At 58.9% G+C, this 115,343-nt stretch carries 98 protein-coding genes, 1 pseudogene and 1 riboswitch (1 of these 100 running past the window's edge); of the genes and pseudogenes, 44 read left to right on the forward strand and 55 right to left on the reverse strand.

Going from position 1 to position 115,343, the window contains the following annotated elements:
* Positions 1-241: 241 nt before the first annotated feature.
* From DOU54_RS08145 to DOU54_RS08165, 5 genes are all read left to right on the forward strand, one after another.
* Positions 242-1,192: a phosphoribosylaminoimidazolesuccinocarboxamide synthase gene (locus tag DOU54_RS08145; RefSeq protein ID WP_004443593.1), complete on the forward strand. Its 951-nt coding sequence runs from the start codon at positions 242-244 to the stop codon at positions 1,190-1,192.
* Between the two features lie 2 nt (positions 1,193-1,194).
* A complete protein-coding gene (locus DOU54_RS08150) occupies positions 1,195-1,854 on the forward strand; it encodes a TetR/AcrR family transcriptional regulator (protein ID WP_006699120.1) in 660 nt (219 codons plus the stop codon).
* 198 nt (positions 1,855-2,052) lie between these two features.
* Positions 2,053-3,255, forward strand: a complete 1,203-nt coding sequence (locus DOU54_RS08155) for an efflux RND transporter periplasmic adaptor subunit (protein ID WP_113731050.1) — start codon at positions 2,053-2,055, stop codon at positions 3,253-3,255.
* Between the two features lie 54 nt (positions 3,256-3,309).
* Positions 3,310-6,399 (forward strand): efflux RND transporter permease subunit, encoded by a 3,090-nt coding sequence (locus tag DOU54_RS08160; protein WP_004443603.1) that lies wholly within the window; start codon positions 3,310-3,312, stop codon positions 6,397-6,399.
* A 149-nt stretch (positions 6,400-6,548) separates the two neighbouring features.
* Positions 6,549-7,994, forward strand: coding sequence for an efflux transporter outer membrane subunit (locus DOU54_RS08165; protein WP_022556884.1), 1,446 nt, complete (start codon positions 6,549-6,551; stop codon positions 7,992-7,994).
* Positions 7,995-8,110: 116 nt separating this feature from the next.
* On the opposite strand, the gene efp is transcribed toward DOU54_RS08165, so the two are convergent.
* A complete protein-coding gene (gene efp / locus DOU54_RS08170; protein ID WP_004443607.1) occupies positions 8,111-8,680 on the reverse strand; it encodes an elongation factor P in 570 nt (189 codons plus the stop codon).
* A 253-nt stretch (positions 8,681-8,933) separates the two neighbouring features.
* Here efp and epmA point away from each other — a divergent pair, with 253 nt between their 5' ends.
* The 3 genes from epmA (at position 8,934) to DOU54_RS08185 (ending at position 11,630) form a co-directional block, all read left to right on the forward strand.
* Entirely contained in the window at positions 8,934-9,998 is a 1,065-nt protein-coding gene (epmA, locus tag DOU54_RS08175; RefSeq protein WP_035210220.1) for an EF-P lysine aminoacylase EpmA, read from the forward strand.
* The gene (locus DOU54_RS08180) at positions 9,995-11,059 is read left to right on the forward strand and encodes a lysine-2,3-aminomutase-like protein (RefSeq protein ID WP_113382079.1); all 1,065 of its coding nucleotides are present in this window, start codon (positions 9,995-9,997) and stop codon (positions 11,057-11,059) included. Before epmA ends, DOU54_RS08180 begins: the two co-directional genes overlap by 4 nt.
* 379 nt (positions 11,060-11,438) lie before the next feature.
* Entirely contained in the window at positions 11,439-11,630 is a 192-nt protein-coding gene (locus DOU54_RS08185; protein WP_003492264.1) for a hypothetical protein, read from the forward strand.
* Positions 11,631-11,905: 275 nt separating this feature from the next.
* Here DOU54_RS08185 and DOU54_RS08190 read toward each other — a convergent pair whose 3' ends face one another.
* Complete coding sequence (locus tag DOU54_RS08190) at positions 11,906-12,142, reverse strand: Lrp/AsnC ligand binding domain-containing protein (protein ID WP_003521320.1); 237 nt, start codon at positions 12,140-12,142, stop codon at positions 11,906-11,908.
* Positions 12,143-12,243: 101 nt separating this feature from the next.
* A complete protein-coding gene (locus DOU54_RS08195; RefSeq protein ID WP_004443617.1) occupies positions 12,244-13,170 on the reverse strand; it encodes a LysR family transcriptional regulator in 927 nt (308 codons plus the stop codon).
* A 129-nt stretch (positions 13,171-13,299) separates the two neighbouring features.
* Here DOU54_RS08195 and DOU54_RS08200 point away from each other — a divergent pair, with 129 nt between their 5' ends.
* From DOU54_RS08200 to modC, 4 genes are all read left to right on the forward strand, one after another.
* A complete protein-coding gene (locus tag DOU54_RS08200) occupies positions 13,300-14,583 on the forward strand; it encodes an NAD(P)/FAD-dependent oxidoreductase (RefSeq protein ID WP_004443619.1) in 1,284 nt (427 codons plus the stop codon).
* A gap of 307 nt (positions 14,584-14,890) precedes the next feature.
* Complete coding sequence (gene modA, locus DOU54_RS08205; RefSeq protein ID WP_004443622.1) at positions 14,891-15,682, forward strand: molybdate ABC transporter substrate-binding protein; 792 nt, start codon at positions 14,891-14,893, stop codon at positions 15,680-15,682.
* A gap of 47 nt (positions 15,683-15,729) precedes the next feature.
* On the forward strand, positions 15,730-16,437 hold the full coding sequence (modB, locus tag DOU54_RS08210) for a molybdate ABC transporter permease subunit (protein ID WP_113382078.1): 708 nt from the start codon (positions 15,730-15,732) through the stop codon (positions 16,435-16,437).
* The gene (modC, locus tag DOU54_RS08215; protein ID WP_113382077.1) at positions 16,434-17,510 is read left to right on the forward strand and encodes a molybdenum ABC transporter ATP-binding protein; all 1,077 of its coding nucleotides are present in this window, start codon (positions 16,434-16,436) and stop codon (positions 17,508-17,510) included. The genes modB and modC overlap by 4 nt, the downstream gene beginning before the upstream one ends.
* Here modC and DOU54_RS08220 read toward each other — a convergent pair.
* From DOU54_RS08220 to thiC, 6 genes and pseudogenes are all read right to left on the reverse strand, one after another.
* Complete coding sequence (locus DOU54_RS08220; protein WP_004443629.1) at positions 17,494-17,874, reverse strand: winged helix-turn-helix domain-containing protein; 381 nt, start codon at positions 17,872-17,874, stop codon at positions 17,494-17,496. The two genes, modC and DOU54_RS08220, sit on opposite strands and share 17 nt — an antisense overlap.
* Positions 17,875-17,877: 3 nt before the next feature.
* Entirely contained in the window at positions 17,878-18,882 is a 1,005-nt protein-coding gene (locus DOU54_RS08225; RefSeq protein ID WP_113382076.1) for a P1 family peptidase, read from the reverse strand.
* Positions 18,883-18,970: 88 nt separating this feature from the next.
* On the reverse strand, positions 18,971-19,744 hold the full coding sequence (locus DOU54_RS08230; RefSeq protein ID WP_113382075.1) for a thiazole synthase: 774 nt from the start codon (positions 19,742-19,744) through the stop codon (positions 18,971-18,973).
* Between the two features lie 3 nt (positions 19,745-19,747).
* Complete coding sequence (thiS, locus tag DOU54_RS08235) at positions 19,748-19,945, reverse strand: sulfur carrier protein ThiS (RefSeq protein WP_004443639.1); 198 nt, start codon at positions 19,943-19,945, stop codon at positions 19,748-19,750.
* Positions 19,914-20,916, reverse strand: a pseudogene (gene thiO, locus DOU54_RS08240) (glycine oxidase ThiO). The gene thiS and the pseudogene thiO overlap by 32 nt, the downstream one beginning before the upstream one ends.
* Before the next feature lies 1 nt (position 20,917).
* Complete coding sequence (gene thiC, locus DOU54_RS08245) at positions 20,918-22,741, reverse strand: phosphomethylpyrimidine synthase ThiC (protein ID WP_113382073.1); 1,824 nt, start codon at positions 22,739-22,741, stop codon at positions 20,918-20,920.
* A gap of 94 nt (positions 22,742-22,835) precedes the next feature.
* Positions 22,836-22,947: riboswitch (TPP riboswitch) on the reverse strand.
* Between the two features lie 182 nt (positions 22,948-23,129).
* On the opposite strand from thiC, the gene DOU54_RS08250 reads away from it, so the two are divergent.
* Genes DOU54_RS08250 through DOU54_RS08270 form a run of 5 tightly spaced genes read left to right on the forward strand, consistent with a single transcriptional unit; the run spans position 23,130 to position 28,918 of the window.
* Positions 23,130-23,381 carry an acyl carrier protein gene (locus tag DOU54_RS08250; RefSeq protein ID WP_003504852.1) on the forward strand — a complete coding sequence of 84 codons (252 nt, stop codon included), beginning with the start codon at positions 23,130-23,132 and terminating at the stop codon, positions 23,379-23,381.
* A complete protein-coding gene (locus DOU54_RS08255; RefSeq protein WP_113382072.1) occupies positions 23,381-24,562 on the forward strand; it encodes an acyl-CoA dehydrogenase family protein in 1,182 nt (393 codons plus the stop codon). The genes DOU54_RS08250 and DOU54_RS08255 overlap by 1 nt, the downstream gene beginning before the upstream one ends.
* A 4-nt stretch (positions 24,563-24,566) precedes the next feature.
* Positions 24,567-25,475 (forward strand): amino acid--[acyl-carrier-protein] ligase, encoded by a 909-nt coding sequence (locus tag DOU54_RS08260; protein WP_004443662.1) that lies wholly within the window; start codon positions 24,567-24,569, stop codon positions 25,473-25,475.
* A 6-nt stretch (positions 25,476-25,481) separates the two neighbouring features.
* Positions 25,482-26,465, forward strand: coding sequence for a DUF1839 family protein (locus DOU54_RS08265; protein ID WP_113382071.1), 984 nt, complete (start codon positions 25,482-25,484; stop codon positions 26,463-26,465).
* Positions 26,462-28,918, forward strand: a complete 2,457-nt coding sequence (locus DOU54_RS08270; protein ID WP_113382070.1) for a glycoside hydrolase family 2 protein — start codon at positions 26,462-26,464, stop codon at positions 28,916-28,918. The genes DOU54_RS08265 and DOU54_RS08270 overlap by 4 nt, the downstream gene beginning before the upstream one ends.
* Here DOU54_RS08270 and DOU54_RS08275 read toward each other — a convergent pair.
* Positions 28,886-30,700 carry an alpha/beta hydrolase family protein gene (locus DOU54_RS08275; protein WP_193603311.1) on the reverse strand — a complete coding sequence of 605 codons (1,815 nt, stop codon included), beginning with the start codon at positions 30,698-30,700 and terminating at the stop codon, positions 28,886-28,888. The two genes, DOU54_RS08270 and DOU54_RS08275, sit on opposite strands and share 33 nt — an antisense overlap.
* A gap of 344 nt (positions 30,701-31,044) precedes the next feature.
* Here DOU54_RS08275 and DOU54_RS08280 point away from each other — a divergent pair, with 344 nt between their 5' ends.
* The 4 genes from DOU54_RS08280 (at position 31,045) to DOU54_RS08295 (ending at position 37,223) form a co-directional block, all read left to right on the forward strand.
* Positions 31,045-33,762 carry an ABC transporter ATP-binding protein gene (locus DOU54_RS08280; protein ID WP_006699101.1) on the forward strand — a complete coding sequence of 906 codons (2,718 nt, stop codon included), beginning with the start codon at positions 31,045-31,047 and terminating at the stop codon, positions 33,760-33,762.
* A gap of 43 nt (positions 33,763-33,805) precedes the next feature.
* A complete protein-coding gene (locus DOU54_RS08285; protein ID WP_004443676.1) occupies positions 33,806-34,261 on the forward strand; it encodes a cyclic nucleotide-binding domain-containing protein in 456 nt (151 codons plus the stop codon).
* Positions 34,262-34,451: 190 nt separating this feature from the next.
* Positions 34,452-35,312, forward strand: coding sequence for an MBL fold metallo-hydrolase (locus DOU54_RS08290; protein ID WP_113382068.1), 861 nt, complete (start codon positions 34,452-34,454; stop codon positions 35,310-35,312).
* A 216-nt stretch (positions 35,313-35,528) separates the two neighbouring features.
* A complete protein-coding gene (locus DOU54_RS08295) occupies positions 35,529-37,223 on the forward strand; it encodes an adenylate/guanylate cyclase domain-containing protein (protein WP_113731052.1) in 1,695 nt (564 codons plus the stop codon).
* A gap of 33 nt (positions 37,224-37,256) precedes the next feature.
* Here the strand turns inward: DOU54_RS08295 and DOU54_RS08300 are convergent, their stop codons facing one another.
* Both DOU54_RS08300 and DOU54_RS08305 read right to left on the reverse strand, forming a co-directional pair.
* On the reverse strand, positions 37,257-37,739 hold the full coding sequence (locus DOU54_RS08300) for a class I SAM-dependent methyltransferase (RefSeq protein ID WP_113382066.1): 483 nt from the start codon (positions 37,737-37,739) through the stop codon (positions 37,257-37,259).
* A gap of 13 nt (positions 37,740-37,752) precedes the next feature.
* Positions 37,753-39,093: a nucleotide sugar dehydrogenase gene (locus DOU54_RS08305; protein ID WP_162749683.1), complete on the reverse strand. Its 1,341-nt coding sequence runs from the start codon at positions 39,091-39,093 to the stop codon at positions 37,753-37,755.
* Positions 39,094-39,220: 127 nt separating this feature from the next.
* Here DOU54_RS08305 and DOU54_RS08310 point away from each other — a divergent pair, with 127 nt between their 5' ends.
* Positions 39,221-40,318, forward strand: a complete 1,098-nt coding sequence (locus DOU54_RS08310; protein WP_004443685.1) for a glycosyltransferase family 4 protein — start codon at positions 39,221-39,223, stop codon at positions 40,316-40,318.
* Positions 40,315-41,058 carry a polysaccharide deacetylase family protein gene (locus DOU54_RS08315; protein WP_022556905.1) on the forward strand — a complete coding sequence of 248 codons (744 nt, stop codon included), beginning with the start codon at positions 40,315-40,317 and terminating at the stop codon, positions 41,056-41,058. The genes DOU54_RS08310 and DOU54_RS08315 overlap by 4 nt, the downstream gene beginning before the upstream one ends.
* Here DOU54_RS08315 and DOU54_RS08320 read toward each other — a convergent pair.
* Entirely contained in the window at positions 41,050-42,012 is a 963-nt protein-coding gene (locus tag DOU54_RS08320) for a glycosyltransferase family 32 protein (protein WP_162749682.1), read from the reverse strand. The two genes, DOU54_RS08315 and DOU54_RS08320, sit on opposite strands and share 9 nt — an antisense overlap.
* Before the next feature lie 210 nt (positions 42,013-42,222).
* On the opposite strand from DOU54_RS08320, the gene DOU54_RS08325 reads away from it, so the two are divergent.
* From DOU54_RS08325 to DOU54_RS08355, 7 genes are all read left to right on the forward strand, one after another.
* Entirely contained in the window at positions 42,223-44,115 is a 1,893-nt protein-coding gene (locus DOU54_RS08325; protein WP_004443693.1) for an ABC transporter ATP-binding protein, read from the forward strand.
* Complete coding sequence (locus DOU54_RS08330; protein WP_113382065.1) at positions 44,112-46,013, forward strand: ABC transporter substrate-binding protein; 1,902 nt, start codon at positions 44,112-44,114, stop codon at positions 46,011-46,013. The genes DOU54_RS08325 and DOU54_RS08330 overlap by 4 nt, the downstream gene beginning before the upstream one ends.
* 1 nt (position 46,014) lies before the next feature.
* Positions 46,015-47,013, forward strand: a complete 999-nt coding sequence (locus DOU54_RS08335) for an ABC transporter permease (RefSeq protein WP_004443698.1) — start codon at positions 46,015-46,017, stop codon at positions 47,011-47,013.
* A complete protein-coding gene (locus DOU54_RS08340; protein ID WP_072495120.1) occupies positions 47,010-48,185 on the forward strand; it encodes an ABC transporter permease in 1,176 nt (391 codons plus the stop codon). The genes DOU54_RS08335 and DOU54_RS08340 overlap by 4 nt, the downstream gene beginning before the upstream one ends.
* A gap of 72 nt (positions 48,186-48,257) precedes the next feature.
* On the forward strand, positions 48,258-49,466 hold the full coding sequence (locus tag DOU54_RS08345) for a glycosyltransferase family protein (RefSeq protein WP_113382064.1): 1,209 nt from the start codon (positions 48,258-48,260) through the stop codon (positions 49,464-49,466).
* 41 nt (positions 49,467-49,507) lie between these two features.
* A complete protein-coding gene (locus DOU54_RS08350) occupies positions 49,508-50,755 on the forward strand; it encodes a glycosyltransferase family 4 protein (protein WP_162749681.1) in 1,248 nt (415 codons plus the stop codon).
* Positions 50,752-51,903, forward strand: a complete 1,152-nt coding sequence (locus DOU54_RS08355) for a glycosyltransferase family protein (protein ID WP_113382063.1) — start codon at positions 50,752-50,754, stop codon at positions 51,901-51,903. Before DOU54_RS08350 ends, DOU54_RS08355 begins: the two co-directional genes overlap by 4 nt.
* On the opposite strand, the gene DOU54_RS08360 is transcribed toward DOU54_RS08355, so the two are convergent.
* From DOU54_RS08360 to DOU54_RS08385, 6 genes are all read right to left on the reverse strand, one after another.
* A complete protein-coding gene (locus DOU54_RS08360; RefSeq protein WP_004443708.1) occupies positions 51,869-52,609 on the reverse strand; it encodes a copper homeostasis protein CutC in 741 nt (246 codons plus the stop codon). The two genes, DOU54_RS08355 and DOU54_RS08360, sit on opposite strands and share 35 nt — an antisense overlap.
* A gap of 25 nt (positions 52,610-52,634) precedes the next feature.
* Positions 52,635-53,840 (reverse strand): MFS transporter, encoded by a 1,206-nt coding sequence (locus DOU54_RS08365; protein ID WP_004443711.1) that lies wholly within the window; start codon positions 53,838-53,840, stop codon positions 52,635-52,637.
* Positions 53,841-53,902: 62 nt separating this feature from the next.
* Entirely contained in the window at positions 53,903-55,336 is a 1,434-nt protein-coding gene (locus DOU54_RS08370; protein WP_113382062.1) for a M81 family metallopeptidase, read from the reverse strand.
* 12 nt (positions 55,337-55,348) lie between these two features.
* Entirely contained in the window at positions 55,349-57,268 is a 1,920-nt protein-coding gene (locus DOU54_RS08375; RefSeq protein ID WP_107340333.1) for a beta-N-acetylhexosaminidase, read from the reverse strand.
* 44 nt (positions 57,269-57,312) lie between these two features.
* The gene (locus tag DOU54_RS08380; RefSeq protein ID WP_113382061.1) at positions 57,313-58,095 is read right to left on the reverse strand and encodes an SDR family oxidoreductase; all 783 of its coding nucleotides are present in this window, start codon (positions 58,093-58,095) and stop codon (positions 57,313-57,315) included.
* 80 nt (positions 58,096-58,175) lie between these two features.
* Complete coding sequence (locus tag DOU54_RS08385; protein ID WP_004443719.1) at positions 58,176-59,039, reverse strand: MurR/RpiR family transcriptional regulator; 864 nt, start codon at positions 59,037-59,039, stop codon at positions 58,176-58,178.
* A 243-nt stretch (positions 59,040-59,282) separates the two neighbouring features.
* On the opposite strand from DOU54_RS08385, the gene DOU54_RS08390 reads away from it, so the two are divergent.
* Positions 59,283-59,768: a hypothetical protein gene (locus DOU54_RS08390; RefSeq protein ID WP_113382060.1), complete on the forward strand. Its 486-nt coding sequence runs from the start codon at positions 59,283-59,285 to the stop codon at positions 59,766-59,768.
* 149 nt (positions 59,769-59,917) lie between these two features.
* Here DOU54_RS08390 and DOU54_RS08395 read toward each other — a convergent pair whose 3' ends face one another.
* The 5 genes from DOU54_RS08395 to DOU54_RS08415 form a co-directional block, all read right to left on the reverse strand.
* Positions 59,918-61,030 (reverse strand): ABC transporter ATP-binding protein, encoded by a 1,113-nt coding sequence (locus DOU54_RS08395; RefSeq protein WP_113382059.1) that lies wholly within the window; start codon positions 61,028-61,030, stop codon positions 59,918-59,920.
* A 187-nt stretch (positions 61,031-61,217) separates the two neighbouring features.
* Entirely contained in the window at positions 61,218-62,450 is a 1,233-nt protein-coding gene (locus tag DOU54_RS08400; protein ID WP_004443722.1) for an ABC transporter substrate-binding protein, read from the reverse strand.
* Between the two features lie 38 nt (positions 62,451-62,488).
* The gene (locus tag DOU54_RS08405) at positions 62,489-63,346 is read right to left on the reverse strand and encodes a carbohydrate ABC transporter permease (protein WP_004443724.1); all 858 of its coding nucleotides are present in this window, start codon (positions 63,344-63,346) and stop codon (positions 62,489-62,491) included.
* On the reverse strand, positions 63,343-64,227 hold the full coding sequence (locus DOU54_RS08410; protein WP_004443728.1) for a carbohydrate ABC transporter permease: 885 nt from the start codon (positions 64,225-64,227) through the stop codon (positions 63,343-63,345). Before DOU54_RS08410 ends, DOU54_RS08405 begins: the two co-directional genes overlap by 4 nt.
* 11 nt (positions 64,228-64,238) lie before the next feature.
* The gene (locus DOU54_RS08415) at positions 64,239-65,420 is read right to left on the reverse strand and encodes a Gfo/Idh/MocA family protein (protein WP_004443731.1); all 1,182 of its coding nucleotides are present in this window, start codon (positions 65,418-65,420) and stop codon (positions 64,239-64,241) included.
* A 440-nt stretch (positions 65,421-65,860) separates the two neighbouring features.
* Here DOU54_RS08415 and DOU54_RS08425 point away from each other — a divergent pair, with 440 nt between their 5' ends.
* The 4 genes from DOU54_RS08425 to DOU54_RS08440 are packed head-to-tail and all read left to right on the forward strand — an operon-like array spanning position 65,861 to position 69,757.
* Positions 65,861-66,613: a GntR family transcriptional regulator gene (locus DOU54_RS08425; protein WP_113382058.1), complete on the forward strand. Its 753-nt coding sequence runs from the start codon at positions 65,861-65,863 to the stop codon at positions 66,611-66,613.
* 25 nt (positions 66,614-66,638) lie between these two features.
* Positions 66,639-67,661, forward strand: coding sequence for an SIS domain-containing protein (locus DOU54_RS08430; RefSeq protein WP_004443735.1), 1,023 nt, complete (start codon positions 66,639-66,641; stop codon positions 67,659-67,661).
* A complete protein-coding gene (gene nagA / locus DOU54_RS08435) occupies positions 67,658-68,830 on the forward strand; it encodes an N-acetylglucosamine-6-phosphate deacetylase (RefSeq protein WP_113382057.1) in 1,173 nt (390 codons plus the stop codon). Before DOU54_RS08430 ends, nagA begins: the two co-directional genes overlap by 4 nt.
* Before the next feature lie 3 nt (positions 68,831-68,833).
* A complete protein-coding gene (locus DOU54_RS08440; RefSeq protein ID WP_113382056.1) occupies positions 68,834-69,757 on the forward strand; it encodes an ROK family protein in 924 nt (307 codons plus the stop codon).
* Between the two features lie 26 nt (positions 69,758-69,783).
* Here the strand turns inward: DOU54_RS08440 and DOU54_RS08445 are convergent, their stop codons facing one another.
* Both DOU54_RS08445 and DOU54_RS08450 read right to left on the reverse strand, forming a co-directional pair.
* A complete protein-coding gene (locus tag DOU54_RS08445; RefSeq protein ID WP_502695941.1) occupies positions 69,784-71,028 on the reverse strand; it encodes an FAD-dependent oxidoreductase in 1,245 nt (414 codons plus the stop codon).
* A gap of 17 nt (positions 71,029-71,045) precedes the next feature.
* On the reverse strand, positions 71,046-71,744 hold the full coding sequence (locus DOU54_RS08450) for a phosphatase PAP2 family protein (protein WP_113382054.1): 699 nt from the start codon (positions 71,742-71,744) through the stop codon (positions 71,046-71,048).
* A gap of 186 nt (positions 71,745-71,930) precedes the next feature.
* Between DOU54_RS08450 and dxr the strand changes: the two genes are divergently transcribed.
* On the forward strand, positions 71,931-73,124 hold the full coding sequence (gene dxr, locus DOU54_RS08455) for a 1-deoxy-D-xylulose-5-phosphate reductoisomerase (protein ID WP_006698217.1): 1,194 nt from the start codon (positions 71,931-71,933) through the stop codon (positions 73,122-73,124).
* Between the two features lie 33 nt (positions 73,125-73,157).
* Here the strand turns inward: dxr and hemA are convergent, their stop codons facing one another.
* Positions 73,158-74,375 carry a 5-aminolevulinate synthase gene (gene hemA, locus DOU54_RS08460; RefSeq protein WP_113382053.1) on the reverse strand — a complete coding sequence of 406 codons (1,218 nt, stop codon included), beginning with the start codon at positions 74,373-74,375 and terminating at the stop codon, positions 73,158-73,160.
* Positions 74,376-74,744: 369 nt separating this feature from the next.
* Between hemA and DOU54_RS08465 the strand changes: the two genes are divergently transcribed.
* The 5 genes from DOU54_RS08465 (at position 74,745) to DOU54_RS08485 (ending at position 84,038) form a co-directional block, all read left to right on the forward strand.
* Positions 74,745-74,996: a YMGG-like glycine zipper-containing protein gene (locus DOU54_RS08465; RefSeq protein WP_004443753.1), complete on the forward strand. Its 252-nt coding sequence runs from the start codon at positions 74,745-74,747 to the stop codon at positions 74,994-74,996.
* Between the two features lie 174 nt (positions 74,997-75,170).
* Positions 75,171-77,096, forward strand: coding sequence for an autotransporter assembly complex protein TamA (locus DOU54_RS08470; RefSeq protein WP_113382052.1), 1,926 nt, complete (start codon positions 75,171-75,173; stop codon positions 77,094-77,096).
* A gap of 45 nt (positions 77,097-77,141) precedes the next feature.
* Positions 77,142-81,302 carry a translocation/assembly module TamB domain-containing protein gene (locus DOU54_RS08475; protein WP_113382051.1) on the forward strand — a complete coding sequence of 1,387 codons (4,161 nt, stop codon included), beginning with the start codon at positions 77,142-77,144 and terminating at the stop codon, positions 81,300-81,302.
* Positions 81,303-81,468: 166 nt separating this feature from the next.
* Positions 81,469-81,945, forward strand: a complete 477-nt coding sequence (locus DOU54_RS08480; RefSeq protein WP_003504949.1) for a chemotaxis protein CheW — start codon at positions 81,469-81,471, stop codon at positions 81,943-81,945.
* Between the two features lie 323 nt (positions 81,946-82,268).
* Complete coding sequence (locus DOU54_RS08485) at positions 82,269-84,038, forward strand: methyl-accepting chemotaxis protein (protein WP_113382050.1); 1,770 nt, start codon at positions 82,269-82,271, stop codon at positions 84,036-84,038.
* 46 nt (positions 84,039-84,084) lie between these two features.
* On the opposite strand, the gene fdhD is transcribed toward DOU54_RS08485, so the two are convergent.
* From fdhD to DOU54_RS08525, 8 genes are all read right to left on the reverse strand, one after another.
* Positions 84,085-84,900, reverse strand: a complete 816-nt coding sequence (gene fdhD, locus DOU54_RS08490; protein WP_081950524.1) for a formate dehydrogenase accessory sulfurtransferase FdhD — start codon at positions 84,898-84,900, stop codon at positions 84,085-84,087.
* 344 nt (positions 84,901-85,244) lie between these two features.
* On the reverse strand, positions 85,245-85,655 hold the full coding sequence (locus DOU54_RS08495; protein ID WP_113731054.1) for a F0F1 ATP synthase subunit epsilon: 411 nt from the start codon (positions 85,653-85,655) through the stop codon (positions 85,245-85,247).
* A gap of 129 nt (positions 85,656-85,784) precedes the next feature.
* Positions 85,785-87,239: a F0F1 ATP synthase subunit beta gene (gene atpD / locus DOU54_RS08500; protein ID WP_004443768.1), complete on the reverse strand. Its 1,455-nt coding sequence runs from the start codon at positions 87,237-87,239 to the stop codon at positions 85,785-85,787.
* A gap of 23 nt (positions 87,240-87,262) precedes the next feature.
* Positions 87,263-88,141, reverse strand: a complete 879-nt coding sequence (locus DOU54_RS08505) for a F0F1 ATP synthase subunit gamma (protein ID WP_004443770.1) — start codon at positions 88,139-88,141, stop codon at positions 87,263-87,265.
* A 31-nt stretch (positions 88,142-88,172) separates the two neighbouring features.
* Entirely contained in the window at positions 88,173-89,702 is a 1,530-nt protein-coding gene (gene atpA, locus DOU54_RS08510; protein ID WP_004443771.1) for a F0F1 ATP synthase subunit alpha, read from the reverse strand.
* Positions 89,702-90,268: a F0F1 ATP synthase subunit delta gene (locus DOU54_RS08515; RefSeq protein ID WP_004443773.1), complete on the reverse strand. Its 567-nt coding sequence runs from the start codon at positions 90,266-90,268 to the stop codon at positions 89,702-89,704. The genes atpA and DOU54_RS08515 overlap by 1 nt, the downstream gene beginning before the upstream one ends.
* A gap of 261 nt (positions 90,269-90,529) precedes the next feature.
* A complete protein-coding gene (locus DOU54_RS08520; RefSeq protein WP_113382049.1) occupies positions 90,530-90,916 on the reverse strand; it encodes an AGROH133_08824 family phage infection protein in 387 nt (128 codons plus the stop codon).
* Between the two features lie 81 nt (positions 90,917-90,997).
* Positions 90,998-93,214 (reverse strand): primosomal protein N', encoded by a 2,217-nt coding sequence (locus tag DOU54_RS08525; protein ID WP_113731056.1) that lies wholly within the window; start codon positions 93,212-93,214, stop codon positions 90,998-91,000.
* Positions 93,215-93,335: 121 nt separating this feature from the next.
* On the opposite strand from DOU54_RS08525, the gene DOU54_RS08530 reads away from it, so the two are divergent.
* Both DOU54_RS08530 and DOU54_RS08535 read left to right on the forward strand, forming a co-directional pair.
* Positions 93,336-94,283: a tyrosine recombinase XerC gene (locus tag DOU54_RS08530; protein WP_113382047.1), complete on the forward strand. Its 948-nt coding sequence runs from the start codon at positions 93,336-93,338 to the stop codon at positions 94,281-94,283.
* 81 nt (positions 94,284-94,364) lie between these two features.
* Entirely contained in the window at positions 94,365-95,459 is a 1,095-nt protein-coding gene (locus tag DOU54_RS08535) for a TraB/GumN family protein (RefSeq protein WP_113382046.1), read from the forward strand.
* Here the strand turns inward: DOU54_RS08535 and DOU54_RS08540 are convergent.
* From DOU54_RS08540 to sdhC, 16 genes are all read right to left on the reverse strand, one after another.
* Positions 95,437-95,931 carry a DUF2867 domain-containing protein gene (locus DOU54_RS08540; protein WP_113731059.1) on the reverse strand — a complete coding sequence of 165 codons (495 nt, stop codon included), beginning with the start codon at positions 95,929-95,931 and terminating at the stop codon, positions 95,437-95,439. The genes DOU54_RS08535 and DOU54_RS08540 overlap by 23 nt on opposite strands.
* Before the next feature lie 79 nt (positions 95,932-96,010).
* Entirely contained in the window at positions 96,011-96,511 is a 501-nt protein-coding gene (locus DOU54_RS08545) for a cytochrome b (RefSeq protein WP_113382044.1), read from the reverse strand.
* Between the two features lie 127 nt (positions 96,512-96,638).
* Positions 96,639-98,045 (reverse strand): dihydrolipoyl dehydrogenase, encoded by a 1,407-nt coding sequence (gene lpdA / locus DOU54_RS08550; protein WP_004443790.1) that lies wholly within the window; start codon positions 98,043-98,045, stop codon positions 96,639-96,641.
* 66 nt (positions 98,046-98,111) lie between these two features.
* Entirely contained in the window at positions 98,112-98,753 is a 642-nt protein-coding gene (locus DOU54_RS08555; RefSeq protein WP_006698228.1) for a LysE family translocator, read from the reverse strand.
* Between the two features lie 13 nt (positions 98,754-98,766).
* Positions 98,767-99,180 (reverse strand): MAPEG family protein, encoded by a 414-nt coding sequence (locus DOU54_RS08560; RefSeq protein ID WP_113382043.1) that lies wholly within the window; start codon positions 99,178-99,180, stop codon positions 98,767-98,769.
* 70 nt (positions 99,181-99,250) lie between these two features.
* On the reverse strand, positions 99,251-100,477 hold the full coding sequence (gene odhB, locus DOU54_RS08565) for a 2-oxoglutarate dehydrogenase complex dihydrolipoyllysine-residue succinyltransferase (RefSeq protein ID WP_022556940.1): 1,227 nt from the start codon (positions 100,475-100,477) through the stop codon (positions 99,251-99,253).
* Between the two features lie 53 nt (positions 100,478-100,530).
* Positions 100,531-103,527, reverse strand: a complete 2,997-nt coding sequence (locus DOU54_RS08570) for a 2-oxoglutarate dehydrogenase E1 component (protein ID WP_004443801.1) — start codon at positions 103,525-103,527, stop codon at positions 100,531-100,533.
* Positions 103,528-103,703: 176 nt separating this feature from the next.
* A complete protein-coding gene (gene sucD, locus DOU54_RS08575; RefSeq protein ID WP_006698231.1) occupies positions 103,704-104,606 on the reverse strand; it encodes a succinate--CoA ligase subunit alpha in 903 nt (300 codons plus the stop codon).
* 17 nt (positions 104,607-104,623) lie between these two features.
* Positions 104,624-105,817, reverse strand: a complete 1,194-nt coding sequence (gene sucC, locus DOU54_RS08580; RefSeq protein WP_004443803.1) for an ADP-forming succinate--CoA ligase subunit beta — start codon at positions 105,815-105,817, stop codon at positions 104,624-104,626.
* Positions 105,818-105,850: 33 nt separating this feature from the next.
* Entirely contained in the window at positions 105,851-106,813 is a 963-nt protein-coding gene (gene mdh, locus DOU54_RS08585; RefSeq protein WP_004443804.1) for a malate dehydrogenase, read from the reverse strand.
* Between the two features lie 178 nt (positions 106,814-106,991).
* Positions 106,992-108,155, reverse strand: coding sequence for a cell division protein ZapE (gene zapE, locus DOU54_RS08590; RefSeq protein ID WP_045533338.1), 1,164 nt, complete (start codon positions 108,153-108,155; stop codon positions 106,992-106,994).
* Positions 108,156-108,247: 92 nt separating this feature from the next.
* Positions 108,248-108,790: a protease inhibitor Inh/omp19 family protein gene (locus DOU54_RS08595; RefSeq protein ID WP_004443808.1), complete on the reverse strand. Its 543-nt coding sequence runs from the start codon at positions 108,788-108,790 to the stop codon at positions 108,248-108,250.
* 204 nt (positions 108,791-108,994) lie between these two features.
* Complete coding sequence (locus DOU54_RS08600) at positions 108,995-109,774, reverse strand: succinate dehydrogenase iron-sulfur subunit (RefSeq protein ID WP_004443810.1); 780 nt, start codon at positions 109,772-109,774, stop codon at positions 108,995-108,997.
* A 15-nt stretch (positions 109,775-109,789) separates the two neighbouring features.
* Entirely contained in the window at positions 109,790-111,631 is a 1,842-nt protein-coding gene (gene sdhA, locus DOU54_RS08605; protein ID WP_113382041.1) for a succinate dehydrogenase flavoprotein subunit, read from the reverse strand.
* Between the two features lie 7 nt (positions 111,632-111,638).
* Positions 111,639-112,019 (reverse strand): succinate dehydrogenase, hydrophobic membrane anchor protein, encoded by a 381-nt coding sequence (gene sdhD / locus DOU54_RS08610; RefSeq protein WP_113382040.1) that lies wholly within the window; start codon positions 112,017-112,019, stop codon positions 111,639-111,641.
* A 12-nt stretch (positions 112,020-112,031) separates the two neighbouring features.
* Complete coding sequence (gene sdhC, locus DOU54_RS08615) at positions 112,032-112,424, reverse strand: succinate dehydrogenase, cytochrome b556 subunit (RefSeq protein WP_113382039.1); 393 nt, start codon at positions 112,422-112,424, stop codon at positions 112,032-112,034.
* A gap of 305 nt (positions 112,425-112,729) precedes the next feature.
* Here sdhC and DOU54_RS08620 point away from each other — a divergent pair, with 305 nt between their 5' ends.
* On the forward strand, positions 112,730-113,098 hold the full coding sequence (locus DOU54_RS08620) for a hypothetical protein (RefSeq protein WP_162749686.1): 369 nt from the start codon (positions 112,730-112,732) through the stop codon (positions 113,096-113,098).
* Here DOU54_RS08620 and DOU54_RS08625 read toward each other — a convergent pair whose 3' ends face one another.
* The 4 genes from DOU54_RS08625 to DOU54_RS08640 all read right to left on the reverse strand — a co-directional run.
* Positions 113,099-113,743: a class I SAM-dependent methyltransferase gene (locus tag DOU54_RS08625; protein WP_113382037.1), complete on the reverse strand. Its 645-nt coding sequence runs from the start codon at positions 113,741-113,743 to the stop codon at positions 113,099-113,101.
* Positions 113,744-113,750: 7 nt separating this feature from the next.
* Positions 113,751-114,194, reverse strand: coding sequence for an EVE domain-containing protein (locus DOU54_RS08630; RefSeq protein WP_045533347.1), 444 nt, complete (start codon positions 114,192-114,194; stop codon positions 113,751-113,753).
* Positions 114,195-114,200: 6 nt separating this feature from the next.
* A complete protein-coding gene (locus tag DOU54_RS08635) occupies positions 114,201-114,494 on the reverse strand; it encodes a YciI-like protein (protein WP_113382036.1) in 294 nt (97 codons plus the stop codon).
* An 87-nt stretch (positions 114,495-114,581) separates the two neighbouring features.
* On the reverse strand, positions 114,582-115,343 hold the 3' portion of the coding sequence (locus DOU54_RS08640; protein ID WP_113382035.1) for an NAD(P)H-dependent glycerol-3-phosphate dehydrogenase. Its footprint extends 222 nt past the window's final position; 762 of the gene's 984 nt are visible here — the last part of the coding sequence; the start codon falls outside the window, past its right edge; the stop codon is at positions 114,582-114,584.

Here is a 115,343-nt window from a genome sequence, read left to right on the forward strand (position 1 = left end):
TTCAGTGAGCGGACTTATAAATCCATCACCTCAAACAAGTCAACACACCTACCGTCAAAAAACTGACATTTTTGGTAAGTTGTTGTTTTAGAATGATAGTTTCCAGAACCGGCTAAAATACCGGCCTTTGTCGGCCGATAACATGGCGTCTGGTCCTGTTTCGGGAAACATGTAATAGGATCGAGCAGGAATTTAGACCGATCAGGGCGTTTGGCGTCCTAAAGACAGAATTGGAGAGCCCGTGCGCATTCTCGATGAAGCCGTCATTCCCGAGCTGCCGAATTACTACCGTGGCAAGGTGCGGGAAAATTACGACCTGCCCGACGGCAATCGCATCATCATATCCACCGATCGTCTCAGCGCCTTTGATCGTATTCTCACCTGCATACCTTATAAGGGGCAGGTTCTGACACAGACGGCCCGCTACTGGTTCGAGCTGACGAAGGACATCTGCCCCAATCATGTGCTCGAATATCCCGACCCCAATGTCGTCATCGGCAAGCGGCTCGAAATACTGCCGGTTGAAGTGGTCGTTCGCGGTTATCTGGCCGGCACGACAGGCACCTCGATCCTCACCCTTTATAAGAAGGGCGAACGGCAGATGTACGGTATGAGTCTGCCGGATGGGATGAAGGACAACCAGGTCCTGCCCGAACCGGTGATCACACCCACCAGCAAAGCCTTTGATGGCGGCCATGATGAACCTTTGACGCCTTCGGAGATCGTAGAGAAGAAACTCCTGACGCAGGAGCAATGGAACGTGCTTTCCCATTATGCGCTGGCACTGTTCAAGCGCGGGCAGGAGATTGCCGCCAGACAGGGCCTCATTCTCGTTGACACGAAATACGAATTCGGAACGGATGAAAACGGGACGATCATTCTGGCCGACGAGATACACACACCGGACAGCAGCCGCTACTGGATGGCTGACAGCTATGAGGAAAGCTTTCGAAACGGCACAAGGCCGGCAAGCTTCGACAAGGACTTTGTCAGAGCCTGGGTTGCCGAACGCTGCGACCCCTATAAGGACGACGTACCAGAAATTCCGCAGGACCTCGTCTTGCAAACCTCGAAAGTCTATATTGATGCTTACGAACGCATCACCGGACAGAGCTTCGTTCCCGACGATAGCGGCGAGACGCCGCTTGCAAGAGTACGCCGGAATCTGGAGCGGTTCTTCCCCGGAGTCTGACTGTGAACAAAATGATCGAACAGGCGAGAAAGGCCGACAGGAAGGGTGACCGTCCTGTCAGACGCCGGCCCCGCCGTTCCGCCGAGGAAACCCGGCGGGACATTCTCGCCAAGGCGGAAGAGCTTTTCCGGGAGCGCGGTTTCAATGCCGTTGCGATTGCCGATATCGCCGCGGCGCTCGGCATGTCTCCCGCCAATGTCTTCAAGAACTTCAGCTCGAAGAACGCGCTTGTCGACGCCCTTGGCTTCGAACAGATCGGCGCTTTCGAACGCCAGATCTGTCCGCTCGACAAAAGCCATGCGCCGCTTTCCAGATTGCGTCATCTGGCGCGCAACCTGATGGAGCAACACCATCAGGATCTCAATAAGAACCCCTATGTCTTCGAAATGATCCTGATGACCGCCAAGCAGGACATGAAGTGCGGAGACTATTACAAGTCTGTCATCGTGAAGCTGCTCGGCGAGATCATTCAGGATGGGATCGAAGCCGGAATCTATACCGCCACGGATGTTTCTCCTCTGGCGGAAACCGTGCTCCATGCGCTGACCAGCGTCATTCATCCCGTCCTTATTGCGCGGGAAGATATCGGCAATTTGGCAACACGTTGCGATCAACTCGTCGATTTAGTCGATGCGGGATTGCGCAATCCGCTTGCTAAGTGACGATTCCCAATTTACGTCACCTTCTCGCAGTTGCTTGCGAAGCGCAAAAGCCTGCGCTTCTATGCGCATGCGGTCCGGATAGAATACGCGAATCGGGTCCCTTCCAAGGCCTTCGCCTGTCGTATCTGTCTCCGGACGCGCATCCGCCGAGCGACATTGCGCTTATAGTTGAATGCGATCGATACGCAGGGAAGAACAATGAGCCGACGTATTTTACTCCTACTTGCTTCTCTGTGTGTGACCGCGATTCTGGCGGGCTGCAGCGATGGCGGCGAAAGCAGCCAGAACGCCGCCCAGGGCGCAGCGCGTCCGCCGTCTCCGGTCAGCGTCATTTTGATGAAGACCAGCGAATATCCGTTGACCACTGTTCTGCCCGGCCGCGCCAGCGCGTTCCAGACGGCTGAAATCCGGCCGCGGGTCACCGGCATCATCCGTGAAATTCCCTTCAAGGAAGGCAGCGAGGTGAAGCAGGGCGACGTTCTCTACCAGATCGAAGACAATACCTATCTGGCGGAAGTGGCGCAGGCCAAGGCAAACGTGGCGAAGGCGGAAGCGAGTGTCCCGAGCGCGGAGGCCAACCTTGCCCGGTACGAACGGCTGGTTAACAGCGGTGCCACCCAGATCGAATATGAAAACGCCAAGGTGACGCTGCTGCAGGCGCAGGCCGATGTGGCCCAGACCAAGGCGGCGCTGGAAACGGCGGAGATCAATCTCGATCTCACGAAGGTCCGTGCACCCTTCGACGGCATTACCAGCGCAACGGCCTTCAGCATCGGCAACGTGGTGACCGCGAACCAGACGACCGCTTTGACGACGCTTCGTCGCATCGATCCGATTTACATCGACCTGATGGAATCCAGCACCAATCTCCTGCGTCTGAAAAAGGCGATATCGTCCGGTCAGCTTGGTGGCGACACGAAAGAGACCGGCATTCATCTTACACTGGAAGATGGCACCGAATATAAGCATGACGGCAAGATCGACATGTCTGACATGGCGGTGAGCGAAACGACAGGCACCTTCTCCATCCGCGCCCTCTTCGATAATCCGGACGATCTCCTGCTTCCCGGCACCTATGTTCGCGCCACGCTGACCATCGGCAAGGAAAAGGGCTTCCGTATCCCGCAGCGCGCGGCGAGCCGAAACGCCAATGGCGAGCTGACGGCAAAATTCGTGACAGCGGAAAACAAGGTGGAAACCCGCACCTTCCCTTCCAGCCAGCAGTCGGGCAACGCCTGGCTGGTGACGGAAAACGTCAAGGATGGCGACAAGCTCATCGTCGACGGCTTCCAGTGGATCGCGGACGGCGCAACCGTGGCGCCGGTGGAAGTGACCATTGACGATCGGGGTATCGTCGTTGTGCCGCAGCAGGCTCAGCCTGCCGCCGCGCCTTCGAAATAAGCATGAGCGCGAGACCTCCGGTCGAAGCTCGTAAAAGGTAAGGCAAGGACTGCCATGGCCCATTTCTTCATCAGGCGCCCTGTTTTTGCATGGGTTATCGCCATCGTCATCATGCTGGGCGGCGCCCTTGCGATCTGGACTCTCTCCATTTCGCAATATCCCGACATTGCACCGACAACGGTCCGCGTCAGCGCGACCTACAATGGCGCCAGCGCCGAGACCGTGGAAAAATCGGTGACAACCATCATCGAGGACGGCATGACCGGCCTCGATGACCTCACCTATATGACCTCGTCGTCCTCGACCGGCAGTTCCGAAGTGACGCTGACATTCGGTAACAGCATCCTGCCTGACATCGCGCAGGTTCAGGTGCAGAACAAGCTGCAGCTTGTCCAGTCGCAATTGCCCGATACCGTGCAGCAGCGGGGTATCCAGGTCAGCCGCTCGACATCGAGCATTCTGATGGTTGGTGCACTGATCTCCACCGACGGCAAGCGCAATTCGGCCGATCTCGGCGACGTCTTCTCCTCGCGTGTCGAAGACCAGATCAAGCGCCTGGAAGGCGTGGGCAGCATCAATGTCTTCGGCTCCGAATATGCGATGCGTATCTGGCTGGATCCCTTCAAGCTCAACAAATACCAGCTGACCACCGCAGACGTTACCGGTGCCATCGAAAGCCAGAACACCCAGGTTTCGGTCGGTTCGCTCGGTGCCGTTCCCGCCGTCAAGGGTCAGCAGCTCAACGTGACGGTGACGGCGCAGAGCCAGCTCACCACTGTCGCCGACTTCGAATCGGTCATCCTGAAAGTCGAAAAGGATGGCGCAACCGTCCGCCTCAGCGATGTTGCCCGTATTGAAATCGGCCAGGAAACCTATGGCGGCGATTCCCGCTCCAATGGCCGTCCTTCGGCCGGTTTCGCCGTCAACCTTGCCACGGGTGCCAACGCGCTCGACACGGCGGCGCGTGTAAAAGCTGCCCTGACCAACGTCGAAGGTTCGCTGCCTGAAGGCGTCGCGATCGAATATCCCTATGACACGACGCCGTTCGTGAAACTGTCGATCGAAAAGGTGGTGCATACGCTGATCGAGGCGATCATCCTCGTCTTCGTCGTGCTTCTGGTGTTCCTGCAGAACCTCAGAGCCACCTTTATTCCGATGATCGCCGTGCCGGTCGTGCTTCTCGGCACCTTCGGCGTTCTCGCGCTCACCGGGTATTCCATCAATACGCTCACCATGTTCGCCATGGTTCTGGCCATCGGTCTGCTCGTTGATGACGCCATCGTCGTTGTCGAAAACGTCGAACGAATCATGTCGGAGGAGGGTTTGTCGCCGGTCGAGGCCACCGAGAAGTCGATGGGTGAGATCACCGGAGCCATCATCGGTATCGCGCTTGTGCTCACCGCCGTGTTCATTCCGATGGCCTTCTTCGGCGGATCGACGGGCATCATCTACCGCCAGTTCTCGATCACCATCGTTTCGGCCATGCTGCTTTCGGCCGTAGTCGCCATCGTGCTGACGCCGGCGCTCTGCGCCACCATGCTGAAGCCGATCGACCATCACAAGAAGCAGCGCGGGCCGGGCGCGTGGTTCAACCGCGGCTTCGGCAAGACGACGGACGGCTACGTGTCCTCCATCGGTTATCTGCTGAAACGGCCCCTGCGCGTCATGATCATCTTCGCAATCGTCATCGGCGGCTGCGTCTGGTTCTTCAGCAAGCTCCCCAGCTCGTTCCTGCCGCAGGAAGACCAGGGCGTGCTCCTGACCATCATCCAGACGCCGACCGGTTCGAATATCGAGCGAACCAATGAGGTGGTGAAGCAGGTTGAAAACTACTTCCGCGAAAAGGAAGCCGCCAATGTCGAATCGGTTTTCGGCGTTCTCGGCTTCAGCTTCAGTGGTTCGGGCCAGAACAACGCCATCGTCTTCACCAAACTCAAGGATTTCGCCGAGCGAACGGCTCCCGACCAGCACGCGGGCGCCATCGTCCAGCGCGCCATGGGCACCTTCTTCGGTTTCCGCGATGCCCAGGTCTTCCCGCTTCTGCCGCCGGCCATTCAGGGCATGGGTACATCGAGCGGCTTCTCGATGTATCTCGTGGATAGCGGCCGCAACGGCACCGATGCCCTGACCGCTTCGTCCAAGGAACTGATTGCGCTTGCCACCGGCAATCCGAAGATCAGCTCGCTTCGAAGCGACAGCCAGGACAACGAAACCCAGATGAAGATCATCCTCGATCAGGAGAAGATGGGGGCAATGGGTGTCGATCTTTCCTCTGTCAATCTGATGCTGTCGACGATCTTCGCCGGCCGTGACGTCAATGACTTCACCCTCAACGGTGAACTCAAGCCCGTCTATGTCCAGGGCGACGCGCCTTACCGCATGCAGCCGGACGATCTCAAGTTCTGGTATGCCCGCAACACCAGCGGCGAGATGGTGCCATTCTCCTCCTTCAGCGAGGTGAAATGGATCAACGCTCCTCCGTCTCTGGCGCGCTTTAACGGCACGGGCGCCATCTCGCTCGAAGGCACTGCCGGCGCCGGCGTAGCCTCCGGTGATGCCATGGACGAGATGGAACGGCTGACGGCGAGCCTGCCGGGCGGTTACACGGTCGCGTGGCAGGGCATCTCCTATCAGGAACGCCTTTCCGGCTCACAGGCGCCGATGCTCTATGCGCTCTCGGTGCTGATCGTGTTCCTTTGCCTTGCCGCCCTTTATGAAAGCTGGTCCATCCCCTTCTCGGTCATCATGGCCGTGCCGGTGGGTGTCCTCGGCGCCTTGGCCGCGGCGCATTTCTTCGGCCAGTCGAACGACGTCTACTTCAAGGTGGGCCTGCTGACGACCATCGGCCTCGCGGCAAAGAATGCGATCCTGATCGTCGAATTCGCCAAGGAGAGACAGGAGCATGGGCTGAGTCTCATGGAAGCGACACTGGAGGCCGCGAAGCTACGCCTGCGGCCGATCATCATGACATCGCTGGCCTTCATCCTCGGTGTTGTGCCTCTCGCAATCGCAACCGGTGCGGGTTCAGCCGCCCAAAATGCAATCGGGATTGGAGTGTTGGGTGGTATGCTTTCTGCAACACTGCTCGGAATTTTCTTCGTTCCGTCCTTTTTCGTCATCATTCGTCGCCTTTCAAGGCGTTAACAAAACAAAAATGGGCTGTGCCAACCGTTAATACGCTGCTAGAAATGTTGCCGATTTGGCAATTGCACGTTTCTACGGCAGATCGACCGCGCAGCCCATTTTTCACCAAGCCGCGCTCGGTAAGCCAACCAGAGAATTGGGAAAATTATATGCTGTCTATTCGCGCTACTCTTCCCCTGACAATGCTGCTGCTCTCAGGCTGCGTTGTCGGACCCGACCACAAGACACCGGAAATCCAATTGCCGGGAAAGTTTGCGGAAGCCGGAAAAACCAGTAACGGCGACATCAGCACCGTTGCGTGGTGGACAGCCTTCAATGACAGCCGCCTGAACGGTTACGTTGCTACCGGCCTGAAGCAGAACCTGACGGTGATGCAGGCCATAGAGCGTATCAACCAGGCTGAAGCCAACGTGATTTCAGCCGGCGCAGGCGGCCTGCCCAGCCTGACCGCCAATGGCAGCCACACGACCAGCGAAACGAAGGGCAGCTACCGCGACGTTCCTGTCACCAACGTCTCTTCCGGCAGCCTCAGCGTTTCCTGGCTGCTCGATCTCTTCGGCCGCTACCGTCGCGCCACGGAAAGCGCCAATGCATCGCTCGATGCGGCTTATTCAAGCGTCGACGTTCAGCGCCTGACGCTGATTTCCTCGGTTGCCTCGGCTTACATCGACGTACGCTATTATCAGGAGCGTCTGGCGATCGCCCGCCATAACCTGGCTTCCCGCCGTGAAACACTGGATCTGACCAAGCTTCAGCTTGAAGCCGGTGCGGCTTCGCGACTCGACGTTGTCCAGTCCGAAGGTCTGGTCAACTCCACCCTGTCCGACATACCGGGCCTCGAAACCAACTTCCGCAAGGCGGCGCACCGCATCGCCACGCTGCTCGGCCTGCCAGCTTCGTCGCTGATCGCCGAGTTGCAGAAGGGCGCGCGTCAGCCCGTGGCCCGCAGTGTGCCACGCACCGGCATTCCGGCAGATCTCATTCGCAATCGTCCGGATATCCGCGTCGCCGAGCGTGAACTTGCGGCAGCCGTGGCAAAGATCGGCGTTGCCGAATCGCAGCTTTATCCGAGCATTGAACTCGGCGGCGCCATCACCCCGAGCTACAACTTCGTCAGCGGCGGCAACAGAGGTACGGCAAACAGCTGGTCCTTCGGCCCGAGCCTTGTTCTTCCGATCCTCGATGGCGGCAGCATCCGCGCCAATATCGACCTCGCCAACTCGCAGGCGCGCGAAGAATATCTCGCATGGAAGCAAACGGTCCTCAACGCCGTCGAAGAGGTTGAAAACGCCCTTGCCGCAGTCAATCGCGACCAGCGCACCGCCGACGCATTGCGCAAGACGGTCGCTTCCTACCAGGAAGCGTTGCAGCTCTCGACCGCCAGCTACCGCGACGGTGCCTCTTCGCTGCTCGACGTTCTCGATGCGCAGCGTCAGGTGTCAGCCGCACAGGCAAGCCTTGCCACGGCGATCCAGCAGACCGCGCAGGACTATGTGTCGCTGAACGTGGCGCTGGGCGGCGGTTATGCCTTTGGCCAGACGACCGCGCCGAAGAAACCGGCAGGCCCGACCGTCACGGCGGCCAAGGGCATGTAATCAACAGCCCGAAAAGACAAAAAAGCCCGCGTCTCGACGCGGGCTTTTTGTTATTCGCGGCATGGAATAAAAAAAGCACCGGGAACCGGTGCTTTTTGTCTACTCGATTGCCAGGATCAGTTCTTGGCGCGTTCGACGTAGGAATTGTCTTCCGTCGCGATGACCACGCGAATGCCGGCATCGATATGCGGCGGCACCATGGTGCGGATGCCGTTGGAAAGAATGGCGGGCTTGTAAGAAGAAGACGCCGTCTGGCCTTTTACGACCGGCTCGGTTTCCGTGATCTCAAGCGTGACGTGGCGCGGCAGTTCGACAGCCAGCGGATTGCCTTCGTGGATGGAAAGAACGCAGGTCATGCCTTCCTGAAGATAGGCCTTCTGGTCACCCATCGTCTCCGCATCCACCACGACCTGATCGTAATTCTCAGGGTTCATGAAGTGGAAGCCTTCGCCATCTTCATAGAGAAACTGGAAGTTCAGGTCTTCAACAAAAGCACGCTCGACCTGCTCGGTGGTGCGCCAGCGCTCGGAGACCTTCACGCCATCGACGATGCGGCGCATGTCCACCTGCGTGACCGGCGTGCCCTTGCCGGGATGAAAGTTCTGCGCGGTGAGAACGACGTAAAGCTTGCCGTCCACGTCGAGAACATTGCCCTTGCGGACGGATGAGGCGATAACCTTGACCATATGACTTCCTTGTAACTCGATGAAATGCGTCGTAAAGGACTGCGCGGCAGCACCAGCCCCGGCAGACGTTTTGTCTTTTTTCTGGGGCGCAACTACCTTAAATCCGCACGGATTGCCAGCCTTCTACAGCAATTCGCGGAAGAGTACCTAGCGGTTTTCGCCCCGGAACCGCTTTAAATAACGCAACCAGGTGTTTTGCAGCCTGTTTATCCGCAATCCGGGGCGGGACAGAAGACGGAAACGAAAAAAAACGATGCGCGCAAGCAACGAAACAATGTCGCCATGGTGGACGCCCGACGTCCATGCCGACCGTCGCGCCTTCCTGCTTGGCCGCAACGCCGTCCAGTCGGCCTTTCGCGGCTATTTTGCCCGCGCCGATTTTCTGGAGGTCGATACCGCCACCCTGCAGATCTCGCCAGGCAACGAGGCACATCTCCACGCATTTGCCACTGAAGGCGTGACGCCGGGCGGCGACGCCGTGCCGCTTTATCTTCACACGTCTCCGGAATTCGCCTGCAAGAAGCTGCTTGCCGCGGGTGAAAAACGCATCTCCTGTTTCGCCCATGTCTACAGGAACCGGGAGCGGGGCCCGCTGCACCACCCCGAATTCACCATGCTGGAATGGTATCGCGCAGGCGAAACCTATGAGAGCCTAATGAAGGACAGCGCCACTCTTCTCGCTCTCGCGGCCGAAACCACGGGTACGAAACATTTTTCCTATCGCGGGCGCAGCGTTGATCCCTTTCTCGAGCCCGAACGCCTGAGTGTCGCTGAGGCCTTCGAACGCTATGCCGGAATCGACCTTCTGGCCACAATCAGCGGAGACGGCGAGACCGACAGCCGGCACCTTGCCGCAAGCCTCGCCAGTGCCGGCATCCGGGTGGCCGAGGATGATACCTGGGCGGATATGTTCAGCCGTGTCATCGTCGAACGGGTCGAGCCGGAACTTGGCTTCGGACGCGCGACAATTCTCGATGAATATCCGACAAGCGAAGCAGCCCTCGCCCGCAGATCCCCGAGGGATGCACGCGTGGCGGAACGTTTTGAGCTTTATGCCTGCGGCGTGGAACTTGCCAATGCCTTCGGTGAATTGACCGACGCTGCCGAGCAGAGGCGGCGTTTTGAAACGGAGATGGCGGAAAAGCAGCGTGTCTATGGCGAGACTTATCCGCTGGACGAGGATTTTCTGGCTGCGCTCGCCATCATGCCGCCGGCAAGCGGCATAGCCCTGGGTTTCGACCGGCTGGTGATGCTGGCCACAGGCGCACCCCGCATCGATCTCGTCATGTGGGCCCCGGTTGCGGAATACGGACGATGACAGGCTCTGAGACCATCAAGACACCGGGGGCACTGCTGGAAGCAGGGCTGATCGAAGCCGGCGCACTCGACAGCCTGCGGCCGGTCACGCAGCGTTACGCACTGGCTATCACGCCAGCGGTTGCCGAACTGATCGACATCGGCGATCCGAACGATCCCATCGCCCGGCAGTTCGTGCCGGATGCGGCCGAGCTTATCCATCTTGCCGAAGAGCGGGAGGATCCGATAGGCGATGACGCCCATAGCCCCGTGCATGGCATCGTTCACCGTTATCCGGACCGGGTTCTTTTAAAGGCGGTGCATATATGCCCCGTTTATTGCCGTTTCTGTTTTCGCCGTGAAATGGTCGGGCCGCAGGGTAATGGCATGATGAGCCCGCAGCAGCTGGACGCCGCATTCGACTATATAAAGGCGGACCCGGCGATCTGGGAGGTCATCCTCACCGGCGGCGATCCACTGGTGCTCTCCCCGCGGCGACTTTTCGATCTGATGCAACGACTGAAAGACATATCGCATGTGAAGATCGTCCGCTTCCACACCCGCGTGCCCGTAGTCGATCCCGATCGCATCGATGAAGCGATGATCGACGCGCTGAAATCCAGCGGCAAGACGACTTATGTTGCCCTGCATGCGAATCACGCGCGGGAACTCGGCGACGCCGCAAGACTAGCCTCGGCACGCCTCATTGATGCGGGGATCGCCATGGTCAGCCAGACCGTGCTTTTAAAAGGTGTCAACGACGATCCGGCGATTCTTGCCGAACTGATGCGGGCATTCGTCGAGACCCGTATCAAGCCCTATTATCTTCACCACCCCGATCTGGCGCCCGGCACCAGCCACTTCCGCCTGTCGATAGAAGAAGGGCAGCGAATCGTGTCTGCCCTGCGTGGACGCATCTCCGGTCTCTGCCAGCCGACCTATGTTCTCGACATACCCGGCGGCCACGGCAAGGCGCCCATTGGCGGAAATGCGGCCGAAAAGACCCGGGACGGCCGTTTTTCGATATCTGACTTCAGCGGAAACGATCATATTTATCCGCCGCAGCCATCCGGACACGATTAAAAAAAGCTAAAAAAGCCCGTTGCGCCGGGCCTTTTGAAGCCGGCCCCAAGCGGAAACAAAAATTTCACAATTCCGCCCCTCTCCTGTCATCATAAAGAAAAATATTCTACCTATAACAATCAGCATTGATTTTAGTGCTGGTCTGGATTATCAGTGTGGAACTGGAGAACGAGTCTCCTGATTCCGGATCAACACCAATACAGGGAGTGTGTCATGTCAAAATACAATCGCATCAACGCAATCCTTGGTCTTGAATCCTGGAATGCTGGATTTAAATCCACGTGTTCCCGCTGCTGTCGAATGTGACTTAACAGTCTCAATTTCCTGAAAATCAGTTCGACAACATGCTGTGAGAAGTAGCCACAGCGGGAGTTTATCTATGCAGAAGCAAGTTATTGAATTCGCCGGCGAGCCCGTCGGCATCGTCATCCCGGACAACGACCGGCTGAAGTTTATTGCGGTGAAGTTCCACGTTCACGATCTGGACGAGCAGAAGTTCGACAGTGCGGACGATGTGCGGATCGCGATTCGCGACCTCGTGCGTAATCGGAACCTGGCCGCGGTAGCCTGATGCGCGAAAGCCATCGCCCGCTTACAAAACCGTCAAAACGAAAGCGCGCCCCATATCGGACCCGACATTGTGGGCCGGCGGCGCGCTTTTCCTTTGGCTGACAGTCCTGCCTGCAAGACACCGCCTTCCACTTTAATAGGTCTGCCTATGCAGGTTTTTGCGAAATTCGCAAACGCGCCTAAGCCTCCCACATTTCCTTGTTCCGACAAGGAGCTGAGCTGGCAGGCTCCCGGGACGGGCAGAATGAGAGGCCGTCGCAGACTCTCAAATTGTTATCAGAAGGCCGTAAAGGTCAGCGTTGTCAGCGAACGAACGATGCCCGGAATATTGACGATGTTCTGATTGATGAATTTGCCGATATCCTCTTCCTGCGGAAGATAGATTTTCAGCAGAAGATCATATTCACCGCTGGTGGAATAAAGTTCGGACACCAGTTCGGTTTTATAGATGGCGTCGGCGACATCATAGGTCTTGCCGGGCTCGCATTGAAGCTGAACAAAAATGGGCTTCACGGACATCTCCCGTATTGAAACTTTCAAGGCACGGCTCTGCGCCACGCATCACGGCGCACTATTGGCTGAGCCGCATCGTTCTTGCAAGACCGCGCAAGGGTTTAAGCGGAAAACTCGCCGGCCTCGACGCCGGTTCCACCTCCTGCCTCGGAAACGATCCAGCGCCGAAAGCTTTCAAGCGGCGCGTAACCGGCGCGATCCGGCATGCAGGCGAGATAATACGCCTCCTCGCTTTCCGCCTCGCCGGCAACGGCCGCGACAAGTCGGCCGCTTCGCAACTCCTCTTCGATCATGAAAGCAGGAATGAGCGACACACCGAGACCGGCGCTCGCCGCTTCGGCGATGGTGGTGAACTGATCGAAAAGCATGCCGTGTACATTGTCGAATACCACGCCGTGACTGCGAAACCATTGCTCCCAGGCATCGGGTCGGGTTGTCATGTGGAGTAGCGGCACATGAAGCAGATCATCAGGCGTTGAAAATCGGTGTCGCGTTTTGAAAGCGGGGCTGCATACGGCAACGATCTTTTCGTGCATCAGGAAAACAAGTTCGGTACCCGGCCAGTGCGGCAAGCCGAAATGAATCGCCGCATCGACCGTATCAGTCTTGAAATCGAAAAGCGAAGACCGCGTCAGAAGATTGACGGAAATACCCGGGTGGCGTGCGATAAAAGCGGGTAGGCGCGGCACGAGCCAGCGTGTGCCGAAGCTTGGCAGCACCCCGAGATTGAGCGTGCCGCCATCCGGATTGGCGCGCAGATTGAGGGAAGCCGTCGATATGCGCCGCAGGGCTTCGCGTATTTCCCGGCCATAACCCTCCCCTGCCCTTGTCAACCGGATCGTCTGTCGCTCGCGAAGGAACAGCGCCGCCCCGAGCTGTTCTTCGAGGGCCAGGATTTGCCGGCTGACGGCACCCTGGGTCAGGCCGAGCTCCCGCGCAGCTGCGGTAACGCTGCCGGTGCGCGAAGCGGCTTCGAATGCCGCGAGTAGCGAAAGCGACGGCAAAAAACGGCGAGGCGGCAGAACCATATTCCCTCATGGAATGAACTCTTGACGATATGTCGATATTCAACAGGCGGCGAGGCTTGTAAAGTCTTATAAACAAGGGCTTGTCACTCATACGAAAACCAAATGAACTCGCCCGGACATGGTGGAACGATGTATAATGACCCCCGCTCGCACGGCCTCTGGGAAAAGACCGCGCCGCAGCCACCCGCAACCGCTGCGTTAAAAGGCTCCGTGGCTGCCGATGTCGTTATCGTCGGTGGCGGTTTCACCGGGCAATCTGCGGCGCTCCACCTCGCCGAACGGGACATAAATGTCGCCCTGCTCGAAGCCAGGAAAATCGGCTTCGGCGGCGCGGGGCGCAATGTCGGCCTTGTCAATGGCGGCATGTGGGTCATGCCGAAGGAATTGCCTGGCGTGCTGGGCGAAACTTACGGCGAGCGGCTTCTCGGCCTTCTGGGCAATGCGCCACTTCTCGTGCGAGACCTGGTGGAAAAACACGCAATTCCCTGCGAGATCGAAAAAAACGGAACGCTGCATTGCGCAGTTGGTGAAAAAGGGCTCCGTGAAATCCGCGAACGCTGCGAACAATGGGCCGAAAGGGGCGCGCCCGTTCGTGTTCTCGATGCAGAGGAAACGGCCAGACGCACGGGCACGACAGCCTATTCCGGCGCACTTCTGGATACCCGCGCAGGCACAATTCAGCCGCTCGCCTATGTTCGCGGTCTCGCCGCCGCCGCGCAGAAGGCGGGCGCACGGCTGTATACGGATAGCCCCGTGGTAGCCACCGAACGCAACGGTGGACAATGGGTCGTGAAGACGCCAAACGGATCGGTAACTGCCAAATGGATCGTGGTGGCGACCGAAGCCTACAGCACGGGACCGTGGCAGGTCGTTCGCGATGAACAGATTTATCTGCCCTATTTCAACTTCGCGACCAGACCTCTCGGCGACAATCTGCAAAAAAGCATCCTCCCCGGCCGCGAGGGCTGCTGGGACACGAAGGAAATTCTCTCATCCTTCCGCATGGACAAGGCTGGCCGGCTGGTCTTCGGCAGTGTCGGGGCGCTGCGCGGCACGGGTGCCGCCATTCACCGCGCCTGGGCGAAACGGTCGTTGAAGCGGCTTTTTCCGCAGCTTGGGGATACCGAGTTCGAGTGTGAATGGTACGGCCAGATCGGTATGACCGACAATGCCGTGCCCCGCTTTCACAAATTCGCCGAAAATGTCGTCGGCTTTTCAGGCTATAATGGCCGCGGCATCGCACCGGGCACGGCCTTCGGCAAAGTCATTGCACAGCATGTTCTCGGTGAGATAACCGAAGCGGAATTGCCTTTGCCTTTAACGGAACCAAAAGCGCAGCCCTTCAGGGCTCTGAAGGAAGCCTATTACGAAGCAGGTGCACAGATAGCCCATTTCGCCGGCGAGCGTTTTTGATCCGACTTACGGTCCGACAGAAACATTGGGCCCGATATCTGATTACGACCTTTGCCGTTTCTTGTGTGCTTGCCATCCCCCACAGCTGTCACGGCGTTTCAGTCAGCCCAAATCTTCGGTCTGAAAAGACACTCCCGTGGCGCAGACGCTCATCCCATGCATTCCTGTTGCAAGCAGAGAACTGAGGTTGGAAGCCCCCCAACCCCGGGAATTTTGTCATCCTTCGATATATCCTTGAAAATATAATGAATGCGCGATAGGCCTATCGATATATTCATATGAATATCTCGTACCGGGGCATCACACCATGAGACTTTTGCGTCGCAGCTTCTTCAAAACCATCGCCACAGTGACGTCCTTCTGGCTGGCGGCCTCCTTTGCAGCCGTTCCGGCCCATGCCGCCGAAAAAGTCACGGTGTTTGCCGCAGCCAGCATGAAAAACGCACTGGACGGCATCAACGCCGAGTGGGCGAAGGAAAGCGGTAATGAAGCGGCGGCTTCTTATGCCGCAAGTTCAGCGCTCGCCAAGCAGATCGAGCAGGGCGCACCAGCGGATATCTTTATTTCCGCCGACCTTGCATGGATGGATCATGTCGCTGAAAAGAAGCTGATCAACGCTGACAGCCGCTCCAATCTTCTAGGCAACCGCATCGTTCTCGTCGCTCCCGCCGACAAGGCCAAGCCGGTCGAGATCAAGCAGGGCTTTGATCTTGGGGCTCTGGTAGGTGACGGCCGCCTGGCCATGGGCGCGGTGGATTCCGTACCCGCCGGCAAATACGGCAAGGCCGCGCTGGAAAAACTCGGCGTCTGGTCGTCGGTCGAACAAAAGGTCGCCGGCGCGGAAAGCGTGCGTGCCGCCCTGCTGCTCGTCTCGCGCGGAGAGGCGCCCTATGGCATCGTCTACCAAACCGATGCGGCTGCCGATCCCGGTGTGAAGATCGTCGGCACGTTCCCTGGAGACAGCCATCCGCCGATCATCTATCCCGTGGCCATTCTTTCGGAGGCAAAATCGCCGGCGGCAAAAGCCTATCTGAATTTCCTGAAGTCCGAAAAGGCAACGCCCTTCTTCGAAAAACAGGGCTTCACGGTCTTGAAATAAACTGCTTTCCCTGGCCCAGGGGCCGCAAGAGATGACGGTTACGGGATATGGCGTTGCATTGGTGGACACTCAGCCCTGAAGAATGGACGGCGATCAGGCTCAGCCTGTGGGTGTCCTCCGTTGCCATGCTCGCCAGCCTGCCGCTCGGCATTCTCATCGCCTTGGCGTTGGCGCGCGGCCGCTTCTGGGGCAAGTCTCTCCTCAACGGCATCGTCCACCTGCCGCTTATCCTGCCGCCCGTCGTAACCGGTTTTCTGCTGCTGGTTCTCTTCGGCCGCCGGGGCGCGATCGGACAATTTCTCGACAGCTGGTTCGGCATCGTCTTCTCCTTCCGGTGGACGGGAGCAGCTCTCGCATGCGCTGTTATGGCCTTTCCGCTGATGGTGCGCTCCATCCGCCTTTCCATCGAAGCGGTGGATCGCAAGCTGGAAGAGGCGGCGGGAACATTGGGGGCCAATCCGCTCTGGGTGTTCCTCACCGTTACCCTGCCACTGACCCTGCCCGGCATCATCGCCGGCATGATTCTCGCTTTCGCCAAGGCCATGGGCGAATTTGGCGCGACCATCACTTTCGTTTCAAACATTCCGGGCGAAACGCAGACATTGTCCGCCGCCATCTACACCTTCACGCAGGTCCCGGGCGGCGACGCCGGTGCGCTGCGGCTTACAATCGTTTCGGTTACGATTTCCATGCTCGCTCTGCTCGTCTCGGAATTGCTGGCCCGCGTAATCGGCAAACGGATGAGCATGGAATGACGCTTTCGGTTTCCATCCGCCACCGTCTTGGCGCCTTCGAACTTGACGCGTCATTCACGTCCGAAGGCGGAGTGACCGCGCTTTTCGGGCGCTCGGGCTCCGGCAAAACCTCAATGATACGCATCATCGCCGGCCTCCTGCGACCGGATGATGGACAAGTTTCACTTGATGGCAAAGTGCTGACCGACAGCGAAAAACGACTGTTTCTGCCGGCGCACAAACGCCATTTCGGTTATGTCTTTCAGGAAGCGCGGCTCTTCCCGCATCTCAGCGTCGCCCAAAACCTGAACTATGGCAGGTGGTTCACTGCGAATAAAACCACGGGCACGGATGGGGACCATATCGTCGACATGCTCGGCATTGGCCATCTTCTGCACCGACGCCCGAACAAACTTTCCGGCGGCGAAAAGCAACGTGTGGCTATCGGCCGCGCCCTGCTTTCTTCACCCAGATTGCTGCTGATGGACGAGCCGCTCGCCTCGCTGGACGAACAGCGGAAAGCGGAGATCATTCCATATCTCGAACGGCTGCGGGACGAGACGAAAATCCCTGTTGTCTATGTCAGCCACTCGATCCACGAGGTCGCCCGTCTGGCCGATCGCATCATTGTTATGAAGGACGGAACGGTGGAAACGCAGGGAAAAGCCGCCGAGGTGCTGGCAGGACCCGATTTCAGCACCCATCTCGAAAGGCGCGAGGCGGGCAGCATTCTTTCCGGGCGCATTGAAAGCTTCGACGAGCGGCATGGGCTTGCCGCCGTAAAGCTAAAAACCATGCTGCTTCACGTTCCGGCAAAAAGCGAAATATGCGGCAGCCCGGTGCGCGTGCTCATACCCGCACGCGATGTAATGCTTGCAACCGTAAAACCTGAAGGCTTGAGCGCGCTCAACATTTTCAACGGCCGTGTCGCAAACGTTTCCGTGAGCGAAGACGCCATGGTCACGGTTCAGGTGGATTGCGGCGGTGACATCATCCAGTCGCGCATCACAGACCTCTCTCGCGAAAGGTTGCAGCTGGAACCCGGAAAACCGGTGCATGCAATCATAAAGTCAGCGGCTATCGATCCCTATTGAGAGCAGCGTCAGGATTGCGGTTGGCCTCCAGCCAGTCGATATCCTGATGTAGGGCTTCGTTCATCCGCATTTGCATGTCGCGATAACGCGCCAGCAATTCGGTGCCGAAGACGGTCAGCGCCGCCCCGCCGCCCTGTTTGCCGCCGCGCTGCGATTCGATAACCGGTTGTCGAAACATATGGTTCAGCGCATCCACCAACAGCCACGCGCGGCGATATGACATGTCCATCGCCCGCCCGGCGGCGGAGATCGAGCCGGTCTCGACAATCAGTTCCATCAATTCGATCTTGCCGTGGCCGAGGCGTTGTCCGGGCGGAAAATCAATGCGAAGGACAGGTTTCAGTGGCGGAAGAGCCTCACTCATCGGTTAAAGGCTCCGTCCATGAAGATCGCGATAGGCCTTTTGCGCTCCATCCACCGGAAAGGCCGTCGCCTCATAGACGCCACGCGCCACGGCCCGCGCCATCACAATGGTGGCAAGATGGCAAAGTTCGGCGAAATGAACGCCGCCCTCAAGCGGCTTCTCGCCCGTCGCGGCCGCGAACATGGTGTCACCGTCACTCGGCAAATGGGCGGGCAGAACGGCGCGGGCCAACCCGTCATGCGCCATAATGGAAAGGCGATGTGCCTGCGCTTTCGTGAGTGCGGCATCCGTCACCACCGTACCGATGGTCGTTGCCGTGAGATTGACCCCCTTGAGGCGCAAGGCGGTATTTTCAGGCTCAAACCGTTGCGGAAACCCGCTTCCGCCAAACTCATCCGCCACCTCAAACGGAGCAGACCAGAAATGCCGGCTCGCACCGAGGGTTGCCGAGCCAAGCGCATTGACGGCGACAATAGCCGCCACTTTATATCCGCCGGAACTGACAGCACTTGCCGACCCCAACCCTCCCTTGAAGGTCGCGGTCGTTGCTCCCGTCCCGGCACCGACCGTGCCGAGTTCGAAAGGCGCCGCACGCGCCGCCTTGAAAGCCGCATATCCCATGTCGCGATAGGGCGAATGCAAACCCCAGTCCTTGTCGCCGCCATTCAGAAGATCCATGAGGATCGCCTGCGGCACGATGGGTACGCGGGTGGAACCGACCTGAAGGCCGCGGCCGATCTCGCGCAGCCCGGCCTGAACGCCGCCTGCCGCATCAAGCCCAAAGGCCGAGCCGCCCGACAGCACTAAGGCATCCACGGTTTCAACCGTCATCGCCGGGTCGAGCAGGCCCGTGTCACGCCCGCCAGGCGCACCGCCCAGAACAGAACCTGAGGCAATGGCGGGCTTTTCAAAAACAATCGCCGTAACACCGGAGCCAAGGGAAAGATCGGTAACACTGCCGACCGAAACGCCGTCTATGTCAGTCAGAAGATTGGTGAGTGCCGCCATGCCTTTTCCCTTTTCTCCCGGTATCCCGCCACCATCAGGCACTGTCAACGCAAAACGTGACACGCCTGAGGTCGGCGACGAGCCGCGATCAGGAAAAAACCGCAGTCCCGATCACGGGCGTCGAGGGAACGGCCATGTCCCGCGGCTCCAGCGGTCCGGAAATATATGCCTGATGGCCGGCTTCTATCGCCAGAGCAAAAGCTTCGGCCATGCCGGCCGGGTCTCCCGCCCCCGCCACCGCCGTGTTGAGCAGAACGGCATCGTATCCAAGCTCCATTACGGTGACTGCATGCGACGGGCGGCCGATACCGGCATCAACAATCAAAGGTATGTCGGGGAAACGCGCCCGCATGGATTTCAGCGCCACCAGATTGAGCGGTCCCATGGCGCTACCAATCGGTGCGCACCACGGCATCAAAACCTTGCAGCCCGCCTCCAGCAGCTTCTCGGCGACGACCAGATCGTCGGTCGTATAGGGAAAGACCTCAAAACCATCGTCGCAGAGGATTTTCGCGGCTTCCACAAGCGCAAAGACATCGGGCTGCAGCGTATCGTGATGGCCGATGACCTCCAGCTTGATCCAGTTGGTGCGAAACACCTCGCGCGCCATCTTTGCCGTCAGCACAGCTTCCTTGGCGGTGTGGCAGCCAGCCGTATTCGGCAGGACGTTTCGATCCAGTTCGCGGATCAGTTCGAAAAACTGCCCGCCTTTCCTGCCGCCCGCCGTTTCCCGGCGCAGCGAAATCGTCAGAATATCCGTGTTGCTGGCCCGGACCGCATTCTCGAGCACGGCGGGGGATGGGTACCGCGCCGTGCCAAGGAGAAGACGGGACGAGACCTCACGGCCATAAAGCATCAGCATGGCTCAGCCTCCCTGCATCGGCGAGAGAATTTCGACGCGGTCAAAATCCTTCAGTTGATAATCGGCGCGCTCTTCCGAGTGCACGAGTTCGCCATTCACCGCCGTCGCCAGCCAATCGCCTTCGTATTCGAGGCTGGCAAGCAGGCCGGCCAGCGTCTCGGCGGCGAGATCAAGCTCGTCGCCATTGACAAGAAGTTTCATGATCCTGTTCCTTCTGAGAGAGTTTGGCGAATGATGTCAGCCGCGTGCCGCGCCATGGCCGGAGAAAGCAGAAAGCCGTGCCGGTGCGCGCCGTTGATGAAAATGGTCCGGCAGTCCTGCATGACCCTGGGGAGATTGTCGGGATAAGCAGGACGCACACCCGTGCCGGATTCGATGATCCGAGCTTCCGCAAAAGCCGGATGCACGGCATAGGCGGCATTCAGGAACTCCATCATCGAACGGACGGAAATGGCCCCGGCATCCTCCGTCTCGATCATCGTCGCGCCCACCATGAAGCGTCCAGACTCGCGCGGGACGATGTAAAGCGGAATGCGCGGATGCAACAGCCGGACGGGACGGGAGAGGGATAGCTCCGAGGTAGCGAGGTAGAGCATCTCTCCCCGCACGCCGCGTAGGTTGGAAATTTCTCCCACTGCCGCAGCTCCGGTGCAGTCCACCGCCCGGTCGAACAATCGTTCATCGACAGGGATGCCCATGTGGAACCGCACACCCATGGTAGAAAGCCGCTCATGCAGCGATTTCAGCGCGAGACGCGGATCGAGATGCCCCTCGCCCGGGAAATAAAGCCCGGAGCGGAAGCGACCCGCAAGATCGGGCTCCAGAGCGGCGATCTCGCCCTCATCCACCCAGCGATAACCGGTGGTCCGCGATGCGAAACGCGTAAGCTCTGCCCTGTCGCGTACTGGCGCGACGACCAGCGTGCCATTGCGAACCACAAGGCCGGGAGTTGCCTCGTCCCACCAGTCAAGCGCCACCATGCCAAGCGTCAGGACCGCTTCCTCCGCATTTTCGCGCTCACACCAGGGCGCCAGCATGCCGCCGGCATAAAACGACGCTCCACGAGAAGGCTCGGCATTGCGCTCCGACACCTCGACAACAACGCCCCTCCGCGCCAGTTCGAAGGCCGCCGTCAAACCGGCGACCCCCGTTCCCTTGACAAGGACGTGCATTTTATTCGGCATTCGCAGGCGTCGGAAGCGGCATGTAAAGCTCACCGCCTTCCTTGAAGCGCGCGGCCATGGCCTCAAGCCCCTCCTTCTGCGCCTCGGCGCGGATGTCGTGGGAAATCCGCATCGAGCAGAATTTCGGTCCGCACATGGAGCAGAAATGCGCAACCTTGTGCGCCTCCTTCGGCAGCGTCTCGTCATGGAAGGACCGAGCCGTATCGGGATCGAGCGACAGGTTGAACTGATCCTCCCAGCGGAACTCGAACCTTGCACGTGACAACGCGTCGTCCCGCACTTGCGCGGCCGGATGCCCCTTGGCGAGATCGGCGGCGTGAGCGGCGATCTTGTAGGTAATGACACCCACCTTCACGTCATTACGATCCGGCAGACCGAGGTGTTCCTTCGGCGTAACGTAGCAGAGCATGGCGGTCCCGAACCAGCCGATCATTGCAGCACCAATGCCAGACGTGATGTGGTCGTAACCGGGCGCAATGTCCGTGGTCAGCGGCCCAAGCGTATAGAAGGGCGCTTCGCCGCAGGTCTTCAACTGCTTGTCCATATTCTCCTTGATCTTGTGCATCGGCACGTGGCCGGGGCCTTCGATCATCACCTGGCAATCCTTTGCCCAGGCGATCTGCGTCAACTCGCCCAGCGTTTCCAGCTCCGCAAACTGCGCCGCATCATTGGCGTCAGCGATCGAGCCGGGACGCAGGCCATCGCCCAGCGAGAAGGAGACGTCGTAAGCGCGGCAGATGTCGCAAATCTCGTCGAAATGCTCATAGAGGAAACTTTCCTTGTGGTGATGCAGACACCACTTGGCCATGATCGAGCCGCCGCGTGAGACGATGCCGGTGACGCGGTTGACGGTGAGCGGGATGTAATGCAGCCTGACGCCGGCATGGATGGTGAAATAATCCACACCCTGCTCCGCCTGCTCGATCAGCGTATCGCGGAACACTTCCCAATTGAGGTCTTCGGCAATGCCATTGACCTTCTCCAGCGCCTGATAAAGCGGCACCGTGCCGATCGGCACCGGCGAATTGCGGATGATCCATTCGCGGATATTGTGGATGTTGCGGCCAGTCGACAGGTCCATGACGGTATCTGCACCCCAGCGGATGGCCCAAACCATCTTCTCAACCTCTTCCGCCATGGAGGAGGTGACGGCGGAATTGCCGATATTGGCATTGATCTTGACGAGAAAATTGCGGCCGATGATCATCGGCTCAAGTTCAGGGTGGTTGATATTGGCTGGAATGATGGCGCGGCCCGACGCCACTTCCTGACGCACAAATTCCGCCGTGACATAATCAGGAATATGCGCGCCGAAACTCTCACCGTCACGCACGAGCTTCTCCTTCGCTGCCTCGCGCCCGAGATTTTCGCGAATGGCGATGAATTCCATTTCCGGCGTGATAATGCCGGCCCTAGCATAGGCAAGTTGCGTCACTGCCTTGCCCGCCGTCGCTTTCAGCGGCTGATGACGCACGCCAAATTCAGGCGTCAGGCGCTCACCGGTGGCGAAACCATTATCTTCCGGTTTGACGTGCCGTCCCTCGTAAGCCTCGACATCACCGCGCGCGACGATCCAGTCATGACGCAGACGCGGCAGACCTTTTTCGATCAGGACCGGATGGTTGGGGTCGGTATAGGGACCTGAGGAATCATAAACCGTGACCGGCGGCTCGCCCGCCGTCGGGTGCACTGCGATCTCGCGCATCGGTACGCGGATATGCGGATGCAAAACGCCCGGCTTATGGATTTTCGTGGAGGCGGCATGCGGGCCGGTTGTAACGACGAGCGGTATAGTCTTGGCAGCGATATTCATCTTGAGGCTCCAAAGTTTAACAGTGGAGACCCAGTTCGAGCCGGAATGATGGAAAATACCTGTGTGCCGAAACGCGGCGCCATGCGCCGCCCGACATCAGGTCTTTGCACCGTCCCTACGCCAGTATGAACTGGATCAGGTTCAACGGGTCACTGCGCATGAAAGCAGAATCTCAGCCCCTTGACGGGACACCCCTGGTGAATGGCCCCAGCAAAAAACACCCTTAGGCTTTTGTCAAGACCGGCGATCCATGCTTGGCAAAGGTGCGGGAATGGCGCATGCTGCCGTTAGTTGTAATTAACCTAACGGTTTAGGCGAATATTATCGTTTGCAACGTAACCATAAGCACAAACCATCCTGATGTGAAATTCATGGGAGATACGTCGGAATGAATGCGACTATACGTGAAATACTGGCAAAATTCGGCCAGCTTCCAACCCCCGTCGATACGATTGCAGATGAAGCCGATCTTTACGCGGCGGGCCTTTCTTCCTTTGCATCGGTGCAATTGATGCTCGGCATCGAAGAAGCATTCGATATCGAATTCCCGGACAATCTGCTGAACCGCAAGTCTTTCGCCAGCATCAAGGCCATTGAAGACACTGTTAAACTCATTCTCGATGGTAAAGAGGCAGCCTGATGAACGTCACCGTCGCGCCGCAGGATGAAACGCTGTCCGCGCGCGCGGGCCGTGTCGCGGCAATTGCCGCCAAATATGCGGACGAGGTGGATGTCACCGGCCGCTTTCCGCAGGAAGCCGTTGATGCATTGAGGCAGGAACGTCTGCTCGGCATACAGGTCCCCTCACTGCTGGGCGGCGAAGGCGCCTCCCTTCAGGAAATCGCCGATATCTGCGCTCGGCTTGGGCAGGGCTGTTCGGCAACGGCGATGATTTTCGCCATGCACCACATCAAACTGTCGAGTCTTGTGGAACATGGAGAGGCGAGCGCATGGCACGCGGACTTCATGCGCCGCGTCGCCGGCGAACAGCTTCTGCTCGGTTCCGCCACCACCGAAGGCGGCATCGGCGGCAATCTGCGTAACTCCATCTGCGCAATCGAAGTCGAAGGTGGTAGCTGCCGGCTGGAGAAGGACGCCACGGTCATTTCTTATGGCAGCAACGCCGATGCGATCCTGATTACGTCACGCGCCCACAAGGATGCCGCGCCCGCCGATCAGGTGATGACCGTCTTCCTGAAAAACCAGTATACGCTTGAGAAGACCCATGTTTGGGATACGCTCGGCATGCGTGGCACCTGTTCGGACGGCTTCCTGTTTCGCGGGCAAGCGCCGGCGGCGCAGATTTTCCCAAAGCCTTTCGCGGAAATCGCTGCACAATCCATGCTTGCAAGCTCGCATCTCCTATGGAGTGCCGTTTGGTATGGCATCGCCTCGGATGCGGTGCTGCGCGCCCAGTCTTTTGTCAGAGCCGCGGCCCGCAAGTCCCCCGGAACGGCTCCTCCCGGCGCGATCCGTCTAGCCGAGGTTTCCACCAAGCTGCAGGTGGTGAAATCCAACATCATAGCCGGTATCAAGGCTTACGAAGAGACCAAGAGCGACGCCGAAAAACTAATGTCGATGGCGTTTGCGGTGGCCATGAACAATGTAAAAATCTGCTCTTCGGAAACCATTCTCGAGATCATCGACCACGCCATGCTGGTCTGCGGCATCATGGGCTACAAGAACGGCACGCCCTACAGCCTCGGCCGGCACTTGCGCGACGCGCATTCCGCCCGCCTGATGATTTCCAACGACCGTATTCTCGGCAATTCCGCCAATCTCCTGCTGGTTCACAGGCAGGATACGAGCCTTTTGGGATAAGACCATGGACATGCAAACATCGTTCCTCGATCGACTGTTCGAAGAAGGCCTGCTGATTGAAACCGGTGTGGACGGTCTTTATGGACGCAGCGGCCAGTTCGAGGACGTGATTGCCGCCTTCGAGCGGCTGATCGACCGCACGGGCGGCGCTGACGGCGCCGAAGCGATCCGTTTCCCGCCCGGCATCAACCGCGCCTATTTCGAAAAAAGCGGTTACATGAAGAGCTTCCCGCAGCTCGCCGGCACGGTCCATTCTTTCTGCGGCTGCGAACTCGACCATGTCAGCCTGCTGAAGACCATGGATGAGGGCGGCGACTGGACCAAGGACCAGAAAGCGACCGACATCGTGCTGACGCCGGCGGCCTGCTACCCGCTTTATCCGACGATCGCCAAGCGCGGCGCACTGCCTGCCGGCGGCGGCCTCTATGACATTCAGTCCTATTGCTTCCGCCACGAGCCCTCCAAGGATCCGGCACGCCAGCAGCTTTTCCGCATGCGCGAATATGTCTGCATGGGCACCGAGGCCAACGTCACCGAATTCCGCCAGACCTGGATGGATCGCGGCGTTGAGATGATGAAAGCGGTCGGGCTCGATGTCACCATCGATATCGCCAACGATCCTTTCTTCGGCCGCGCGGGCAAGATGCTCGCCAACAACCAGCGCGACCAGAACCTGAAATTCGAACTGTTGATCCCGGTCACGTCAACGACCAGCCCGACAGCCTGCATGAGCTTTAACTACCATCAGGACGCCTTCGGCCAGAAATGGGGTCTGAACCTCGATAATGGCGATGTCGCGCACACCGCCTGCGTCGGTTTCGGCCTTGAACGCATCGCGCTAGCGCTGTTTGCGCATCATGGCCTCGACGTCAAGAAATGGCCTGCGAAAGTCGTGGAAACACTCTGGGGCTGATTATCCATGCGGCAGATTTTCCCCGGTCTCGATCCCAAAAACTATGTGCAGCATCCGCTCCATTCTTCCGAGCGGATGTGGCCGGAAACCAATTGCTACATAGACCTGTGGATCGAGGTACTGGCCTCGAAAGGCTTATCCCCGGAAGCCATGTTCGGTTTCACCCTGACGCAGGATTTCGAGGGTGACCAGTTCACCTTCTTCAAGGTGCCGCTGGAGGATCTCGAAGCGCTTTACGGCGTTCGCGTCACCGAACTGGCGATCTTCGACAGGGTGGAAAACCACATTGAGGCGCAGCTGGAACGCGGCCGCATCTGCCTGATCGAGATGGACAGTTTCTATATGCCCGATACCCATGGGGTGGGCTATAAAAAGGAGCACGGCAAAACCACCGTCGCCATCAACCGGCTAGACTTGGCAAACCGGGAACTCGACTATTTCCACAATGCCGGCTTTTTCCATCTGTCAGGCGAAGATTTCGACGGATTGTTCCAGCATCACCTCGCCGAGACCGATCCGCCCTTCCTGCCCTACACCGAATTTGCGAAATTCGCAGACAGCAATCCGTCGCCGGCACATATTCGCAAAACGGCCGAGCGGCTGCTGAGATTTCATTTTTCAAGACGGCCATCCGCCAATCCGGTTAGGGCTTTTTCAGCCGTGTTTCCGGCGCAGGTGGAAAAGGTCGCCGACAGGCCTTTTGGCTTTTTCCACAAATATGCCTTCAACACGCTGCGCCAGCTCGGCGCCAATTTCGAACTGGCGGCAAGCCACCTCGAATGGCTGGACGCGGATAGTTTTTCTGAGGCGAAGAACCACGCGCTAAAAATCTCCGAAGTTGCCAAGACCGTGCAGTTCCAGCTTGCCCGCGCCGTCACCCGCCGCAAATTCGATGCGCTGGCCACCGTGCTCAATCCGGCCGCGGACGCGTGGGATGGTCTGATGCAAAGCCTTGGCAAAAAACTGTCTGATGCCAGCGAGGCCGCGTGAGGACCTATCTTCCGGGTGAAAGCGAGGAATTGCTGAGCGAAGGCTGGACGCTGGCGCTGACGCCCGCCGATGCCTATGAAACGCCCTCCGATATTCCCGCCTCGCTCGAAAGCCTCCATGTCTCCGTTCCCGGAACCGTGGCGCAGGCTTTGGAAGCCGCTGAAAAGTTCGACCGCCTCGCTCCGACGCCCCTCAATGACAGGGACGCCTGGTACAGGCTGACGATGATTTCCGATGTCCGGGAGCGTGCCACCCTGCGCTTCGACGGTCTTTCCACCATCGCGGAGATCTTCTTCAACGGTGAGCTGATCGCGGCAAGCCAAAGCATGTTTGAAAGACTGGAAGTGCCTGTGGAACTGACGGGGGCGGATGAACTCGCGATCTGCTTCAGAGCGCTGGCACCCCGACTTGAAAAAACCGGTCCCCGCGCTCGCTGGCGGCCGCAAATGATGAATACGCAGGGGCTGCGGCTGATCCGCACCACTGCACTGGGTTATATGCCTGGATGGTGCCCGGAAATACACGCCGCCGGCCCATGGCGACCCATCAGCCTGATACGGCAGAACGGAATTCTCTGCACGCTGCAATCTTCGCTGGACGGGGCCGGAACGGGAACGGTCAGCATCGCGCTGCAAGGTAGCCGCCCGATAAAGTCGGCAAAGCTTGGCTGCGCCGGTTACAGCGCCGATCTTTCTCTCGACGAGGGCGGCACACTTTCCGGCGAACTGCGCATAACTGATGTGGAACAATGGTGGCCACACACGCATGGCAGGCCAACTCTGCATGACGTCGTTCTTGAGCTGGACGGCACACAATATCGCCTTGCACGCACGGGCTTCCGGCAGGTCGAGATCGATCACGGCGAAGACGGTAAAGGTTTCGGCCTCAGGGTGAACGGTCAACCGGTGTTCTGCCGTGGCGCGGTCTGGACGACGGCCGACATCGTGCGCCTGCCGGGAACGAGGCCGGACTACGAGCCATGGCTTCGAAAAGCAGCGGAAGCAGGCATGAACATGATCCGCATCGGCGGCACCATGACCTATGAAACCCCGGAATTCTTCGCACTTTGCGACGAACTCGGCATCATGGTCTGGCAGGACGCCATGCTCGCCAATTTCGATTATCCGGCAAGGGACGAGAGTCTGCGCCAGCACATCGTCACGGAAATCTCGCAGTTCCTTGAAGCCACCGCGCTTTCTCCATCGCTCGCCATCTTTTGCGGTGGCAGTGAAATGTACCAGCAGGGCGCGATGCTCGGCCTTCCGGAACAGATATGGAAGGGAACGCTGACCGAAGAGGTTCTGCCAGAACTTCTTGCCGACAAGCGGCCGGACGCGGCCTATGTCGCCAATTCCCCCTCCGGCGGCGCATTGCCCTTTTTTCCGAACACCGGGGTCGGCCATTATTACGGCGTCGGCGCCTATTGCCGTCCGCTGGAAGATGCGCGTCGCGCCGGTCTGCGCTTTGCCGCCGAGTGCCTGGCCTTCGCCAATGTTCCCGAACAGGAAACGCTTGACAGGTATCTACCCGGCGTGGCCGTGCACGATCCACGGTGGAAAGCGCGTGCACCGCGCGATCGCGGCGCCTCCTGGGATTTCGAGGATGTTCGCGATCACTATCTGAAGCTGCTTTACGATGTCGAACCGGACGTTCTGCGGCGAGAAGACGGCGGTCTTTATCTCGACATGTCCCGGGCCGCGACGGCCGAAGTCATGGAGGCGACTTTCGCCGAATGGCGGCGCAGCGGTTCATCCTGCCAGGGCGCTCTTGTCTGGACCCTGCAGGACCTCCTTCCCGGTGCAGGCTGGGGTATCATCGATGCCACCGGCAGGCCGAAATCCGTCTGGCATGCGCTGAAAAGGGCGTTTCGCCCCGTCCAAGTCAATCTGCTCGACGAGGGCATGAACGGGTTGGACATTCAGCTGATCAACGAGACCGGCGACACCTTCGAGGGCATGCTCGAACTCACCTGCCTGCGCGACGGCGCCCAGCCCGTCGTTCATGCCAAGCGGTCGATCACGCTGTCATCGCGACAGAGCCAGACGATTGCCGCGACTGATCTGTTCGGGGCGTTTTTCGATACGACCTACACTTACCGTTTCGGCCCGCCGTCCCATGATGTCACGGTGGCCCGGCTTCGCGACGTTGCGACCGGACAAGTCATTGCTGATGCATTCCATTTTCCGCTCGGCCGGAAAAAGGCGCTGCAGGCGGCAAACCTCCAGGTCGCCATCAGCCAAAACAACGATATCTGGTCGCTTGAGATCGGCACTGACCGTCTGGCGCAGTCTGTCCATGTTGCCGCAGAAGGTTACCGCGCTTCGGAAAACTGGTTCCACCTTGCTCCCGGCGAGAGCAGAAAGATCGGCCTTGTGCCGGAGACCGCAGGATCTCAGACGCCTCCTTCCGGTGACGCGGTGTCATTGGGGTCCAGGCGGCGATTTTCCTTTTAGGGCCACGCGCGTCACGGTCTCCATATAGGTTCTCTTCGCCTCAGGCGTGGAGAGGTTGTGGTCGGCATCGGGGATGATGGTCAGCGACACATTTCGATAGGCGGACAGCCCCTGCCCGTCGGCGTCGAAATAATAGCGGAAATGCTCCAGACCATCATCATTGTCGCTGTAAAGCAGATTGACGGCAGTCCCTTTTGCTTTCAGCAGATCGAAAGCGCGGTATACGGCCCGTCCTTCCTCGCTGCCACGGCGGAACAGCCTCGCGGTTTTTGTCGAAAGCTTCTTCATCGTCGCCTTGACGATATTCAATCCGGCACTGACAACATCCACATCGCCGCTGATGAGACGCTTGAACGTGGCGCCCTGACGAAAGCGCTGACTGTATTCCCCAAAGGAACGGGGCCGCTTGTGCAACGCCTCATCGACCGAACGGCCTTTCCGCCAGTGGAAGACAACCGGGTTCACGGCAACCACCGCTTCAATCCTGTCATCGACAAGCGCGCCGTTGAAGGCGAGGTATGCGCCGCTACATCGGCCCGCCGCGATGAACGGACCATTGCTGCCCCGTTCTAGGAAATCGAGCGCGGCGGACACATCGTCATTCTGCGCGGCATCGTAAAGAACCTGATCCGGCACGCCTTTGACCGGCGGACTATCGGCAATGTTGGCCGCATCGAAACGGAGGGAAGCGACACCCTCCCGGGCAAGCGCCCGGGCGATCTGCACCGAAAGCCTGCCCCAGCCCGCGTGCCGGTCATAGGCCGCCCCGAGCAGCAAAACCGAGGAGACCGCACGCCGGTCGTCCGGTGTGCAGGAAACGCCAAAAAGTCGCCCGCCCTCACCAAACTGCACCGGCTGTTCGAAAAAACCCTGACCGCGCTGCGCCGCGTTGATGACGAAATCAGCCGGGCAGGCCGCGGAGCCTGAGGCCTGTGTCTGCGAAGAGACCCAGCCCACCAGCCGGCTCACCACATTTTCCGATATTTTCGACAGCGTGGGACTGGAAACGAGATCGTCATAGCCCGAAAATTCGGCCTCCTCCACCTCACCGCCGATTGCGGTGAGGTGTGTGGCGAAATCACCGTCCGTGACGCGGCCCGGCCTCGACAGAACGAGAATGCGGCGAGCCGGAGCGGCATCGAGATTCGAAAGATTGATCTTCTTGACGGTATCGGCCACACCGGCTGGCATCGCCATGCCGGCGATTGCACCAGCCTGTGGCATGCGTTGGCTGGCACGCAGGCCAAGTCCATCGTCGATCATCGAAGACCACATCGCCAGTTCGCGCAGATAGGCACGTCCTGAGACGACGGGTGCCAGAAACGCCATGGAACTGGCGGCTCCGGCAAGCGCCTCCGCAGCGATCGGGCAACCGAGGCCCTGGGCGATGACGACCACGCCCGAGCATCCGGAGAGGCGCCTGAGATAGTTCAGCGCCGCCCGCGTATCGGAAAGCCAGTCCGCCACGCGGCCCGCATCTTCCGGATCAAGTGCATCTCCGGTGCCAAGATAGTCAAACCGCAGGCTGGCGACGCCGCAAGCCGCAAGCCGTTCGGCCAGAACCCTTTGGAACTTGCGGCTGCAAAGCTCCTCCATGCCCCACGGGCTGACAAAAAGAACGGCGTGTTCCTGCCGCAAGTCCTGGCGTGCCGGATGAAAAATACCCGCAAGCCCTTCAAAGGAAACCGGACGGGCGATCGTGCCGTCCGCCGCGATGCCGGAAAGCAATAATGCATCGAGGGAAGAATTACTGCTTGTATGCTCTGAAATATCTATTGCCATAGACCTTGCCACCATTGCGCCAGCGTCGGGCTCAACCATTACGGGATCACTATACCGAAGTGTCTTAATGCCTGTTCTACAATAAAAACAATAACATTAGAGAATCCTAAAAATACCATGTCGTCTGGATCGACGAAAACGCATGCGATGCAGACAGAATGGCTTCGCGTGGCGACAGGTCGCGTTTGAGCCGCTATTTTTCTCGAAACCGCTTGAATATGCTGATAAATAGCGAGTCACATACCTATTTGCAGGAGGAGGTTGCGCCACCCGGCCGCCGGATCATCTAGACACCGCGCAAACCAACACGCCGGGCCCGCCCCGACAGGTCATAGAAGTTTTATATGGAACAAAGCCTTACGCGTTACATCTGGTCGCATACCAAGCGGCAGCAGCTTTTCATCCTGCTGATCGTCGCCCTGTCCATGATCCCTTATTTCCTCGCCTTCGACCTGCCCAAGCAGATCGTCAACGGCCCCATTCAGGGAGACGGCTTCGAAGGAGCGAATGCAACCCAGCTCTTCATGCATCTCACGGTCGATATCCCCTATTGGGGCACCGTGACCCTGTTCCCCGGGCTTGAGCTCAACCGCATGTCGATGCTGATGGCGCTCAGCCTGACGTTCCTTGCGCTTGTTATCATCAATGGGCTCTTCAAATATTACATCAATACCTACAAGGGCCGGCTTGGCGAACGGCTTCTGCGGCGTATTCGCTTCGAACTTATCGACAAGATCCTGAGGTTTCCGCCCAGCCATTTCAAACGGGTGAAGGGCGCTGAAATCTCCAGCATGGTGAAGGACGAGGTAGAGCCGCTTGGCGGTTTTACCGGCGACGCCTTCGTGCAGCCGGCCCTTCTCGGCGGCCAGGCGCTCTCCGCCCTCTTCTTCATTCTCGTGCAGAACTTCTGGCTCGGCCTGATCGCGGCCTTCATGGCAGCAATTCAGGTCGGCATCATTCCCAAGATGCGCCGCCGCCTCATCGAACTCGGCCGTCAGCGGCAGCTGAGTGCACGCCAGCTCGCCGGACGTATCGGTGAAATGGTCGACGGCATCGGCACGATTCATGCCTATGACACGTCCAATTACGAGCGTGCGGATGCTTCGCATCGCCTCGGCGACATCTTCAAGATTCGCTACGATCTCTACCAGTGGAAGTTTCTGGTCAAATTCATCAACAACTTCCTTGCCCAGCTGACCCCCTTCTTCTTTTATGCGCTGGGCGGATATCTGACCCTGAAGGGCAGCCTCGATGTGGGGCAGCTGGTCGCCGTCATCAACGCCTATAAGGAACTGCCAGGGCCGCTGAAGGAGCTGATCGACTGGGATCAGGCCCGGCAGGATGTGCAGGTAAAGTACGAGCAGGTCTTCGAACAGTTCGATGCGCCGAACATGATCGACGAGAAGGTGCAGAAACTTTCTCCCGGTGCCGTCGCAGCCATCAGCGCACCGCTCGTCGTCGCCAATCTGACGCTCGAAGACGATAGCGGCAGCCGGCTTCTGGAACAGGCATCCCTCAAGATCGAGCCGGGTGAGGTTATCGCCATCGTCGGTGGTGCGGGAGGCGAGGCACTGGCGGATGCGATAGGCCGCACGCTCTGGCCGAGCTCAGGCAAGATCAGCATCAACGACGTCGACATTCTGGAATTGCCGGAATCGCTGACGGGACGGCGCATCTCCTACGTGTCTTCGGACAGCTATTTCTTCCATGCCAGCCTGAAGGACAACCTGCTATACGGTCTCAAACACGCGCCGCTTGCAGAGAAAAACTATGAGGGCGCGGCGCTGGACCATCGCAAATGGGAAATCCGTGAAGCGAAGATGGCCGGCAATCCGCTGATCGACATCAACAGCGAATGGATCGATTATGCTTCGAGTCCGGCAGGCGACGGCAAACCGGAAAATCTCATACAGGCCATTCTAGCTGTTCTCGACAGTGTGGAACTGTCGCAGGATATTCTGGAATTCGCCCTGCGATCGTCGATCGACCCGTTGACAGACCTGCATCTCGCCGCCCGGATCGTTGAATTGCGACATGTCCTGCGCGCCGAGCTGGAAAAGGAAAATCTGAGCGGCCTGATCGCGCCTTTCGAGCTGGAGAGCTACAATAGCGAGGCAACGGTCGGCGAAAACCTGCTTTTCGGCACCATGCGGGACTCGTCCCAGTCAATCAGGACGGTCATCGAAAGCGACTATTTCCGCTCTTTGATGCGCGAGACCGGCCTGGTCAAAACCCTGTTCGAAATGGGCTACACGATCGCCGAGAACATCGTGGAAATCTTCGCCGATCTGCCGGGGGATCACCCCTTCTTCCAGCAGCTCACCTTCATGACGCCTGACGATATTCCGGTCTATCAGCAGATGCTGCAACGCCTTCAGGGCCGGAATTTCGACGAGGCCAATGAAAGCGAAAAACGCGCGATGCTGCGGCTGAGCTTCTTCTATATCGAGCCCCGCCAGCGTTTCGGCCTGCTGACGCCGGAAATCATGAACCGCATCGTCGAGGTCCGGCACATGTTCCATGAGAAGCTGCCCGACAGTCTGAAAAACGTGATCGAAATCTACGATCCGACCAAATACATGAGCGCCACCAGTCTTCTGGATAATATCCTCTTTGGCAAGGTAAGCCACCGCTACACCGATGCTTCAAGGCGCATCACCCGCATCGTTGCTGACGTCATGCGCAAGCAGGGCGTTTACGAACGGGTGCTGGCGGTGGGTCTGGATTTCAATCTGGGTGCAGGCGGCAAGCGGCTAGGCCCGCTACAGCGCCAGAAGCTTAATCTGGCAAGGGCGCTGATCCGGAAATCCGACATTTACGTCTTCAACCGCCCGCTTCCGGGCCTCGACCCGAGACAGCAGGAAGAAATTGTTGAACGGGTCATCACACTCCTGAAACAGAACAACAATAACCCCTCGATCATATGGGTTCTGTCGAATGCGCACCTCTCGCGCATGTTCGAGAGGGTCATCGTTGTTCATCAGGGGCTGATCACCGCTGACGGAAGTTACGAGACTCTGGTCGAGGAAAACGGTACATTCAAGGAGATGGTCGCGACATAATTCCAAGAATGTGACCGAGGTGGAACAATAACAGGGTAAGGCAATGCTGTTCAAAGACGAAATTCAGATGCTGAAAAGGGTGCCGTTTTTTTCCGAAATGGAACCCTCCAAGTTGAAACTGCTCGCATTCGCATCGGACCGCGTTTCCTATCACGCCGGCGACGTGCTGTTCCGGCAGGGTGACGTCGGCGACGCGGCCTATGTGCTGCTGACCGGAAAGGTGGATGTTCTTGTCGATTCTCCCTCTGGCACTTTGAAAGTGGCGGAAATGACGGGCAACGCCATCGTCGGGGAAATCGCAATTCTCTGCGACAGCGTCAGAACCGCCACCGTCCGCGCCTCCACCAATGTGGAAGCTCTTCGGATCGGCAAGGAACAATTCTTCAAGCTGATGTCCGATTTCCCCGATATCACTATCAAGGTCATGCGCGTTCTGGCCGAACGTCTCACCCAGACGACGGCTGAACTCAGCAAAGCCAGGACAAACGCCAGAACATAAGCGGCAATTCTATGCTCCCCCGGCGGTCGATATTGGAAAAATAAATGTCGTACTATTGCAATATAAATGAAATGCTGACTGAATAAGGGGTAAAGGCATCCGCCCGAAAAGGGCGGGAAATAAGATCTATAGAGACAACGGGCTTCATGGGAGGAAAGCGTGCAAGATTCCGTTGTCATTGGGGTGTGTCATGGCGTTCAATTCCGACACTGCGGGTCGGGAAAGTAACAGAAATTTTCGGGTGAAGATCTGGGGGGCGCGGGGAACGCTTCCTGTTTCAGGTGAAAACTTCCGAAAATACGGTGGGAATACCATCTGCATCGAGGTTCGATGCGGCGACCATGTCCTTTTGTTCGATGCGGGGTCGGGACTTCATCCCGCAGGTATGGCGCTTCGGGCGGAGGGGGTTACCGACGTCGATCTTTTCTTCTCCCATTGCCACTACGACCACATTGTCGGTTTTCCCTATTTCAAGCCATTCTATAATAGCTGCAATGACGTCTCGATTTGGTCGGGTCATCTCGCGGGCGCCATGACGACACGGGAAATGCTCAAGGACTTCATGAGCCCGCCCTGGTTTCCTGTGCCGCTGGAAATTTGCTGCGCAAAAATCGACACGCGGGATTTCATGCCCGGTGATACCCTAGACGTCCATCCGGGCCTCTCGATCCGAACCGGCATGCTGAACCATCCTGGCAACGCCGTCGGATACCGGCTGGACTGGGAGGGAAAGTCCCTCGCCATCATCACCGATACCGAACACGAGCCCGGCGGCATCGACGAAACTGTGCTTGATCTCATCCGGGATACCGATCTTTTCCTCTATGACGCCATGTTTACCGATGACGAGATGGGCCTTTATCGCGGCTATGGCCATTCGTCCTGGCAGCAGGCGATCCGCCTCGCCCAGTTGGCCGATGCGAAAAATGTCGGTTTCATCCATCATGCCCCAAGCCGCAGCGACGAAGAGCTGGACATGATCGAAAAACAGGCGAAAGCCGTGTTCAGCGGCGCATTCGCAGCCATGGACGGTCAGGTCATCGAAATCTGATAGCCGCCGTCATGGTGTTTTTGACTTCGCGTGACTATTTGACCGGAAATCTGAAGAGGCCTCACCAGTCATTGGTGGCTTCGAGTACTTAAACACGCATAATTGACCATCGCCGCTCGTTTGCTCCACGATATTGCCACGAGATGTCATGCACTAAAGACGCGACGATCGACCGACTGATGATTCTGGGCCGAACGACCTTACGATGGGATTTGCATGATCCGTTTCTTTTCGGAAACCAGTTTGAGACGCGCCCGGATTTTATCCGGCCTGATTATATTTGCCTTTGTCTTTTCGCATCTTTTCAATCATTCCCTTGCGCTCATTTCCATCGACACCGCCGAACGGGCACGAAAATGGTTCAGCCTCATCTGGCTCAACCCTGTTAGCAGCCTGCTTTTCTACGGCTCGGTCCTGGTGCATGTCAGCCTGGTCCTGCGCTCGCTTTATCAGCGTCGAACGTTGCGCATGCCGCTTCGTGAAGCGCTTCAGGTCATCTTCGGCCTGTCGATCCCGTTCCTCATTCTGAGCCATGCAGTGAATATCCGCGTGTCGCACATGCTCTACGGCATCGACATTGGTTATTATACCGTCGTCCGCCGGCTCTGGATCAACAATCCTATGGGAGGCGCGTGGCAAAGTCTCGCCCTGATCGTCATCTGGATACACGGATGTATCGGCCTCTATTTCTGGCTGCGTTATCGCGACTGGTACCCGAAAATCGCCGGCATCTTCATGACCATAGCTGTAATGCTGCCGCTTCTGGCGCTGCTGGGCTTCAGCGATGCCGGCCGTTGGCTCGAGGAAGTCGACCGCAAATATGCGCTCCCTCCGGGACTGGGCGACACAATCGTTCAGAGAGACGAACTTCCGCTGCAGCGGGAGATGGAAACACGAATCCGCTTTATCACCGGGACGACAGAGGCGATTTTTGCCGGCGCGGTGATGCTGGTCTTCGCGATGCGCGGTGTAAGAAGCTGGCGACAGCGGTTGACGGCCATCGAAATCCGCTACGAACATGGTGCGCAGGCGCGCGTGCCGGCGGGACTCAGCATTCTGGAAGCCAGCCGTCTGGCAGGCATCCCGCATTATTCCGTATGCGGCGGTAAAGGACGATGTTCGACCTGCCGGGTGAGAGTCATGGAAAGCAAGGGGCAGCTCCCTCCGCCCGGAGACATCGAGCAAACCACATTAAGACGCATCCATGCCGATTCGGATGTGCGGCTCGGCTGCCAGCTGCGTCCCACCCATGATCTCGGCGTTGCCCTTCTGGTTTCACCGCCCCAGCACAGTGACCTGCCGGCGGACGCCCAGCCGGCCCGGCCGGGCCGGGAAGAGGAGATCGCCATTCTCTTCTGCGATCTGCGCAATTTCACGACTTTGTCGGAAGCGAAGCTGCCCTACGATGTCGTCTTTCTCCTGAACCGCTATTTCACCATCGTCGGCCAGGCCGTCGAACAGGCGGGGGGCCATCTCGACAAATTTATCGGTGACGGCGCCATGGCGCTTTTTGGACTAGGCGACGACAGCCAGCACGCCTGTCGCAATGCCATGAAGGCGGCAGCAATCATATTGCGGGATATTGCGATCCTGAACGAAGGGCTGGAGAAACAATTCGCCGTGCGTCTTGAGGTGGTGGTTGGCATTCACGCAGGTCCGAGCATCGTCGGGGTCATGGGATACGGGGCTGCCAAAACGCTGACGGCCATTGGCGATACCGTCAACGTGGCAAGCAGGCTTGAATCCAAAGCCAAGGAATTTGGCGCCGCAATCGTGGTCTCCGAACCGGCCATCATACAGGCGGGACAGGATATTGCCGATCTCAGAAGCGAACAGGTCGCCATTCGCGGTCGAAACTCGCAAATGAAGGTGTTTCTACTCTCGGAGGAAGAGAGCGAACGCTATTTGTGACAGGACCCGGAAGTTTGCGGCCGGACCGATCTTTTAGATCTTGCGATAGAGAAAATAACGGTCCGTCGGCACGCTCTCCGGAACCGGCAACGGTTTCAGCAGGGGATGATCGAGAGGCAGACCGCTGACAGCGACGCCGCCTTTCGCCAGCATGCCGGCGGCGAGATCGGGCAACCATGTCAATGTGATCGCATCTTTTTCCGGATAGCCCGTGCCGATATCGGCATGCACCATTGCCGCTTCCGCACCGACGAATGCGGGAGCGGTCTGCGATATCTCGCCGATCACCAAGTCTTCGTCTGCCGGAACGGACGAGGCATGGGCGCCCATGGCCCTGTCAAACGCAACGATCCTGCGCCCCGGAAACAGTTCCCGCAGATGATTGAAAGTTCGCCCGTTTCCAAGGCCGATTTCCATGAGCGCACCCTCATCCGGCATATCAAGATTGGCGGCGACATGATTGAGAATGTCACGCTGCGCGGTCAACCGGCGAATGAAACTGTCCAGTCTGCTCATGATCCGTCCGTTATCAGGCCTTGATGATGTGTCTTGCGGAAATGCCCCGGCGCGCGAAGGCGTTTCGCGTGTCGATGATCAGCGGAGCCCATTCGGCAAGGTCGGCATAGTCCACATTGTCATGGTCGGTCGCAACCAGAACAGCATCGAAAGCGCTGATGGACTGCCTGTCCCAGGAGACGGACTTCATGCCCATCAGGTGGCTGTATTCCCGTGTCTTCGGGATTTCGGCCACATGCGGATCAAAATAGGCCGCTTCGCCACCGCGCTCCTGAACAAGCTCGATGAGCTTCAATGAAGGGCTTTCACGAATATCGGGCACATTTTTCTTGTAGGCGAGACCGACGACCAGCACCTTCGAGCGGCTGAGCGCCTTGCCGGAATGGATGTCGAGCGCTTCCGCAACCCGCCCCACAACGTGGCGCGGCATGCCGGTGTTGATTTCACCTGCAAGCTCGATGAACCGCGTTGGCAATTCATATTCGCGAGATTTCCAGGTGAGATAGAAAGGGTCGATCGGTATGCAGTGACCGCCAAGACCGGGGCCGGGATAAAATGGCATGAAACCGAACGGCTTGGTTTTTGCCGCATCGATGACTTCCCATATATCGATACCCATGGCCTCGTAGACGACCTTAAGTTCGTTGACGAGCGCAATATTGACGGCGCGGAAGACATTTTCGGTGATCTTCACGGCCTCCGCCGTCGCATTGGTCGAGACCGGAACGATTTTCTTGACCACCGATCCGTAAAAAGCCGCCATCAGCTGCCCAGCGGCCTCGCCGTCACCCGCAACGACCTTCGGAATGGTCGACGTCTCAAAGTCCCGGTTGCCGGGATCTTCCCGCTCGGGGGAAAAGCCGATGAAGAAATCGATACCTGAGACGAGACCGGTGCTCTCCAGAATGGTTTTCACAATCCCATCGGTAGTGCCGGGATAGGTGGTGGATTCCAGCACCACAAGCTGCCCCGTGCGCAGATGCACGGCAATGTCGTGACAGGTCTTCTCGACATACGAAAGGTCTGGCTCGCGATACTTCGTCAACGGCGTCGGTACGCAGATGGCGATCACGTCACACTCGGCCAATCTGGAGAAGTCGCATGTGGCAACAAAGCCGTCATTTTGCTTGGCTCCTGCGAGCACGGCATCCGAAACCGCCTCGATATAGCTCTGACCCGCATCTATCGCAGTAATTTTACCGGGGTCGATGTCGAAACCGACAACCTTGAAACCAGCTCTGGCGATTGTCATGGCAAGCGGCAGGCCCACATAGCCGAGGCCGATCACGCCCGCTTTGGCGCTCTTGTTCTCAATGCTGGAAAGCAGGGCTTGGGAAATGTCTGGAGAAGTCAAAGCGTGTCACGCTCCGCGCATGTGCAAAAGATGTCTTTCAGTTGGGCAAGAATGGCGAGGCTGTCAAGGCTCCGCGTCTTCAAATTCCGGTTGACGCCAGAGGCACGACCAACGCACAACCATCCGTATGAAGATCGCGTTTTATTCGCCGCTCAAAGCACCCAACCACCCCGTTCCTTCCGGCGACCGGTTGATGGCCCGCCTGTTGATGCAGGCGATGGCAATGGGTAGCCATGAGGTTTTTGTCGCGTCCGAGCTGCGAAGCTTCCTGAGACAGCCGGATGATCCCGAGCGGTCGTCCCTCGCCGACCGGGCCGAACGTGAAGTAGAGACTATTGCGGAGCGCTGGCGGTTGCACGGCGCACCGGACCTGTGGTTTTGTTATCACCCGTACTACAAGGCTCCAGACCTGCTCGGACCGGAACTCACCAGCCGTTTCAATATATCCTACGTCACCGCCGAAGCATCCTATTCGCCAAAGCGCAACGCCATGGGCTGGCAGGCAGTGCAGGACGGGTTGTTGTCGTCGTTGAACGAAGCCGCAGTCAATATCTGCTTCACCGAACGGGATCGCGAAGGGCTCGTACAGGCCTCTCCTGGGCTTCAATGGGCGATGCTTCCGCCTTTCATCGACCCCGCGCCCTTCCTCAAGGTTGTTCCCCAGCCGAAACGGACACGGCTCATCACCGTCGCCATGATGAGGGCGGGCGACAAACTCGAGAGCTATCGCGCCCTGTCGAACGCTCTCGCCCTGCTACCACAAGACCTAGACTGGACACTTGAGATCGTTGGCGACGGTCCGGAACGTGAGGCGGTGCAAGCCATGTTCAGCGGCTTCCCTGAAAATCGCCTCGTCTGGCACGGGCAAAAAGCCGCAGACGAGATCGCAGCGCTTCTCTCGAAAGCTGCCATTTATGTCTGGCCGGGTCACGGCGAGGCCTACGGCCTTGCCTATCTGGAAGCACAGGCAGCCGGCCTGCCCGTCATCGCCGAAAAAGTGGCGGGCGTTCCCGAAGTCGTAAAATCTGGCGCCACCGGATTACTGACACCTGAAAATGATAGTGCCGCTTATGCCGATGCGATCAAGGCCCTGCTTTACGACGACAGGCGGCGACAGGAACTGGCAAAAGCAGCCCGCCGGTTCGTCATGCATGAACGGTCTCTGGAAAATGCCGCAACGAAGCTGAACGATATTTTGATGCAAGCAAAGGCACGAAGATCATGAGTCTCGAAAAACTCGTCGCAGCACTGGACGAATGCGGACGTCGCGGCATTTCGGCCGATCTGTGGCTCAGGGACGACGATGCAGTGGACCCGACGGGGGCACTCGATACCCTGCTTGATCTTTGCGAAAGTTTCTCGGTTCCGGTCACCCTCGCGGTCATTCCCGAAACGACGACCCGCAGGCTCGCGCAGCATCTGGATGCCTCGGACATTGCCCAGGTGGCGGTTCACGGCTGGTCGCATACCAATTATGCCGGCGATGGACAAAAGAAACAGGAGCTTGGCCTCCACCGGGAACTTCCCCTCGTTCTCGACGAGCTGCAGTCCGGGCTGGAAAAACTCTACGATCTGCATGGACCGCGTGTCGTGCCGATGCTGGTGCCCCCGTGGAACCGCATCGACGCCCATATAGTGAGGGAACTGACAGGGCTTGGATATCGGGCCCTCTCCGTTTTCGGTCCGGAGAAGGACACAGCGCCGCCATGTCTGAATACGCATGTGGATGTGATCGATTGGCATGGCAGCCGCGGCGGCCGTGACCACGATGTCCTGTTTGCCGAGACGGCGGCCCGCATCCTGCGCGCTGCCGAGGAAGGCGGCACAATCGGCATCCTTACCCATCATCTCGTGCACGATGACACCGTCTGGCATTTCCTCCGGCGGCTTTTCGAGGTGACCGCACGGCACCGCGCAGCACGCTGGTGCTCCTCTAAAGACCTCGTCGAAGCAATCTCACCATGATTTCCAGGCGATCAGCAGCCCGCCGGCATCCTTGGCCAAATCCCGCCTGATCGCCTCAACTGTATCAAACGGCGTTCGGTCCGGAACGGATGCCGCGACAAACGCTGCCGGTGCAAGGCTGATGCTTCCCTGCCGGGCAATGACGGTGAAAATCAACGGCCCGGTGGACCACCACGCCGGCGCGCGCGGCATTTCTTCGAGAATGTCGGGAAAGGCGGCCAGCATTTTGCGAAAGACCGGATGCGCAGCTGGAGCGGCAATGAAGGAATTAGCGAGAAGCATACTTCCCTGTCCGGTATTCCGCGGCGTTTTTTCATCAAACGCCGTGAGACCCGCAAGGGGAAGGAATGAATCGAAACTCACGTCGTCGCGCGCCGGATACCAGTCGCAGTCGAGATAGATGCCGCCGAACCGCTCGAGCAGGATGTAGCGGGCGACGTCAACAGCACCCGGATAGTCGCCCTCGCTCAGCATCCTGTTAAAGACGCTATTCGCAAAAACCCCTTCCCGCTCAAGATCGCCTTCCCGCCAAAGGCGATAATCGTAGCCGTGCTTCAGCGCATGGGCAGCCCAGGCTTCGACCGACATGGGCGGCGATTTCTCGCCAATCCATATCTGATGAATGAGCCTCGGCACATCCTCCCGGCTTTTGAGGTTTATTGTGCGGCTTTCTTCCACGGAAAATCGCGCATATTTTTCCAGCACCTGCGGGGGTGGCACCAGCGTATACTGATAACCGATCCTTGCGACCATATCGCCTTCGGCCTTGGCAAGACGCAGCCGTGCGGCATGCAGCCGGCGCGGCAGGCCGAGCACCGTCTGCTCTCCCATCAGATGCCCGTCCTTTGCTGCAACCAGCGATAAGAGAAGCGCGTTCGCCTCAGCATATTGGCCGTTATTCTGCAACTGACGCGCATCGTTCAGCTTGGCGTCGTAATATTTCTTGTCGGACATGGATCCTCGTTCGAAAGCTCCCGTCAGCATATTACGAAACAAGCGCGGTGGGGCAAGTCGCAGCATTTCGGAAGCCGGCTTCAAATTTGCTAAAGAATTCGATGTTTCAGAAGGATAGACAGACAACAAACCCTGCGATAACGTTGCTTTAAGCCCTCCCGAGCAATTGTCACAAGGCAACGATAAAGAGGCGGCAAGGAACCCTTTGGCATGAGCGCAGGCGCAGATTTGCTCCGTATCGAAAATCTGCAGGTCTCGTTTTCTCTCATGGGTGGAACGATCGATGCAGTCAGGGGGGCGAGCCTCCGCATTCTTCCGGGAAAAGTAACCGCATTGGTCGGTGAATCCGGCTCCGGAAAATCCGTCATTGGCCAGACGATCATGGGCATCCATCCCAAGACCGCTCGTGTGAATGGCCGCGTGCTGTTCACCGATCCGGAAAACACTGCGGGCGGTCCCGTCGATCTTTTGCAATTGCCCAAAGACGGCCGCGAAATCCGCGCCATCCGTGGCAACCGCATCGGGCTGATCTTTCAGGAGCCCATGACCTCTTTTTCGCCGCTGCACACCATCGGCAACCAGATTGACGAGGCGCTCAGAATCCACAGCATCCTTTCGCCGGCGGAACGTGCGGAAAAAATGTATGAGACACTCGATCTCGTCGGGTTTTCGAACCCGAAGAAGGTCGTGAACATGTATCCTTTCGAGCTTTCAGGCGGCATGCGCCAGCGCGCCATGATCGCCATGGCGCTGATCTGTCGTCCCGCGCTTCTGATCGCCGACGAACCCACGACGGCGCTTGATGTGACCATTCAGGCGCAAATCCTCAAGCTGCTGCGTGACCTGCAGAGCAGGCTGAATATGAGCATGCTGCTAATCACCCATGACCTCGGCGTGGTGGCGAACATTGCAGATGAGGTTGCCGTGATCTATCAGGGCGAGATCATGGAAGCCGGCACGGTCGATGATATCTTCAAATCGCCAGCCCATCCCTATCTCAAGGGTTTGATGGCAGCCGTTCCGCATTTCGACATGAAGCCGGGCGAGAGGCTGAAGGCGCTACGCGAAATCAACGTCGACCATGAAAGCCTGGTGGGCAAGAAAACCGCGACGGTCAACAAAACCCCTGGTCCGCTTTTGACCGTGGACAATATCAGCAAGACATTCACGACGCGCAAATCGAGCTGGTTCCGCAAAGGTGACGCCAGCGCAACCAAAGCGGTAAACAGCGTCAGCTTTGAGATCCGTCGTGGAGAATGTCTGGGACTGGTCGGCGAAAGCGGCAGCGGCAAGACAACCGTCAGCAAAATCCTCATGCGCGCCGTTCGTCCGGATCAGGGTTCCGTCACCTTCCACCGTCCGCAGGGCGATATCGATGTCCTCAACGCCCGGGACGATGACCTGAAAGAGCTCCGGTCGAAGATACAGATGGTCTTTCAGGACCCGATATCGTCGCTATCGCCGCGCATGACCGTGGGAAACATCCTGAGCGAGCCGCTGGAAATCCACGGTCGGGGTGATGCGAAATATCGCTCCGAAAAAGTGCGCAACCTCGTCAGGGCCATCGGGCTTGGGGAAAGCGCGCTGAACCGTTATCCGCACAGTTTTTCGGGCGGGCAAAGACAACGTATCGGCATTGCAAGAGCCCTCGCACTTGGCCCGGAACTGCTGATCTGCGACGAACCCGTCTCCGCTCTCGATGTTTCCGTGCAGGCGCAAATTCTCAATCTGCTGAAAGATTTGCAGCAGGATCTCGGGCTTACCTACCTCTTCATCTCGCATAATCTTGCGGTGGTGGATTATATGGCCGATCGCGTGGCGGTCATGTGCGAGGGCCGCATCGTGGAGCTGGCGCCACGGGAAATCCTGATGCGCGCTCCGGTGCATCCCTATACGAAATCCCTGCTGGCCGCCGTGCCTTTCCCCGATCTCGACCGTCCGCTCGATTTCCGCACCATCGGCAAGATCAGCGCGACGGGCAAATTCGACTGGGGCAAACAGTTCCGCGACGAGGGGGATGGCGAGATGGTATCGGCCGATCTTGGGGAAGGCCATTTCGTACTTGCGAACGGCAATGCCGACATGCGGGAGCTTCGCCCTTGATCACGCGTCGCACCGCTCTTGCCCTCTTGGCCTCCGTCTTTGTGCCGGCTTATGCGCGGGCCTCCTATACCGACCCCACCTACTTCAAGGAAAAACGCGAAAAGGGCGAATTGCCCGACATCGCCGAGCGCCTGCCGAAAAACCCGCGCGTCATCGACATGAAGGCACTTGGCCGAGAGCCAGGGCAACATGGTGGATCGGTACGTATGCTCATTGGCGGCCAGCGCGACATTCGCCTGATGCCGATCAGCAGCTATGCCCGCCTTGTCGGTTACGACGAAAAATTCGAACTTCATCCGGATATTCTCGAAAGCCACGACGTACAGGAAGAACGCATCTTCACCTTCAGGCTGCGCGAAGGCCATAAGTGGTCCGATGGCAGTGATTTCACGTCAGAGGATTTCCGCTATTTCTGGGAAGATGTCGCCCTCAATAAGGAAATCCACAAGGGCGGTCCGCCGATCGAGCTTCTGGTCAATGGCAAACCGCCCCAGATCGAGGTCGTTGACCGACTGACCGTGCGATACACCTGGGACGGCCCCAATCCGGATTTTCTGGCAAAACTGGCGGCCGCCTCGCCGGCGCGGCTGTTCTTGCCTGCCGCCTATATGAAACAGTTCCACATCAAATATCAGACGGCGGAAAAGCTCGCCAAGCTGATCAAGAAAAACAAGACAGACGACTGGAGCGGGCTGCATATCAAGATGTCGCGGCAGGTGCGCCCCGAAAATCCGGATCTGCCAACGCTCGATGCGTGGCGTAACACAACCGCGCCGCCGGCCGAACAGTTCGTGTTCGAACGCAACCCCTATTATCACCGCGTCGATGAAAACGGCCTGCAACTGCCCTATCTCGACCGCTTCCTGCTCAACGTCACCTCGTCGGATATCATCTCGGCCAAGACGGCGTCGGGCGATAGCGACCTGCAATATTTCGGCCTCGATTTCGCTGATTACACTTTCCTGAAGGATGCCGAAAAGCGCTTTCCCCTGAAAGTTAATCTCTACAAGCGCTCCCAGGGCTCGCGCATCGCGCTGCTGCCAAATCTCAATTGCGCCGACCCGGTCTGGCGCAGCGCTTTCCAGGATGTGCGTGTGCGCCGCGCGCTCTCGCTCGCGATAAACCGGCACGAAATCAACATGGTCTGTTTTTACGGGCTCGCGAAGGAAAGCGCAGATACCGTACTGCCGGAAAGCCCGCTTTACCGGCAGGAATTTGCGGACGCCTGGAGCGCTTTCGACCGCGCAGCGGCCAACAGGCTGCTCGATGAAGCGGGTCTCGACAAGCGCGACAATGCCGGCCTTCGGCTCCTGCCTGATGGTCGACCCGCCTATATCATTGTCGAGACGACAGGCGAAAGCACGCTCGAAACAGACGTGATGGAGCTGGTGACGGATCACTGGCGACATATCGGCATTGCCGTTTCTGTCCGCCCCACCCAGCGCGATGTTTTCCGCAAGCGCGCCATGGGCGGAGAAGTGCTGATGTCGGTGTGGATGGGTATGGACAATGGCGTGCCAACGGCCGACATGCTGCCTTCCGGCCTTGCCCCCACCGGTGACGACCAGTTGCAATGGCCGGTCTGGGGGATTCACTATCTATCCGGCGGCCGCGAAGGCAGAGAGCCCGATCTGCCGGAAGCGGCCCATTTGCTTGATCTTCTGAAAAAATGGCGTCGCAGCGTCACCGAGGAAGAACGTCAGGCAATCTGGCTGGAAATGCTTGGCGTCTATACGCAGCAGGTATTTTCCATCGGCATCGTCAACGGCGCGCTGCAGCCCGTCGTCCATGTCAAGCGCATGCGGAACGTGCCGGAAAAGGCGCTTTTCGGTTATGAACCCACTTCCTATCTCGGCGTCTACATGCCGGATAGCTTCTGGTATGACGGAGACGCCTGATATGCTGCGGTATATTCTGAAGCGCGTCCTCGTCATGATCCCGACGCTCATCCTGATCTCGATGCTGGTTTTCACCATCATCGAACTGCCCCCGGGCGATTATTTCGAAAGCTATGTCGCTGAGCTGCGCGCCATGGGCGAAACGGCAAATCTTGCCGAAATCGAGGAACTGCGCGTCCGCTACGGCTTCGATCAGCCCGCCCCGATCCGCTATTTCCGCTGGGCGACCGGCATGCTTGTCGGCGATTTCGGTTATTCCTTCGAATATCAGCTACCCGTGAGCGACGTGGTGGGAGATCGCCTGTGGCTGACGGTTCTGGTTTCCTTCGTCACCATCATTGTCACCTGGCTGCTGGCTTTTCCGATCGGCATCTATTCCGCCACGCATAAATACAGCTGGGGCGATTACGGGCTCACCTTCCTCGGCCTGCTCGGCATCGCCATCCCCAACTTCATGCTGGCATTGATTCTGATGTACTTCGCCAACATATGGTTCGGCATCTCCATAGGCCATCTGATGGACCGGGAATATCTGAACCAGGCGATGAGCTGGGCGAAGTTCAAGTCGATCCTTGAGCATATCTGGATTCCCGTTCTCATCATCGGAACGGCGGGCACGGCCGGCATGATCCGCCGCCTGCGCGCCAATCTTCTGGATGAATTACAGAAGCAATATGTGGTCACCGCCCGCGCCAAGGGCCTGCACCCTTTCAGGGTATTGACCAAATATCCGCTGCGCATGGCCCTGAATTTTTTCATCTCGGATATCGGCTCGATCCTGCCTGCCATCATATCGGGCGCGGAAATTACTGCCGTCGTCCTGTCGCTCGAGACCACCGGCCCCATGCTCATCCGGGCGTTGCAAAGCCAGGACATGTATCTGGCGGGTTCGTTCCTGATGTTCCTTGCGTTCCTGACGGTGATCGGCGTTCTGGTGTCGGATATCGCCCTTGCCATACTCGATCCAAGAATCCGCTTCGGAGGTGGTAACGTCAAATGACTTCATCCATTCCGAATCCCGGCGAAGCCCTGCCGCACTATGTCTCGACCGCGCCCTTCGACCCGTCGCTGATCGAACCCAACACGTCTGGCATGGCGGCCTTCAGCAAAGCCTCGCAGTTGAAGCTCATGTGGTGGCAGTTCCGCCAGCACAAGATCGCGGTGTGGTCCGGCGCCTTTCTGGTGGTGCTTTACCTTTCGATTCTGATCTGCGAGTTCCTCGCCCCCTATAATCTCCACACCCGCAATATCGAACACATATACGCCCCGCCCCAGGCCATCCACCTCTTCAATGACGGGAAATTTGTCGGCCCCTTCGTGTATGGCCGTGAAATGACGCTCGACATGGAAAATCTGAGGCGTGTCTACCGGGACGTGCCGACCGATATCCAGCCGCTGCGTTTCTTCTGCAAGGGTGACACCTATCGTTTCTGGGGCATGTTCGAGGGCAGAACCCATCTCGTTTGCCCGGCAGAAGGCGGTGAACTGTTCCTTCTCGGCACCGACCGCCTCGGGCGTGACGTGCTGTCCCGCATCATCTACGGCGCGCGCATTTCACTGACCATCGGCCTCCTCGGCGTCGCCATGAGCTTCGTTCTCGGCATTGTGATCGGTGGCCTGGCGGGATATCGCGGCGGCACGTTTGACCTGATTGTCCAGCGCATCATCGAGGTCCTGCAATCCATTCCCAGCATTCCGCTATGGCTGGCGCTCGCGGCCATCATGCCGGTAACCTGGAGTCCGATCCTCGTTTATCTCGGCATCACCATCATTCTCGGCATGCTGGACTGGACCGGGCTAGCGCGCGCCGTGCGTTCAAAGCTACTGGCGTTGCGCGAGGAAGACTATGTTTTGGCTGCGCAATTGATGGGAGCGGGCACACCGCGTATCATTGGCCGACATCTTATTCCGGGCTTCATGTCCCATCTTATCGCCTCGGCCACCCTGACGATACCGGGCATGATCCTTGGCGAAACAGCGCTCAGCTTCCTGGGCCTCGGCCTGCGCCCTCCGATCACAAGTTGGGGAATTCTGCTCACGGAGGCGCGCAGCGTCAGCGTCATTGCGCTATATCCCTGGCTTCTCATCCCGACGATCCCTGTCGTTCTCGTCATTCTGGCCTTTAATTTCTTCGGTGACGGACTACGTGATGCTGCGGACCCCTTCAGATAAAATGGAATACACCTTGATAAACTGCCCTTCCGAAGCCGCCTTCATCGTGAAAGGCAAAAAGAGGTGTGGCCCATGAGCTCCCGTTTGAACGACGCGCGCATTCTCATGTACAGCCACGATTCCTTCGGTCTCGGCCATCTGCGGCGGTGTCGCACCATTGCGCATGCCCTGGTGGAGGATTATCGCGGTCTCAACGTCCTCATCATTTCAGGGGCTACCATTGCCGGTGCCTTCGATTATCGCGCCCGCGTCGATTTCGTGAAAATTCCGAGCGTCATCAAGCTGCGCAACGGCGAATACACCTCGATGGACAGGCATATCGATCTTCAGGAAACGCTGAAGATGCGCCGGTCCATCATCTACCATACCGCCGAAAGCTTTCAGCCTGACATCTTCATCGTCGACAAGGAGCCCATGGGCCTTCGCGGCGAGGTGGAGGAAACACTCGCTTATCTCAAGGGACAGGGCACCAAGCTCGTCATCGGCCTGCGTGATGTCATGGATGCGCCGCAGCTGCTCGAGGCGGAGTGGAAGCGCAACAACGTCATGACCAAGATCGGCCAGTTCTATGACCATGTCTGGGTCTATGGCCCGCCGGATTTCCACGATCCGCTGACAGGGCTCGACGTTCCGCAGGCGGTGCGCGACAAGATGGATTTCGTGGGCTTTCTTCAGAGATCGAAGACACAGGCGGAGACCGCGGCGCATCGGCCGGAAGGCGATTATCTTCTCATCACCACAGGCGGCGGTGGCGACGGCAGTGAATTGATCGATGACGTCATCAACGCCTACCGACATGACCCGGAGCTGACGCACAAGGCGCTGGTCGTGCTCGGCCCTTATATGCCGGCGGACCAGCGCCAGCGCTTCATGAGCAGCGTGGCCGATATACCGCACATCGAAATCATCGAATTCGACAATCGCATGGAAGATCTCGTCGCTGGTGCGCAGGCCGTGGTCTCCATGGGCGGCTATAACACCGTCTGCGAAATATTGTCCTTCGACAAACCCGCACTCGTCGTGCCCCGCACGGTGCCGCGGGAGGAGCAGCTTATCCGCGCCAGCCGCGCATCGGAGCTGGGTCTTTTCGACATGCTCCTGCCGGAAGATGCCGAGAACCCCGCCAAGATGGCGGCCGCCCTCAAAGCCCTGCCGCACCGCGCGCCGCCATCCGTCAATTCGTGCGGGCTGAAGCTCGACGGGTTGGAAAACATATCACGCAGGATTGCCGAATGGCTGCCGCCCGAGGGCGACAAGACGCCGATCACGCTCAGCGCGTAACCCGGCCTCGGCAACCAACGTTCAGAAGAGACGCGCGCAACGTGACTGATGCAAAAAAAATCGTGGTGCTCCTCAAGGGCTATCCGCGCCTGTCCGAGACTTTTATCGCCCAGGAATTGCTGGGGCTTGAAAAGGCCGGGCTGAAGCTCGAACTCATGTCCATGCGCCGGCCGACGGACAAGAAACGCCATCCCGTTCATGATGAGATCCGCGCGCCCGTCACCTACCTGCCGGAGTATCTGCATGAGGAACCTCTGCGTGTGCTGAAAGCCCTGTGGGGATGTCGCAAAAGGCCGGGCTTCACCAAGGCGCTTCGCCAGTTTCTCAGCGACCTGCCCCATGATCTCAGCCGCAACCGCTTTCGCCGTTTCGGTCAGGCGGCCGTGCTGGCCAATGAATGGCCGGAGGATGCCGGGTGGCTGCATGTGCATTTCATTCATACGCCCGCCTCAGTCGCGGCCTATACCCATCTCATCACGGGCACGCCCTGGACGATTTCGGCCCACGCCAAGGACATCTGGACCTCCAGCGACCGTGACCTTGCCGCCAAGCTGCAAAGCGCCCGCTGGGCCGTGACCTGCACTGCCGGCGGCTTTCGGCATCTGCAGACCCTTTCCGGGGTGAGGCAGAACGTGCATCTGAGTTATCATGGCCTCGATCTCACGCGTTTCCCGCATTTCGACACGCCGCGGCCGGCGAGAGACGGTTCAGATGCCGAGGATCCGGTCAGGATTTTGAGTGTCGGCCGTGCGGTCAAGAAAAAGGGAATCGATATTCTGTTGCGCGCGCTCGCCTCGCTGCCACGCAATATCCATTGGCGCTTTACCCATATCGGCGGCGGGGACGAATTGGCTGCGCTGAAAAAACTCGCGGACGAACTTGGCGTCTCCGACAGGGTCGTCTGGACGGGAGCCATGGACCAGAAGCAGGTGCTGGAGAATTACCGGCAAGCGGACCTCTTTGCCCTTGCCTGCCGCATCACCAGCGATGGCGACCGCGACGGTCTTCCCAACGTGCTGGTCGAGGCTGCGAGCCAGGCGATGACCTGCATCTCCACCAACATATCGGGCATTCCAGAGTTCTTCGTCAGTGGTGAAAACGGCCTGCTCACAGAGCCGGAAAATCCAGCGGCCTTCGCAGAAGCCCTGCGCTTGGCTATTACCGATCCGCAATTGCGCCAGCGACTTGGCAACGCCGCCGAAAACCGCGTGCGCACCGCCTTCGATCATCGCACCAGCATTGCCGAACTGAAGACGCTCTTCGAGACCGAATGGGAAAAGACACCATGATCGAGATGGAAAAGCGGCCCTGTGTTTTCTTTTATGTCCAGCATCTTCTTGGCATCGGCCATATAGCCCGCGCCAGCCGCATCGCCAATGCCCTTCAGGTGGATGGCTTCAACGTGGTTCTGGTGACGGGCGGAACGCCTGTCCCGGGTTTTCCGGGTGAAGGCATCCGTCATGTCGAATTGCCGCCGATTGCCGTCAGCGATGGCAGTTTTGCCGGCCTGGTCGACAGTGCCGGCAAACCGGTGGATGACGACTTCAAGAGGCTCAGGACCGATATGCTGATCGGTGCCTATCATGGCGCCAAACCCGATATCGTCATCATTGAGGCTTTTCCCTTCGGCCGCAGGCAGGTGCGGTTCGAACTGCTTCCGCTTCTCGATGAGATCGAGGATAGCGAACCGCGCCCGCTCGTCATGGCGTCATTGCGAGATATATTGCAGGAAAAAACCAAGCCGGGCCGGGATGAAGAAACCGTCTCGCTGGTAAAGAAACATTTCGACGCCGTGCTCGTGCACGGCGACCCGGATTTCGCCCGGCTGGAAGATACCTTTCCCCTCGCCAGCGAGATACGTCAGCGTATTGTCTATACCGGCCTGGTGGCCCCGCTTCCACCGCCGGAACCGGTCGAGAAATTCGATATTGTGGTCTCCGCCGGCGGCGGCGCTGTCGGTGCGGCCCTTGTCCGGGCCGCCCTTGAGGCCGCGCCGCTGCTGGACGGTATCAAGAGCTGGTGTCTCGTCACCGGTCCCAATATGCCACAGGCGGATTTCGATGCGATATTGGCTGCGGCACCGGAAAATATCTCCGTTTTCCGCTTCCGCAAGGATTTCGCGAGCTTGCTCGCCGGCGCGCGCCTTTCGGTATCACAGGCCGGCTACAACACCGTCTGCGATATTCTTCAGGCAAAATGCCGTTCGCTCCTCATCCCTTTCGCGGCCGGCGGTGAAACCGAACAGAGCGCCCGTGCGGTGCGGCTGGCCGGGCTTGGGCTTGCCCATGTGCTGGAAGAGAAAGATATTTCGCCAGCCTCCATGGCCGAAGCGATCAAGGCGGCACTCGTCCTGCCGCCACCCGGTACGGTCCACCTCAATCTCGATGGCGCCGCCGGGACGGCTAGGACGCTGCATCGGCTTTATGATGAGCGGTAAGGATCGCCTTTAGTTCACGCACCGCTGCCTCATCCGTGACTTTGCGCCCCGCCCCGGTGAAACCGAGCTTCGCCACGCGGCTTTCCGGATCATAGTGAGGAACGGCGGAACAGGATGCGTGGATTTCGGTGATTAGAAGCCGGTCAAGCAGCGTCTGCACGCTTTGCGGACGCACGCCGGCACCCGGCATGATGGTGATCCGCCCGGCAGCGACCTCCGACAAGCGCGCCAGAGTGTCCACCCCTTCCAGCGCTGAACGTGCGCCGCCGGAAGTGAGAATTCTGGAAAAGCCCAGCGCAACGGCGGCCTCGAGGGCTTCATCCATGGCGGGAACGACATCGAAAGCCCGGTGAAGCGTTACATCCAGACCGTTGGCATGACGACGCAGCTCTTCGAGCAGCGGGAGATCGAGGGAGCCGTCCTCGCGCGATGCACCGAGCACCACGCCGGAAAGGCCCGCGGCGCGCGCCGCATCTATATCGCGTTTCATCACATCCGCTTCATCACGCGTGAAAACGAAATCGCCGGCACGTGGCCTGATCATCACGCTGACGGGCAACCCATAAGCCGCAGCGCGGTGCATAAAGCCGACAGACGGGGTGACCCCGCCGCCGGACAGTGCCGCGCAAAGTTCGATACGGTCTGCCCCGCCTCTCACTGCGGCTTCCAGGCCGGCCACATCGTCCACGCAAATCTCGAGAATCATCATAGCCTCTTTCATTCGATGGCGGTTACCTGCGGCGACCGATCCCATCAAGGGCGTAGAGCATATAAACCCCGCCAATCCCGACGATCGCCCCGAGGATCGACGTTCCCGAATAATTGGAGACGAGCGTGCCAAGGGCAAAAATCAGGGCGCCCAAACCCGCTCCAAGAAAAATATTGACGGCGATCAGCGAACTGCCGAGGCCCGGCCGGTCCGCGATCAGTTCCTGCAGGTAGGTGATGGGTATGCTGATGATCGCGGCCGCCCCCAGTGCGCTGATGACGGTCTGGGCATAGATATGCCACGGCGCCGATGCGAGCCCCTGCAGGATCAGGTAAACAGCGTAAAGCAGTGCGCCCGCGGCAAGCGTCAGCGTCTGGGGCACCTTCTTTTCTATCCAGCCCCACAGCAGGATGAAAACGATTTCCAGCGCGGCGACGATACCGGCGACGATGCCGATATCGGCCACCGTACCCTTGGCCTGCCCGGTAATGATGAGGGAGCGCACGGAATCGTTCAAATGCAGCATCGAGCAGATCAATGCGATGGCGACGATCCGAAGTAGCACCCGACGCGATCCGATTTCACCAAGCGAGGCGCGCAGACCAAAACGCGCTTCGGTATTGGCCGAGGCGGGCGTGGCGGCGCGCGGCAGGCAGAAGGCCACCAGCAGAAAACAGACGAGCGCGCATATGCCCGAGAACAAGAACGCGGTCAGCATGTTTCCGGAATTCACCAGAAATACCCCCACAAGCCCCGGCACCAGCACCCAGGAAAGCGAGATCGTCGCCCGCATGATGGAATTCACCGCGATCATCTCGCCCGTCGAAAGATTGCGGGCGTCGGCACGCACATGCGCAAAGATCAGCGAATTCATCGCGCCGAAAATTGGCAAAAGCACGAGTTTGGAGGCCACAAAGGCAGTGGCATTACCGGCGAGATACACCAGCAGGTAGCCGCTGACACCGAACAGCGCAATATAGAGCATTGGCTTGCGATATTCACCCAGCCTGTCAGCGACGATGCCCATCAGCACGCTGGCGCTGACATTGATGACGGCGGCAAACAGCATCAGCAGCGAATAGACGGTGTTGCTGAGCCCGATTTCGCGAATGCCGATCACCGCCTGATAGGGCGCGGTCGCCGCATTCGAAAATCCGAAGAATAGGATGGCGAGCGCCCCGATGCGGATCGACGGATTGTTGATGACGATGGAAAGAGCCGACGGCATGGATGTTCGCCTGAGATGATCCGGCAAAGCCGGATCGCTGGATTGAAGCTACCGGACCGCTGTCATCGCCAGCGGACCGAAAGGGCAGGATTCGGGATATAATCGAAGTGCGGCTTCCAGGGATAAAAATCGCCCTCCCGACGGCGATTGGGAAGATTTTCAATATCCTGATTGATTACACCCTCCGTCAACGCCATGAGGTTGGGATTGGCGATCGGCGCAAGCTCCGGCGACAGGTAACCGGATTTCACCACCAGAAGCCGCACGTCCTTCGGATCGAAGCCAAGACGGGTAAAATCCGAAATCATGTGATAGGGCCGGCGACGGGCGGCCAGAATGACCGTGATTCCGCCGATGACGATCACAGCCTGTCGCTGATCCGCCGCACCGGGATCGTCCAGTGTCACAACCTCGGCTTCAACGGTGACGGACGGGCTCTTCGGATCAAGACTTCCGCCGATCTTCAGGGAAAGGATCGCGCCTTCGCCCGCCGCAAAACAGGCTTCGACCGCAGGCCTGTCGGTAATGCCGCCCACCAATGCACCCTGCCAGTCACGCGCAAGGAGCGCCGCCAGAACATCGGCGCGATCGCCCACCCCGCCGCCAGTGGGGTTATCGCCCGAGTCCGCCAGAATGATCGGCCGGGTGGTCGTCGTTTCCGCAATATCCAGAATTTTCGCGAGCGGCTCCGTCACGGGACCGAAATGAAAATCCTGCCGGGCGTCCCAGTAGGATTGCGCGATCTCGGCCGCAATTGCCTGTGCGGCCGCTTTATCCGTTCCCGTCACCACGGCGCAAGCGGTCGCTCTCGGTTCATCCGCCCAGACGTAGCCGATCATGAAATTCGCATCCCAGATGCCAGGGCGGGCGTCATGATCAGGAAGGAAAGCATAAAGGCTCCTGGCCGGCTCGTCTTCCGTGGAAGTCTTCTCGCCGGGCAGCAGAACGGGGATTTTCGCCCAGGCGATACCGGGTCTTGTCCCTGTCTCCAGGGCCCTGATCAACATCGTCCAGGCGCGCACCATCGTCTCCCGCACATCGATATGCGGCGCAGTTCGATAGCCGGCAAATATGTCGAGTTGATCGATGATCGTCTGGCTGACATTACCGTGCAGGTCGTAGCTCGCGGAGATGACGACATCCGGTCCGACCACGGTGCGGGCGCTTGAAATCCAGTCGCCCTCCGCATCGTCCATGCCTTCAACATTCATCGCGCCATGCATGGCGAGATAAAGTCCGTCCAAGGGCAATGAGGCTTTCAGGCGCTCGAGGAATTCCCGCTTGAAAGCTTCGTAGGCCGGGCGCGACACCGGACCGCCCGGCACCGCCCGGGCGTGCAGAAGCGGCAGCACCTCCGCTCCGCCTTCGCCGAGAAAGTTGAAATATTCGGCCTCCAGCAACTCCGCGCCGCGAAAGACGCGAAAATCCTCCTGCCCCATCAACACCGGCGAGTAGGTGCTGCACTCGGTATGGATTCCACCAACGGCAATACGCATGTCACCTTCCCCTCAATACACCGGACTAAAGGGAACGATGGCCGCAAAACGCAACCAGTCCTTCTGCGCCTTCGGTGTCCAGGCCGCCTCGGCAATGGCCGGTAGCCGCGGGAAGACCAGATGGTTGAAATAGGCGCGGTTGAGGAAATGTTCTGACCAGATGCAGGCCTGAACGCCCTTCATCCTCTCCTTCAACTCCTCTGGAAAATCACCGATCGCCTCATAAGAGTAGGTGTGGGAAGGCGGAACGGTGCCGGCCCAGCTGGCACCCGGCTCCTGCCAGGCTTCGTCCTGAACCATGTCGAGATAATAGGCCTGCCCCGGGGTCATCACCACATCGTAACCCTGCCTTGCGAGTTCAAGGCCGACCTCCGGCTTCTGCCACGCCATCAGCAATGTTCCCGCGGGGTCGACGCCGCCGCCGTGCGAAACCTCGTCCCAGCCGGCCAGCTGACGGCCGCGCTCGTGCAACATGGCCTGAATGCGTTTCATGAAGTGGGACTGGATACCGAAAGTACCATCCAGTCCCTCCTTTTCCATCAGCGCCTTGGCGAGTGGCGAGGCGAGCCAGGATCCGTCCGCAACCTCATCGCCGCCGATGTGGATCAGCCGAGACGGGAACAGCTCCACCATCTCGTCGAAAACCTTGCCGAGGAATTCGTAAGTGAGTTCGATGGCCGGATTGAGCGCGTTATTAGGATATCCCTGCACGGAGCGGTAGCTGTCAGGGGCTTCCTGCCCGTCCGTCAGTTCCGGATAGGCGACGAGGGCAGCCGTACTATGGCCGGGAATATCGACTTCCGGCACGATTTCGACATTCAGCGCCGCCGCATGGGCAACGACCATGCGCACATCGTCCTGGGTATAATAACCGGAGACCGGTTCCGCGCCGTTGCCGAGCTGCGGCAGGAGCGGCGCATCCGGGCCGCGTGTGGCGCCGACCGTGGTCAATAACGGATAAGCCTTGATTTCAAGACGCCACGCCTCATCATCCGTCAGATGCCAGTGGAAGCGGTTCATGCGCAGCCATGCAAGAATATCGATGAGCCGCACGACATCCTGTGTCGGATAAAATTGCCGCGAGACATCCAGGTGGCAGCCCCGCCAGCTATAACGCGGCGCATCGCTGATTGTGCCGGACGCGGGAAAACGGAACCTTGGATCGAGACGCGCGCCATGCAGCAATTGCGCCAGAACCGTCAGGCCATACTGCAGCCCGGCAGCGGCCGAGTATTCCACGACAACAAAGTCAGAGGAAAAGGAAAGGCGATAACCTTCCGCCTCCAGTCCGCTATGCTGTTTGAAGTGCAGGGCCTTTCCCTCATGCACAGGGGCGAGGCTGAAGGGCACGTGCCCGACGGCAAATAGCCTGCGGAACAGCGAAAGCACGGTTTCCACCGCAAGGACTTCATCGGCCTTGGCATCTTCCGACGGGAAGAGCGCGACGGGAAAGCCGTCGCCGGGCTCGGCATCGATTTCGGCGGGCCAGGGCTGGATGGCAAAAGGCAGAACAAGCTTGCCTTCTGGAAGCAGCACCGGCGCCGGCTCGCTGTGACGCCCGTCCAACATCAGGTCCCCGACATCAACGGCGCGATGCGTGCCGTCGGCAAGGCTGATATAGGCGGATTTTGCACCATCCGTGCGATGCCGGGCGGGCCTCAGCAACCCATCGACGGTGAAACGCCAGGATTTGCCGGGTTCCAGCACGAAACCGGCAGGCGGCGCGAATTCATGGAAATTGGCGTTACGGCGCAGATAAACCGCATTGCCGCAAACCGGCTTGTCTACCGTCCGCGTCAGCGACGTGTAAACGATACGGAAATCCCTCAGCGGCTCTCGGGAAAGATTGATCAGCGTGAAGGTGAAGCCTCCGGATGCCGATTCCGCCAGTGGATGCCATGAATTTTCGAGACGATAGTTTGCGAGCGCCATGATGCTCCCCTTTATTGCGCATTTGACCCTATGAGAGGGCTCGGTCAGTAGTGTTCGGATTGCGAAAAAGTGCGGGCCAGCGGCGCCTGCCCCGCCGTGAGACCGCAATCGACCGGCAGGCACACGCCGCTGATGGCCGCCGCCTGCGGTCCCGCCAGAAAGGCGACCGCATTCGCCACGTCTTCGGGTTTCACGATGCGCTGCAGCGGATACCAGCGCTTCGCCTCCTCGAAGACCTGGGGATTGGCAGCGGCCCGCACCTCCCACGCCTGGGTGCGCACGGTGCCCGGCGCGACAGCGTTGGAACGGATACCGAATTTCCCGTATTCGACGGCGATGAGTTTCGTCAGGTGGATCAATCCGGCCTTCGCCGCACTATAGGCTGGATGGCCAAAAACCGACATGCCGTTGACCGACGTAATATTGACAACGGAACCCTGTGTCCGCTTCAGCGCGTCTTCAAAAGCGCGAAAGCAGAGAAACGGTGCTTCGAGATTAAGGGCATTGTCCTGCCGCCATATTTCGGCGGTCGTGTCTTTCAGACTGACAGCCCTCGCGGCACCGGCATTGTTGACGAGTGTCGCCACATCGCCCAGCTCCGCGACGTCAGCCGCCAGCCTCGAAAGATCTGCAGGATCGGTGACATCGCAGGTTTTTGCAACGAACCCGGATCCGGAAAGCAGAGAAAGCGCACTGGAAAGGGCTTCAGCATCGATATCAACCAGCACCACCTTCGCATGGCTTTCAGAAAGCGCCGCGGCAATCGCCCGCCCGATATCACCTGCCGCGCCGGTCACGATGGCGAGCTGGTCTTTCCTGTCCTTCATCTCCTGCAACTCCCTTGAAGTTTCACGATCCCTGTTGCGGGGTCTCGGGCCGAGCAGCCCACGTTTTCATCATCCCACCTTCAGTCGCCGAGCAATTGCTTGTCATCCGAATCGCGATGCTCCACGAGCTGCTGCTTGATGTGACGCAACGTCACCATCGATCTTTGCCGGTGGTGATAAGCAGCAAGCGTCGCCAGAACGTCAACGGCGGCCAGATAGGCGTAGCGCGATGAAGTCGGGCGGAAGATATTGTTACCCTCGGGCACGTTGACACCCACCACCATATCCGCGGCCGCGGCAAGCGGCGTGTCGCTCTGGGTAAGCGCGATGGTGGTAACCCCCATCTCGCGAGCCAGCCTGAAACACTTCACCAGCTCCATGTTGCGGCCGGAAAAGGAGGAGCCAATAATCACGTCCTCCTTTCGGGCCGCGGCGGTCATCATCAGCTGCATGCTGTGATCGGCACTGGTGGAGACACGCAAACCCAGGCGAAAAAGCCGGTTCTGGATTTCCGAAGCGATCATTGAGGAATTGCCGCCCGCGCCGAAGGCATAGATCATGCCGCTATTGGCGATCTTGATCGCCGCTTCATCGGCAAGGGCAGGATCGAGCGTCCTGTGCAACAGGAAAAGTGCTTCCTGAGCCTTGGCAAGCACCTCTTCCGCGACGTCCGAGGGGCCGGTGCTGGACGGTTCGGAGGTGAGGTACCGGATACCGACATAGGCCGTCTTGGCGAGACTGACCTTGAAATCCGAAAAGCTCTGGCAGCCCAGCCGGCGGCAGAACCGCGTCACCGTCGGCGGAGACACTTCGGCGCGGGCGGCAAGTTCAATGATCGACGCATTGACGGCGAATTCGAAATCCGAAACCAGAATATCGGCAATCCGCCGCTCCGATTGCGAGAATTGTCCCCTGTCTTCCTGAATTCTTGCGAAAATATCCATGCTCACCGGTCTCCGTTCCGCCAAAACTTAAGGCTTGGCCCCGTTTCCGATGCACCCTAATCCAGGCCGCCCGTCAACCGAATAAAGCCGGGAGCCGCCGTTGTTCCGTCCTCCCGAAGGCACGCCTGACATCCTCAACATGAAAACAGTTTTCTCTGTTGATTGGAAGATGAGCATATGCCAACAATAATCACCAGAGAAATTTCCAATTCCTGAAAATAATTTCAACAACGGACCAGAATCATGCGCGATCCCTTCCAAAACCCCTTCGCCGAAACCGACAGCGCCCGCCATTCCATCTGGGAGATGCTGGTAACGCGGGACATCGACGCTTTCCTTGCAGCCGACTGGTCCAGGGTAGCGGATGATTTCGTTGAAGACGGCTTCCTCGGCATCAATGCCAGTCGGGATGCAAATCCTGACAACTGGCGCCTGTCTTTCCCCTCTCTTGCCGCCTATCGCGACGAATGGGTGCGGCAGGCGAAGGATTTCCAAAACCAGCAATTTGCTGAAGACCCACGCCATGCGATCTTCACCACCACCACGCTTGAGGAAATCGAAGTGGAAGGCGAAACCGCGCTGGTTCGCAAGAAATTCGACGGCGGAATTCGCAGGGCCGATGGCGGTTTCGACGTCATGAAGTGGCAGACGCTTTATTACTGCCGGCTGCATCAAGGAAGCTGGAAGATCAGCGGCTTTACCGGCTACATGCCCAACCCCATGCCGTGATCCAACGGAGATGCTGGAGTTCAGTGAACGCCGGGCCAAAAGCCCGGCGTTATTTTTTCGCCCGGTGACGGGCAAAAATCGCCGGACACCGATCGCATCAGGAAAAGCCGGGCGCGTTAGGACAGAGTGCATGGCCCGACTCCCAGCCGTTATTGTATCAGCTTGAGGACAGAAAGATCGACGCGCCGCTCGAGAGCAATGCCGCTTTCGTCGAACAGGTGACAATCCGATGCCTTGACGCCGGTGACGATGGGCTCGTCCACCACCACGGGTGCGGAGCCGGAAAGCAGCGCGCAATAATTTTCACCTGTCGGCGCGACGCCATAGGCAATCGTGTTCACACCGAGCCGCTCGATGACACTGGGAGCCACCTTGATGTTGAGGTCCGCCGGCTCGAGGCCGGTATGTTCGGGGCGAATGCCAAGCGTTAGCTGCGCGCCTTCCAAAGCAGCGCGAGGCTCCACCGGCACGGTGATCGTCTGGCCCTCATAAGCCACCGTTACACCCTCGGGACCGACGGATTTGCAGGTGACCTTCAGGAAGTTCATTTTCGGATTACCGATGAACCCCGCGACGAACAGGTTCGCCGGCTTATGATAAAGTTCGAGCGGCGCGCCCACTTGGGCGATTTCGCCGGCATTCAGCACAACGATGCGGTCCGCCATGGTCATGGCCTCCACCTGATCGTGTGTGACATAGATCATCGTTGCCTTGAGCGTCTTGTGAAGATTGGTGAGCTCGATGCGCATATCGGCGCGAAGGGCGGCATCAAGATTGGAAAGCGGTTCGTCGAACAGGAATATCTTCGGTTCACGAACGATGGCGCGACCGATGGCAACGCGCTGGCGCTGGCCGCCGGACAACATGCCGGGGCGCTGCTGCAGGCGCTGGTCGAGCTGAAGAATCTTCGCAACGCCCTCCACCTTGTCCTTGATCTTGCCCTCTTCCATCTTTTCGACGCGCAAAGGAAAAGCGATGTTTTCGAAAACAGTCATATGCGGATAGAGCGCATAGGACTGGAAGACCATGGCGATACCACGCTTGACCGGCGGCAGTTCATTGACCTTCGCGCCGTTGATGACGACGTCGCCGCCGGAAATATCCTCAAGGCCGGCGATCATGCGCAGCAAAGTGGATTTGCCGCATCCCGAGGGGCCGACAAAAACGACGAACTCGCCATCCCTGATGTCGAGCTGAACGCCCTTGATGACTTCGAAATGTCCATAGTTCTTGCGGACGTTGTTGAGATAAAGCTGACCCAAGACTTGCCTCTCCCGTCAGCGGCCGAAATCTGGCCGCATTCAGAGACGTTCCGGACAATGATGCGGAAACCGCGTCAGACCGGAACCGTTGAAAAACACGAGAAAGAGCAGCCACAGGGGGCGGCGACCAATCTCACGGCGAAACGGACCGGTTGCGGGCATTACGCCCGCAACCGTTGCAATCGGATTATTTATATTGCTCGAGAGCGCCAGAAGCCTTCTTTGCCGCATCTTCCGGCGTTGCCTTGCCGGTAACGACAGACTGAACCATCTCGATCATCACGTCCTGGAAACCCTTGTAGTCCGTGAAGAGCGGCTCCGGCCCACCATAGGCGATACCGTCGATCAGCGGCTTCCAGAACGGATCCTTCGCAACGAATTCGTCTACCTTGGCAGACGGACGCAGCGGGGTGAGGCCCGCGCCGCCCTGCAGCTCATATTCGCCCTGGGGGCCGGGCGACGTGATGAACTTCGCAAATTCGGTCGCCTTTTCTTCAACCCCGGTTCCCTTGAAGATCGCCAGGCTGTCGGTGATGAGCAGCGTGCCGGGACCCTTGGCTTCCGGGCCGAGCGGCAGGGTCGCGATACCCCAGTTGATCTTGGTTTCCTGCAGGCGTGTTGCGGCGCCCGAGCCGGCCTGGATCATGCCGACCTTACCATCGAGGAAGATGGCGCGGATTTCATTCTGCTCATAGGCCGTTGGGCCTTCCACGGAATAGGGCGTGATGTCCTTGTAGGCCTTCAGCGCCGCGACAACCTGCGGGCTGTCGACCGTGACCTTGTCGCCGTCGATCACCTTGCCGTTGTTGGTATAAACCCAATGCATGAACTGGTGCATGGTATTGTCGAAGGTCTTGGCGGGGAGGCCGTAACCGGCAATACCCGTCTTTTCCTTGATCTGCTTGGCGAAGGCTATTTCTTCAGCCCATGTCTTCGGCGGCACTTCGGGATCGAGACCCGCCTGCTTGAACAGGTCCTTGTTCCAGTAGAGCGCCTTGGTCGAGAATGCGACGGGAACGCCCCACTGCGTGTCCTCGAACGTCACCGTGTCGACGATGTTGGGGTAATAGCTCTTCTTTTCGTCTTCGGTCATCGGCACCGGAACGATCAGATCGTTCTGCGCGAACTGCTTCAGCGTGCGCGAACCGACATAAGCCATGGCGACGGGCGTGCCGGCGGCGGCAAGCGTTGTCGCCTTGTCCTGGCACTGCGCCCAGCCGACGACCTCGGGCACAACCTTCCAGCCCTCGTTCTTGCCTTCCCATTCCTTGATGTATTTTTCGTGGATCGGGTCCATCTTGTCGCCGCAATAGATCCAGCTGATCTCCTTGTCGGCCGCGTGCGCCGTCACCGTGGTAAGGGCAGTGGAACCGGCAAATGCGAAAGCGCAGAGCGCCAATCCGTAATGTTTCAGTGCCATAGGTAGTCTCCCGTTTTGATGGTCGTTCCGGTTGTTGTTTATTTCACCGCGCCGGCGGTCAGCCCGCTGACGAGATATCGTTGCATGAAGAAGATCACGACCATGGCCGGCGCAATGCCGACGAAGCTGGCCGCCATCAACTCATTCCAGATGACTTCCTGACGACCGAAGTAGGCGAAGAGGCCGATGGGCAGCGGCATATATTCGGTCTTGGAATTGAAGGTGAGCGCGAAGATGAACTGCTGCGCATAAGCGCCGATGAAGGTTGTGATGGAGACCACGGCGATACCCGGCATCGCAAGCGGCAGGATCACCCGACGGAAGGTGTAGAAGTAGCTTGCGCCATCCACATAGGCCGCCTCTTCCAGTTCCCGCGGGATACGCAGCATATAGGTGCGCAAAAGCCAGATCGCGGTCGGGATCAGGAAAGCGGCTCCGGGAATGATCATCGCCAGATAGGTGTTCAGCACACCCATATTGCGCATCAGCCGGTAAAGCGGGATCAGGAGCACGGCGCCGGAGAACATGTTGATCGCCAGAAATGCACCGAGCAATTGCCCGCGGCCGCGAAACTGGAACCGGGCGAAGGCATATGACGCCGGCACCACCAGAAGCAGAACGATGATCGTGGAGATCGTCGAAATGAAGAACGAGTTGAAAACGTAGCGGGCAAAGCCCGGAACGCTGACCCACATGGTGCGGTAGGCCTCGAAGGAACCGTTTGTCGGCCAGAACTTGTAAGGCGAGGAAAACAGCAGGCTGAGCGGTTTCAGCGAAACCAGGAATCCTTCGACGAAGGGCGCCAGCACGAAGGTCAGGAACACGGCGATACCGCAATAAATCCCGACAATTTCATACCACCTGTAGCGGTTGATCATCGCATTCTTGTCGGTCATCGGCTGGCCTCCTGCGAGATGCGGCTGGTAATGCGGAAGTAGAAATAGGTGAAGATCGACAGGAAGATGCAGATCAGCACGGCGCGCGCGGCACCTTCACCATATTTGTAAGAGCCGATCGCCGTCTTGTACGTGTCGATGATCATGGTCGTGGTCTGGCCGGTCGGTCCGCCCTGCGTCAGGATCCAGATGATATCGAAGGAATTAAAGGTCGAAATCAACGAGATCATCGACATGGTAATCATCGCGGGCAGCATCAGCGGCAGCGTGATGCGGCGGAAGCGGTAGAGGCGGCTTGCCCCGTCTGTCCATGCGGCCTCGTAGAGATCCTGCGGAATGGCCTGGATAGCCGCCAGCAGATAGAGCGTCACCATCGGCACGCCGATCCAGACGTCAGTGACGATCGTTGCCCAGAATGCCGTTCTGCCATAGGCGAGGAATGCGACCGGACCATCCACCAGGCCGAGGTTCTGCAGCACGCCGGAAATCATGCCGAACTGGCCGTTATACATCCAGCCCCACATGAAGATGCCGATAGCCATCGGCACGATCCATGGCGGCATTGTCAGGATGCGAAACAGCGCCCGGCCGGGAACGGCGGAGTTCAGCAGCACTGCACCAAAGGTACCGATGATCATCTTTATCGAGACGGAAAAGAACGTCCAGATAAAGGTCCGCGTGATGACATCGGCAAAAGTAGCGTTGAAGATCTTCTCGTAATTGATGAAGCCGACCCAATTTGTCGTTTTCCTGAGCGACGCATCGGTAAAGGACAGGATGAAGGTATCGACAAGCGGATAAGCAACGATAACCGTGATGTATAAAAGCGCCGGCAGAAGAAGGAGCCAGGCAAAGACGACAGCGCTGCGTTTCGCTTCCATCGCGCCGCCCCTCAAGCCGTTTTCACGGCGGGGGATTTCGGCTGCCCATGCAGGGCCAGATCATATGCCTCCCAAACCGGCTTCAGATCGACCACCTTGCGGCCATGACGCGCTTCATCCATCGCAAGCGCCAGAATACCGGCCTCGATTGCGTCGAGCGCGGAAACCGGAAGCGGCGCGCCCTCGACGACATGGGCGATGACATCCTCCGCCATCTGCTCGTCCGCACCATAATGCTGCGAGAGCGTGGTTGCCGCCGAATAGGTCTTGGCCAGGGTCTTTTCATTGGTGCGGGCATTATGCACGTTGAGAAAACCGCGCACGAAATCGCCCTCCGCCATGCCCTTGGCGCCGATGACGCAGAAACGGCGGAAATCATCGGGAACGTTGAGATTGGTATGGAAGGCAAGCGAAGCGCCGTTTTCATATTCGACGATCGCCGTCTGGTAATCGATGATGTCGCCGTCGCTGTCGAAAACCTTGTCGGATCCCATCCAGCCGCTCGGCTTGCGATGGTAAACCTCCATGTCGTTGATGCCATCATTCTGCGGCGCATTGGCCGGCGTGAAGCTTTTGCGCCCGCCAAAGCTCGATACGAAACGGGGTCGCGCGCCGACAACACCATTGTAGAGATCGAGATCGTGGCAGCATTTTTCGAGCATGAAGGAGCCGGAATAGTGCTCATAACGCCGCCAGTCGCGCATGAAGAATGCGCCGTGATAGGGCGGAATATGCTCGGAAGCCTCGATGGAAACGACATCGCCAAGCTTACCTTCAGCCTGTGCGGCGCGCAGATCGCGGTAAAGCGGCGAATATCGCAGAACGAGACCCACCAGCAACCGCTCGTGACCATGCTTGTTGAGGAGCCGGGCAAGTTCGAGGCTTTCCTCGATGCTGACGACGATCGGCTTTTCGGAGAAGATGGTGCAACCCGCCTCAAGACCAATGCGGATATGGTCGAGATGCATGTGGTTCGGCGAACCGATCATCAGGAGATCGAATTTTTCATTGGCGATCAAGGCCTCGGGGCTGTCGTAAGCCTTGCCGGCCGAGATCCCCTTTTCCTTGAGACCCGGCAAGCCCGCCGGCGCCGGATCGACATAACCGACGATCTCGAAATCCTTGTCGATCTCATGAAAAACGTAGCCCAGATAACCGAGACGGAATCCGAGTCCGATAATTCCCACCTTCATGAACTTTGTTCCCTGCTCATTCGTAAATAATTTTCGCAGATTCAGCCAATTCTCCGCTGGCTATTCAGTTATCTGCGATAATTTCCAACCATGATGAAATTAGTTTTCAAAACGGTCAAGCAAAATTCGATTTACTCTGGCAAGTCGCGGATATGAAACCGATTCTTCCAGGCCGGCAGGACGCGCAACAGCTATTCACCGGCAACCGATGCCAAAACAATACCAAAAAAATGCCAATCGTCTAGAGCAATTACAATGCTCAGAAAATTTTTTTGGTTAATGCGGAAATTTCGATCATAAGGCCTTAAATTGAGGCATTAGAACGAAAAAAGCTCCGATTAATAATACAAGTTCGCCAATGGTTCTATTTTGGTATTGCTGATCGCGACTTGTGTGGTATAGCCAGAAGCAGCCATATCGGATTGTAACAGAGGTTATGGATGAACGGGGCAGCGCTTAATCTGGAGGATCTGCAATCGGGTGGCGGCCCGCTTTACCTAAAGCTGCGCCAGACGATTGAAGACGCCATCAATGGTGGCCGCCTGAAACATGGCGATGCCTTGCCGCCAGAGCGCGACATTGCGGAAAGTGCCTGCGTCAGCCGCGTCACGGTGCGCAAGGCTGTGGATGACCTCGTGCGCGACGGCCTCCTCGTCCGGCGGCACGGTTCCGGTACCTTTGTCGTCAAGCCGATCACCCGCATGCAACAGCCTCTGACCAAGCTCACTTCGTTTACGGAGGACATGCGCCGGCGTGGCATGACGGCAAGCACCCGCTGGCTGGACAGAGGCCTCTTTCACCCCACCGGCGACGAAATGATGGCGCTTGGCCTTTCACAATCGGCCATGGTGGCGCGGCTCACCCGTCTGCGCCTTGCCAATGACCAGCCGATCGCGCTTGAAGTCACGAGCCTGCCAGGCGATATTCTGCCCGACCCGCAAATGGTCGAAAATTCGCTCTATCTTGAGCTTGAGAAAAGTGGCATTCGCCCGGTGCGCGCCATCCAGCGCATCTCTGCCCGTAACCTTACCGATGAAGAAACCCTGCTGCTTGGCGTTCCGCCGGGCTCGGCAGCGCTTTCCGTTCAGCGACTGGCCTATCTGGAAAGCGGGCGCCTCATGGAAATATCCCGTGCGCTGTACCGCAGCGACGCCTATGACCTCGTCGCCGAACTGACGATGGGCCCCGAGTGACCACCAGTGATCAAGGACAGAAACAATGACAACCCTGATGCGCCAGGAAATCGATGAGATTCCCGATGCAGTCGCCCGCCTGCTCGACAATGCCAATTCGGACTTCCAGGAAGCCGGCGCCAAGCTGAAGGCCCGTGATCCGGCCGTTATCGTCACCATCGCCCGTGGATCTTCCGATCACGCCGCCCATTTCCTGAAATATGCCATCGAGCTGCAGACCGGGCTTCCGGTCGCCTCGCTCGGCCCGTCGCTCGCCTCGATCTACCAGACGAAGCTGCGGCTGGAACGGGCGGCGGCCATTGCCGTTTCGCAATCGGGCAAGAGCCCGGATATCGTCGCCTTGGCGCAAAGTGCGCGCGATGGCGGCGCGCTCACTTTCTCGCTCGTCAACACCCTGCCATCTGCGCTTGGCGATGCCGCCGATCACGCGATCGATATACAGGCTGGCCCGGAAAAAGCCGTGGCTGCCACCAAATCCTTCGTCAACTCCATCGTTGCCGGTCTCGCGATCCTTGCCGAATGGACGGAAGACAACCTGCTTGCCAAGGCGATCAGCGCCCTGCCGCAGAATTTCGCCCGGGCCGTCGCCCTTGACTGGAGCCACATCGGCGAGGCGGTCAAGGGTGAGGAATCGCTTTATATGCTTGGCCGTGGTCCTGCTCTCGCCATCGCCGCGGAAGCCGCGCTGAAATGCAAGGAAACCTGCGAACTGCACGCGGAAGCCTATTCGTCGGCGGAAGTCATGCATGGCCCGGTTTCGCTGGTCGCGCCGAGATTTCCGGTGATCGCCTTTGCCGCCCGTGACCGCGCCGAGACCTCCGTGACGGAAATTGCCGCAAATCTCTCCCGCAAGGGCGCCAATGTTTTCGTTACATCCTCAAAAGGCAGCCCCGCCAAGTCCCTGCCCTTCGTGGAAACAAACCATCCGCTGACCGATGCATTGTTGTTGATCGCGCCGTTTTACGGCTTCATCGAACAATTGTCGCGCCTGCGCGGCTTCAACCCGGATGCGCCGGTGGCGTTGAAGAAGGTGACGGAAACTCAATGAGCGGCATCAAGGCATTTGTCGGCGCCCGCATTTTCGATGGCGCCGCATGGCACGACGACAGGGTGCTCGTGACCGTGGATGGCCGTGTCGGCGACATCAGTGGCCGCATGTCCGCACCGGCAGAAGCCGAGATCATCGACGCGTCAGGATTGCTGATCACGCCTGGCTTCATTGACCTTCAGGTCAACGGCGGCGGTGGGGTGATGTTCAATAACCAGCCGGATGCGAAAGGAATAGCCCGGATCTGCTCCGCCCATGCGAAATTCGGCACCACGGCGCTGATGGTCACGCTCATCACCGACCGGCCGGATATCACATTGCGAGCCGCCGAAGCGGGCATTGACGCCCAAAGAGAAAGGGTGCCCGGTTTTCTCGGCCTGCATTTTGAGGGCCCGCATCTTTCGGTTGCCCGCAAGGGCACACATGATCCGGCACTGATCCGCAAAATGGAAGCGCCTGATCTGGCGGTGCTGACCGGATGCAAGGCAAAACTCCCCTTCGTGATGACGACCGTTGCTCCAGAGAATGTAACCTTGGAACAGGTCAAGGCGCTGGCAGAAGCCGGCATCGTCGTCAGTCTCGGCCACACGGACACAGGACTCGACATGGCGACTGCCTATGCCGAAGCAGGTGCTTCGATGGTCACACATCTTTTCAATGCCATGAGCCCGCTCGGTCATCGCGAGCCGGGGCTCGTGGGGGCGGCACTTTCAAACGGCAAGCTCGATTGTGGATTGATCGCCGACGGTTTCCATGTCGATCCGGCCGCGATGGGCATTGCGCTGCGCGCAAAGAATGGCCCGGCCCACATCTTCCTCGTCACGGATGCCATGTCGACTATCGGCACCGACGATGATGGTTTTGAACTGAATGGCAGGCGTGTCTATCGCAACGGCGGCCGGCTGACGCTTGAAGACGGTACGCTGGCGGGGGCGGATATCGATATGCTCTCCTGCATTCGCTTCATGCACGAAAAGCTGGACACGCCGCTGGAAGAGGCCTTGAGAATGGCTTCAGCCTATCCTGCCGAGGCAATCGGCGCTTCTGGCAAAGGCAGACTTCTGCCTGGTTTCGATGCGGATTTTGTCATGCTTACACCTGACCTTCAGATGCATTCGACATGGATCGGCGGAGATAAGATCCACGATGCCGCACGCTCCGGAGGCTGAATCATGATCGTTTGTTTCGATATAGGCGGAACGACCATCAAGGGCGCGATTGCTTACGCTCCTGACGATATTCGCCCCGTGCCGCGCATCCCGACTCCAAAGACCAGCTTTGAAGACTTTGCCGCTGGCCTGAAATCCGTCATCGACAATAGTGGCGGCACACCCGCCTGCGTGTCGCTGTCGATTGCCGGCGTCATCGATGCCGACACCGGCAGGGCCACTGTCGCCAATATTCCAAGTATTCATGGCTGCGCGCTGAAGGACGAACTGGAACAGGCGCTGGGCCTTCCTGTCATCGTCTCCAACGACGCCGACTGTTTCGTGATGGCCGAATCGGAGATCGGTTCCGGGCGGGGCCATCGCGTGGTTTTTGGCGTCATCCTCGGAACCGGTGTCGGCGGAGGTCTGGTGATCGACGGCCGGCTCATCAACAGCGAGGGTGGCTTCGCCGGCGAATGGGGCCACGGACCCGTGGCTGCAACGCGGGCCGGCAACCCGCCGGTCGAGTTGCCTCGGTTCGAATGCGGCTGTGGCCTCACGGGTTGTGTCGATGCTATTGGCAGCGCCCGCGGCATGGAAAAGCTTCATATGCATCTCTACCGGCAGGACATGACCAGCGAGGAGATCATCGCAGCCTGGCTGGGCGGCAACCCGGACGCCGCAAGAACCATTGATATGCTTGTCGATATTCTCGCTTCGCCGCTGGCGATGGTGATCAACGTCACCGGGGCAACCATCGTGCCGGTCGGCGGCGGCCTGTCAAACTCCAGGGAACTGCTTGCCACACTGGATGAAGCGGTCAGAGCCCGAATTCTCCGTCGCTTCGCCCGGCCGCTAGTCGTGCCTGCCATCTGCAGGATTGAACCGGGACTGATCGGCTCGGCCGTTCTCGGGCTTAAACATGCACGGGTGATCGAAGAGGCCTGAGCGGACGCTTGCACGCCACCGAAGGATCAACGGGTCAACTTCTCCCGTCGGAAACCGAGGCCGATCAAACGGCCGGCGAGATGGGCGAGAAGCGGAACGCGGGCAATGATGCGCACGAAAGCGGGGGGCCCTTTCGCCTTGCGGCTATCGCCCTGATCCTTCTTCCGGCTGCTGCGCATCATCAATTGCAGCTTTTGTGTCGCCTTTGTCGGAAATGAGCGCCGCGCTTCGATGGCCATCAATTCCCGCTCGCCTGGCTTTTCGCCCTGCGCAAGAACGGGAATGAGAATATTTGCGGCGGCAACGGCATCCTGAATGGCAAGATTGACACCGACGCCGCCAATGGGCGACATGGCATGAGCCGCGTCACCGATGCAGATGAGGCCAGGCTTCCACCATCGCTTCAGCCGGTCGATCCTGACCGTCAGCAGATGCACATCCTCAAAGGTCTGAAGTTCGAGAAGCCGTTCCTGCGGCAGCGGGCACACTTTCGCCACCGCATCGCGGAACGCTGCGATACCCTGAACCTTCATCTCGGCGAAGGTTCCGCGGCGGACCACAAAACCGCACTGCCAATAATCGCCGCGATCTATCAGGACGAAACCCTGCTGGGGGCCGGCATGCCCCATGGTTTCCGCCGGATCGCCCGGCTGCCTGGATAGTTTCATCCAGAGAACCTCCGTCGGCTGCCCGAAGCTTTCCACCAACAGACCTGCCTTGTCCCGCACGATTGAATTGCGGCCATCCGCCCCGATCACGAGCTCGGCATCGATCTCCAGCGGCCCGTCGGACGTATCCACCACGAGACCCGCAACAACGCCATCGCGCTCGCGCAGACCCGAGACACCTGCATTCATGAGCAGCGTGAAATTCTCATATTGCCCTGCCTTGCCGGCAAGAAAGCTTAGGAAATCCCATTGCGGCATGAAGGCGATGAAACGGTTTCTCGCAGGCAGCCGGGAAAAATCGGCGATGGTGACCGTCTGACCCGCAATCTCGGCATGAAGTTTCTGCGCTCTCGTATGCGGCAGCGCCAGAAACTCCCGAATGAAGCCTAGCTGCTCAACAATATCGAGAGTGGAAGGATGAATGGTATCGCCCCGAAAATCGCGCAGGAAATCGCCATGCTTTTCAACGATGGTGACATCGATACCTGCTCTCGCAAGGAGGAGCCCGAGCATGAGCCCGGCAGGGCCAGCGCCGGCAATGGCAACCCTTGTGATGATCCGCTTCCGCTCTGGCATTTCGGCGTCAAGGCCCCAGGCAACCATACGATCCCCCACCACCATCAAGTCTTTTGCGCAGGTAAGGCCACGTTTTTCGGTTGCGGCCACCCCTGTGCGTCGAACCGGAACAACATGTCGGACCTGGCGAAGATAAAGGCGAAGGCCATGGCCGTCCACATGCCGAGCAGCAGCCCGGCCGCCACATCGCTCGGATAATGCGCGCCGACAATGACACGTGAGACGCCGATCACAAGGGCAAGCAGAAGAAACGCCCAGCGAAAGCGCGGCATAAGCATGGCAAAGACACCGAAAAACGCTCCGGCAGCCGTGGAATGGCCGGAAGGAAAGCTTTCATAAAGATTGTTGCCGGTGAAGGGTGTGAGGCTATACGCCCCCATTTCCAGAAGGAGCTCCGGCCGCGCCCGGCCGATCAGGAACTTTAGCGTATGAACGAGAATGCTTGCGGTCCCGATTGTCAGAAAGAAATAGGAGAGAAGCCGCCACGCTGTCCGCAACCGGCCATGATAGGTCTGCGCGCTGAGAACCCGCGCCGCGACATAGGCGAGAATGGCCAGCGCGCCGGTGGAATAAAGCATCCAGCGGAAAGTTCCGAAATCGGTAATCGCACGATTAAAGGACACCACTGCACCGGGCAACGCCTGCGCGCTTTCCGAGAGGCGCGGATCAAAAGGGACAAAGGCCGCAACCAGCACAAGGCTCGCCGCAAAAATCCATCCGCTGGAAACGAGAAAACGCCGCATCAATATCCTCTCATCGTTTTTCTTGCATATGGCTTTGCCATCCGCAAAAACAATAGGCTGGCTTTGTCCTTGTTATGGCTTGTTTTCGCGGGTAGAGGCTAAGCATATAGCCCGAAAACGTGCAGTACCTTCGGGAGAACGGCACGCCCGAAGAATTGCGATCAGCAACGGACCGACGGACTGAAAATGACGAATGCCAGTGAAATGCCCCGCAAGCTGACGATCTTGGGTTCGACGGGTTCGATCGGCTCCAATACGCTGGATGTGGTCCGTCAACTGGGCGGCAGGGGCCAATTCGAGATCGTGGCTTTGACCGGCGCCGGGAATATCGCCCTTCTGGCGGAGCAGGCGCGACAATTCGGCGCGGAGCTTGCCGTTACCGCCGAGGACGACAACTACGAAGACCTCAAGTCCGCTCTCGCAGGAACGGGCATAAAGACCGCGGCAGGCAAATCCGGTCTTGAAGAGGCGGCTTCGATGGATGCCGGCTGGGTGATGGCGGCCATTGCCGGAACCCCCGGTCTGGCCCCCACGGTGACTGCGGCCAGGCGTGGCGCAGATATCGCCCTCGCCAACAAGGAGTGCCTCGTTTCGGCGGGCGATGTTTTTATACGCACGGTCAAGCAGGGTGGCGGCAGGCTGATCCCGGTCGACAGCGAGCACAGCGCAATCTTCCAGTGCCTCACGGGCGATCACAGAGAGGCTGTGGAACGCATCATACTGACGGCTTCCGGCGGACCGTTCCGCACATGGTCGCGCGAAGAAATGGCCAATGTCACGGCGGACGTCGCCCGCGCCCATCCCAACTGGTCAATGGGGTTGAAGGTTTCCATCGGCAGCGCCTCCATGTTCAACAAGGGACTGGAGATGATCGAGGCGAAATATCTCTTCGATCTCAGGCCCGATCAGGTTGAGGTAATAGTCCATCCGCAGTCGATCGTGCATTCGATGGTTGGCTACAGCGACGGCTCTTATATCGCGCAGCTCGGATCTCCCGATATGCGCACCGCCATTTCTTACGCCCTTACCTATCCTGAGCGCGGACAGCTGAACGTCGAACGGCTGGATTTCGCAAAACTGGCGAGGCTCGATTTCGAGGCGCCGGATGAGGCACGGTTCCCGGCACTTCGGCTGGCGCGAACCGCGCTGGAGCGCGGTGGCTTACAGGGTGCCGCCCTGAACGCCGCCGAGGAGACCGCCTTTCACGCCTTCGTCGACGGGGCCATCGGTTTCCTCGATATGGCGGAAATCGTGGAAACGGTTATGGACCGGATGGATGACGGCCGCAGCGCCGGCACGATCGAAGATGTATTCGCGGCAGATGAGGAAGCTCGCCGCCATGCCGGCGAACTCATCTCCACCAAAGAAAAGGCCGCGTAAACGCGGCCCGATTTCCCTATCCGAAGAGTTTCCTTACGCCACCGCACGCGCCAGCGCACAATGCGACCAGAGTTGATGCAGCGCGCCGACCAGATGCTCGATGTCCGCGTCGCTATGCAGCGGGGTCGGGGTGATGCGCAGACGCTCGGTCTTACGCGGCACCGTCGGATAATTGATCGGCTGCACATAGACGCCGTGACTGTCGAGCAGGATATCAGATATCCATTTGCACTTGGCAGCATCACCCACCATGACCGGCACGATGTGGCTTGGATTGTCCATATGCGGAATGCCGCGCGCATCGAGAAGTCCACGCAGCTTCCGCACGCGGTCCTGATGCCGGGCCCGCTCGAAAGGGCTTGCCTTTAGATGCTGGATCGAAGCAATCGCTCCGGCGGCGAGCGACGGCGGCAATGCCGTGGTGAAGATGAAGCCGGAAGCGAAGGAGCGGATGAAATCGCAGACCGCGGTGGAGCCGGTAATGTAACCGCCCATGACGCCGAAGGCCTTGCCGAGCGTTCCCTCGATGATCGTCAGGCGATCCATCAGGCTTTCGCGCTCGGCAATGCCGCCGCCGCGCGGGCCGTACATGCCCACAGCGTGGACTTCATCGAGATAGGTCATGGCGCCATAACGATCGGCAAGATCGCAGATTTCGCTGATCGGCGCGATATCGCCGTCCATGGAATAAACGGATTCGAAAGCGATGAGCTTCGGCGCGTTCGGATCAGCGGCCTGGAGCTTGGCCTCGAGGTCCTCGAGATCATTGTGCTTCCAGATCACCCGCTCACAACGGCCATAACGGATGCCCTCGATCATTGAGGCATGGTTGAGCGCGTCCGAAAAGATGATCAGGCCAGGTATCTTCTGACCGAGCGTGCCGAGGGTAGCCCAGTTGGACACATAGCCTGAGGTGAAGATCAGCGCCGATTCCTTGCCATGGAGGTCAGCAAGTTCGCGCTCGAGCAGGACGTGATAGTGGTTGGTGCCAGAAATATTCCGGGTGCCTCCCGCACCCGCGCCACAGTGATCAATGGCGGCTTTCATGGCTTCGACAACCTTCGGGTTCTGGCCCATGCCGAGATAGTCGTTGGAACACCAGACAGTAACGTCCTTGCGTTCACCATTGGCGTTATACCGGGTCGCGCGGGGGAAATTGCCCTGCTGGCGTTCGATATCCGCAAAAACGCGATAGCGTCCCTCAGAATGCAGGCTTTGCAGTTCCGTCGTGAAAAATGCCTCGAAGTCCATGCCATGCTCCAGAATTGACCAGCTCGTTCTCTGCCTCGTTGCCGGGACCGTCAACCCTTCCGGGCTATTTTAGCCGCCACTGCGTCAATTCGCCGTTGTTTTGAACCATTCCAATAAACCGTTTATAGCCGCTCATGAAAAGCGCAAAATTGATTCACATCAAAAAAGCGGATTTTTGGAACCTTTTTTGCGCCGCGCCGTTGTTTGGGGCACAATCGATTTACGCTCGGAGGAATGCCTTAAGTGGAGGCTTCCCTAAACGACATCGAATTGTTAGTTATCTGTGGCGGTCGGAGGTAGCAGTCGCCGCAGATAAATATGGGACGCCTACCGAGCCAAAGAGCTCATTGTAACGTTGGAGAGAGTTTCATGAAAAAGGCAATCATATTTGCGCTGGTCGGCCTGTCGCTCGCAAGCTGCACGCAGACTGAAAAGGGTGCTTCGATTGGTGCCGTTTCCGGCGCCGTTATCGGTGGCGCGGTCACTGGCAACGTTCGTGGCGCAGCTGTTGGCGCAGCGATCGGTGGCGTCGGTGGTGCTTTGATTGGCAACGCTTCCGAGCCGGGCTATTGCTATTACCGCGACCAGTACGGCCAGCGTTACACGGCACGTTGCCGCTAATCGCTTCGCGAAATACCGTTGCACAGAAGCCCCGGTCATCCGGGGCTTTTTGCGTTATGGGCTGCAAAACAGATGCCGAGGGTCCTCAAAGCCGTTTATTTATGATTAAATTGCAATGTTAACGGAGAGGAAACGGGTTAGGGCGACAATAAAGGCTCAACCATAAAGCAGCTTATGCGAAGAACACGAACTAACCCGAAGACAGGTATTGCGTATCGGAAAGCTGGCACCGCGCTTGCGGTTGCTGTGACGTTCGCCCTGTATCCGGCTTTTGCGCGTGATGCCTTCGCCTTTAAACTGTTCGGCATGCGCCTGTGGGGTTCGGAAGAACCGGAGGTCGAGGTTATCAACCCCGTCAAATATGCCGTCACGCTCAACGCTCCCGACGCCGACAAATCCCTGACGGACAGCCTCGAAAACAGTTCCCTTCTTTTGGCCGACAAAGACAAGCCTGCCTCAGGCGATCTCGGACTCCTGATAAAGGCAAGGGACGACAGGGACAGGCTGATTGCAGCGCTTTATGAAAACGCCCGCTATGGCGGTATTGTCAATGTCACCGTGGCCGGGAGGAATGTCGACGACCTGCCGCCCAACCCGGTTTTCGACCATAGCGCGCCCGTTCCCGTGGTCATAACCGTTACGCCCGGTCCCAAATTCACACTCGGCAATATCCGTCTCGAAGGCGACGTCACAGGCCGCAATCTCGAGGAATACGGCCTGACGACGGGCGGCGATGCGGGCTCCCTGGCGATCATCCGCGCCGGCAACAAGCTGATCGATGATCTGAAGGCCGAAGGCCGCCCGCTTGCCAAGCTGACGAAACGCGAGGCCGTTGCAAACCACGCGACAAACACTGTCGACATCACCATGGCGGCCGAAGGCGGCCCCGTCGCCCCACTCGGCACGGTCACCGTCACCGGTGAAAAAACCGTCGATGGGGATTTCATCCGCCGCTATTCGCGCCTCAATGGCGGCGAGCCCTATTCGCCGGAAAAACTGCGCAAGGCCGCCGATCGCCTGCGCCAGCTCGGTGTTTTTTCCAGCCTGACGATCAAGGAGGCAGGAACGCTCGCCCGCGACGGCACCATTCCGTTGACCATCGAAGTGTCCGAAGGCAAGCACCGCTATTTCGGCGTCGGCGCACAATATTCCACCACCGAAGGCATTGGTCTTCAGGGCTACTGGGGCCACAGAAACCTGTTCGGCCAGGCCGAATCGCTGCGCATCGAGGGCTCGGTCTCGCGCATTGCAGAGGCATCGAGCGTGGAAGGCATGGACTATTCGGCGGGCATTACCTTTACGAAGCCCGGAATGTTCAATCCCCGCACGACATTCAAGACCAGCCTGATTGCCAAGACCGAGCATCCGGACACCTACGAAGCCAAGACGCTGACTGGGACTGCCGGTTTCAGTTATGAACTAAACGATACCGACACGGCTGCCGCGGGCCTGGAGGTGCAGTGGGCCGATACAGACGACGCCTTCGGAAAGAACGAATATCTTACCACGTCCATTCCGCTGGAATTCGTTCGCGATACCCGCGACGACAAGCTCAACCCGACCGAAGGCTTTCGTGCATCGGTGGCCGCCAAGCCCAGCTATGAGGCCCTGAACGGGACCTTCTTCTCCTCTTTCGAAGGTTCGATTACCGGGTACAAGGGGCTGGGCGCCGAAGACAGGCTGATCATGGCCGGAAAACTGTCGGGCGGCGTGCTCGTCGGCGGAAGCGACCTGCAGGACATCCCCACCACCCGCCGCTTTTATGCCGGGGGCGGCGGGTCGGTGCGCGGCTATAGCTATCAGGAAATATCGCCTTATAATGCGGCAGGCGACGCGACCGGCGGTCGCTCCTATGTCGTTGGCTCCATTGAAGCCCGCATCAAGGTCACCGACACGATCGGTATCGTGCCTTTTATCGATGCGGGTGTGGTCTCGGACGACGTGACCCCGGACTTTTCCGACATTCGGGCTGGCGCCGGTATCGGGCTGCGTTACGCGACACCCTTCGGGCCTCTGCGTCTGGATGTCGCCACGCCGCTAGACAAATACGATGGCGGCAACAGTTTCGGCATTTATGCTGGCATCGGTCAGTCTTTTTAAACGCCGCAGTCGAACACCCTTGCAACAGAGTGTAGATTACCCTTTATGAAAACGTTGATTCGATTGCTGAAATGGCTGGGCTACGCTGCCTTGTGCGGCGTGGTACTTCTGTTGCTTGCAGCCTTTTTCGTCGGTTTTACGCCGATGGGCGCGAGAATAGCCGCAAAGCAGATTTCATCGCTTGTATCGACACCCGATCAGATAATCGAGATTTCTCCGCCCAGCGGGCTTTTGACGGGGCATCTGAGGCTCGACAACGTCACTCTTTCGGATCGGCAGGGCCCTTATGCCCGCGTAAACCAGATCGCCGTCGACTGGTCACCCTTCTCGCTTCTTGCCGGCACCTTCCATGCGGACCGGGTATCGGCGGGATCGATCGATGTCCAGCGCCAACCGGTTCCGGTGGAGGAAACGACGAGCAAAAGCTCCGGCAGTTCCTCTCTGCCGATTGAAATAGCGATCGACAATTTCAGCTTTCCCGATATTCGTCTCGGCCAGCCCCTTCTCGGCCGCCCCTTTGAACTGACGGCCGAAGGCAACCTCAAGGCCGCCAGCGACGATATCAGACTGTCGCTCACGGCCCACCGGCTGAATGCCCCGGATGCGGCCGTTAACGCCGACATCGCATTTCTTCCCAACGAAAATGTCCTGAAGCTGAAAGCGGAGATGCGGGAGCCTGAGGGCGGACTTCTTGCCACGCTGCTGTCTCTGCCCGGCACACCTGCGGTCGCCATCGACCTTAACGGCGAAGGACCGCTTTCAAACTGGACCGGCAGCATGCGCGGCAACGTCGCTGGTAACCCTGTTGTCAACGTCACCGGTCGGCACCTCCTCGCGGAGGATGGCACCCGCCGCATCGAAGTTGCGGGTGGCGGCCAGCCCGATCTGCTTCTGCCGCCCGCCTTCCGGCAGCTTTTTGCCGGTGAGACAAAGCTCGACGCAAACGCCACCCTTTCCCCACAGGGGCGCATCGAAATCGGCAGCAGTACACTGGAAACCGGCACCCTGCTGCTGACGGCCTCCGGCACCATTGATCCGAACGGCCAGAACGACCTTGCCGCCAACCTCATCGGCACAGCCGGGCCCGTCGATTTTCGCTGGCCGCTGAGCGATGGGGAGGTGCAGGCCCTCATCAACGGCCTCGATCTTTCGTTAAAGGGTGGGGCAGACGCCGCACATCTTGACACGACCGTTTCCCTGCGCAGCCTCTCTTTGCCGCAAGGCAGGCTGGACGACGTCAAACTGACGGCGCAAAGCGCTGATCTCAATATCGCTGACCGGAGCGGCACAATCGCCACCGCTCTCTCCGTAGCGCAATCGTCCTTTGTCAGCCCGGATATTGATCGGCTGGTGCGTGCGCCGCTCACCATCAATGCACCGCTCCGCCTGAGCCCATCCGCCATCGGCTTTGACAGCGCGACGCTTGAAAGCGCCAGCGTTGGCGGAACACTGAACGGCAGTTTCGACCTTACCGGCAACCGCCTCACCTCAAGCGTGCAGCTCTTCGCGCTGCCCGCCACCCTTCCACCGGCTCTCGCGGAAAAGTTTGACACCACCATCGCCCTCCAGGGTGATGTCGACGTGACCATCGGTGGACGCACCAGCGTTGAAAACATCGTCGTCAAGTCGGGAACGATTGAGGCGACAGGCAATGCCGGCCTCGAAAACGATGCATTGAGCGCCAGCCTGACGGGTAAATTTCTCGCTCTTGAAAAGTTGACGCCACAGGCAAAGGGCGTCGCCGATTTTGCGATCGAGGCCACCGGCGCGCTGGCAGCGCCAGATTTCAACGTGACCCTGACTTCCGAGAGCGCAATCCTTGCCGGACGTACGCTTGAATCATTGCAAGTCAATGCGACAGGCAAGGCCGATCCCGCCGCTCCTCAGGCGAAACTTACCGCCAGCGGCAGCCTTGACCGACAGAAGATCGATGCCAATGCCGAATTGGTGCAAACCGAAAACGGCACTGCGATTCCCGAGCTGCGCGTGGCGGTAGGCCGGAATATCTTGAACGGGCAACTGCAATTCTCGCAGCAGTTTCTGCCATCCGGCAATCTTTCCTTCAACTTTCCCGACCTTGCGCTACTCGCCGCTCTCGCTGCGCAGCAGGCGGATGGCGATATTGCCGGCGACATCGCCCTTAGCAACGCCAATGGCCGGATCGCCGCGACGATCAAAGCCAATGGCAGCAGCATCCGTCAGGGCACGACAACGATCTCCGGGTTGGCAGCCGATATTTCAATAGACGACCTTCAGGCAATCGCCATCAACGGCAAGGTCAACGCCGATACCGTCAATGCCGGCGCGGCTGCGATATCTGACCTGAAAGCCACAATCGGTCATTCCGGCACAACGACGCAGTTCAACGTCAACGGTCGTTACGACAACGCACCGCTGGTGGTGAATGGCAGCGCCGAGACGGGCGGATCGCCCATGACGGTAAGACTCGACGCCTTTTCCGCCGCGCCCAAGGGCATTGCCGTGCGCCTTGAAAAACCCACCACCATTGCCATCCAGAACGGTACGGCCCGGATCTCCGATTTGACCATCATCACGGGCGAAGGACGTGTCGAGGTCAACGGCACCGCCGGGTCGACGCTTGATATCAATGCCGATATCCGTTCGCTGCCCGCAAGTCTCGCAAATGCCTTTGCCACCGGACTGGATGCGGCGGGTAGCATCTCCGGCACGGTGAAGGCCAAGGGTGCGGCATCGAACCCTGCGGTCGACTATAATCTCAACTGGGTAAATGCCGAGGTCGCGCAGACGCGCGCGGCGGGTCTCGCCGCCCTCGGCATCAAGGCGAACGGTCAATTTTCCGGTGGCACCCTGCAGATCGAAACGAATGTCTCCGGTCAGGGCGGCATGGCGCTTTCAGGCGGCGGCTCGCTCGGTATCGCCGGCAATCGTCCGCTTTCGATGGCGTTTTCCGGCAGACTGCCTTTCTCAGCCGTCGCGGCACAAACAGCAGCGCAGGGCCTCGATGTGGATGGCACCGCCGCCATCGACGTGAAGATTTCCGGCAGCGCTTCCGCACCTGTCATTAGCGGCAGCATCACCACTGATGGCACGCGCTTGACCGACGTGCGCCGAAACCTCACCATCAACGATCTGGGCGCCACCATCACCTTCGACCGTGATCGTGCCGTCATCTCCCGATTGACCGGCAGGCTGGCAGGCGGTGGAACGATCTCGGGAACCGGCAGCGTCGGCATAACCGGTGGTTCGGGTTTTCCTGCCGATATATCGATTACGCTTAATCGCGCCGGTTACAACGACGGCACGCTGGTAACGACAGTGGTGAGCGGCACGCTGACGCTGAAAGGCCCGTTGCTGAATTCCCCCGTGCTGGGCGGCAACCTGACGCTGGACAGAAGCGCCATCACCATTCCGGAGAAGCTGCCGGCTTCACTGACGGAGATCGACGTCAAGCACAAGAACGCACCACCCAAGGTACGCGCGCAGGCCAAGGCGCTTGGAGCCGATCAGGGCGGAAGCGGGAGCTCGTCCACCATCAATCTCGATCTGCAGGTCAATGCGCCGAGCGGTATATTCGTGCGCGGTCGGGGTATCGATGCAGAACTGACCGGCAATCTGACGATCCGTGGCACCGCAGCGGTTCCGGTCATTTCAGGCGGCTTCGAAATGCGTCGGGGCAGGCTTGAAATCCTCACTCGCCGCCTTGATTTCACGACAGGAAATATCAGTTTCGGTGGCGGCCTCGTTCCAGTCCTCGACATGAAGGCGGACTCAACGGTTGGTTCAACGACCATCACCGTATCTGTTTCCGGTACTGCCAACGATCCGACCTTTGCGTTCTCCTCGGCTCCCGCCCTGCCACAGGATGAGGTGATGGCACAGCTGATCTTCGGCCAGTCCATGTCAAAACTATCCGCGCTGCAGATCGCGCGGTTGGCGGATGCCGCCGCTCAACTGGCCGGCGGGCGTTCCACATCGCTGTTCGACAAGCTCAGAAGCAATCTCGGCGTCGATGATCTTGATATTTCGACGGACTCCGAAGGACAGGCCCGTGTTTCCGCCGGTAAATACCTGAACGAGAGAACTTATCTGGAGTTGCAGCAAAGCGGCGAATCCGGCGCAAAAGCCATCATCAATCTCGACGTAGGACGCGGTGTGAAGCTGCGCGGGGAAGCGGGCGGCGATGGCGAAGGCGCAGCAGGCATATTTTACGAGAAAGAGTATTGAGATGGTTCGCATTTAGGTTTGCGAAACCATCTCATGCTAGGAATCTTCCATTGAAGACGGAAATATTGTTTCCGGCTGTTCAGGCACCAGGCAGAACGCCAAATTCGCATTGCAAGTGTCGGTGCACTTGCGCCGGCCTCCACAGCGAGCATTGGGAAGAATTCTGATGGCAATGATTAACTCTACCAATTTTGGCGGTGAGACGCTCGAAATCATCGCATTCCGCCTGCATGATCAGGAATTCTGCGTGAAGACGACGACCATTCGCGAAATCCGCGGCTGGGCGCCTTCGACGCCCATTCCCCATGCACCGAAAGACGTCATCGGCGTTATGAACCTGCGCGGCTCTGTTATCCCGATCATTGATCTGGCTCACAAACTCGGCATGAAAAGCACCGTCGCCAATGAGCGCAGTGCAATCGTAGTGGCCGAAGTGCATAACATGGTCATCGGCATGCTGGTGGATCGCGTTTCAGACATTCTGACGATCCCGGCAAACCAGGTCCAGCCGGTTCCCGAAATTTCAGCCTCCTTCGACAAGTCCTATTCCGAAGGGATCATCGCCAACGAACATGGCATGATCTGCTTCCTGAACCTTGCGAAAATGTTCAAGGGCACTGAAGCGGAAGATCTCGCGGCCTGACAAGGTCTGCGCAGGCCTCGCTGAAGAATGATAAGGAACAATCCAGACCGCCGGAGCACCTGCCGGCGGTTTTGTTTTTTCTTTCACGCATTTTATTAAATAAGAACATTTTAATATTATAGATATCTAATATTAGCGCCATAGATCAGTACCGCGCCGGTAAGCCTATTACGCGGGCGGATACCTGACCCAGGGCCAACATAGAGAAGTGCCTGCATTGCTGCCTTCGGCGGCAAAACCTGTTCGTTGTTCAACGTGATATGGCGTGGACCGCATCTTCTTTGCGGCTTGCCGCGCCGTGGGCTGACTTTGGGGGACTTGTAATGCTGGGGTTAGGAAAAAGCGCAGACAGTAGAAATATGCTCGATGCGATATCAAGATCGCAGGCGGTCATCGAATTCGATCTCAAAGGTAATATCCTCACCGCAAATAAGAATTTCTGCGCGGCACTGGGTTATGACCTCATCGAGATCGTCGGTAAGCACCACCGCATATTCTGCGACAGCGAGCTTGCCGCGTCTCGCGCCTATCAGGAATTCTGGGACTCTCTCGCCCGGGGCGAGTTTCAGGCCAGGGAATTCCGCCGTATCCGCAAGGACGGCTCGGTGATCTGGATCGAGGCCTCCTACAACCCGGTTTTCCGTTCGGGCAAGCCCTATAAAGTGGTCAAGATCGCAACAGATATCACCGCAAAAAAGATCACGGCCGCGGAAGATGCGGGCAAACTGGAGGCGCTCTCCCGCTCGCAAGCCACCATTGAGTTCTTTCCTGACGGTACGATCATCACCGCCAATCCAAACTTCTGCGCTGCGGTGAACTATGACCTCAAGGAAATCGAGGGCAGGCACCACCGCATGTTCTGTGATCCTGCCTATGCCGCCTCGTCCGCCTATGCAAATTTCTGGCAACGACTGGCATCAGGCGAATTCATCTCGGACGAGTTTGTCCGCTACGGGAAGAACGGCAAGGAAATATGGATCCAGGCCGCCTATAATCCGGTTGTCGATGAAACCGGTAAAGTGGTGAAGGTGGTGAAATTTGCCACCGACGTCACACCGCGCATGAGCGCCATTCGCATGCTTGCAGATGCCCTGCGGGCGCTGGCCGAAGGCGACCTTGTACAACGCCTCGACAACAGCTTCGTGCCCAGCATGGAAAAACTGCGGGCAGATTTCAACGAGGTTGTCGCCAAGCTGCAGGCCACGATGCAGACAATCGCGCACAATGCCTCGACAATCGCATCCGGATCCGGCGAAATCCGCATCGCCGCCGATCAGCTCTCGCAACGCACCGAACAGCAAGCCGCCTCACTGGAGGAGACCGCTGCGGCGCTGGAGGAGATCACCACCACCGTAACCGATGCAAGCCACCGCGCAGGTGAGGCCGGTAAACTGGTGCTGCGGACAAGAGAACATGCCGAGCATTCCGGCGACATCGTTCAGCAGGCAATTTCCGCCATGGATGCGATTTCGAGGTCCTCAGGCGAGATCACCAATATCATTGGCGTTATAGACGACATCGCTTTCCAGACCAATCTCTTGGCCCTCAATGCGGGCGTCGAAGCAGCGCGCGCCGGGGAAGCGGGCAAGGGGTTCGCCGTCGTCGCACAGGAGGTCCGGGAGCTCGCACAGCGATCCGCCGTTGCCGCCAAGGAGATCAAATCCCTCATCAACACCTCTCGCGAGCAGGTCTCCAACGGCGTGGATCTGGTGGGCAGAACCGGCGACGCCCTGCGGGACATCCAGTCGCAGATGGGCGAGATCGACACTAATGTCTCGGCCATCGTTGAAGCATCCCGCGAACAGGCGAACGGTCTCAGGGAGATCAATCAGGCCGTCAACGTTATGGATCAGGCCACCCAGAAAAACGCCGCGATGGTAGAAGAAACCACCGCCGCCAGCCACGGGCTCGCTACAGAAGCGGAAAATCTGCATGAATTGCTGCGGCAGTTCAGAATCGCGCACGACACGTCACCCGCACGCCCCGTCGACAAGAAACCAGCCGTCCTCACCAGGCTGCCGGTGCCGCAACCGCGATATGCTGCTTTACCAAGGTCTCATGGAAACGCAGCAGCCGAATGGGCGGAGTTCTAAGGGTCTCTTTGAAGTCTGAAGGCCGTCGGGAACGGCGGCCTCTACGTCATAAAATGATACGATCCGCCCTGGTGAAGATCTCAAAATCTTCACCCCGCACGAGTGCGACAAGGGTGATACCCGAGCTTTCAGCGGTTTCGATGGCGAGCGCGGTGGGTGCGGAAATCGCCGCCAGAATGGGACTGCCAAGGATGGCGGTCTTTTGGACCATTTCTACCGACAGGCGGCTGGTCACAACCACAATGCCGGCATTCGGCGGCAGGCCTGCATTTACAACTGCACCTGCAAGCTTGTCGAGCGCATTATGGCGACCGACGTCTTCACGAACAGCAAGCAGCCCCTTTTGAGGATTGTAGAAACCCGCGCCGTGAACCGCTCTCGTTTGGCGATTAAGGCTTTGCGCTTCATTCAGTGCTTTCATCGCAGCAACAATATCATCCCCGTAGACGGAGAGTTCAGAGCCGCTCAGGACCGGGACCACTCGGACCGCCTGCTCTATCGACTCGATGCCACAAAGACCGCAGCCGACAGGGCCTGCCATATGCCGCCGTCTCGCCCTGAGCGCATCCGCATTGGCATCCTGCAAATCCACCTGAACGTCGAAGCCCTGCCCCGCCTCGATCACCTCGATTGACCGGATTTCCGCCCCTGTGGATATGATGCCTTCCGTCAGACTAAATCCGACTGCAAAATCGACAAGATCTGCGGGGCTGGCCATCATCACGGCATGGGTGCTGCCACCATAGGAAAAAGCAACCGGCACTTCCTCGGGCACCGCTCTATCGCCCTCGATCAGGGTCCCTGACCGCAACGCGGTTCTCGCGACCCCTCTGTAGCTCGCTTTTGCCGACACGCCGATCACTCCTCCATCACCAAATCTGCTTCGTGTTGCGCACCCGAGCAGCATTTCTTCGGGATATCACATCTAACCGAAAGCTCTGAAAATCGGAATCGGTTTCCGAGGCTGCCCGGTTGAAACGCAATCGTTGAAGCGCACCTTTGCTAGACTCATGTTCCGTAGGCGATAATTGATGCAACCCGGTCAACGTGATTTTGAAGCTTATGTGGGCAGGCTGAGGACGACGAAGGCAATCGTACCCGCTGACCCGTTAAGCAGCAGGTCAAAACAAAAAAAGCGACCGAGACGGCCGCTTTCTGGATCGGATTTTTTGTGGGCAGTCATTCTTTCGAACCCGCCCGGTGCTTTCAAGCAGCGACGATAACCTCATGCAGGTTCGTCAGTTCGTAAAGGTGCTTTTCAAGCTTCGTCAGATGCTCGTGGTGATGATTGCCTTCTTCGATTTCGGCCTTGGCCGCATCGATGCGACGCTGCAACGTGTCGGGAGACATGTCATCGGCCGAAACCGCGGATTCGGCAAGAAGCGTGCAGCCCGTCGGGAGAATATCGGCGAAGCCACCGAAGACAACATATTTATGCGTTTCACCAGAAGCGAACTTCACCGTTACCAAACCCGGCTTGATCGTGGTCATCGTCGGCGCATGGTTGGCCAGAACGGTCATTTCACCCAGCGTGGCCGGGATGACGACTTCCGTAACCGTTTCGGAAACGAGCAGACGCTCCGGGGAAACGAGATCGAATTTGAAACTGTCAGCCATGGCTATTCACTTCTTTTCAATTACGCGGGCGTCACGGACTTTTCTGTTACAACGCCGACAAAGCCTTATCGGTTTCGCCACCATTGTCGGCAAGGCGCGCGGCTGAACCACGCGCCCGCCAATTCATGATCAGGCAGCTTCGGCAGCCAGCTTCTTGGCCTTTTCAATGGCTTCTTCCATCGAACCGACCATGTAGAAGGCAGCTTCCGGCAGGCTGTCATATTCACCGTTGACCAGGCCCTTGAAGCCCTTGATCGTATCTTCGAGCGCAACGAGCTTGCCCGGCGAACCGGTGAAGACTTCGGCAACGAAGAACGGCTGCGACAGGAAGCGCTCGATCTTACGGGCGCGGGCAACCGTCAGCTTGTCTTCTTCCGACAGTTCGTCCATGCCGAGGATGGCGATGATGTCCTGAAGAGCCTTGTAGCGCTGCAGGGTCGACTGAACCTTACGAGCCACTTCATAGTGTTCTTCGCCGACGATCATCGGGTCGAGCATGCGCGAGGTGGAGTCGAGCGGGTCAACGGCCGGGTAGATACCCTTTTCAGCGATCGAGCGCGACAGAACCGTCGTGGCGTCCAGGTGGGCGAACGAGGTAGCAGGAGCCGGGTCGGTCAAGTCGTCGGCGGGGACGTAAATGGCCTGAACCGAGGTGATCGAACCCTTGGTCGTGGTAGTGATGCGTTCCTGCATCTGGCCCATGTCGGTTGCCAGCGTCGGCTGATAACCCACGGCCGAAGGAATACGGCCGAGCAGAGCCGACACTTCCGAACCAGCCTGAGTGAAGCGGAAGATGTTATCCACGAAGAACAGAACGTCCTGGCCTTCGTCACGGAAGTTTTCAGCGATCGTCAGACCGGTCAGAGCGACGCGAGCGCGGGCGCCCGGCGGTTCGTTCATCTGGCCGTAAACCAGCGCAGCCTTGGAGCCTTCGCCACCACCGAGCTTGTTGACGTTCGATTCGATCATTTCGTGATAGAGGTCGTTACCTTCACGGGTACGCTCACCAACGCCAGCGAATACCGAGTAACCGCCGTGTGCCTTGGCAACGTTGTTGATGAGTTCCATGATGAGAACGGTCTTGCCAACGCCGGCGCCGCCGAACAGGCCGATCTTACCACCCTTGGCGTAAGGAGCCAGAAGGTCGACGACCTTGATGCCGGTGACGAGGATCTGTGCTTCGGTCGACTGTTCGACGTAAGCAGGAGCGTCCTGATGGATGGCGCGCTTGGAAGCGGTCACGATCGGACCAGCTTCGTCAACCGGCTCGCCGATGACGTTCATGATACGGCCGAGCGTTTCCGGACCAACCGGAACGGAGATCGGAGCGCCGGTGTTCGAAACGCTCTGACCGCGAACGAGACCTTCGGTCGAGTCCATGGCGATCGTGCGAACGACGTTTTCACCGAGGTGCTGCGCGACTTCCAGAACCAGGCGGTTGCCGTTGTTCTCGGTTTCGAGCGCGTTCAGGATCGGAGGCAGTTCGCCTTCGAACGCCACGTCGACAACAGCGCCGATAACCTGGGTAACCTTGCCCGCGCCGTTCACCGCTGCGGTTTTCTTGGGGGTAGCTGCCTTAGCCATTATCCTTACCCTCTTTCCTTACCTCAGAGCGCTTCCGCGCCCGAAATGATTTCAATGAGTTCCTTGGTGATCTGAGCCTGACGCTGACGGTTGTAGGACAGCGTCAGCTTGTTGATCATCTCACCGGCATTGCGCGTTGCGTTATCCATCGCGCTCATCTTGGCGCCCATTTCACCGGCAACGTTTTCGAGCAGAGCCCGGAAAACCTGAACCGAGATGTTGCGCGGAATAAGGTCTTCCAGAATAGAAGCCGCATCAGGCTCATATTCGTAGACGGCGTTCTGCGTCGCGGCATCCTCTTCCACAACGGGCGTTGCGGCCGGAATGAGCTGCAGGCCGGTCGGGATCTGGCTGATGACGGACTTGAATTCCGAATAGATCAGCGTGCAGACATCGAACTCGCCGGCGTTGAAGAGCGAGATCACCTTCTTGGCGATCTGGTCGGCATTTTCAAAACCAACCTTCTTCACGTCGCGCAGCTCGATGCGCTCGATGATATTGGCTGCAAATTCGCGACGCAGGGCGTCGTAACCCTTCTTGCCGACCGTGATGATCTTGACCGTCTTGCCTTCCGAAATCAGCTTGCGGGCGTGATCGCGGGCAAAACGGGCGATTTGCGAGTTGAAACCGCCGCAAAGACCACGCTCAGCCGTGCAGACGACGAGCAGATGCACGTCGTTCTTGCCGGTGCCGGTCATCAGCGCCGGAGCAACGTCCGCCTCGACCGCATTCGCGATGTTGGCAAGAACGGCGCTCATGCGCTGAGAATAAGGCCGGGCGGCCTCCGCAGCTTCCTGGGCGCGCCGAAGCTTCGCCGCGGCGACCATTTTCATCGCCTTGGTAATCTTCTGCGTCGCCTTTACGGAGGCAATGCGGTTTTTCAGATCCTTTAGTGAAGGCATCCGTTATCCGTCCGAGTAAAAGAGCCCTGATTTAAGAGAAAGACTTGGCGAAGCTATCAAGAGCGCCCTTGAGCTTGCCCTTGGTATCGTCGCTGATAGCCTTTTCCGTGCGGATGGTGTCGAGGATCGCCTTGCCTTCCGACCGGAGGTAGGAGAGCAGACCCTGCTCGAACTTGCCGACCTGTGCGACCGGAACCTTGTCGAGGTAACCGTTGACGCCGGCGAAGATCACCGCAACCTGTTCTTCCGTCTTGAGCGGCGAGAACTGCGGCTGCTTCAGAAGTTCGGTCAGGCGTGCACCGCGGTTTAGCAGGCGCTGCGTCGAGGCATCGAGGTCCGAACCGAACTGGGCGAAGGCGGCCATTTCGCGATACTGGGCGAGTTCACCCTTGATCGAGCCGGCAACCTGCTTCATCGCCTTGATCTGGGCGGCAGAGCCAACGCGCGAAACCGACAGACCGACGTTAACAGCCGGACGGATACCCTGATAGAACAGGTCGGTTTCAAGGAAGATCTGGCCGTCGGTGATCGAGATCACGTTGGTCGGAATAAAGGCCGAAACGTCGTTACCCTGGGTTTCGATGACAGGCAGAGCTGTCAGCGAGCCGGCGCCCATTTCGTCGGAGAGCTTTGCAGCGCGCTCGAGAAGACGGGAGTGGAGGTAGAAAACGTCGCCCGGATAAGCTTCGCGGCCCGGAGGACGGCGCAGCAGAAGCGACATCTGACGGTAAGCAACGGCCTGCTTGGAAAGGTCGTCGTAACCGATGAGGGCGTGCTTGCCGTTGTCGCGGAAATATTCGCCCATGGCGCAACCGGCAAACGGTGCCAGGTACTGCATCGGAGCCGGATCGGAAGCGGTCGCAGCAACGATGATCGAGTACTGCAGCGCGCCGCGCTCTTCCAGAACCTTCACGAACTGGGCGACGGTCGAACGCTTCTGACCGATAGCGACGTAGACGCAATAGAGCTTGTCGCCGTCAGGACCATTGTCGTGAATGGCCTTCTGGTTCAGGATCGTGTCGAGAATGATTGCGGTCTTGCCGGTCTGGCGGTCGCCGATGACAAGCTCGCGCTGGCCGCGACCAACCGGGATGAGCGCATCGATGGCCTTGAGGCCGGTCGACATCGGCTCGTGAACCGACTTGCGCGGAATGATGCCGGGAGCCTTGACGTCAACGCGCGAACGCTTGGCGGCGTTGATCGGGCCCTTGCCGTCGATCGGGTTACCGAGCGCGTCAACGACGCGGCCCAGCAGTTCCGGACCAACGGGAACGTCAACGATAGCGCCAGTCCGCTTTACGGTGTCGCCTTCCTTGATGTCACGGTCGGAACCGAAGATAACCACACCGACATTGTCGGCTTCGAGGTTGAGCGCCATGCCGCGGATGCCGCCCGGAAACTCGACCATTTCACCAGCCTGAACATTGTCGAGACCGTAAACGCGAGCAATACCGTCACCGACGGAAAGCACCTGGCCGACTTCCGAGACTTCCGCCTCGTTGCCGAAATTTTTGATTTGATCTTTCAGAATTGCGGAAATTTCCGCGGCGCGGATATCCATCAGCCAACCTCTTTCAGTGCAAGCTTAAGGGTGGAAAGTTTGGTGCGAAGAGACGTATCGATCTGGCGGGAGCCGACCTTGACGATCAGACCACCGAGGATCGAGGGATCGACGGTAACGGAAACCGCCACATCCTTGCCGGTAACGCTCTTCAGCGCCGCCTTCAGTTCAGTTTCCTGCGCCTCGTCGAGCGCATGTGCCGAGGTGACCTCGGCGGTAATTTCGCCGCGATGGGCGGCAGCAATGGTGCGGTAGGCGCGGATCATGCCGGGAACGGCGAAGAGACGGCGGTTATTCGCAACAACCTTGAGGAAATTCAGCGCAAGACCGGTGATGCCGGCCTTTTCGCAGATAGCGGTGATTGCCTTGAACTGGTCCTCGGCGGAGAACACCGGACTCGCAACCAGACGCTTCAAATCGTCACTTTCGTCGAGAAGTGCGCCAAACTTGTCCAGTTCGGCCTGAACCGCTTCGACCGTACCCGCTTCCAAAGCAAGCTCGAAAAGCGACGACGCATACCTTTCCGCTACACCGGATGTTCCCTGGGAGGTCTCTGCCACGGGCACTTTTTCCCTGCTAATCGTCCAAGACCATCAGCGATGGGGATCCACCGCATCAAATTCTTGAAATCGTTTCAATTTCCCCGAAAAAGACCGGAATTCCCCCCTGCCTTTTCCCAATTTCGCGGTCCGTCTAGCATAGGATGCCGGGACTCGCAACACGCGTAATAGCGGAAAGCGCCGTTTGGGCAAGGGGGAATGCGTTTTAATTTTCCGATTTCGCTCAGGATCAAGCGCCTGTGAGGTGCAAAAGCCAAAAAGACGGCTTCAGACCAGGCCGAAGACGTAGCTCAACGAGAATGCGGCGAGCAGAAAGTGCACAACCAGAAGTAAGAGATTCCGCATGCTTGCGCCACCATCCGAGAGGATGGAGAGTATCCCGCCGAACACGCTGAGGCCGAATGCCGCACCGAAGGCGAGATAGACCATGGGCTGGGCAAGAAGCAGGGCGGCGGCGCCGAGGCCCAGATAAAAGCCGGCAAGCGACGAGCGCACCAGCGCATAGCCATCCCGGCGTTCGCCGGCGGGCAGCAGGCCGAAAGCGCGAAGCGTCAAGCCGGGTGCGAACATGAAAAACAGCCCGATGATGGCTGACACCACCGCCGCGCCGAAGGCCAATTGTTCGCCGAACTCGGTCGGAAAATAAAACTCCATATCGTTCCCCAAATCATTCTGTTTCCCGCTGGCGTTATGACACGGTCATGACAGCAGGAAAAAGCCCTTCTTTGCTAAAGTTCAAAGGAAACTTTGCGGATCGATATCCAGCTGAACATGCACGCTGCCGCGCTCTTTAGGGCCATTTGCCAGAAGCGTTCGCAGGAACGATTGCATGTCGGAGTTGCGTCGCCCGTGCACCAGCAACCGGAAGCGATGGCGGCCGCGGATGAGCGCAAGCGGCGCTTCCGCCGGGCCAAGCAGCATGATGCCGGTCACCTGCGGGGCCGCAGCCCGCAATCCACGCGCATGGGTTTCCGCCTCTGCGCGCGTATCGGCTGAGACGATGATCGAGGCAAGCCGTCCGAAGGGCGGCAGGACAGCCTTTTCGCGCTCCACTATCTCCCTCTCGTAAAAAGCCGAGGCGTCACCGGAGACGATCGCCTGCATAACCGGATGCTGCGGCTGATAGGTCTGGAGCAGGCCATGACTCTTGCGCCCCGTCCGTCCGGCGCGACCTGTCACCTGCGACAGTAGCTGAAAGGTTCGCTCCGCCGCACGCGGGTCGCCATTGGCTAGGCCGAGATCGGCATCGACAATGCCAACGAGCGTCATCAGCGGGAAATTATGCCCCTTGGCGACGAGCTGCGTGCCGATGACGATATCCGCCTCGCCTTTGACGATCGCCTCCAGCTCCAACCGCAACCGCTTGACGCCCATGAGATCGGAAGAGAGCACGATGGTGCGGGCATCGGGGAAATGTTTCTCCACCTCTTCGGCGATGCGCTCAACCCCCGGCCCGCAGGCCACGAGATGATCGAAGGTGCCGCATTCCGGGCAATGGTCGGGCGTCGGCTCATTATGGCCGCACTGATGGCACTGCAACTGATTGCGGAAACGATGCTCCACCAGCCAGCTGGAACATTGTGGGCACTGAAAACGATGGCCGCAGACGCGGCACAGCGTCAGCGGCGCATAACCGCGTCGATTGAGGAACAGCAGCGCCTGCTCGCCCTTCTCGATCGTCTTGCCGATTCCGCGCAGCAGGACAGGTGACAGAAACCCTCCCCGCTCTGGCGGGTGACGGCGCATATCGACAAGATGCAGATCGGGCATTGCCGCATCGCCGAAACGCGTATGCAGGTGAATGGTGTTGTAACGCCCCGAACTGCCGTTGACCTGGCTTTCCACCGAAGGCGTGGCCGAAACCAGCACGACCGGGAATTCGGCGATACGCGCCCTCACCACCGCCATGTCGCGGGCATTATAGAAGACACGATCTTCCTGCTTGTAAGCGGGGTCGTGCTCTTCATCGACAATGATGAGACCAAGATTGTCGAACGGCAGGAAAAGCGCCGAACGTGCCCCAGCCACCACTTTCACCTCGCCGGTCACCGCCTGCCGCCAGACCTTTTCGCGCATCCGCGGCGACAGGTCCGAATGCCATTCGGCCGGCTTGGCGCCGAAACGATCCTGGAAACGCTCCAGAAACGCCGCCGTCAACGCGATTTCGGGCAGCAGGATGAGGACCTGCTTGCCTTGCCTGAGCGTCTCGGCCACGGCCTCGAAATAGACCTCGGTCTTGCCGGAGCCGGTCACGCCATCGATCAGGGAAACATGAAATCCACCCTTGCGCACATCCTCGAGAATCTCCGATGCCGCCTGTCTCTGCGGGCCTTCCAGTCGCGGCTCGACATAATCGGGGTCAGGCTCGGGCACCACTGGCGGCGCGGGCAGAAATATCGTCTCGAACACGCCCTGTTTCACAAGCCCGTCGATGACACTGGTCGAAACACCTGCAGCGTGGGCAAGCCCGCTCTTCGTCCAGCCGTCCCCTTCGGCCGCCAGCTCCATCACCCGTTCGCGGGCGGGGGTCAGGCGCTCCGGCCTACCTTCGGTCAGCCGCAGCCCCTCGATCATCGGTTCGGGATCGAAAGCGGCGGGCGCACGCAACGCCATGCGTGCCACGAGGCCGGGCGGAGAAAGCGTATAGGCGGCGACCCAGTCCACGAAGCGGCGCATTTCCGTCTTCATAGGCGGGCACTCGAAACTCTTGGTAATGGGCCGCAACTTCTTCGGATCGACAGCTTTCTCTCCGGTTTCGTCCCACACCACGCCGAACACCTGTCGGGGGCCAAGCGGCACCTGAACGACGGAACCAGTTTCCACCACCATATCTTCAGGCACAGCGTAGCTATAGGGCCCGGGCGCCGGCATGGGCACAAGAACGGGCACCGTGCGCGTGGGCGACGGCGGGTCGAACAGAGCCCCAAACAGATCGGACGAATCTTTTGCCATGATGTGGCGACCATGCCCCGGCGACAGGAAAAAGGAAACCGCCCGGATGTAGTGGGCGCACCACGCAAAGTCCACCTCTTAACCAAATGCTGACCATAAGCGCATAGTTTCGAATTGTGGAATGGAGCGCCGCGTGACCGAAATCCTGACATTTGCCGAACCCGACCTGCTCGCCGAGCGCCAAGCCTGGCTGACGGCGCTTGCAGGCGAGCGCCGCCTCTCCGACAACACCGTCGAGGCCTATGAGCGCGATACGCGTCAGTTCCTGACGTTCCTGACCGGCTACATCGGCAAACCAGCCTCCATAAGCGATATTGCCGATCTGCGCCCCGTTGATCTTCGCGCCTTTCTGGCCAATAGACGCAAGGAGGGCGCCGGCGCGCGGTCGCTTGGGCGGCATCTGGCGGGCCTGCGCTCGCTACTGCACCACCTGCAGAAAAAGGGACTCGTCAATGCCGCCGGCGCCACCGCAATGCGCGCGCCAAAACAGCCAAAATCCCTACCGAAGCCGCTGACCGACCGTCAGGCGCTGAAGATCACCACGGCCGAGGCACAGTTGAACGATGAACCCTGGATTGCCGCCCGCAACGCTGCGGTTCTGTCGCTGCTTTATGGCTGTGGCCTGCGCATTTCCGAGGCACTGGGTCTTACCCCGGCCGATTTCCCACCCGGCGTGCGCAGCCTGCGCATCACCGGCAAGGGCAACAAGACGCGGATCGTGCCGCTGCTGGCGGTGGTGACGGAAGCGGTCGATACATACAAAAAGCTCTGCCCCTATGCCCTGTCGGCGGACGAACCGATGTTCCTCGGGGCACGCGGCGGCAAGCTTCAGCCTGCCATCATCCAGCGTGAAATGCAGAAGCTGCGCGGCGCTTTCGGCCTACCGGAAAACGCCACCCCGCATGCGTTGCGCCATTCCTTCGCCACCCATCTTCTGGCCGGCGGTGGGGATCTGCGCACCATTCAGGAACTGCTCGGCCATGCCAGCCTCTCCACCACACAGGTCTATACCGGCGTCGATACGGCGAGACTGTTGGAGATCTACGACAACGCTCACCCACGTGCATGATGCAGGAAAATGGTTAACCATAGGCATTAACCAGACGTCCAAACCGCCGTTCTATAAGCGAACAAGAACCGGATTGGACCGATGCACAGCCTGATAAAGCCTCAAAATCTCACCGCCACCCTGATGGGCAAGACTGGCGACGCGCTGCTCTGGCTGCTGGCCGCCCTGCATGTCACCGCCGTTGCCATCCTGCTCATGACCTTGCTGTCACTCAGTGAAGCGGGGGCCACAGAGCGGAAGATCACCTGCACGGGCAGCGATATTCTCGTAGAGATGCGCAAAACCGATCCGCAAGCTTTCGCAAAGATTGAACAGGAAGCGGCCGCGATCCCGAACGGCAAGGGCAATTTCTGGCGCATCGAAAAGGCAGATACGGCCCCATCCTATCTTCTCGGCACCATGCATGTGACCGATCCGCGCGTTCTGGAGATGCCGGCCGCCGCCAGCCCCGCCTTTGAGAAGGCAGCGACTGTCATCGTGGAATCGGACGAGATCCTTGATGACAAGAAAATAGCGGCATCCCTGCTGGGCAAGCCCGAACTCACCATGTTTCTGGACGGCAAATCGATCACCGACATCCTGCCGCCCGACAATGTCGCGCGCCTCGAAAAGGGCCTGAAGGAGCGCGGCATTCCACTCAATGCCGTGTCGCGCATGAAGCCCTGGATGCTCTCGAGCTTCGTTGCCCTTCCCGCCTGCGAGTTTGCCCGCAAGGCAACGGGCCTTTCCTTTCTCGACAAGAAGCTTGCCGAAGATGCGGTTGCGAACGGAAAGCGCCTCGTCGGGCTGGAGACCATGGTCGAACAACTGACCGCCATGTCCGAACTGCCGATGGAATTTCATCTGCAGGCGCTTATCGAAACGCTTGAGCTTGGCGACCGCATGGATGACGTGATGACGACCATGACCGATCTTTACGTCGCGGGCGACATCGGCATGACCATGCCGATGCTGAAAAGTCTGGATCCCAAGAAGGGCGCCGACAACGATAAGGGCTACGCCGCTTTCGAACAGCGCATCATCACCGATCGCAACCATGTGATGGCGGACCGCTCCACCGATGAGCTTGCCAAGGGTAATGTCTTCATGGCCGTCGGCGCGCTGCACCTGCCGGGCGCAGGAGGCCTCGTGGAACTGCTGCGCGCGAAAGGCTTCACGCTGACGCGGGTAGAATGACCGGGACAGTTCCTGTTTCGACAGGCCGGACAGAGGCGCAGACCGGTCGCATCGTCGCAGGCACGATACGGCGGTGAAACGGACCAACGAGAAGAAGATAAAACCGCCCGAACAGGTTCTTGCGCCTGACGATGGTGGTGACGCTCGCCAGCTGGCGGTCTGCCGCATCTTCGAAATCGATGACGATGCGAAAATCGAGGTGGTGGTCATCAAAGCCGAGGACTGTTCGCTCTGGCGTGGATGTGATGACCGGGAACCCGCCCGCCGAACTGCCCGCCGCCAGCTCGACCGTTTTCAAACCGACCATCGAAAAGATACCGTTTCGAAGCGACATCAGGCCGCTGATCCATGCCGGAGGATGCTCGAGGAAAAGCCTGCTCACATCGAGCGAGGACGTTACCGGCGTTGTCAATTCACCCTGAAAGCAATCGTACCAATCGGCACGTGGCAATATATCTTCAATATTTGGCATCTTTGATCCCCAGCCACTCCTTTGCAACAAGGGAAACATGCCGTTTTTACGCGGCGGAGGGAACGTGACAAACCGCCGCTCAGCCGTGTGTCATGCGCCGGAGGAGATTGGTGCGCCAATAGAACTGATGAACAAGGACAGCCGCGACATGGCCCGCGATCAAAACCCACATCAGCACCTTGAACGGGCCGGAGTGTAGCTCCCCTGCCGCGCTCACCCCAAAGTAATAGGCGGCGATGCCAGAGAGTGGCAGGATGAAGAACAGCGCGTAAAGCGTAAAATGCGCCACCTTGGCGGCAATCTGCGCGACACGCGGCTCCTCAGGCGGATGTGGCGGAACGCCCTGGATCAGCCGCAGACAGAAGCGCAGTACCGCAAGAAACAGCACGGCGAAGCCGACATAGGCATGGATATTGGCAGAAGAAATCTGATCTGGCGTCAATGTTTCACCCCGCCGCATCAGCCGGTAGGCATGGGCCATGGCATCGGGAAACAAGAGGTTGAAGAAAATCAGAAGCGCCATTGTCCAATGGATGACACGCTGCGGAATGGAGAAGGAAACTTGAGTGGAATGCGCCATTTTATTGCCTTTTATCAAAAGGTTAGACAGGCTTTAGCGCGAGTATGAGAAACCCCGGCCTGCATGGCAAGCCGGGGTTCAGCAGATGACGGAAATTTAATATTCGAGCGTCGGGCTAAAACGCCGATCACATGTGGATCGGCTTGAAGAACGTTGCCAGCGCCGCTTCCTTCACGGCTTCCGACATGGTCGGGTGCGCATGGCAGGTGCGGCCGAGATCTTCCGAGGAACCGCCAAATTCCATCAGTACGGTGATCTCGTGGATCATTTCGCCAGCGCCGAAGCCGACAATGTGACCGCCGAGAACCCGGTCGGTTTCCTTGTCGGCAAGGATCTTCACGAAACCATCCGTCACCTGCATGGCGCGGGCGCGGCCATTGGCGGTGAAGGGGAACTTGCCAACCTTGTAAGCGACGCCGGCGGCCTTGAGTTCCTCTTCGGTCTTGCCGACGGAAGCCACTTCCGGCTGCGTGTAAACGACTGCCGGAATGACGTCGTAATTCACGTGACCGCGCTGGCCGGCAAGGATTTCCGCAAGCGCAACACCCTCGTCTTCCGCTTTGTGCGCCAGCATCGGGCCCTTCACCACGTCGCCGATCGCATAGATGCCATCGACATTGGTCTTGTAGTGGCCGTCGATTTCAACGCGGCCACGGCTGTCGAGCACGACACCAGCTTCGGCAAGGCCGAGACCTTCGGTGTAGGGCTTGCGGCCGGTGGAGATCAGCACGACGTTTGCTTCCAGCGTTTCGGCAGCGCCGCCCTTGACCGGCTCGAACACGACCTTGGCGCCGGCAGCGGTTTTTTCAACAGCCGTTACCTTTGCGCCGAGCTTGAAATCGAGGCCCTGCTTGGCGAGCAGACGCTGCGCCTGCTTGGAAACTTCGGCATCCATGCCGCCGAGAATGTTGTCGAGATATTCGACGACGGTAACCTTGGCGCCGAGACGCGACCAGACCGAACCGAGTTCAAGGCCGATGACGCCGCCGCCGACAACGATCAGCTTTTCCGGAACCTTGGAGAGAGCGATTGCGCCGGTGGAGGACACGATGACGCTTTCATCGATATCAACCTGAACACCCGGAATGCCGGCAACGTCAGAACCCGTGGCGATGACGATATTCTTTGCTTCGATTTCCTGTGTCTCGCCCTTGTCGTTGGTGACGGAAACCTTGCCGGCAGACACAACCTTGCCGGTGCCCTGGAAAGCATCGATCTTGTTCTTCTTGAACAGGAAGGCAACGCCATCGACATTGGCCTTCACCACGCCGTCCTTGTGACCCATCATCTTTTCAAGGTTCAGCTTGGGCGCTGCAACTTCGATGCCGAGCGAGTCGACACCATGGGCAACATGTGCGAAGGTTTCGGACGCGTGCAGCAGCGCCTTGGAGGGAATGCAGCCGACATTAAGGCAGGTGCCGCCATAGGTCGCGCGCTTTTCGATGACAGCGACCTTGAGGCCCAGCTGCGCCGCCTTGACCGCGCAAACATAACCGCCGGGGCCGGTGCCGATTACAACTACATCATATGCCATGTTCTGGTTCCTGCTTTATAGGGGCAAGATATCGGATCATTGCCCAGCTTCCATTTGACCTGAAACTCAGGCCGCTTTTTCCGTTGCGAGTTTTATACCGAGGGCGATGAAAACCACCCCGCTGGTGCGGTCGATCCATTGGCTGGCGCGCTGAAACGCGGCGCGCATCCGTGGTGTCGTCATGAACAGGCTGACGCCGACGAACCAAAGGATGAGGCAGCTTGCCATGACGAGACCGTATCCGAATTTGACGGCCACCGGCGTGTGGGCGTGAACCACCGTCGAAAAGATCGACAGAAAGAAAAACACCGGCTTGGGGTTGAGCGCGTTGGCCGCAAAACCGAGCGTAAACGCCTTCAGCGCCGTCTGACTGCTTTTCGCCTGAACGTCTTCACCTTCGGCAGCGGGCAATTCGGTCTTGCCAGCGCGCAGCGCCTTGATGCCGATATAGATCAGATAGGCGACACCCAGCCATTTGACGATGTTGAAGAGATAGATCGACTGGGAAATGATCAGGCCAAGGCCGAGGATCGTATAGGTGACATGGAACATCAGCGATGTCCCGACGCCGAAGCTGGTGATAATGGCCTGCTTGCGCCCATGCACCATCGCCTGACGCATGACCATGGCGAGATCGGCGCCAGGCGACACGATCGCGAAGGAGAAAATCGCCATCAGGGATGCAAGTTCGATGAGATATTGATGCATCGTAAAGCAGCCTTCAGAACATCAGCACGACAAACATGAGCGCCAGGCCGAGCATCGACCCCAGCCAGACGAAAGACCGTATATAGGGGACGCCCGCCAGATAGAGCGGAATGTAGATCACCCGGCAGATCAGCCAGATCCAGGCGCCAGTGAGCGCCAGACCGGCAGGATCACCCGCCATGATGACCCCGAAAGCGAGCGCCAGAAAAGCCGGATATGTTTCCCGGAAATTCGCAGACGCGCGTGAGGCACGGCCGGAAAGCCTGCCCCTCGGCTCTCGGCTGCCATCCCTCGGGCCGGCATTCCATTCAAGCCCGAATTCCTTGGTCGCCGTCATCCCCTGCAACATGACGTGCACGACGAGGAGAAGAACGCTCAGACCGACAAGCGGCAAAAAAGGCGAAGCGGCTAGAAATGTCGGCTGCACGTCTGCCCTCCCTGTTAGTCTTTCAGCGGGGCTTCACTTGAAGCCCCGCTGAAACGAAAAGCAAGAGCGATTAGAGATCAAGAACCAGACGTTCCGGATCCTCGAGGCTTTCCTTGACGCGAACGAGGAAGGTCACGGCTTCCTTGCCGTCAACGATACGGTGATCGTAGGAGAGCGCCAGATACATCATCGGGCGAATGACGACCTGACCGCCGATGGCGACCGGACGCTCCTGGATCTTGTGCATGCCGAGAATACCCGACTGCGGTGCATTGAGGATCGGCGAAGACATCAGCGAGCCGTAAACGCCACCATTGGTGATGGTGAAGGTGCCGCCCTGCATGTCGGCCATGCCGAGCGAACCATCGCGCGCCGCCTTCGCAAGACGGCCGAGTTCCTTTTCGACGCCGGCGATGGAAAGCTGGTCGGCATCGCGGATGACCGGAACGACAAGACCCTTGTCCGTGCCGACAGCCATGCCGACGTGACAATAGTTCTTGTAGATGATGTCCGTGCCGTCGATTTCGGCGTTGACGGCAGGCAGTTCCTTCAGCGCGTGGGTCACGGCCTTGGTGAAGAAGCCCATGAAGCCGAGCTTGACGCCATGCTTTTTCTCGAAAACGTCCTTGTAACGGTTACGCAGGTCCATAACCGCGCTCATGTCCACTTCGTTGTAAGTGGTGAGCATGGCGGCAGTGTTCTGCGCGTCCTTGAGGCGCTTGGCGATGGTCTGACGCAGGCGCGTCATCTTCACACGCTCTTCGCGAACCTGATCCTGTTCGGCGGAAACCGGACGCGGTGCAGCAGCAGGAGCCGGAGCGGCCGGAGCCGAAACGCCCTTGGCGACAGCAGCGAGCACATCGCCCTTCAGCACCTGGCCACGCTTGCCGGAACCGTCGACCTGATCGGCAGACAAGTTGTTTTCAGCAAGCAGCTTGCCAGCGGCAGGTGCCGGCGGCATAGCGCTGGCGGCAGAAGCAGCGGGAGCCGGAGCGGCGGCCGCGGCAGCAGCAGGCTTTGCCGGTTCGGCAGCCGGTGCGGAGGTCGCAGCGCCGGCAGCACCTTCGGCGATCTGGCCGAGAAGCGCGTCGAGCCCAACGGTCTCGCCGTTCTGCGCAACGATTTCAGTCAGAACGCCAGAGGCAGGCGCCGGGACTTCGACGGTAACCTTGTCGGTTTCCAGTTCAACGAGAGGTTCGTCGGCCTTGACGGTGTCGCCGACCTTCTTGAACCAGGTGCCGACGGTCGCTTCGCTGACGGATTCGCCGAGGGTTGGTACGCGGATTTCAGTGGCCATGATCTAGTTCCGTTATTCAGGTGTCTTTTTTGCGGGGCGATGCGGGAGAGTTCTCACTCTCCCAGCGCGTCTTCCAGGAACGCAGCAAGCTGCGCCAGATGCTTGGACATCAGGCCGGTCGCCGGAGAGGCGGCAGCCGGACGGCCCGTGTAACGGACCTTCTGGTACTTGGCGTCGATATGCGCCAGGACCCATTCCAGGTAAGGGTCGATAAACGACCACGCACCCATGTTCTTCGGCTCTTCCTGGCACCAGACCATCTCCGCATTGCGGAAGCGCGACAGCTCGTTGATGAGCGCCTTGGCCGGGAACGGATAGAGCTGTTCGATACGCAGCAGATAGATATCGTCGATGCCGCGCTTCTCACGTTCTTCCAGCAGATCATAATAGACCTTGCCCGTGCACATGACGACACGGCGGATTTTCGAATCCTTCTGCAGCTTGATCGGGCCGTCCTTGATGACTTCAGCATCGTCCCACAGGAGACGGTGGAAGGAGGACTCGCCTGCAAGCTCGGCCAGCGAAGAGGTGGCGCGCTTGTGACGCAGCAGCGACTTCGGCGTCATCAGGATCAGCGGCTTGCGGAAGTCGCGCTTCACCTGGCGGCGCAGGATGTGGAAATAGTTTGCCGGCGTCGTGCAGTTGGCAACCTGCATGTTGTCTTCCGCGCACATCTGCAGCCAGCGCTCCAGACGGGCGGACGAATGTTCCGGACCCTGGCCTTCGTAACCATGCGGCAGAAGGCAGACGAGACCGGACATGCGCAGCCACTTGCGTTCACCCGACGAGATGAACTGGTCGAACACCACCTGTGCGCCGTTGGCGAAGTCGCCGAACTGGGCTTCCCAGAGCGTCAGCGCATTCGGACGGGCGAGCGAGTAGCCATATTCGAAACCAAGGACGGCTTCTTCCGAAAGCATCGAGTTGATGACTTCGTAACGGGCCTGCGTCGGCGCGAGGTTCGCGAGCGGGATGTAACGCTCTTCGGTTTCCTGATCGTAGAGAACCGAATGGCGCTGCGAGAAGGTGCCGCGTTCGCAATCCTGACCGGAGAGGCGGATCTTGTGGCCTTCGACGGCGAGCGAACCGAAAGCAAGCGCTTCCGCCATCGCCCAATCGATGCCTTCGCCGGTCTCGACCATCTGCGAGCGGTTTTCCATGAAACGCTGGATCGTTCGGTGGGCGTTGAAACCCTCGGGAATGGTCGACAGTTTCTTGCCGATTTCCTTCAGCTGCTTCATCGGCACGCCGGTCTTGCCGCGACGCTGCTCATCCGCATTGTCGGCGGCACGCAGGCCGGACCACTGACCGTCCAGCCAGTCGGCCTTGTTCGGCTTGTAGGACTGCCCCGCCTCGAATTCCTGCTCGAGATGGGCGCGCCAGTCGGCCTTCATCTTTTCGAATTCGCCTTCGCTGAGCAGGCCTTCGGCGATCAGACGGTCGGCATAGATGCGCGCGACGGTCTTGTGGCCGCGGATGACCTTGTACATCTTCGGCTGCGTGAACGCCGGCTCGTCGCCTTCGTTGTGGCCGAAGCGGCGGTAGCAGAACATGTCCACGACGACGGGCTTGTGGAACTTCATGCGGTATTCGGTGGCAACCTTGGCCGCATAGGTCACAGCTTCCGGATCGTCACCGTTGACGTGGAAGATCGGCGCTTCGATCATCTTGGCGACGTCGGACGGATAGGGCGACGAACGGGAGAAGGCCGGGTTCGTCGTAAAGCCGATCTGGTTGTTGATGATGAAGTGCATGGTACCGGCAACGCGGTGACCGCGCAGGCCGGAGAGGCCGAGAATTTCAGCAACCACGCCCTGGCCCGCAAAAGCGGCATCGCCGTGCAGAAGCAGCGGCAGAACCTTGGCGCGCTCGGAAAGCGGAATGACATCGCCTTCCCACACCTTGGCCAGCTGGTCCTGCTTGGCACGGGCCTTGCCCATGACGACAGGGTTGACGATTTCAAGATGCGACGGGTTGGCCGTCAGCGACAGGTGAACCTTGTTGCCGTCGAACTCGCGGTCGGAGGAGGCACCAAGGTGATACTTCACGTCACCCGAACCTTCGACGTCGTCTGGCTTGAACGAACCACCCTTGAACTCGTGGAATACGGCGCGGTGCGGCTTGCCCATGACGTTGGTCAGAACGTTCAGGCGGCCGCGGTGGGCCATGCCGAGAACGACTTCTTCGAGACCTTCCTGGCCGCCGCGCTTGATGATCTGCTCGAGCGCCGGGATCAGCGATTCACCGCCATCGAGGCCGAAACGCTTGGTGCCCTTGAAACGCACGTCGAGGAACTGCTCATAACCTTCGGCTTCGACCAGCTTTGACAGAATGGCCTTCTTGCCTTCGGCCGTGAAGGCAACGCCCTTGTCCGGACCTTCGATGCGCTCCTGAATCCAGGCCTTCTCTTCCGGGCTGGACATGTGCATGAATTCGACGCCGATAGTGGAGCAATAGGTGCGCTCCAGAATATCGATCATCTCGCGCACGGTCGCATATTCGAGGCCGAGCACGTTATCGATGAAAATCTTGCGGTCGTAATCGCTTTCTTCAAAGCCGTAGGACTTCGGCGAAAGCTCGTTATAGTCCTCGACGGCAACGGCAATACCGAGCGGATCGAGCTTGGCATGCAGGTGGCCGCGCATGCGGTAGGCGCGGATCATCATGATGGCGCGAACGCTGTCACGGGTCGCCTGCAGCACTTCGGCTTCGCTGACCGGCTTGCCGGTATCGGCGCTCTTGGCCTCAGCCTTTGCCTGAACCTTCTTTTCGATGGCCTTTTCGACCGTGGCCCAGTTGCCATCAAGTGCGGAAACCAGGTCGCCATTTGCCGGGATCGGCCAGTTGGCACGCTTCCAGGAGGCGCCCTTGGCCGCCTTCTTCACATCTTCCGGATTATCGGACAGTGCCTTGAAGAAGCTCTGCCACTCCGGCGACACGGAAGAGGGGTCCTCTTCGTACCGGGCATAGAGCTGCTCGATATAGGCTGCATTCGCGCCGTCCAGAAACGACGTGATCTGAAACTGCTCGTTCGCTTCTTGCCTTGCCATTGTGTTCTTGCGGACTTGTCCGTCCGCCTCCTCGATGCCGTTAGGGCCGTTCGACCGGCCTGCCGCTTTGATTATTGCTGTCTGCCGCCGGGGCGGTATGCCGTCTGTTTGTCTTCTTGCGGCATCGGGCAGCGCGAGCTTGAAGCCGCGCCGCCCGTTACCGGTTTCATGTGGTCTCAGCCCTTGAGGACTTCAACCAGCGTCTTGCCGAGGCGCGCCGGGGAAGGCGAAACCTTGATGCCCGCTGCTTCCATGGCAGCGATCTTGGATTCTGCATCGCCCTTGCCGCCGGAAACGACAGCGCCGGCGTGGCCCATGGTGCGGCCCTTCGGAGCCGTACGGCCTGCGATAAAGCCGGCCATCGGCTTCTTGCGGCCCTTCTTGGCTTCGTCGATCAGGAACTGCGCCGCATCTTCTTCAGCCGAACCGCCAATTTCGCCGATCATGATGATCGACTGCGTGGCGTCGTCAGCGAGGAACATTTCCAAGACGTCGATGAACTCGGTGCCCTTGACCGGGTCGCCGCCGATGCCGACAGCCGTCGTCTGGCCGAGGCCTTCGTTGGACGTCTGGAACACGGCTTCATAGGTCAGCGTGCCGGACCGCGAAACGATACCGACCGAACCCTTACGGAAAATGGAGCCCGGCATGATGCCGATCTTGCATTCTTCCGGCGTCAGGATGCCGGGGCAGTTCGGGCCGAGCAGGCGGGACTTCGAACGGTCGAGGCGAGCCTTGACGCGGACCATGTCCATGACCGGGATGCCTTCGGTGATGCAGGTGATGAACGGAATTTCCGCATCGATGGCTTCGATGATCGCGTCTGCTGCACCTGCCGGCGGAACATAGATCACGGATGCATCTGCACCGGTCTTTTCCTTGGCTTCGGCAACCGTTGCGAAGATCGGCAGGGTTTCGCCCTTGGAACCGGTCCAGGTTTCGCCACCCTTCTTCGGATGAATGCCGCCGACCATCTGCGTGCCGTAATAGGCAAGCGCCTGTTCGGTGTGGAAGGTACCGGTCTTGCCGGTCAGACCCTGAACGAGGATCTTGGTGTCTTTATTAACGAGAATAGACATTATTTCCGGTCCCTCAATTAGCCGTTGATCGCCGCGACGATCTTCTTGGCTGCGTCGTCCAGATCGTCAGCAGCCGTAATCGCAAGGCCCGATTCATTCAGAAGCTTCTTGCCAAGTTCGACGTTGGTGCCTTCGAGGCGAACAACGAGCGGAACCTGCAGACCGACTTCCTTCACCGCGGCGATAACGCCCTCGGCGATAACGTCGCACTTCATGATGCCACCGAAGATGTTGACGAGGATGCCCTCGACCTTCGGGTCGGCAGTGATGATCTTGAAAGCTGCCGCAACCTTCTCCTTGCCGGCGCCGCCACCGACGTCGCAGAAGTTTGCCGGCTCCTTGCCGTAAAGCTTGATGATGTCCATGGTGGCCATCGCAAGACCTGCGCCGTTGACCATGCAGCCGATATTGCCGTCGAGGGCGACGTAAGCGAGGTCCCACTTGGAGGCTTCGATTTCCTTGGCGTCTTCTTCGGTCTCGTCGCGCAGCGCCTTGACGTCGTCATGGCGGAACATGGCGTTGCCGTCGAAGGAAACCTTGGCGTCGAGAACGCGCAGATGGCCATTTTCCATGACGATCAGCGGGTTGATCTCGAGGAGAGCCATGTCCTTCTCGCTGAAGGCCTTGTAAAGGATCGGGAAGAGCGACTTGGCATCTTCGGCTGCAACGCCGTCAAGCTCAAGCGCCTTGGAGATCGCAGCAACGTCGGCATCGGAAACGCCCTTTTCAGGGTTGATGGCGATGGTGTGGATCTTTTCAGGCGTGTCGTGGGCGACGGCTTCGATGTCCATGCCGCCCTCCGTGGAAACCACGAAGGCAACCTGGCCGACCGAACGGTCAACCAGCAGCGAGCAATAGAGTTCGCGAGCGATATCAGCGCCGTCTTCGATGTAGAGACGGTTGACCTGCTTGCCGGCATCGCCCGTCTGCGCCGTTACCAGCGTGTTGCCGAGCATGTCCTTGGCGTGGGAAACGACTTCTTCAATGGACTTGGCCAGACGAACGCCGCCCTTGGCGTCCGGGCCGAGTTCCTTGAACTTGCCCTTGCCGCGGCCGCCAGCATGAATCTGGCTCTTGACGACATAGAGCGGGCCCGGAAGCTGCTTTGCGGCAGCTTCGGCTTCTTCGACCTTGAGAATGGCAACGCCTTCGGCAACCGGCGCGCCGTAGCCCTTCAGAAGAGCCTTGGCCTGATATTCGTGAATATTCATGGAATAATCCCTGTTTGGAACCGCTTGAAGTTGTTACTTCAGCGACGGAGCGATGTTGATGCAGGCTTCGCAGAGACCAGCGACAGCGCCGACGGACTTCTGGAAGGCAGCTTCTTCTTCCTTGTTGAGTTCGATCTCGATGATGCGCTCGATACCGCCTGCACCGATGATGGTGGGAACGCCGACATACATGTCGTCTACGCCATACTGGCCCGAAAGGTGGGCAGCGGCGGGCAGAACGCGCTTCTTGTCCTTGAGGTAGGATTCAGCCATCTCGATTGCCGAGGCAGCCGGGGCGTAATAGGCCGAGCCGGTCTTCAAGAGACCAACGATTTCGGCGCCGCCGTCACGGGTGCGCTGGATGATCTCTTCGAGACGCTCGGCCGTCAGCCAGCCCATCTTTACGAGATCGGTCAGCGGAACGCCGGCAACGGTGGAGTAACGGGCGAGCGGCACCATGGTGTCGCCGTGGCCGCCGAGAACGAAGGCGGTGACGTCTTCAACCGAAACGTTGAACTCTTCGGCGAGGAAGAGGCGGAAACGCGCGCTGTCGAGAACGCCGGCCATGCCGACGACCTTGTTCTTCGGCAGGCCGGAGAACTTCTGCAGCGCCCAGACCATGGCGTCGAGCGGATTGGTGATGCAGATGACGAAAGCGTTCGGCGCGTATTTTTTGATGCCGGCGCCGACCTGTTCCATGACCTTGAGGTTGATGCCGAGAAGATCGTCGCGGCTCATGCCGGGCTTGCGGGCAACACCAGCGGTGACGATGCAGACGTCAGCGCCTTCGATGGCAGCGTAATCGGATGCGCCGGTGAGCTTTGCATTGAAGCCTTCAACCGGGCCGGACTGGGCAATATCCAGGCCCTTGCCCTGCGGGATGCCGTCAGCAATATCGAAGAGGACGATATCGCCCAGTTCCTTCAGGCTGGCCAGATGCGCCAGCGTGCCGCCGATCATGCCAGAACCAATAAGTGCAATCTTTTTGCGAGCCATCGAATGCTTCCTCTTGAGCTTCAATTCAATTTCACCGCGCCAAACCGGCAGCCAAATTGTCGCACTCCGATTAGACCCATTGGCCAAAATAGGCAACAGATTCTTTTCTGCTGAGTATTTTCAATCGTTTAGATCAATATTTTCTTACGTAAACGTAAGAAAATGCGTCACGAAAGTGTCAAACTTTCTGCCGTTTTTCTTGATGAAGCGCCAGATAATCGGCACTACGCATTTCAAACAGACGCGAGGCGGTGCGATCGAACTCGAAACCTTCCGTTCCCTTGCGTTTGCCGAGCAGCTCTTCCGGCATAGCGGCTGCTGACGCGAACAGCCTGACGCTGTGATCATAAAGCGCGTCGATCAGGATGATGAAACGCTTGGTTTCGTTCCGTTTGTCCGCGTTCAAAAATGGAATGTGGTCGATGAAGACCGTGTCGAAACGATTGGCGATGGCAAGGAAGTCGGAAGCCCCGAGCGGCTTCTCGCAAAGGTCGGAAAAGGAAAAACGCGCCACACGGCCGCTGGCGCGCGGCACCAGAATGGAACGACCCTTCATGGGTATCTCGGTTGGTGCAACAAGGTGCCCGCCGGTCATGTGCCGCCACGCCATATCCATCGCCTGATCGGCCGCGCCATCAAGCGGCGTCACATAGACCGGCAGGCTTTCCAGCTTCTCCATCCGATAATCGGTGGGGCTGTCCAGCGTCACCACCTCCACATGCTTCTTCAGCAGCTCGACAAAGGGCAGGAACAGGCCGCGATTGAGACCATCCTTGTAGAGATTGTCCGGAACGACATTGGAGGTCGTCACCAACGTGCAGCCATTGGCGAAGAGCTCGCTGAATAGCCGCGCGAGGATCATCGCATCAGCAATATCCGTCACGGTGAATTCATCGAAACACAGGAGTTCGGCCTCCGCCAGAAGCTGGGCGGCGACAGGCGGAATCGGATCGGCCTGTTTGGTCTCGCCATTCTTCAGCTTCTGCCGGTGCGCATGCACACGATTATGCACATCCGCCATGAATTCATGAAAATGGCAACGCCGCTTGGAAGAAACGGGCGCCATTTCGTAAAACATGTCCATCAGCATCGTCTTGCCGCGGCCGACGCTGCCATAGACATAAAGCCCTTTCACCGTCGTTGCTGGACCGGCCTTGCGTGCGAACATCCAGCCGAGCGCGCTCTTCTTCTTGGCAGGCTTGCGGGCCTTCAGATCGGCGAGAATTCTGTCGAGATGGGCCGCCACACCAAGCTGGGCGGCATCGGCCTGCAAGGTGCCAGCTGCCGTCAATGCGTTGAGCTGTTCAACGACACTATGATTGTAATCAGGCAATGGCTTCATGAAAAGACGCCCCGGTCGCGGATGCAGCACGGAACCCGCGACGAATGGAATGGCTTAGAGCAGAATGAACGTTCCGGCTGCACCGGAACGACTCATCGGCTGAGGCTGAGCGGCTGCCCGCTATTGGTCGTGCCGTCGAAGCGTGCGTCTGCGCTCTTGTAGACGCGGCCGATAGTGTCACCCGAGCGATTCTTGAAGACGACCATCTTGCCGGATACTTCCCAGGACCCCATCGCCGTCAGCTCGCCGGAGCAACCACGCGTGCCGCCACGCGATCCGCTGCCCAGATTGGTGAGCGTCAGGAACATATCGCAATTGGCCCCGCCATTAGAAACGCGCCAGTTGCCGACCATGGATTCCTTGGTCACGTCGAGAGCTGTTGCCGGTGGAGCAGCGGATGCAACATTGGTGCCGCCGGGTGTCGCCGAAGCAGGCGCCGACGGGAACTGGCTGCCGTTGGCACCACCGGGCGGCGGCAGGGCGCCAGACTGAACGGAGGGCACCGGCTGCGCCTGCAGGGGCGGCGTATAACCGGGATTGTTGCTGGCGTTATTGTTGTAATCGTAGGAGGTACGTTGGCAACCGGCAAGGCTCATCACAACCGCAAGGCCCGTCACCACATATCTGAATTGCATATCAAGCTCCCGATTCTCTCGCTTCCGGAAAGACGATGATCAAACAAGAAGGCTGAATTATTACCAAAGCCTTATCTTGCGCAAGCGATGGCCGGGATAATTACCATTTCGGTCAATTTTTACCGAATTTTCCCACGCCGGGTTGAAAAAAGGGCCACGGTCGAGACCGCGGCCCGATAAATCTCTGTGGTCGGCGATTCGTCCTCAGACGCGGCGCTCAACCATCATCTTCTTGATTTCCGCAATCGCCTTGGCCGGGTTCAAGCCCTTCGGGCAAGCCTGCGCGCAGTTCATGATCGTATGGCAGCGATAGAGACGGAACGGGTCCTCGAGATTGTCGAGACGCTCGCCGGTCGCCTCATCGCGGCTGTCGATCAGCCAGCGATAGGCCTGCAACAGAACGGCCGGACCCAGATAACGGTCGCCATTCCACCAGTAGCTGGGACAGGACGTGGAGCAGCAGGCGCAGAGAATGCACTCATAAAGACCGTCCAGCTTCAGGCGATCCTCATGGCTCTGCTTCCATTCCTTGGCGGGTGTGGGCGAAACCGTCTTCAGCCAGGGCTCGATCGAGCGGTGCTGAGCGTAGAAGTTCGACAGGTCAGGAACAAGGTCCTTCACGACAGGCATATGCGGCAGCGGATAAACCTTCACCGTGCCGTTGATCTCGTCCATGCCCTTGGTGCAGGCGAGCGTATTGGTGCCGTCGATGTTCATCGCGCAGGAACCGCAGATGCCTTCGCGGCAGGAGCGGCGCAGCGTTAGCGTCGGGTCGATGTTGTTCTTGATGTAAAGAAGCGCATCGAGAACCATCGGTCCGCAATCATCGACATCAATATAGAAAGTGTCGATGCGCGGGTTCTGGCCGTCATCCGGGTTCCAGCGATAGACGCGGTATTCGCGCACATTCTTGGCACCATCCGGCTTCGGCCAGACCTTGCCTTCGTTGATCTGGGAATTCTTGGGGAGAGCAAGTTCAACCATATCCAGTTCCTCAAATCAGTAGACGCGCGCCTTCGGCTCGATCTTTTTCGGATCGATGCCGTCGGCGATCAGGTCGGTGTGAACCGGGCGATAGTCGAGCTTCACGTCGCCTTCGGGGCTGACCCAGGCAAGCGTATGCTTGCGCCAGTTCACGTCGTCGCGACCACCGAACGGACCATCGACGAAATCCTCGCGGGCATGCGAACCACGGCTTTCCTTGCGCGCTTCCGCGCCGTAGACCGTGGTGATGGCATTGGCCATGAGGTTATGAAGCTCGAGCGTTTCAACCAGATCGGAATTCCAGACCATCGAACGGTCGGTGACCTTGACGTCGGGCAGTTCCTTCCAGATCGCCGAGAGACGGCGGCAGCCGCTTTCGAGCGATTCCTGGGTACGGAACACGGCCGCATCGTCCTGCATGGCGCGCTGCATCTTGTCGCGCAGCACCGCCGTCGGCGTCGAGCCGTTGGCGTAACGCAGGCTGTCGAAGCGTTCCATGATCTTGTCGCAGGCCGCAACGTCGAGCGCGGGAACCGGTGCATCGCGGTCAATGACCTGGGCTGCGCGGATGGCGGCGGCACGACCGAAGACCACGAGGTCGATCAGTGAGTTGGAGCCGAGACGGTTGGCACCATGAACCGAGGCGCAACCGGCTTCGCCCACGGCCATCAGGCCGGGCGCGATGCGTTCCGGGTTGTTGGCATCGGCGTTCAGCACTTCCCCCCAATAGTTGGTCGGAATGCCGCCCATATTGTAGTGAACGGTCGGGAGAACCGGGATCGGCTCGCGCGTCACGTCAACGCCGGCGAAAATCTTGGCGCTTTCGGAGATGCCCGGAAGACGCTCATGCAGGATCGCCGGATCCAGGTGATCGAGATGCAGGAAGATGTGATCCTTGTTCTTGCCGACGCCGCGGCCTTCACGGATTTCCATCGTCATGCAGCGCGACACCACGTCGCGCGAGGCAAGGTCCTTCGCAGAAGGCGCATAACGCTCCATGAAGCGTTCGCCTTCGGAGTTGACGAGATAACCGCCTTCGCCGCGCGCGCCCTCAGTGATGAGGCAGCCCGCGCCATAAATGCCGGTCGGATGGAACTGCACGAATTCCATGTCCTGGAGCGGCAGGCCGGCACGGGCGATCATGCCGCCGCCGTCGCCGGTGCAGGTATGAGCCGAGGTCGCCGAGAAATAGGCACGGCCGTAACCGCCGGTCGCCAGAACCACCATCTTGGCGGAGAAGCGATGGATCGTGCCGTCATCGAGGTTCCACGCCACGACGCCGGTGCAGCGGCCATCGGGCGCCATAATGAGGTCGAGCGCGAAATATTCGATGAAGAATTCCGCATTGTTGCGCAGCGACTGACCATAAAGCGTGTGCAGAATGGCGTGGCCGGTACGGTCGGCGGCGGCGCAGGTGCGCTGCACCGGCGGGCCTTCACCGTAATTCTGCATGTGGCCGCCGAAGGGGCGCTGGTAGATCTTGCCTTCTTCGTTACGCGAGAAAGGCACGCCGTAATGCTCAAGCTCATAGACCGCCTTCGGCGCTTCCATGGCGAGATATTGCATCGCATCGACGTCGCCCAGCCAGTCGGAACCCTTTACGGTGTCGTAAAGGTGCCACTGCCAACAGTCGGGCGTCATGTTGGTGAGCGATGCGGCGATACCGCCCTGCGCTGCCACCGTGTGGGAACGCGTCGGGAAAACCTTGGTGATGCAGGCGGTCTTGAAACCCTGCTCGGCCATGCCGAGCGTGGCGCGCAGACCGGCGCCGCCGGCGCCCACCACGATCACGTCATAGGAGTGATCGACATAGGTGTAGGCCTTGCCATTCTGGGAAGGTGAACTGATCGAAGCCATGGCGAACTTATCCTACGAATGCGATTTTCAGGATGGCGAAGATCGACAGGCCACCGATGAGGATCGCGAAAAATGTATTCAGCATCAGAAGAACGAGTTTCGAAACTTCGGCGTGAATATAGTCTTCGATGATGACCTGCATGCCGAGCTTCATGTGGATGAGGCCGGAAACTAGCACCAGAGCCATGATAACAGCGACAAGCGGGTTGGAGAGTGCCGCGACAACTTCCGGATAGGGCGCGCCGGCATATTTGATCAGGAAGACAACGAAAAAGGTCAACAGCGGAATGTTCGAAACGGCCGTCAGGCGCTGGCGCCAGAAATGGTCGGTGCCTTCCTTGGCGGAGCCGAGACCGCGAACCTTACCGAGAGGTGTACGCATATCCATAAAAGTATCTCCTCAGCGCACGATCAGGACGATGACCCAGATCAGCGCGGTCAGACAGATAGACGCCACGAAGGAGGCCTTTGCCAGCTTGGTGGTGAAGTGCTTCTCGAAGCCGTGCCCGAGGTCCCACATCAGGTGGCGCAGGCCGCCGATCATGTGGTGGACCAGCGCCCAGGTGTAGCCGATCAGAATGATCTTGCCGATGATCGTGCCCATCGCCCAGCTCACCCAATCGTAATAGGCGGGACCGGACGCAAGTGCGATCAGCCACCAGGCAACAAGGAGCGTGCCGAAATACAGCGCACCGCCGGTGACACGGTGGATGATGGAGGCCACCATCGTCGGAATCGGCTTGTAAATTTGAAGATGCGGCGACAGAGGCCGGTTATTAGTCACATTCGCCATCAGAACCTCGCGGCGTTTTCCCGTGCGCCCATCAGACAGGACGCCCCCAAGCAACAGCACATGACGAAAGAATGTGCATTGCACCAACCGCGACGTTTAATCACATGGGAGCATCACCACAAGCACATTTCATGGCCGATTCGAATTTAATCGATTGGTTCGCGAATTTTTTTTGGAATTTTTTTGCGTCAAAATAAAAAATCGAGCGTTTCCAAGATTTACGCCCTCGGAATATTTACCTTTACGTAATTCAGAAAAGGTGTAATTTACGATTGGTTAACCTCAAAAACCGGAGCATGAAGCTCATGTTACTATGCCGAATCGCCGCCCTGACCATGACGGTTGCTGGCGCAATTTTCACCTTCGTGCCACTGGCGGCGGCAGAGGATTTTTATGGTCGCCACCAATATCGGCATCATCAATCTGAGGTAAGCTTCTCCACCGATGGGTTACCATCAACCCTTCCCGGCGGCACCTATGTCGGCGGCATAGCAGCCCTGCGGGTGCGCGGAAACGGCAATTATTTCGCGATCAGCAGCGGATTTTCGCGAAGAAGTGTAACGGATAGAGCGGGTGCCCAATTAGCCCCGAAGGCGAAAATCATCTCTGTCCACGCCGAAAACGCTGACGATGCCTGCGCGTATGAGCATGGCGTCTGTATCATCAGGCCGTGATCAAATAAAACGCCACACCGTGGTCTTCTTCACTTCGCTGTCTTCCAGCGCCCGCGTCACCGGCACCTGATAGGTCGCCTCGGCGCGAAGGCGCTCTTTGGGCAGATAGGCCCGCCCCGGATCGCCTACGAGGACGCTCACACCCTTTTCCGTTAGTGCCAGAAACCACGGCAGGAGAAGATCGGCAAAGGCGCGGTCGTAGAACACGTCGCCCGCCAAGAGTACATCGGCCTCGACCGGCCTGCCGACCAGGTCGAACCCCGTAAAGCCGATATCCACGTCATTGAGTGCCGCATTCAACCGAATGGCTGTTTCCGTCCACGGATCAATATCGGCGGCCAGAACCTCGCTCGCACCGGCCTTTGCCGCCGCGATGGCAACCAGCCCGGAGCCACTAGCGAAATCCAGCACATGCTTGCCGCAAACACTTTCAGGATGGTCGAGAACATAACGGGCAAGCCCCTGCCCGCCGGCCCAGGCGAAGGCCCAGAACGGTGGCGGCAAACCGATCTCCTCCAGTTCATCCTCGGTCTTCAGCCAAAGCTCGTGCGCCTCGGTGGCGAGATGAAGACGCAACTCCGGCACATGCGGCGGGCGCATGATGCCGGTATTGTCAAGAATGAAGCGCTCGGGATCGGTCCTCACCGAAGCATCAGTCCGGTGATTTCGGCGGATTGGTGAGGCCGCCCATGCGGCAGACCTCAAGATATTCCTCTTCCGTTACCGGTTGCACGGAAAGCCGCATGGAGGTGACGAGAGACATCTTCTCCAGCTTCGGGTTTGCCTTCACATCCTTCAGCGAAACCGGCTGCGGCATATCGCAGACGGCACGGATATCGACGCAATCCCACTTCAGATCACCTTCCGCAGTCGAGTCCGGATGCGACAATGCACAGACTTCGACGATGCCGACGACATCCAGCCCCTCATTGGAGTGGTAGAAGAAACCCTTGTCGCCAATCTTCATGGCGCGCATGTTGTTGCGCGCCTGATAATTGCGCACGCCGGTCCATTCTTCGCCGGCCTCGCCCTTGGCCTTCTGCATTTCCCAGGACCATTTGAACGGCTCGGACTTGTAAAGCCAATAATTCGCCATGCCCGATCACGCCCCCGGATTGTTGAAGACCCAGTTATAGGGCTTCACGTCAACGCTTTCGAACAGGCCGGCCTTGGCATAAGGATCGGCGTCGGCAAGGGCCTTGGCCGCATCGATATCGGCAGCTTCCACGATGACGAGGCTGCCATTCGGCTTGCCTTCGGTATCCAGAAACGGACCGGCGATCTTCAGCGTGCCTTCGGCATTGAGTTTGTTCAGATGCTCCAGATGCGCCGGGCGCGTTTCCATGCGCACGTTCAAATGGCCGGGCTTGTCCTTGCAGATAAAGGCAAAAAGCATTGTCGTCTCCTCGCTAGAGCATGCCCCCCAAAACTGTCAGCGGTGTTGGGACCAGGACATGCGTAAAACATCATTCTACCGCCCGCCTCACTCGGTGGTGATCGGCCGTGTCATCAATTGTTGCATGGCGCTTGCCACATCCAGATTGCCATCGATGATAGCGGCGACCGCTTCGGTAACCGGCATATCGACGGCGTGACTTTCTCCGAGCCGCGCGGCGACGGCAGCCGCAAAGGCGCCCTCCACCAGCCCGCCGGACGTGTCCTTGCCCTCACCCCGGCCAAGCGCGATACCGAAACGCAGGTTGCGCGACTGGTGGCTGGTGGCCGTCAGCACCAGATCGCCAAGGCCGGAAAGTCCGCGCACCGTATCCGCCTTGCCGCCCATGGCGACGATGAGGCGCGACATTTCGGCAAGCCCACGCGAGATCAGCGCCGCCCGGGCGGAATCGCCAAGCCCCGCGCCTTCGACGATGCCGGCGGCAATGGCGAGGACATTCTTCAGCGCCCCGCCAAGCTGCACGCCGATGCGGTCAGTGGAGGCATAAAGCCGGAAGGTCTTACCGGAGATCGTGGTCGCCAGCCGTTCGGCAATCCCTGCATCATCAGCCGCAATCGCCATGGCTGTCGGCAATCCGCGTGCGATATCCGCGGCAAACCCTGGGCCGGAAAGGACCGCGATCGGGTGATGCGGCAGTTCCGCTTCCAGAAGCTCCGTCAGCAGACGACCGGAGCTGCGGTCGATACCCTTGGCGCAGGTGACGATGATAGAGTCATTAGCCAGATAAGGACCATAGTGACGCGCCGCATCCGCATGAGCCTGCGAGGGCATGGCGAAGAGCACGATATT

Source organism: Agrobacterium sp. MS2 (assembly GCF_003261015.1).
GTDB lineage: Bacteria > Pseudomonadota > Alphaproteobacteria > Rhizobiales > Rhizobiaceae > Agrobacterium > Agrobacterium pusense.

What these genes read in the sequence shown, in the direction of transcription:
- DOU54_RS08155 (WP_113731050.1), top strand. Translation starts at nt 2,053, where the DNA reads ATGAGCCGACGTATTTTACTCCTACTTGCTTCTCTGTGTGTGACCGCG.
- DOU54_RS08160 (WP_004443603.1), top strand. Translation starts at nt 3,310, where the DNA reads ATGGCCCATTTCTTCATCAGGCGCCCTGTTTTTGCATGGGTTATCGCC.
- DOU54_RS08165 (WP_022556884.1), top strand. Translation starts at nt 6,549, where the DNA reads ATGCTGTCTATTCGCGCTACTCTTCCCCTGACAATGCTGCTGCTCTCA.
- efp (WP_004443607.1), bottom strand. Translation starts at nt 8,680, where the DNA reads ATGGTCAAGGTTATCGCCTCATCCGTCCGCAAGGGCAATGTTCTCGAC.
- epmA (WP_035210220.1), top strand. Translation starts at nt 8,934, where the DNA reads ATGCGCGCAAGCAACGAAACAATGTCGCCATGGTGGACGCCCGACGTC.
- DOU54_RS08180 (WP_113382079.1), top strand. Translation starts at nt 9,995, where the DNA reads ATGACAGGCTCTGAGACCATCAAGACACCGGGGGCACTGCTGGAAGCA.
- DOU54_RS08185 (WP_003492264.1), top strand. Translation starts at nt 11,439, where the DNA reads ATGCAGAAGCAAGTTATTGAATTCGCCGGCGAGCCCGTCGGCATCGTC.
- DOU54_RS08195 (WP_004443617.1), bottom strand. Translation starts at nt 13,170, where the DNA reads ATGGTTCTGCCGCCTCGCCGTTTTTTGCCGTCGCTTTCGCTACTCGCG.
- DOU54_RS08200 (WP_004443619.1), top strand. Translation starts at nt 13,300, where the DNA reads ATGTATAATGACCCCCGCTCGCACGGCCTCTGGGAAAAGACCGCGCCG.
- modA (WP_004443622.1), top strand. Translation starts at nt 14,891, where the DNA reads ATGAGACTTTTGCGTCGCAGCTTCTTCAAAACCATCGCCACAGTGACG.
- modB (WP_113382078.1), top strand. Translation starts at nt 15,730, where the DNA reads ATGGCGTTGCATTGGTGGACACTCAGCCCTGAAGAATGGACGGCGATC.
- modC (WP_113382077.1), top strand. Translation starts at nt 16,434, where the DNA reads ATGACGCTTTCGGTTTCCATCCGCCACCGTCTTGGCGCCTTCGAACTT.
- DOU54_RS08220 (WP_004443629.1), bottom strand. Translation starts at nt 17,874, where the DNA reads ATGAGTGAGGCTCTTCCGCCACTGAAACCTGTCCTTCGCATTGATTTT.
- DOU54_RS08225 (WP_113382076.1), bottom strand. Translation starts at nt 18,882, where the DNA reads ATGGCGGCACTCACCAATCTTCTGACTGACATAGACGGCGTTTCGGTC.
- DOU54_RS08230 (WP_113382075.1), bottom strand. Translation starts at nt 19,744, where the DNA reads ATGCTGATGCTTTATGGCCGTGAGGTCTCGTCCCGTCTTCTCCTTGGC.
- thiS (WP_004443639.1), bottom strand. Translation starts at nt 19,945, where the DNA reads ATGAAACTTCTTGTCAATGGCGACGAGCTTGATCTCGCCGCCGAGACG.
- thiC (WP_113382073.1), bottom strand. Translation starts at nt 22,741, where the DNA reads ATGAATATCGCTGCCAAGACTATACCGCTCGTCGTTACAACCGGCCCG.
- DOU54_RS08250 (WP_003504852.1), top strand. Translation starts at nt 23,130, where the DNA reads ATGAATGCGACTATACGTGAAATACTGGCAAAATTCGGCCAGCTTCCA.
- DOU54_RS08255 (WP_113382072.1), top strand. Translation starts at nt 23,381, where the DNA reads ATGAACGTCACCGTCGCGCCGCAGGATGAAACGCTGTCCGCGCGCGCG.
- DOU54_RS08260 (WP_004443662.1), top strand. Translation starts at nt 24,567, where the DNA reads ATGGACATGCAAACATCGTTCCTCGATCGACTGTTCGAAGAAGGCCTG.
- DOU54_RS08265 (WP_113382071.1), top strand. Translation starts at nt 25,482, where the DNA reads ATGCGGCAGATTTTCCCCGGTCTCGATCCCAAAAACTATGTGCAGCAT.
- DOU54_RS08275 (WP_193603311.1), bottom strand. Translation starts at nt 30,700, where the DNA reads ATGGCAATAGATATTTCAGAGCATACAAGCAGTAATTCTTCCCTCGAT.
- DOU54_RS08280 (WP_006699101.1), top strand. Translation starts at nt 31,045, where the DNA reads ATGGAACAAAGCCTTACGCGTTACATCTGGTCGCATACCAAGCGGCAG.
- DOU54_RS08285 (WP_004443676.1), top strand. Translation starts at nt 33,806, where the DNA reads ATGCTGTTCAAAGACGAAATTCAGATGCTGAAAAGGGTGCCGTTTTTT.
- DOU54_RS08290 (WP_113382068.1), top strand. Translation starts at nt 34,452, where the DNA reads ATGGCGTTCAATTCCGACACTGCGGGTCGGGAAAGTAACAGAAATTTT.
- DOU54_RS08295 (WP_113731052.1), top strand. Translation starts at nt 35,529, where the DNA reads ATGATCCGTTTCTTTTCGGAAACCAGTTTGAGACGCGCCCGGATTTTA.
- DOU54_RS08300 (WP_113382066.1), bottom strand. Translation starts at nt 37,739, where the DNA reads ATGAGCAGACTGGACAGTTTCATTCGCCGGTTGACCGCGCAGCGTGAC.
- DOU54_RS08310 (WP_004443685.1), top strand. Translation starts at nt 39,221, where the DNA reads ATGAAGATCGCGTTTTATTCGCCGCTCAAAGCACCCAACCACCCCGTT.
- DOU54_RS08315 (WP_022556905.1), top strand. Translation starts at nt 40,315, where the DNA reads ATGAGTCTCGAAAAACTCGTCGCAGCACTGGACGAATGCGGACGTCGC.
- DOU54_RS08320 (WP_162749682.1), bottom strand. Translation starts at nt 42,012, where the DNA reads ATGTCCGACAAGAAATATTACGACGCCAAGCTGAACGATGCGCGTCAG.
- DOU54_RS08325 (WP_004443693.1), top strand. Translation starts at nt 42,223, where the DNA reads ATGAGCGCAGGCGCAGATTTGCTCCGTATCGAAAATCTGCAGGTCTCG.
- DOU54_RS08335 (WP_004443698.1), top strand. Translation starts at nt 46,015, where the DNA reads ATGCTGCGGTATATTCTGAAGCGCGTCCTCGTCATGATCCCGACGCTC.
- DOU54_RS08340 (WP_072495120.1), top strand. Translation starts at nt 47,010, where the DNA reads ATGACTTCATCCATTCCGAATCCCGGCGAAGCCCTGCCGCACTATGTC.
- DOU54_RS08345 (WP_113382064.1), top strand. Translation starts at nt 48,258, where the DNA reads ATGAGCTCCCGTTTGAACGACGCGCGCATTCTCATGTACAGCCACGAT.
- DOU54_RS08355 (WP_113382063.1), top strand. Translation starts at nt 50,752, where the DNA reads ATGATCGAGATGGAAAAGCGGCCCTGTGTTTTCTTTTATGTCCAGCAT.
- DOU54_RS08360 (WP_004443708.1), bottom strand. Translation starts at nt 52,609, where the DNA reads ATGATTCTCGAGATTTGCGTGGACGATGTGGCCGGCCTGGAAGCCGCA.
- DOU54_RS08365 (WP_004443711.1), bottom strand. Translation starts at nt 53,840, where the DNA reads ATGCCGTCGGCTCTTTCCATCGTCATCAACAATCCGTCGATCCGCATC.
- DOU54_RS08370 (WP_113382062.1), bottom strand. Translation starts at nt 55,336, where the DNA reads ATGCGTATTGCCGTTGGTGGAATCCATACCGAGTGCAGCACCTACTCG.
- DOU54_RS08375 (WP_107340333.1), bottom strand. Translation starts at nt 57,268, where the DNA reads ATGGCGCTCGCAAACTATCGTCTCGAAAATTCATGGCATCCACTGGCG.
- DOU54_RS08380 (WP_113382061.1), bottom strand. Translation starts at nt 58,095, where the DNA reads ATGAAGGACAGGAAAGACCAGCTCGCCATCGTGACCGGCGCGGCAGGT.
- DOU54_RS08385 (WP_004443719.1), bottom strand. Translation starts at nt 59,039, where the DNA reads ATGGATATTTTCGCAAGAATTCAGGAAGACAGGGGACAATTCTCGCAA.
- DOU54_RS08390 (WP_113382060.1), top strand. Translation starts at nt 59,283, where the DNA reads ATGCGCGATCCCTTCCAAAACCCCTTCGCCGAAACCGACAGCGCCCGC.
- DOU54_RS08400 (WP_004443722.1), bottom strand. Translation starts at nt 62,450, where the DNA reads ATGGCACTGAAACATTACGGATTGGCGCTCTGCGCTTTCGCATTTGCC.
- DOU54_RS08405 (WP_004443724.1), bottom strand. Translation starts at nt 63,346, where the DNA reads ATGACCGACAAGAATGCGATGATCAACCGCTACAGGTGGTATGAAATT.
- DOU54_RS08410 (WP_004443728.1), bottom strand. Translation starts at nt 64,227, where the DNA reads ATGGAAGCGAAACGCAGCGCTGTCGTCTTTGCCTGGCTCCTTCTTCTG.
- DOU54_RS08415 (WP_004443731.1), bottom strand. Translation starts at nt 65,420, where the DNA reads ATGAAGGTGGGAATTATCGGACTCGGATTCCGTCTCGGTTATCTGGGC.
- DOU54_RS08425 (WP_113382058.1), top strand. Translation starts at nt 65,861, where the DNA reads ATGAACGGGGCAGCGCTTAATCTGGAGGATCTGCAATCGGGTGGCGGC.
- DOU54_RS08430 (WP_004443735.1), top strand. Translation starts at nt 66,639, where the DNA reads ATGACAACCCTGATGCGCCAGGAAATCGATGAGATTCCCGATGCAGTC.
- nagA (WP_113382057.1), top strand. Translation starts at nt 67,658, where the DNA reads ATGAGCGGCATCAAGGCATTTGTCGGCGCCCGCATTTTCGATGGCGCC.
- DOU54_RS08440 (WP_113382056.1), top strand. Translation starts at nt 68,834, where the DNA reads ATGATCGTTTGTTTCGATATAGGCGGAACGACCATCAAGGGCGCGATT.
- DOU54_RS08445 (WP_502695941.1), bottom strand. Translation starts at nt 71,028, where the DNA reads ATGGTTGCCTGGGGCCTTGACGCCGAAATGCCAGAGCGGAAGCGGATC.
- DOU54_RS08450 (WP_113382054.1), bottom strand. Translation starts at nt 71,744, where the DNA reads ATGCGGCGTTTTCTCGTTTCCAGCGGATGGATTTTTGCGGCGAGCCTT.
- dxr (WP_006698217.1), top strand. Translation starts at nt 71,931, where the DNA reads ATGACGAATGCCAGTGAAATGCCCCGCAAGCTGACGATCTTGGGTTCG.
- hemA (WP_113382053.1), bottom strand. Translation starts at nt 74,375, where the DNA reads ATGGACTTCGAGGCATTTTTCACGACGGAACTGCAAAGCCTGCATTCT.
- DOU54_RS08465 (WP_004443753.1), top strand. Translation starts at nt 74,745, where the DNA reads ATGAAAAAGGCAATCATATTTGCGCTGGTCGGCCTGTCGCTCGCAAGC.
- DOU54_RS08470 (WP_113382052.1), top strand. Translation starts at nt 75,171, where the DNA reads ATGCGAAGAACACGAACTAACCCGAAGACAGGTATTGCGTATCGGAAA.
- DOU54_RS08475 (WP_113382051.1), top strand. Translation starts at nt 77,142, where the DNA reads ATGAAAACGTTGATTCGATTGCTGAAATGGCTGGGCTACGCTGCCTTG.
- DOU54_RS08480 (WP_003504949.1), top strand. Translation starts at nt 81,469, where the DNA reads ATGGCAATGATTAACTCTACCAATTTTGGCGGTGAGACGCTCGAAATC.
- DOU54_RS08485 (WP_113382050.1), top strand. Translation starts at nt 82,269, where the DNA reads ATGCTGGGGTTAGGAAAAAGCGCAGACAGTAGAAATATGCTCGATGCG.
- DOU54_RS08495 (WP_113731054.1), bottom strand. Translation starts at nt 85,655, where the DNA reads ATGGCTGACAGTTTCAAATTCGATCTCGTTTCCCCGGAGCGTCTGCTC.
- atpD (WP_004443768.1), bottom strand. Translation starts at nt 87,239, where the DNA reads ATGGCTAAGGCAGCTACCCCCAAGAAAACCGCAGCGGTGAACGGCGCG.
- DOU54_RS08505 (WP_004443770.1), bottom strand. Translation starts at nt 88,141, where the DNA reads ATGCCTTCACTAAAGGATCTGAAAAACCGCATTGCCTCCGTAAAGGCG.
- atpA (WP_004443771.1), bottom strand. Translation starts at nt 89,702, where the DNA reads ATGGATATCCGCGCCGCGGAAATTTCCGCAATTCTGAAAGATCAAATC.
- DOU54_RS08520 (WP_113382049.1), bottom strand. Translation starts at nt 90,916, where the DNA reads ATGGAGTTTTATTTTCCGACCGAGTTCGGCGAACAATTGGCCTTCGGC.
- DOU54_RS08525 (WP_113731056.1), bottom strand. Translation starts at nt 93,214, where the DNA reads ATGGCAAAAGATTCGTCCGATCTGTTTGGGGCTCTGTTCGACCCGCCG.
- DOU54_RS08530 (WP_113382047.1), top strand. Translation starts at nt 93,336, where the DNA reads ATGGAGCGCCGCGTGACCGAAATCCTGACATTTGCCGAACCCGACCTG.
- DOU54_RS08535 (WP_113382046.1), top strand. Translation starts at nt 94,365, where the DNA reads ATGCACAGCCTGATAAAGCCTCAAAATCTCACCGCCACCCTGATGGGC.
- DOU54_RS08540 (WP_113731059.1), bottom strand. Translation starts at nt 95,931, where the DNA reads ATGCCAAATATTGAAGATATATTGCCACGTGCCGATTGGTACGATTGC.
- DOU54_RS08545 (WP_113382044.1), bottom strand. Translation starts at nt 96,511, where the DNA reads ATGGCGCATTCCACTCAAGTTTCCTTCTCCATTCCGCAGCGTGTCATC.
- lpdA (WP_004443790.1), bottom strand. Translation starts at nt 98,045, where the DNA reads ATGGCATATGATGTAGTTGTAATCGGCACCGGCCCCGGCGGTTATGTT.
- DOU54_RS08555 (WP_006698228.1), bottom strand. Translation starts at nt 98,753, where the DNA reads ATGCATCAATATCTCATCGAACTTGCATCCCTGATGGCGATTTTCTCC.
- odhB (WP_022556940.1), bottom strand. Translation starts at nt 100,477, where the DNA reads ATGGCCACTGAAATCCGCGTACCAACCCTCGGCGAATCCGTCAGCGAA.
- DOU54_RS08570 (WP_004443801.1), bottom strand. Translation starts at nt 103,527, where the DNA reads ATGGCAAGGCAAGAAGCGAACGAGCAGTTTCAGATCACGTCGTTTCTG.
- sucD (WP_006698231.1), bottom strand. Translation starts at nt 104,606, where the DNA reads ATGTCTATTCTCGTTAATAAAGACACCAAGATCCTCGTTCAGGGTCTG.
- sucC (WP_004443803.1), bottom strand. Translation starts at nt 105,817, where the DNA reads ATGAATATTCACGAATATCAGGCCAAGGCTCTTCTGAAGGGCTACGGC.
- mdh (WP_004443804.1), bottom strand. Translation starts at nt 106,813, where the DNA reads ATGGCTCGCAAAAAGATTGCACTTATTGGTTCTGGCATGATCGGCGGC.
- zapE (WP_045533338.1), bottom strand. Translation starts at nt 108,155, where the DNA reads ATGAAGCCATTGCCTGATTACAATCATAGTGTCGTTGAACAGCTCAAC.
- DOU54_RS08595 (WP_004443808.1), bottom strand. Translation starts at nt 108,790, where the DNA reads ATGCAATTCAGATATGTGGTGACGGGCCTTGCGGTTGTGATGAGCCTT.
- DOU54_RS08600 (WP_004443810.1), bottom strand. Translation starts at nt 109,774, where the DNA reads ATGGTTGAACTTGCTCTCCCCAAGAATTCCCAGATCAACGAAGGCAAG.
- sdhA (WP_113382041.1), bottom strand. Translation starts at nt 111,631, where the DNA reads ATGGCTTCGATCAGTTCACCTTCCCAGAATGGCAAGGCCTACACCTAT.
- sdhD (WP_113382040.1), bottom strand. Translation starts at nt 112,019, where the DNA reads ATGGATATGCGTACACCTCTCGGTAAGGTTCGCGGTCTCGGCTCCGCC.
- sdhC (WP_113382039.1), bottom strand. Translation starts at nt 112,424, where the DNA reads ATGGCGAATGTGACTAATAACCGGCCTCTGTCGCCGCATCTTCAAATT.
- DOU54_RS08620 (WP_162749686.1), top strand. Translation starts at nt 112,730, where the DNA reads ATGTTACTATGCCGAATCGCCGCCCTGACCATGACGGTTGCTGGCGCA.
- DOU54_RS08630 (WP_045533347.1), bottom strand. Translation starts at nt 114,194, where the DNA reads ATGGCGAATTATTGGCTTTACAAGTCCGAGCCGTTCAAATGGTCCTGG.
- DOU54_RS08635 (WP_113382036.1), bottom strand. Translation starts at nt 114,494, where the DNA reads ATGCTTTTTGCCTTTATCTGCAAGGACAAGCCCGGCCATTTGAACGTG.